This window comes from Streptomyces sp. NBC_01334 (assembly GCF_035983595.1).
GTDB classification, from domain to species: domain Bacteria; phylum Actinomycetota; class Actinomycetes; order Streptomycetales; family Streptomycetaceae; genus Streptomyces; species Streptomyces coriariae.
Window position 1 is genome coordinate 460,259 of the sequence record NZ_CP130719.1, and the last position, 100,610, is coordinate 560,868.

Below are 100,610 nucleotides of genomic sequence, written 5' to 3' on the forward strand. Positions count from 1 at the left end.
GCCGCGGCCAGGTACTGGGTGCGTTCTTCCTCGGTGACGTCGGCGTCGGGGAGCTGGGCGAGCTGGATGAACAGGGATATCGCCTCGCCCTGGGCCATGCCGGAGTACCAGGGAGCGGTGTAGACGAGCCCGCCGTGCTCGTTGTGGGTGTAGTTGAAGGGGTAGGGGAAGTACCACGCGCCGCGGGTCTCGACCCGCCGGTCGATCTGGCGCTGGGCGTGAGCCTTGGCACGGGTGAGGAACCACGTGTCACCGGTGGTGCGGTAGGAGGCGAGGCAGCCCAGGCCGTACTGGATCTGCGTGACGGGTTGGTCGTAGAGCTTGCCGTCGCCGTTGATGAAGACGTCGGGGTCGTTGTAGAACATGCGGACGCCCTGGGCGTCCACGTAGGCGCCGGTGTCGCCCTTGGCGACCGGCCGGTTGCGCCACGGGCGCAGCTCCTCGGGGACGTCGACGATGGTGTAGCCGGCGGTGGCGAACTCGAACGGCAGCGTAGTGGGCACGTCGTCCGCGGCCGTCTGCGGGTCGACGGTGCCACCGGTGTAGGGGATCCGTCTGTTCGGGGGCGTGATCGTGCCGCTGGTGATCTGCTCCGGCGCGGGACCCAGCGTGGTCGTCGGTGCAGGGGTGCGCGGCAGGCTGAGCACCTGGGACATGGGGATCCCAGGAGACGGACTCGGCGTGGGGGCGGCGAGGATGTCGGCAGACGCGGCCGTTGCGCTGCCTCCTACGGCGAGCGCGCCGAGCGCGCTGCCGCCGGTGAGGCGTATGAACTGGCGGCGGCCGACGTCGGTGCGTCGTTGATCTGACACGTACAACTCCCATGAGAGAAGGGGGGATTACCGAAGGCGCGGGGAGCTCCGGGGCCGCCGCGAGGGCGCTGGTGTGCAGCGCTGGGCGGCCCCGGAGACAAACGCGGACTCGCTTACCAGCCGCTGCCGATCTGCTGGCGGGTGCTGAAGGCGGTGGCGGTACGGGGGTAGAGCCACAGGATGCGGGTGGCGTCGTCGCGGACGATGACGTCGGGGTTGCCGTCACCGTTGAAGTCGCCGATACCGGCGAAGGTGTAGCCGTTCCAGCCCGTGCCCAGCTGGGAGCGGGTGCCGAGGCCGGTGCTGCCGTTGCCGGGGTAGAGCCACAGGATGCCGGTGGCGTCGTCTCGGACGATGACGTCGGGGTAGGTGTCGGCGTTGAGGTCGGCGACGCCGGCGAAGGCGTAGCCGGTCCAGTCGGCGGTGCCCAGCTGCACAACCGATCCCAGGGAGGCGCCGGTCCCGGTGCCGGGGAACAGCTTCAGGCTGCCGTCGGGGTGCCGGGCGACCAGGTCGGGCTTGCTGTCGCGGTTGAAGTCCGGGGTACCGGCGAAGGTGTAGCCGCTCCAGCCGCTGGCGAAGTTGCTGACGGGGGTGAGCAGGTCATGCCCGGCATCACCAGGGAACAGCCGCAGGACACCGGAGGGAGTGCGGCCGACGAGGTCGGGAATGTTGTCCTTGTTGAAGTCGCCCATCCCGGCGAAGGCGTAGCCGTTGACGCCGGAGCCGATGTACAGCGCAGAGGTGGACCAGCCGCCGCCCCCGTTGCCGGGGTAGAGCCACAGACTGCCACCCGCGTCCGCGGCGACCAGGTCGACCTTGCCATCGCTGGTGTAGTCGCCGACACCGGCGAACGTGTACGGCGCGCTGGCCGTGGTGATGTTGCCCATGGTGCCGACCTGGGTGGCGCTCAGCGCCGCCCCGTTCCACACCTGCACGTCGGAGAGGTTGCCCTTGAAGAACGAGGCACGCGCATCGACGCTCAGGCTGTTACCCAGGGTGAACTTGCCGGTGAAACCGGCGATCGCGGTATGGGAGCCACGGGCCACCGGACGATCGTCCATGTACAGCGTCATAGCCTTAGACGTCACATCGTAGGAGGCCGTGATGCGGGTCCATTGGCCGATGATGGCGCTGCCGCCCGCGATGCAGTCGTAGCCGCGGGTGGCGTCCCCGGTGGCCAGACAGAACGCCCACTGCTTGTTCGACTGCGGGTAGAGCAGGAACCCGGAGTTGTGCACGCCGTCCTGGGAGGCGATGACCCCGCCCACGGCCGCAGGTTTGACCCACGCCGACACGGTCAGGGAACTCGACAGAGACAGCGCCGCGTTCGACGTCATCGCGCCGGTGGCGGTGCCGTCCAGGGCCAGGTTGGGGGAGAAGACGTCGTCGTCGGTGTCCCAGGTGGCACCCGTGCCGCTGCCGGTGAGGTTCAGGCCGGCGGAGGTGTCCGCGGCACTGGCCGCGCTGCCCTCGGTGCCGTCGCCGAGCGGCCAGGCATGGCCGGGGGCGATCAGTGTCTGCGCCGTCTGCGCGGTGAGGGTTCCGGCGGCGGCGTTGAAGATCCGTGCGGTGCTCGCGCCGTTGGAGGAGACGGTCCGCAGGTCCGGGGTGCCGTCACCGTTCAGGTCGGCGGCTTGCAGGATCGGCAGGGTGGCTGAGCTGTAGCCGCTGCCCGCGACCTGCACAGGGGTGACCGGGTTACCGAACGCGAGGTCTTGCAGTTGCTGCGGGGTGTAGTAGTACAGCGCGCCGGAGCTGTTGTGACGGGCGAAGAGCGCGGGCAGCCCGTCGATGAGGCTGCTGGTGACGCTCCAGCCAGTCCAGTCACCAGTGCCTGTGGGGTTCGCGCCCCCCAGGGCCACTGCATTGTCAACGCCGACGAAGCCACCAGGGAAGGTGGTGGCCGGTTCGTCATAAAGTTGTCCACCCACGATCAGCAGCAGATCGGGACGGCCGGTGGAGTCCTCTTCATTGAGGGTGTGGTAGAGGTTGCCGCCGCTGGCGATGCTGGCGGCTTTGTTCCCGGTGCCATCCGTGAAAGCGGTGTAATTGACGTTGACCTGGTCGCCGCTGTAGGGGCGTAGCGCTGAGCCGTTGCCGCCGCCGAACAGTACTGAGCCGCTGCCGGTGGTGGGGTTGTAGTCCAAGACGTCGTTGAAGCCGGCGCCACTGTTGAAGTGTCCGGCGATGGCCTGGGTGCCGTTCCAGTCCGCCGACGAGCCTGCGGAGTTGGCGCCGGTGCCTTGCGTGCCCAGGTTGGTGGCGCTGGTGGTGAGCTGTCCATCGGTCGTGCCGTGGGCCAGCCACAGTCCGCTGGACAGACCTGCCTGAGCGCCCACCGCGGTGAGGTCGGGGGTGCCGTCGCCGGTCAGGTCGCCGTCGATGGCGGTGGCCGCGGGGGAGGCGATGAGGATGCAGTTTGCGGTGTCGCCGATGTTGCCGCCGGCTGAGACCGCCGTGACGGTCAGCACGTTGGTGCCCCGGGTGGGGGTGATGCTGACAGCTGTGCTGGATCCGGTGCTGGCCAGGGAGACTGGGGTGGTGCCGTTCAGTTGGTAGAGGTAGCTGGCGGTGGTCCCGCCGGTGGCGTTGGGCGCCACGGTGAAGCTGGCAGGGATGCCGACCTGGTAGGAGGCCGGGCTGGCGTCGTCACCACACTCGTATGCGGAGGCGTCGGTGATGGCCGGGGAGCCTGGTCGGCTGGCATCGAACTGAAACTTGCAGGTCGCTGATACGGGTGAGGTAGAGGTGCCGTCGGAGGAGGTGACGTTCCACGTGACGCCCAGTGGCGAGCCTCCGGCCGCGGCCTCTAGCACGGTCTTCTTCAGGATATAGACGGCGTTCTTCCCCGATACGGTGGACACGGTGGGCTTGGCGATCTGCCCGCCGCCGCTGGTCTTGGTGACGTTGAAGGTGGTGGACAGGGTTCCGCCGTCGGGGTCGGAGACCTTCGCATAGAGGGTCACGTCGCCGTCACCGATGGTCTTGACGGTGCTGGTGCAGGTGGTGGCTGGCGAAGTGACCAGCGTCGAGGGCTTGTTGGGTCGGTGGTTGTATGTGGTGGACATTGAGAGGGTGGCGTGGTCGAACTTCTTCCAGCTGTATTTGTTGTTCGACTCCTCGTCGTCGGGGGCCTGCAGACCCAGCGTCAGGCTGCTCAAACTCGCAGCGTCGGCCACGTCTTGCATGTGGGAGGTGACGTCGAAGCCGAGGGACTGCGCCGGGCAGGAAGGGTCGTAGCCGTAGGCCACGGTTTTCGTGCCCCACTGGGCGGTTCGGGCCGGCTTGTTGGCCCAAGTGGTGGTGGAGCTGATCGGGCCGGTCCGCCACAGCTGTACCTCGGTCGCCGTGCACGAGGGAGCGTAGGTTTCCGTGGCGTAAAAGTGGGAGTCGATGACCGTCGCTCCGAAGAGCCGGCTGTCCACGGTGAACTTCGCGTACGCCCGTGAATCGTGGTATGGGGTCTCCCAGCCCTGGTAGCCCACGTGCATGCCGGTAGCGCTGGTGTCCTTCCAGAAACTGGTATTCGGAGCAGCGGAGTTGACCCAGGTCCAGCTGCTCACCGTGCCGCCCGCGGCACTGTAGGTGGGGTCGATGTAGACGGGATACACCGTGGAGGAGGCAGACAGCAGGCTCGCGTCAGGAGTCAGTCGGATGTTCCCTGAGGCGTAGGAGGCGGCGACCGGCGCGATGTGCGCGCCCGCGGCCGGTTCGTCGGTGTCCGAGGTGGCCGACCTGTTGGCGGACAGCGAACTTGGGGCGGCAGCCATGGTGGTGGCGGAGTCCCACATCGTGGGGGCCGGCGCGGAAAATACTGCGCGATGTGTGGCGTCCCGGGCCGCGATATTGCCCGCTGCGTCGACGGTGAGCGCCACGTTCTTCGTGCTGGCGGGGAACTCAAGCGTAGCCAGAGCCGGGTTGGCGGCTGCTTCGGCGTTCTTGACGACGAGGACCTCGGCGAAGCCGCCTTGGGCGTCGGCGGTGACCTTCAGGTCTACCCCGTCCAGGACATCAGCGTAGGTGGCGCTGGAGCCGTCCAGGGTGGGGGCAGGCAGCGTGCCGAGCGAGGCCGGAGCAGTTAGGGAGAGAGACCGGCTGTGGTCCTTCATTACTGCCAGCGGCCCGTCCCCGCCCCCGGACAGCGCCAGGTCCGTGGTGGTGAGCGCCGGGGAGATGGTGCCGTCGGAGCGCAGGGAGAGCGTGGCATTCAACGGTTTCCAGGCGCCAGAAGCGTACTTGCGTACCGGCGCCACCGACTGGGTCAAGGTGAAGGTGCCGTCCGGATTGGCCACTTCCGACTCCGTCGGCGTGGTCGCCGCCGCCACGGCTACCTCCTTGCCGGAGGACTGCGCTTTGCTCGAGGCCCGTGCCTCGTCTAGTGGCAACTGCGGTGATGAAGCCTCAGTTGCCGTATCGGCATGTGCGGTTGCCACCATGCCGGACAGCGACAGAGCGCTGAGCGCGGCAGCCAGCGCCGCGCTCAGCATTGTTCTGCGCAGGGTTGGTCTCACCGTCAGGTACCCCCAGGTCTGTTCGGACGTGATCAGTTATGTCGATCAACGTTCAGTGGACAGGCTTTTCGCTTTCTGGGGCAGAGCTGATTGATGGCTGGATGACCTGACATGTCCGAGTCGAGCGGCAAGCTTTACAAATCCTTGGCTTCTGATTGTCCGGAGTTGTCGGAATTGATTACTGTCCGGCGGCTCGCCTGCTCTGCGATAGTCGCCCGCGCAGCCGCATCTTGATCAAGGTGTGGAGCACCGTCGTGCCTGCATACGGGGCAAGTGGGGGGATCGGCATGACCAGGACAGGTTGGCTGAGACGGAACATGCGTCGTGTCGGCGCTCGACACCGGATCGTCGGTGTCATGGTGGCGCTGGCACTTGCCGCGCCGACCGCGATACCCGCAGCCGCTGACACCCAGGACCGTGCTGGGGCCCCTGCGGTGCAACAGGCTCCGGTGGTGAAGGGCGTCACGACACTCACCCCGCGCACACTGAAGGTCAAGGACCAGACCAAGCGATCCTTCCGTCCGGCGAAGATCACTTGGCCGGCCGCCGCGACCGGCACAGCCTCCCTGGACGCCCCGCAAACCGGTGCGAAGCAAGGAGCCAAGGCAACGGCTGCCGGCACGCCGGTCTGGGCCCGGGCGGTGGTCCCGACCAAGGGCTCCTACCAGGGACCCGAAGGCGTTTCGGTACGTGTGCTGCCGCATCAGGACGCCACCGAGCTCGGCGTGAGCGGCGTCGTCCTCACCGCCCAGGCCACCACCGGCGGCAATGGGAACGTGCAACTGGGCCTGGACTACAGCGCCTTCGAGCAGGCTTACGGAGGCAATTACGCCGACCGCCTGCACCTGGTCAAACTGCCCGCCTGCGCCCTGACCACCCCGCAGCGAGCCACTTGCCGCACCCAGACCCCCCTCGCCACCGACCAGGACCTCACAGCCCACGAGCTGGCGACCACCGTGCCCCTTCAGGGCTCTCAGCCGCAGGCGCGCCCGTCCCGGACTGCACTGTCAGGCCACACCGCTGCCGATCCGGCCTCGTACACCACCGTGACGGCAGCGGATGTCACGGGTGGCACCGAGGCGGTGGTCCTGGCAGCAACCGCCACCACCTCGTCAGAAGGCGGTGCGGTCGGCAGCTACGAGGCGACGGCCCTAGCGCCGTCCGGCTCTTGGTCGGGCGGAAGCTCGACAGGCTCGTTCACCTACAACTACCCCATTGCGTCAGCCACCTCGTCGGGTTCACTGGAGCCCTCGATTGGTCTGGCCTATGACTCCGGCTCAGTGGACGGGCAGACCTCCTCCACCCAGGCCCAGGCTTCCTGGGTGGGAGACGGCTGGGAGACACCCGATTCCTATATCGAGCAGAGCTTCACGTCCTGCTCGGACATCCCGGAAGGCACCGCCTCGCCGGTATCCAGCGCGGACCACTGCTATGATGGGCCGATTCTGACTCTGTCGCTGAACGGCTCCTCCACCTCGCTGGTGAAGAACGACAGCGACGGTACCTGGAAGCCGGCCGACGACAACGGCGGGACCGTCAAGCACGTCACCAACGCGAACAACGGTTCGGGCACCTACAACACCGACTACTGGATCGTCACCGAACGTGACGGCACCCAGTACCAGTTCGGCCGCAACCAACTACCCGGCTGGACCACCGGCAAAGCCACGACCAAGTCGGTGGACAGCGTCCCGGTGTACTCCGCGCACTCAGGCGACCCCTGCTACAGCTCATCGGGGTTCAGCGCCTCGGTGTGCACCATGGCCTACAAGTGGCACCTCGACTATGTCGTGGACGCCCACGCCACCGCCATGGCCTACTACTACGCCCAGGACACCAACTACTACGGTGAGGAGAACGGCGCCCGCAACGTCTCCTACGTCCGCGATTCCCACCTGGCCCGCATCGACTATGGCTTCCGTGACGGCGGCGCCTACGGCACTGTCCCCGACCAGGTCGTCCTCACCACCGCCGCGCGCTGCACTCTGGCCACGTGCGACCCGCTCTCGGCGAGCACCGCCGCCAGCCAGTACCCGGACGTCCCCTACGACCTGGTCTGCGCCTCAGGGGCGACCTGTTCCGCGCACGCGCCGACGTTCTTCTCCACCGTCCGACTGGCCTCGGTCAAGGTCCAGCAGTACAGCGTGACGGCAGCCAACTACCAGGCGGTCGACACCTACACTCTGCACCAGAGCGAGCCCGCCACCGGCGATGGCACCTCGCCCACGCTGTGGCTGGCGTCGATCACCCACGAAGGCGACGACACCACTGCCGGCGGCTCCACCTCTCCGATCACCCTTCCGGACGTCAAGTTTGCCGGCGTTGACTTGAAGAACCGGGTCGACACCTCCAACTTTCCCGGCCTGTACCGCTACCGCATCTCCGGCATCACGAGCGAGATGGGCGGGCTGACCTCCGTCAGCTACGACCTGCCGGACGCCTGCACCGCCACCTACGTGGCCAGCGCGGACCCCAAGACCAACACCAAGTCCTGCTACCCCGTCTCCTGGACACCCAAGGACTACCTCAACCCGATCACCGACTGGTTCGAGAAGTACGCGGTCACCCAAGTGCTGGAGACCGACAGTACCGACAGTCCCGACGACACTGACGTCCCCGACGACGCGCTGGTCAAGCAGACGAACTATCTCTATGCCGGTGGGGCCGCCTGGCACCACGACGACAACGAGGTAGTCAACGCCAAGTACCGCACCTGGGGTCAGTTCCGCGGCTACGCGAGCGTGGAGACCCGCACAGGCGACGGCGTCAACGACGCGCAGACCAAGACGGTCACCTCCTACTACCGCGGCATGGACGACGACTGGCTGTCCTCCTCCAGCCGCCGCTCGGTGACGGTGACCGACTCACAAGGCGGCGTGCACACCGATAGCGACCAGCTGGCGGGCAACGTCCTGGAGACCACCGCCTACACCGGCGTCGGCGGCACCGTGGACAACTCCACCGTCACCTCCTACTGGATCTCCGCCGCCACAGCCACCCGAGCCCGCACCGGCCTGCCGGCCCTCACCGCCCACACCACCAACACCGCAGAGACCTGGAGCCGCCAGGCGCTCACCAGCGGGAGCACTACAACCTGGCGCGTCACCGAGACCGACAACACCTACAACGCCACCGTCACGGACGACAACTTCGGTCTGCTGACCTACAGCTACACCCACACGGTGCCCGCCGTCGCCGCGTACGACCAGTGCACCGCAATCACCTATGCAAAGGCCAACACGACCACCAACCTGGTCGGCCTGGCAGCCTCCAAGGAGACCGATTCGGTCGCCTGCGCAGGATTCAGCCAGAACACTCCGGCCACCGTGCCGAAAACCCTCAACACCCTCACCGCACCCACCAGCGTCTCCCGGCCTGACCAGGTGGTCTCCGCTACAAGGACGTACTACGACGACACCAGCTTCGCCACCACCTTTCCTCAGACGGCCGCGCCCACCAAGGGCGAGATCACCATGGCGCGGCACGTCTCCGCCTACAGCGGCGGCGCGTTCACCTGGCAGACCCAGACCCGCGCCACCTACGACACCTACGGCCGCCCCAAAGACGCCTACGACGCAGCCGGCAACAAGACCACCACGGCCTACACCGTTAACAGCGTCGGACTGACCACCGGTTCAACGGTCACCAACGCCAAGAACCAGACCACCAGCACCACCACCGACCCCAGCCGCGGTCTCACTCTGGCCACCACCGACGCCAACGGGATCACCGACACCGTCCACTACGACGCACTCGGACGCACCACCGACGTGTGGCAGCACGGCCACCCCACCACTGCCGGCGCTGACACCAAGTACACCTACACGGTCTCCCAGACCGGCCAGTCCGGCACCACCACCGACACCCGGAACGACTCCCTGGGCTACGTCACTTCCTACTCCCTCATCGACTCACTCGGCCGGGCACGGCAGAGCCAGACGCCGACCCCGCAGGGCGGTCGTACGATCACCGAGTCCTTCTACGACTCGCACGGCTGGGTGTGGAAGAAGAACAACGTCTACTGGGACCCCAATAGTCTTCCCAGCCTGTCGCCGGCCTCAGCGCAGGACTCCACGATCCCCAACCAGGACCGCTACACCCTCGACGGTTTGGGTCGCGTGGTCGTCGATGACTCCATGCAGTACTCGGTGCTCAAGCAAAAGACCACCACCGTTTTCAGCGGGGACGCCACCACCGTCATCCCGCCGGCCGGCGGCACGGTCCAGACCACACGCACCGACCCCCTCGGCCGCACATCTGAGATCGACTCCTACAGCACCCGCCCGACGCTGAGCACCCCGATCAACACCTTCACCGGCCTGTTCTCCATTGGCGGCGGCACCTACAACGCGATCAGCTACGGCTACGACGGTCACGGCAAGCAGAACACCGTCACCGCCAAGGGCAGCACCTGGACCACCGCGTACGACCTGCTCGGCCGCGCCACATCCAAGACCGACCCGGACGCCGGCACCACCAGCATGATCTACGACGCGGTCGGCAATCTCACCCAGACCACCGACGCCCGCGGCAAGAGCATTTCCAACACCTACGACGTGTTGAATCGCCAGACGGGCCAGTACGCCTCCACAGTCGCTGCTCAAGCCCCCGGCGCCAGTGGCAACCAGATGGCGGCCTGGACCTACGACAACGACAACGCCGTATCAGGCGTCACCAATCCGATCGGCCAGAAGACCACCACCACCTCCTACAACGCCGGAAACACTTACACCACCCAGCAGTTGGCCTTCAACGCCTTTGGTGAATCACTCGGCCAGTCCATTGCCATCCCGGCCGTCCACGGAGCACTCGGCGGCAAGACCTATACGTTCCGCCACACCTACAGCGCTAACACCGGCCTGCTACTCACCGACAACTACCCTCTCGGTGGCGGCCTCCCCAACGAGATCGTCAGCCACGGCTACGCCACCGCCCTGGACCTGCCCAATGCAATGGGCACCACCTCTTACGGCTACGCCCAGAGCACCGTCTACACCGCTTACGGCCAGGTGGCGCAGGAGATCCTGGGCGACAGCGAGCCGAATCAAGCCTTCCTCACCAACACCTACGACCCGCACACGGGAGCACTCACCGACCAGTTGGTGACGCGCTCCGCCACCGCGGTTCCGTCGAAGGTCGACGACCAGAACTACAAGTACGACGCGGCGGGCAACATCACCAGGCAGGTCACCACCCGCCTGGGAGCCACTACGGCTCCCGAGACCCAGTGCTACCAGTACGACGAACTCGACCGACTCACCCAAGCCTGGACCGCTACCGGCAGCTGCGACGCCGTCCCCACCACAAGCGCTCACGCCCAGGTTAGCGACCCGCTGGCCGGCGGCACCGCGTACTGGACCAGCTGGGACTTCGACGTCCTCGGACAGCGCCAGCACCAGATCGAACACTCCACCAGCGGCGGCAGCGATACCACCACCAGCTACGCCTACGACTACAACGGCAACAGCACCCCCCAGCCCCACGCACTGACCTCCACTCAGGCCAGTGGCGCAAGCACCGCCACCACCAGCTACACCTACGACAAGGCCGGCAACACCACCACGCGTAACACCATCGCCTCCGGCAACCAGACACTGACCTGGAACGACGCCGGACAGCTCACCCAGGTCAGCGGCGGCAAAACCGGAACCACCGGCTACATCTACGACGCCGACGGCAACGTCCTGCTCCAGACCGATCCCGCCAGCACCACCCTCTACCTGCCCGGCGAACAGCTCACCCTTACCGGAACCACCACCACCGGCGTCCGCTACCTCCCCCTGCCCGGCGGCGGCACCGCAGTTCGCACAGGAACCGGCACCAACTACAAGTTCGAAATCAGCGACCCCCACGGCACCAGCAGCCTGTACCTCGACAACACCGCCCAGACCCCCACCTGGCGCCAGTTCACCCCCTATGGCGGCACTCGAGGCACGACCGTCAACTGGCTCGACAACCGTGGCTTCCTCAACGCCCCCGACAACACCAACACCGGTCTCACCCAACTCGGCGCCCGCCAATACGACCCCACCCTCGGCCGCTTCGCCAGCCTCGACCCCCTCTTCGAGGCCACCGACGACCAACAGCTCGCCGGCTACTCCTACGCCGCCGGTAACCCCATCACCCACAGCGACCCCTCCGGACTGTGCGCGGGCCCCGACTGCCCAACCCGCAACTGCCCTTCCTGCCTCAACTCCACGCCCGGCAACAAGGTCAGCACCCAAGCGGCCATGCGGGATGAATTCGGTACAGGCAGCACTCCCACCAATACCGTTGCCAGCAAAAGCGGCACTGCCAACAGCGGAGGCGGAGGCCACGGCCACTGGAGCCACGTCAGTCATAAAAGCGGGATCGGCGGCTACGTCTCAGGATTTGTTGACCAGTTCAAAGCCATAGGCGTAGGCGTAGTCAACCAAGGTTTCGCCAGCCTCGAATCGGGCGGTGACTGCCTCCTCGGAGGCGACCTCGCCACCTGCATCGATATGACCGTACCTATCACGCCACTCATCTCTACCATCAGCGGTACGTACGAAACCGGCGCCAGTATCTACACCGAGTATAAAAATGGCGACGGCGAGCACGCCACCGGACGGATCGGCGCATTTGCGCTCGTGGCAATCCTCACTCAGGGGCGGGGAAGCGCGGCCGAGGCTGATGAAGCCGCTGCGGTTAGGCCCCCGTGCAAGAGCTTCACACCCGACACGCCCGTCCTGCTGGCCAACGGCAGGTCGAAACCAATTGCCAAGGTCAAGCTCGGCGACAAGGTCGCAACGTCTGATCCGAAGACGGGCAAACGCAAAGGCACACGAGCTGTTTCTGCGGTTTGGATCAATCACGACTACGACCTCGTCGACCTCCGCATCCGCCAAGCGGATGGCACGATAAGCGTCCTCCACACGACAGCCAAGCACCTCATCTGGGACGACACCCTCCACAGCTGGATACCAACCGGGGAACTCGCAGCCGGCCACGCACTCAACACCGCCACGAACCAGCACGCCCGTGCAGTCTCCGTCACTGTTCGCCCCGGCGACCAGGACATGTACAACCTGACAGTCGCCGACCTGCACACGTACTATGTGCTCGCAGGCGCCACGCCGATCCTTGTCCATAACTGCGAAGGGATGAAAGCCTCCGCCCAAGTCCGCGATTTGGTGGGCCAAGGTAAGACGAGGGCGGCCGCCGATGCGCACTATGAAGACATGGTGAGGGAACGTACGGGTGGTACATCGCAGATGATCAACGGGCGTGAGGTGGACGCCGTTACAAGCGATGCGCTAATTCAAGTGAAGCGGACATGGACGGCAGTCAATCGGCCAAAGAACTTCCTGAGCAAGTCGACGAGGAATCAGATCAAGGCTACTCTCTCAAGTGCAGAAGAAATGGGAATGAGGGCCGAATTCTGGTTCAAGTATGGCGTCCATCCCGTTGTCCGAAGCTACATCGAGGGTAAGGGCGGTATTGTCCGGACTGGACTGGGAGACTGATCGACAGTGTCGAAGTACTTCAATGTGCGAGGGTTCCTCGACTGTGATTATGGTGACCTGGACGTGATCCGGGACGTGGTCGTGCAGTACAGGAGCGCAGGGGCGCAGTTCCACCTGACTGAAGAGACTGTCGCCTTGTACATGGATGGGTGGCTTTACCAGAAGAGAGAGATTAATTGGATCGCCCACGCGTTCTTCGGGGCGTCCATGAAGAGCGGGGGCGTGGATCTTGTGCTCGATCAGCTGGAGAGAATCGCGGAGTTGATTCCTGAGCTGGAGGGAGCGTTCTTCGTGGATGATGACGAGGGTGGCCCTTCTCGTAGGTGGGAGGTAGCGAATGGGCGTGTATCCATCCAATAGGAATCTCGCGATCTGGCTTCGCACCGTGCTTCGCCTTTGGGCTTGCCGGGAAACAAGTCGTGGCTTCCAGCTGCGGGACTCGTTGCTCTGGTATGGGGAGACCGGAGGGGATCGAGGCCGTCCTGGCTGCGAAGTTCCAGGTGTTGTTGCCGCACCTGGACGAGCGTCAGCGTCGACTGGCCATAGGGGCGGAAGCGCTGTCGCTGGGGCATGGTGGGATCAGGCTCGTCGCTGCTGCGGCGGGGGTTCAAGAGGGCACGGTCTCGCGCGGAGCGTCTGAACTGGACTCTGGTCAGGCTCTGTTGGGGCGGGTCCGTCGTCCTGGTGGGGGCCGGAAGAAGGCTGTGGACCTTGATCCGGGGCTGCGGCCGGCGCTGCTGGCGTTGGTCGAGCCCGACGAGCGGGGCGATCCGATGTCGCCGCTGCGGTGGACGACGAAGTCGACTCGGAAGCTGGCAGCGGAGCTGACCAGGCAGGGCCACCGCGTCTCCGCAGACACTGTCGCCGGCCTGCTGCGGGAGGAAGGCTTCAGTCTGCAGGCCAACGCCAAGACCATCGAGGGTGCTCAGCACCCCGACAGGGACGCACAGTTCCGCTACCTCAATGAGCAGTCACGAGACCACGGGCACGCCGGCGACCCGGTGATTAGCGTGGACAGCAAGAAGAAGGAGCTGATCGGCGACTACAAGAACGCCGGGCACCAATGGCGGCCCGCAGGGCAGCCCGTGAGGGTCAAGACGCACGACTTCCCCGGCCAGGCCGAGAAGGCGATTCCGTACGGAATCTATGACACGGCTGCGAACATCGGCTGGGTCAGCATCGGCACCGATCACGACACCGCGGCGTTCGCCGTCGCCTCGATCCGGCGCTGGTGGCAGGCCCGCGGTCGCCACGACTACCCCCGCGCCCGCCGACTGCTGATCACCGCCGACGGCGGAGGCTCCAACGGCTACCGCACCCGCGGCTGGAAGACACAGCTCGCCGAGCTCGCTGCCGAGACCGGCCTTGAGATCACGGTGTGCCACCTGCCGCCCGGCACCTCAAAGTGGAACAAGATCGAGCACCGGCTGTTCTCCCACATCACCATGAACTGGCGCGGCAGTTGTAGGCTGTCAGGGGCCCGGGAGGCGCGCAGGCTTTGGCTAGTGCGGCATCAGGCAACGTTTGCCCTGTTGTGACGTGACGCGCCGTCCGGGTGCTGTGCCGGGCGGTGCGTGGCCGTCATCCTGGCTGGATGGCGGAGCGAGTACGTGTACGCGAGATCGACGACGACGAGGGCAGACGGCTGCTGCGGATCATCCGCAGGGGCACCGGATCGGTGGTGACCTGGCGGCGGGCCCAGATGGTGCTGCTGTCCGCGCAGGGCATGCCGGTGGCGAAGATCGCCGAGGTGTCGTTCACCAGCGATGACCGGGTCCGGGATGTGATCCACAACTTCAACGCCGACGGCTTCGAGTCGCTGTATCCGAAGTACAAGGGCGGCCGGCCCAAGACGTTCACGCTGCCAGAGCGGCGCGAGATCAAGAAGATCGCGAAGTCGAAGCCGACCGAGCACGACCTGCCGTTCTCCACCTGGAGCCTGACCAAGCTGGCGGACTTCCTGGTCGCCGAGGGGGTGGTCGACGACATCAGCCACGAGGGCCTGCGCATCCTGCTCCGCGAGGAAGGCGTCTCGTTTCAACGCCTGAAGACCTGGAAGTCCTCCCGCGATCCGGATTACGCGGCCAAGAAGGCCCGCGTCGAACACCTCTACGCGATCGCCGACCGCGAGGTCATACCCGAGGACGGCGAGCCTGAAGTCATCTTCTGTCTCGATGAGTTCGGACCGCTGAACCTGATGCCCCACCCGGGCCGGCAATGGGCCGAGCGCGGCGGCAAGCACAAAGACCCCGACCGTGAACCACGCCGCAGGCGGCGGGCGACCTACAACCGCTACGGCGGGGTGCGGCACCTGTTCGCTGCCCTGGACCTGGCCAGGGACAAGCTCTACGGCCACATCAAACCGGTCAAGAAGCGGACGCAGTTCCTGGAGTTCTGCCGCTACCTGCGCAGCCTCCACCCGGACAGCGTCCGCATCGCGATCGTCTGCGACAACTTTTCCCCGCATCTGACTACGAAGAGGTTCCAGCGGGTCGGCACCTGGGCGGCGGCGAACAACGTCGAGATCGCCTACACCCCGACCAACAGCTCCTGGCTCAACCGGATCGAGGCCCAGTTCACGGCCCTGCGCTACTTCACCCTCGACGGCACCGACCATGCCGACCACAGGGAACAGGGCAGCATGATCCGCCGCTACATCATCTGGCGAAACCGCCACGCCGACGACCAGCGCCTCCGCAAGGTCGTGACCAGAGCCAACGTCGCCTGAATCCGACCGCGTCGGCGTTCACGGCTGCCGGCCAGGCCTGAACCTTCCCGCATCACATTGCCCTGGCCTGACCGGCCAGCCACTGCTTCACTTCATGCCAGGCAGCCCGCTCCGCCGTCTCGGTGCCCCACCACCAGGTGAAAGGCGAGTCGTTGGACGTCAACTCCTCCCGCCACCAGCCGAGGCTGTCAGCCAGATGACGGCGGGCTACAGGGCCCGTCTCCGCCTCCCAGCGGGCAAGCCACGGGGTGACCGAGGAACTCGCGGTCACGCAGCTCTCGAACACTGCACACGCCGGAATGGGCGGCGACTTCGTCCGCAGGGTCTGCGTCCACCACGCGTCCAGGAATCCGGCCACTGCCCCAGCCTGCTCGCGGGGCCACCGTGACCAGCCTGCCGCGGCCAGTCCGCGGGCCATGAGATCGGACTCGGCCTCGCCCTCGGTGAGCACCACGACGAGCTGCGGCAGAACCCGACGGATGATCGCGGGCTGGTCGTCCCAATGGAAAGGATCTTTCTGTGCGACCCGGCGGACAAGGTCCGTCGGGAGCGGGACGCCGGGAGTCCGCAGCAGCTCGACCTCGCCCTCATTGAAGCACCGGCCGCAGCCGGTCTCGTCCGCTTGGGCCGTCATGCCGGCGAAGGTCTTCGCGACCCTCACCGTCGCAGCGGAAAGGGCATTGCCTCCTGCAGAAATCACCATGCATCCCGTCAAGGCTCCAGCAGGCTGACCCAGCCGAAGAGAGCGACGTTACCAGGCGACAACTCAGCCGTCAGAACAGGGCGAACGTTGCCTGACGCGGCACTAGGGAGTCGAGTGCCTGCCGGTTCCTGGAGGCGGTGCGCATCCTGCACCGGGGCGGTCCTAGCCCCGCAACCTGTCGTCCGGCTGCGGCGGGCGGTGCCGGGGGTGTCGCTTGGCACGGAAATCGAACAAGCGATCTAATACCGGTATGGACGGCACCGACTTCCCCGACGACCTGCTGCAGACACAGCACGCCTGGAACGCGACCTACCGCGCGCTCGCCGCGCCCCGGCCCCGCAACGTCACGGCGGCGCTGCGCCGCCGTCTGCTCCGGCTCTCCGTACGCCTGTGGTGGCACCCGTACTGGACCCAGGGATCGGCCGGCCGGGAAGAGCTGCGCCGCCGGGGCCGTGCAGTGGAGCGGCAGCAGTGAACCGGCGGCCGCAGCACCTGACGGCGCGCGAGGAGGAGATCCTGCGCGCGATCCGCCACTCCATCCGGGACCGGGGTGAGGCGCTGTCGGTGCGGGAGCTCGGGCTGCGCAGCCCCGCGTCGGTGGCCTATCACCTGGCCAACCTGGAGGACCGCGGGGCGCTGGTCCGCGACGGACGCAGCTGGCAGAGCTGCCGTCTGACCGGCTAGTGCTGTGACCGGGAACGTTCGCCGGGGTCAGCTCGATCAGTCCGATCGTGCTGCTTCCCACCTCCATGAGGTTTGGCCCGGGAGGCCGTCGAGTTCTCTGCGGCCGGTGCACCAGAGGAGTACCTGAGTGGGGTCTCCGTGTGGGGCGGCGGGGAAGAGCCGGTTGAGTACTGCTGCGCTCAGCGGTGCTGGTGGCAGCCAGTCCACGGTCAGTCCCTGCGTGATGTCGTAGGTGTGCAGCAGGGTTTCGGCGACGCCCATCGCCGCGAACCCTTCGGGGTCGCACGGGCCCCAGTGCCAGGCCCTCAGGGCCGGGTTGGCTGTGGCCAGGGCGCTGCTGAGCAGTCCGCCGCAGGCGGTGACGGCCTGGAGTACTTCGGCCGGCGAGGCAGTGGGGCGAACGTTCAGGTCGATGGGAAGGTAGGCGTCGGCGGGCTGTGCTGCCAGCTGCCCTGCGTAGGCCAGCAGGTCGTGGCCGATGTGGGCTGCTGTTTGCCAGCAGGTCCATTCGAGCGGCCCCGCCGGCACCGTCCAATCCGCGGCGGTATGGGGGCCAAGCACCCGCAGCATCTCTGCCATGGCGGCGTCGACGTCCTGATGGTCCATGCAGAGCTCCTCGCGGTCGGTGTTGTGGGAGTGGGCTGTGCCGGTGGTCGATCCTTCACGCCGCCGGGCATCTGGCACGTCCGCCCCAGCGGATGCCTTTCTCGCTGCGGATGCGGGCACGCTCTCGGCGTTGTGCGGCGAGTACGTCGGGGTGGCGGGCGTTGGTGTTGCGCCAGCGCAGGTAGCGGTGCAGGGCCCGGGTCTGCGTGGGATGGCTGCGATGGTGGGAGTTGGCGAGGGTGAACTGGCGCAGCGGGCCGAAGTGGGCCTCGATCGGGTTGGCCCAGGAGGCGTAGGTCGGGGTGAAGCACAGCTCGACCTTGTTCTTCTTCGCCCAGCGGCGGATGTCCGCACCGGTGTGGGCGGAGAGGTTGTCCAGGATGATGTAGATCGGGGCGCCGTCGGGTCGGGCGGCGCGGATCGACGTCAGCGCCGCCAGTGTGTTGGCGGTGCCTTTGCGGCGGCGGTTGACGCCCCACAGACGGTTGTCGCCAACGGAGTAGCAGCCGTGGAAGTAGGTGACGCCGTGGGTGCGGCGGTAGGTCGCCGGCAGCCGGTCGGGCTTTCCTTGCTTCGCCCAGCAAGAACCCGCGGTGGGCCGGATCCCCAGCGGCCCGAACTCGTCGAAGGCGAACACCCGGTCCGGGAAGCGCCCCAGCACCTGCTCGATCCGGTCGAGCTTGGCGTCGCGGTTGGGATCTGGGGACTCCTTCCAGGTCTTGGTGCGCTGGAAGGTGATGCCGCGGCGCGACAGCAGGCACCGTAAGGCTTCCCGGCCGATGCGGATGACACGCCCGTGCACACGGCGCAGGTAGGCGGCGAGTTTGCGGATCGACCAGCGGGTGAAGGGCTGACCGAGCTTGCTGGGGCGGGTGGTGGCCATCTGGACGACGAAGTCCTCGTCGTCAGGGGTGAGCAGGCGGGGACGGCCTCCCGCCCATCGAGGGTCCAGACAGGCCAGGCCGATCTCGTTGAACCGGTGGATCACATCCCGGACGGTGTCCTCGTCGGCCTGGACCAGCTGTGCGATCACCGGGACGCGGTTTCCGCCGGCGGACGCCAGCAACATCATCGCCCGCCGGTAGCGCACCGAGTTGGTACTTCCCCGGCGCACGATCTGCTGCAGCTTCTGCCCTTCCTGATCGGTCAGTCTGCGCACCCGCACAGGCTCAGCCACCACACCTCCAGCGGTCGGAACCGACGTCACCGCCCATCCAACCGCCCCAACCACCAACCCGGCGAACGTTCCCGGTCACAGCACTAGGTAGCGTCGGCGGAGGCGAGTGAAGGCCGTAGGGCTGGGGCGGTGCGGCAGGAACTTCTGGATCTGCTGAGCGCATTCGCGAGGGTTCGCCGTGCTGGTGTCGCACTCCAGGTCGTAGTCGCCATGACCATGAACCACGTCATATTGGTGTGCTGCCAGGCCAGTCGGACGGTCGCCGCGGGCCAGCTCACGGCGGGTCAGTTCCTCCAGCGGGCAGTGGACGCCGACAAACAGGACGTCCTCGGGTCGTAGCACCGTCAGGCAGTCGAGCAGCCGCCACGGCTCGCTCAGCACATGGTCGACCACGATGTCGTTGCCCACCTCAGCCATGGCCGCTATCGAACGGTGGAAGCCCATCCGGGTCCGCCGCAGCGAGGCGTCGAGTTCATCCGCCCCAAGCTCCCGCTTGCTGCGCATCGCGTTGAACCCGTCGACCGCCAAGTGGAAGAAGACGCCGTCGTCCAAGATGTCCAGAAGTTCCCGGGCGATGCTCGACTTCCCTGAGCTGGACGTACCGTTGAGGAAGATGATCCGACCAGATGCCATACCGACATGATCACACGTGCCGCCCGGTGGCCGTCTTCATCGTTCGGCCTGATCCCAGAACGTCACGGAGCCCGTCCACGACCGACGTCCCCGTGGGCAGATCTGGCCACGAGGGTGGAAGATTATGTGACGCTGAAGCAGACGAACGCGGGGAATTGCGTGACCGCCGACAGTGGGGTGAGGCTCGGCCGGTCAGGCCTTCTTCGACCATCTGGCGTGAGGGCCTTTGCGCGTGAGTCGGCGGGTCATCAGAGTGATGAGTGCCCAGGTCAGATGTGCTTCTGAGTGCTGCGGGAGGCGTTCGTAATCGCGGACGTTGCGTCGGGCTTTCATGATCCAGCCCAGAGTCCGTTCGACCTTCCAGCGCCTGGGCAGGACGACGAAGCCTTTGGCTCCGCGAGGGCGGGAGACCGTTTTGAGGGTCATGTTGAGGAAGCTGCCTGACCAGTTGATGAGCTGGCCGCCGTAGGCGGAGTCGGCCCAGACCTGCGTGATCTGCGGCTGCATGACCCGCAGCCGCCAGAGGAGTTCGCGGGCGGCGTCCCGGTCGGTGGTGTCGGCGGGCGTCACCGTGATCATCACCGGAAGCCCGAGGGTGTCGACGGCGATGTGTCTCTTGCGTCCGTTGACCTTCTTCCCGGCGTCGAACCCGCGGGTGGCCTTGGAAACTGTCTCGGCTCCCTTGACCGACTGTGAATCGACGATCAACGTCACGGGCCAGGGGCATCGTCCCTGGGCCGTGCGGATCTGCCGCCGGAGTTGATCACGGAGAAAGCCGATGACGCCGCGGCGGTGCCAGGCGGCGAAGTGGTAGTAGACGGTCTGCCAGGGCGGATAATCCGCGGGCAGGGCCCGCCACTTGACCCCGTTGTCGACGAGATAGCGGATGGCATCGACGATGTCGCGGCGATGCCACTTCTCCGGCCGGCCGCCGGTCTTGGTCTGGCAGGCCGGCAGGGGAAGCAGCGGTTCGATCAGCGCCCATTCCGCGACAGAGGTGTCGGAGGGATAGCGGCGCCGGCGGGTCGTTGAAGCTGGCATGGGAGGGGGTCCGGAGTCATTTGGAGAGCTGGGCGAGGGTGGCGCGGACGCCGGTGAGCTGGGCGGATGCGAGCTGGGCCCACTCGTCGTCGGGGTGTCGCATGAGGTGGGGGTCGAGCGTCCCCGTGATCAACCGGGTGAGGCGGCCCAGAACGAGACGGAACTGCTTCTTCTCGTATTCGATCCAGTCGGCCGGTTCCTCGGAGAAGAGGTAGCCGTCCTTGCGTCGCCAGATGATCGGGGTCAGGTGCTCCGAGGCACCGACGTCGCGCAAGTGACGGACTCCCCGGGCGACCTGGGACGGGGAGAGGCGGGTGGCGGCGACCAGCTGCTTGGTCTGGAGTCCTGATGGTCGGGCTTCCATGAGCGAGACGCGGACCAGGTCGCCGTAGTGCTCTGACAACGGCCGGGCCTGACCGGCGTCTCGGGGACGGCGGGACACCGCTGTCACTCGCCCTTTAGGAGCTGGGTGAGCTGCTCGTCCAGGGTGAACGTGCCTGTCTCCAGCGCGGCCTCCAGCCAGTCGGCAGCTCCCCGGACCTTGGCGATCGAACGACGGACCGTCTCGCGTTCGTCATCGCTGAACTCCTGGTCCCGCAGCCGCGGAACGAGCCGCCCCAGCGTGGCGACGTACTGGTGGGCGGAGCCGACCAGGTCGAGGTATTCCATGGTGTGCTCGATCTTGCGGACGGCGGGCATGCGCTCGCGGATCTGCTCGCGGGCCTGCTCGGAGTTGTCGAACTGGGCCCGGTTGACGGTGAAGCGGACGTCGTCGTTGCGCATCGCCTGCCGGGCGACGCGGGGACGTTGCAGCAGCTCGGCGGTGACCGAGGTGGCGACCTCGTCGTCGCGGGTGAGTTCCTTGACGACCCTGACCCGCTCGGCGGCCGGCATGCTCTTCGCGGTCTCGGGACGCGAGAGCAGAGAGGCCGTCACCTGGACGGCCACGTCGTCATCGCGGGTCAGATCCTTGACCGCCCGGACCTTCTCCTCGACCGAGATCGGATTGTCGACCTGGTGCCCGACCAGGCGTTTCGCCCCGTCCGTGGTCCACTGCTTGCGGTTGGAACGCGGGTTGAAAGGGGCGTCCTCGACCGACACCCACCGTTCCTCCTCGTCCGCAATGGAGGCGAGGACCTTGTGGACCGTGTGAGACACGCCGTCCTTGCGTTTGTCCTTCGGCCAGCGCGACGACACCCACCGCCAGTCCTCAACCGTCGCCCGTGAAACGCCGATGTCATCGGCGAACAGCTGCAACGACTCCTCGACCGTGAACAGGTCGTCCGTCCCCTTGGCCACCGACCCTCCCACCGGTCGCATCGGCTCGATGAGCACGTCCCCTTCGTGGTGGGAGGCCCAGTGAACAACGACGACAAGCGAAAGCTCCTGGATATCCTCCACCGCACCGCCGGCATGACCGCCAACCAGCGTCTGGTCATCATGCTTTACGCGATGCACCCCACCGACCGCGGCGGCGCCGTCGTTGAGACCGGCGCCAACCTCGCCCAGCTCGTCGGCCTGTCCCCGACCGTGTTCTCGCGCACCCGGCGCCAGGTCGTGGAGGCCGGATGGCTTGAGGAGTCCGAGCGGCTGGCGCACATCAGCTACTACCGGCTCAGCGAGAAGAGCACCGGTGAGGACGTGGTCGTCCCTCTGCGCCGTGCAACCTGAACAGTTCCAAGAACCAGAGCTCATGTACGTGAGGTCAATGAGTACCGCTCCTGGGAGCGGTACTCATTGACCTCACGTACATGAGCCGGTCTGACGGCACAGGCGAATCGCCAGGTCCGTGGTCAGCCCTTCTCCGACGGCGTCGAGCGCTGTGGCCGGCGAAGGTGGTCGCGCAGCAGTGCGCGCAGCTGGGGCAGTGGAACCTGAGTGCCCAGAGCATTGAGGAATTCCGGGACGTCCCATGTGATCAGAGCGCCCTGGCGGGAAAGGTAGAGGCCCACCCGGTCGATGCCGTACACGTTGTCGTAGTCGAGCAGCAGGTATCCGGCGAGCTGCTGTACGGCGGCGCGGTTGATCGTGTGAGGGCGGGTGGTGGCCTTGCAGTCGATCAGTAGCCCGCCGACGATGAAGTCCGCATCAGCCCCGCCCAGGTCGGCACTGCCGGCGAACACCGGCCCGCACACCCGCTGTTCGTCCGGCAAGTCCCTGAACGGTGCGAAAGGCTGCTCGGCCAGCTCCATCTGCTCGGAGATGTCCTCCAGCACGTACGCTGGCACCGCCGCGGTCAGGTGATCCACGGTGGTGTGCGCGTCGGCGAGGGCCAGCAGGTTCCGGCGCCGGGAGAAGACGCCATTGCGGTAGATGGCCTCATAGAAGCCTGCAACGTGACACAGCCGGGTCAATTCCTCCTCGCTCAGTCCAGGCCCTCCTTCGAGGTGGTTCTGGAGACGGGCAAGCAGGTGGGTGCCGGCCGTATGCAAGGTCGCACGCACCTCAGGGGCGGGAGCCCCCTCGATCGGGAGCCGGCTGCCGAGTAGCCGAATGCCCGACGCGACCGCGCCTCCAGGGCCGCGGCCGAGACTGAGCCGGAGGCGGTAGTCGATGGTGTGCCCAAGGGCCGCATAATCGGGGCGCCGCTCATCCATGGGCTGCACCGCGGGCGGAAGTCCCCGCGAGCGGTCCAGGTATGCGCCGACCACCCGCTCAGGTCGCGGTAGATGCCGGTTCAGAAAGACGGACATCGGCGAGCGAGGGTACTGGAGCTGTCCGGTCAGCGGCAGCGCGGCCAGGGGCACGCCGTCCGGGGTACTGGTCACAGTTGCGCGCCAAGCATGCCGGATCTGGGCTTCGGCCCACTGGATCCCCGTCGTATCCAGCAACTCGCGGGCCCGCGTCACCGCCACGTAAATCAGACGGGCCTCCGCCGGATGCACGCCTCGTGCCGCCGCTTCCTCCGCAGGTGGCGTGAATCCGGCCCCGATCCGCACCCGCCTCCACTCGCGTCCCTTGGCCTTGTGCACCGTCGAGACCACCACCCGCGCCTGGTCCTCGTCGACCATGCGCTTCACGGCCGCGATGATCTGCTGCGGCCCGTAGGTATCGACCAGCTCCACGATCGCCTTGAGCTCTGCTGCCGCGGAGTCCTGCTCCGCGTACTCCTGCACCTCACCCCAGGACGAGAACAGGAGCAGCTCATGATGCGAGGTTCGCCGGCCCGCCTGCAGGTCGATCGCCGCCTCAGCGATCGTCAACAGCGGCTTGCTGCCCCCGGCCAGCGCAACCGGCACCCCCTTCTCGAGGAAGGCCAGCACCTCAGCGAGTGCGTCGGCGTTCCCCCGGCACAACACCGCATCGGGGACCGCGACCTGCCGCAGTCCCGATACACCACCGGCGTGCCCGGTCAGCTGCATCGTCGACAAGGCAGCCCGCAACCACCGATTCGCCACCTCCGCGATAGCCGGTCCGAACCTGAACGACTGCGTCAGCTCCAGCTGCTGCCCGGGGAAACTGCTCATGATGTCCTTGGCATGCCGCCAGTCATAGATCTGCTGTGCCGGATCCCCGACACACACGCGCTGCGCATCCTGCGCCAGGAAGATCTCCTCCAAGACCGGGTTGGTGTCCTGCGCTTCGTCCAGCAGCACGAAGTCCGCAGGCAGTCTCGGCCGCGTCAGCGCCCACATCTTGAGGTAGTGATCGTGCTGAAACGGCAGCTTTCCCTGAAGCGAGCAGATGTCGTCCCACGCCCACCGCGCCCTGCTCAGCAGCACCTGCGCCAGATACTGCGCCCCCTGGTCATCCAGTCCGTTCACCGGGCCCAGATGCCGGGCTGCCACCTGCTGATCTGTGCTGTAGCAAAAACGCCGGACCATCTCCATCACCAGCCGCGCCTGCGTCGTCGCCCTCAGCCGCCTCTTGCCCACGGCCAGGTCGCGGTCCAGCCCCAGCAACTGCGCCGTACGCCTCAACGGCATGTGGCGCGAGCCATCGAGCCGGTCCTGGAACCGGCGACCCACCGCCCGGTGCGCCAACGAGCGCGACGTACGGCACTCCACATTCCTCCCGAAGCGGCTCTTGGCTTCGTCGGCGATCGGCTTGTTGAAGGCCACGTACAGGCCCCGGCCACGCGTTGCCGAGCCCATCATCACCAGCGTCGAAGTCTTCCCTGTACCGGCGCCGGCCACCAACGCCAAGTCTTGGCCTGCGGCAAACGCCTCCCGGGCCGCCTCCTGCTCAGCCGTCGCCCGCAAAGCCACACCACACATCCCTTCCACCCCGCAGCGCGGGTCGCCTCGGTCCGGCCCTGTTTCGGCCGCGCACGACGAGCATGGCGGGGCCCACTGACAGCCTGTCACCTGCTCCCATACGCCCATGCGGATCTTCGAATTGATGGCCGATCGGCCACCCCCGGTCATCCCCTTCTGGACAGCACCACGGCAAGGGCCCGGGCAGTTTCACGGCCATCGCCCAAGCTGGGCAGACCGTCGGAGGACCTGCGCCAAGGGGGTCCTCCGGTCTCGCCAGCGCAAGGGCTGCACCAGGCACAGATTGCGCCAGCTTCGCGGTTCCGACTGCTCCGCACACGGCCGTTCACGGAGCAGGAGTGCCGGCCGTTCCTGCCCGCCGCAGATCGGAAAGGTTGACGCGCTTCAGTACCGGCCGCAGCACGGCACGCTCCTGATGGTGGTGCTGCCAGCGCCCCTCGAGCGCCTTGTCCTCCAGTTCGATGTAACTGACCCCGGCACCTGTATCGGGCAGGATCCGGAAATCGTCCACCCCACCGTTGGCAGCGATGAACGCCTCGGCCAGGTCGAGGAACGTCGGGGGCGCATGGTCGATATGCAGCTCGGCAGCGGACTCGATAGGCGCCCCTGTGACGGAGCAGACGAGCGGCTGCCCGGAGTCGAGCGCCGCGGTCCGTGAAGCCGCCACCTGATCAGCTATCGCGTGCCGCAACGCGGCAAGTACCTGAGTGCGCTGGCTGAGGGGGGTCAGGCAGGCGTTCCACGAGAAGTCGGCCACCTCGCCGTCGAGCCGCACCAGAGCGAGCCCGACGCTTCTGCGTCCGTGATCGGTGTGGGCGATGATGCGGAAGTGGGCGATGCCGTCGCCCCGCTTGAGGTCGTACTCGGGGTGGCATTCGAGAAGATGACGGAGGAACGCATCGTCGTCGGGGCCGGTGACGTCACCGTCGATGCCGTATCGCTGGACGATGCTGCTGTCGGACCGCGCTGAAGATTTCAGTAAGCAGGCCCCTGACCTGGGCACTGAAATCTTCCGTGCGGTGACCTGAGCCACTGTCGCCGCGCGGAACATTTCAGGACCCGATGCTGAGCACTGTGCGCTACTTCATAGACCGCGGGGTGATCGTGCGGGCCACCGCAGCGGCCGCCAGTCGGGCGAGGTTGTCGACACTGTTGATGGCCCCGTTGTTGACGCTGTGCAGTGGTGCCGCCGGGTCGCCCGTGGGGCTGATTCTGGACCAAGCGTCAAGGACGGCCTGGACAAGGTCGTCGCGCACCCCGATCCCGTCTGCGCCATACCGGTAGCCGCGCCGGAGGGCATCGTCGTCCTCGGTGTCGTGGAGTGGCTCGCCGCCCTGGCGTTGGGACTGCCCGTTCTCGTTCATGTGGTCCTCGCTGGTTGGGACGCGGTGGCCTGTACCTGACTGAGCACTTCGGTGCCGCACTGAAGAACCTACTGAATTGTTTCGTGCGCTACTGAAAACTCCGGTGCGGTCCGACAGCTGCGGCAGATGTTCCGGACGGCTTCCTTGGTGGGGTAGTGGGTCGGGCCAATGGTTATGCCTCTGGGCACAGGTGGTCTCCGTTCGGCCGCGGTCTTCCTGCATCGTCACCTTCCACCACCGCGCGATGGAGGCGCAGCCGTACGCGGAAAGGCGGGAACGTCACCACATCCTTCGCCCGCAACCGCGACCGCCGCTCACCCCAGTTCCGCTGATCAGCGGTCAGATGACGGCTGGCACAGGCTGGCGTGCTCTGCCGGCGGGCTCATGTCGTGACGAGTTCATCCCAGTGGTCGGCGAGGGCGGGGATGGGCTGGGGGACGGGCCCCAGGAGCCCGCTGTGGGGAGCTTGGAGTTCGTCGATAGCGTCCTTGACCGCGTCTTCGCAGACGGTGGGGCCCGACAGGGGGAGGGCGTAGCGGACGCTGAGGGAGGGGTGGGGGCTGGTGTCGGCCTGGTGGGGGACGGGTGTGTAGCAGGACCAGTCCAGGCGGTTGAGGCGGTGGATCTGGCCGGCCCAGTGCTGGGCGTCGCGCATGTCGCCGTGGCGCAGGTGGAGCAGGTACAGGCTCAACGCGGCGGTGGTGCTGCCGGCGCCCGCAGCGTAGTGCCACCAGAACTGCGCTCCTTCTTCCTGGTCGGCGAGGTAGAGCAGGCAGGCGAAGGTCAGAGCGCCGTCGGGGTCACGGGAGGCATCGAAGGCGGAGATGTGGCGGGCGGCGCCGTGGTGGTGGACGGCGCCGCGGCACAGGGTACGCAGGTCGTGCGCGGCCTGGTCGTGCAGGGCGCCGGGAAGCTGGTGAGCTCGGGCGCCGGATGTGGAGGTGCTGAGGAACTGCACCCAGCGCAGCTCGTGCAGTTGGCGGGCGAGGTTGTGCCGGGAGGTCTCCAGATCGGCGGCGGTGTATTCGCCCTGGAAGACGCGGGCACGGCGTAGTGCCTCGTCGATGCTGCGCGGGGCGCGGGTCATGGGTGGGTCACTCCTTGTCAGTGTCGTCCGTGACGTCGGTGTCGTCGAACCGGAAACCCATGGCGGCGGCCAGGCGGTGCTTGGCGGTGCGGCGGGTGGAGCGGACGGTCGCTTCCTGAATCCCCATGATCAGGGCGGTCTCCTTGGTGTCGAAGCCGAGGGCGTCGCGCAGGATGAGGACGTCGAACTGCCGTTCGCTCAGCTTCGTCATCTGCCGGTACAGGCCCATACCTTCCTCGAGTTCGGCTATTTCCGGGCCGTATTCGGCGTGGAAGGAAGCACGGAAGGAACCGAGGAGGGGTTCGGAGGCAGCGCGCAGGGCGCGGGCGAAGGCCAGGGTTTCCGTGGTGGCCGGGCTACGCCCCTGTGCCTCGAGCTCGCCGTGGACACGTTGTTTGAACAGGGCCCAGGCGTGGGCGCCGGGGTTGGGCATCTTCTCCAGCCGGGACCAGATGGTGGCCAGGTAGAGGAAGGTGCTGTCGACCAGCCGGCGGGCCGCGGCCGCGCTGCCGAGGTGGATACGGCTGTATTCCAGGCAGGCGCGGTCGTAGCGGGCCTGGAATTCCCAGAACTCGGCCGGCATCAAGGCGGCGGGGTGGTGGGTTGTATGTCCTGTTGGGTCGGGTGGCAGGCTGGTCATCGGCGGCCTCCGTCGTCCAGGGACGCCGTGTTGGGCGGGGAGGCAGGGGAGTGGGGCTGTTGTTCGATCAGGGTGGAGGCCCCGATGCGGACTCCGGCGCCGAGCAGGCGCCGCACTAAGAACCACACGTCGGGCGCGAACGACCGCGCCGCGGCGGCGAAGGCCAGCACGAGGCTGGCAACGTCGTAGTTCACAGTGGCTGTTTTCCTTCGTTTCTGGCGGCGGCATGACCGCTCCGTCCCCCGTCGGGCGGGCAGGCACCTAGAGCACCGTTGCTCCGGGGAACAGATAAGCCACTGGTGGGGGTGAACGTGCAGCCCTCCGAACACATATTTCTAACGGAAGGTAACTTCCCGCTTACGTTGGTGATGGTGATGCATTTGCTGACGCGCACCGCCACACCTCGCCACCCCGCGCACGCTCCTCGCCATCCCCGCCCAGCAGGCTGTCCGCGCGAAACGAAGGAGTTCGAACCCTGTTTGCGCGAACCTGCAATTGCACGGTCAATTTCGTGGTGTGCTACAGATCACGTTTGACCACCTGTCGTGCGCGCTCCACTACGCCCCCAAAATGTGGAGGGCACCGCGGCGCGCCGTCTTGACCACGCGGGCGTCCTCGATCCGAGAGCGGATGCGAGCCGCTCTGCAAGGTGCACGGCAATGACGCGGGCAGCAGCCGGGAGGGGCCCGGTTTGTCGTGAAGCCCGCTGATGCCGGTAGCCACGGCGAGTAGGCGCACGTGGCGCGTGGCGGTACGACCGCCGCAAGAGCGCCTACGGTCGGCACCTCGCGCGCTCGACGTCACCAAGAACCTGGACGCCCGGGCCTTCCTGCTATCAACACGACGGTAAAGGGGGATTTGGGCAAGCTGCGTGAGCCGACGCCGTTCGGGCCCGCTGGCAGCCGGGAGTCCGCGCGCCGCGCCCGGAAGGCGGCGGCCACCTCACAGGGAATCGTCATCGACGACGGGCGCATGCGTCGCCTCAACCAGTCCCTGCCACCCGAGTTCGCGGCGCGGCTCTTCGCCGCCCAGAAACAGGGCGCGTCTGAGAGCGAGCTGTCGGCGATCGCGGCGGAGGGGCTGCAAGAGATCTACTTCAAGGACGGTGGCCGCCGTGCCGGCGGGCTCACGGTCGAGTTCACCGACATCGACTACATCGACTTTGGGCTGCTGTCGTGAGGTCAGGCCGGCCGATCCGGGCCAGGACCGAGCAGACGCCGCTGCGTGGCTGGCTCCGTGGGTTCGGCCACGGCGGGCAGTGGCTGGGCAGCAGCTCTCTCTGCGGCAGTTCCCGGCCGCACAGTGGCGGTGCCGGGCACGGCGGGGAGCTGCTGAGGACCGGTGCCCAGAGGGCGGCGGGTGGTGCTCACCGGCTCATCCTGGCAGGTCCCGCGCCAGAATCAGGCACCGTAGGCGCGGCGGATGTCTCGTCCTCATCCGGCTGAAGCTGACGCCGGCGGCGCGGCCTCTGCGGGTGTCCAGGGCGGGTCCGGGGTGATGTTGATGGGGCCGCAGTTCCAGCAGTCCCGTTCTTCCGGGAGCCGGTACAACTCCTGCCAGAAGCCGGTGGGTTTGCCGTAGACCACACAGTCGGCGTCGCATCGCCAGCACTCGAACTCGAAATTCACGTTGCCCTCGGGGACGGCTGTGAGTCGACTACGCACATTTCAGCCAGGTCAGCCTCAGCGGCGTATCAGGGCCGCAGCCGGCCGGGGCCGATCGGTGCGCGACTGCCGTTCGACGGACGAAGGGGGAGTTGGGAGTACTTGCAAGCTGTACGTCTATCTATCGAATTTCTCTTTCACCTTTACATTTCCGTCTGCAATGCTTCGTAGCAGTGCTATTGTCTCCTTTCGGTCTGGCCATACCAAAGCGAGCAGTCTAACGAAATCCTCGCGAAATTCCTGACCAGGTTCTTCTATGTATTTTGCTACACAATTCCATGTGTTTTCGCGCTCCGGCCAGCGCTGGGCCAGTACTAGGATGGCGGCATGGCGGAAGCCGGTGCCGTCGGCGGTGTTGAGCATGGTGGTGTAGGTGTCTTCGCGGTCGGCCCACCGCTCCCCCAGCACTCGCAAGGCTGTCGGGCGAGAGTCGTTGTCGGCGTTTTGGGCGGTGTTGAGGACGGCGAGGTAGGTGTCTTCGCGGTCGGGCCACCGCTCCCCCAGCACCGTCAAAGCGACACTGCAGATCACGCTGTTGCTGTCGTGGGCGGTGTTGAGCATGGTGGTGTAGGTGTCTTCGCGGTCAGGCCACAACTCCCCCAACAGTCGCAAGGCTGTCCGGCGAGAGTCGTTGTCGGCATTTTGGGCGGTGTTGAGGACGGCGAGGTAGGTCTCTTCGCGGTCGGGCCACTCCTCTCCCAGTACCTCCAAGGCAGCCGTGCAGGCAGGCGAGCTGCTGTTGCTGTCGTGGGCGGTGTTGAGGACGGCGAGGTAGGTCTCTTCGCGGTCGGGCCAACGCTCCCCCAGCACTCGCACGGCGATGTCGCGGGAGTCGGAGTTGGGGTCGTGGGCGACGCTCAGGATGGTGGTGTAGGCCTCTTCGCGGTCCGGCCACCGCTCTCCCAGCACCATCAAAGCGGTATCGCGGACAGTCATGACGGTGTCGGGGTTTTGGGCGGTGTTGAGGACGGCGAGGTAGGCGTCTTCGCGGTCGGGCCAGTGCTCCCCCAGCATCTGCACGGCGATGTCGCGGGAGTTGGAGTCGTGGGCGAGGTTCAGGATGGTGGTGTAGGTGTCTTCGCGGTCGGGCCAGTGCTCCCCCAGCATCTGCACGGCGAGGTTGCGGGAGTCGGAGTTGGTGTCGTGGGCGGTGTTGAGGACGGCGAGGTAGGCGTCTTCGCGGTCAGGCCACCGCTCCCCCAGCACTCGCAAAGCAGTACGGCGAGAACTGCGGCTGGTGTTGCGGTTTTGGGCGGTGTTGAGGACGGCGAGGTAGGCGTCTTCGCGGTCAGGCCACCGCTCCCCCAGCACTTGGAGGGCAGCACGGTGGAAGTCGGGGCCGGGGCCGGGGCTGAGGTCAGGATCGGGGTCGGGGTTGGGATCAGGGTCTTGGGCGGTGTTGAGGATGGTGGTGTAGGTGTCTTCGCGGTCGGGCCAGCGCTCCCCCAGCACCTGTACGGCAGCCGTGCGTGCGTAGCTTTTGGGGTTGGGGTCGTGGGCGGTGTTGAGGACGGCGAGGTAGGTGTCTGGGCGGTCGGGCCAACGCTCCCCCAGCACCTGCACGGCGATGTCGCGGGAGTCGGAGTTGGGGTCGTGGGCGACGCTCAGGATGGTGGTGTAGGTGTCTTTGCGGTCCGGCCACCGTTCTCCCAGCACCTGCAAGGCGGTATCGCAGACAGTCATGGCAGTGTCAGGGTTTTGGGCGATCTCGAGGACGGCGAGGTAGGCCTCTTCGCGGTCGGGCCAACGCTCTCCCAGAGCCAGCACAGCTGACGTCGATGGCCCCCCCCACGGAATTAGAGCGAGGTGGCTGGCCTCCTGAGGCGTGCGGCAAAGCGAAGCCGCGATGACATCCATTGCAGTCGCTGGGAGGAACGTGGACTGCGTGCGGTGCCAGCGTTGGTAGCGGTCTCGGCCGGTCCACGAATAGGGGAAGGACATCAAGGCGGGCACAGCACTGTCCAGCGTCACCCATGGGTGGTGTGACAGGTGAGTGGTGAGGGTGTCGATGACGGCATTGCTCTGGATGGCGAGTGAGCGTTCGGGGTGGTCACCGGGCTGGGAGGGCGCTCGGGGGATGCGATGGGCTTCGGCAAGCACACGGATGGCGAGTTCGAGGAATTTTGAGCTGTCGTCTGCTTGACGGTAAGCGGACGTCCCGCGGTGGCGGTGCATGTGAAGCAGGCGTGCGATGAAGGTGGCGTGTTCGGCTTCGGCCTGGCGGCTGATCTGGCCGATGAAGAGCAGGAGGACTTCGTGCCAGACGGGGTTGGTAGCGCGTTCGGCGAGCATGTCGATGAGCTGCTCGGGGGTCCATTCGTGGCCGGGGTAGCGCTGGCTGAGTTCGCGGGCCGCGAGGTATTCGAGGAAGGTGCGGTGCACGAAGCCGTACATGCCGGCGCCGTAGGGGTGCAGCAGGAACGCGCGGTGGTGTAGCCGTTCGACCATGGCGTTGGCGACGATGCGCCCCACGTGCGGGGGGTAGTTCATGTCGATGACGTATTCGGCGATCATCGTGGTGAGGTCGGTGCGGGCGATGAGGGGGCTGCCTCCGGCGCTGCCCGCGCTTTCCTGGAGACGGCGGGCGAGGCGCTCGAGGAGCTCCTGGAGCAGGCCGGAGTCGAGTTCGTCGATGGCGGCGGCGACGTCCGGGTGGTCCTGGCGGGGGAGAGGGAGGTGCTTGGCGTCGCGGTCCCAGCGTCCGGTGAGGACGTCGACGGCGTGCCGGTAGACCTCGCGGCGGTCGCGGGGGATGGTGGCGCCCAGGCCGATGGAGGCCAGGATGGTCAGCAGCAGAGGGTTGCCGGCGAGTTCCGCTACCGAGGAGTAGCCCCGCACGGCGCTGATGAGGCGCTCGCTCAGGCGCGCGGCCTCACTCGCGTCATCAGGGTGGGCGGCGGTGTACCAGCGCCGGATGAACGACTCGATCTGCCGCTTGGGCAGGTCTTCGAGCTTGGCCTGGGCGAAGTCCGCGGCGGTGAAAACTCCTGGAGCGAATCCGACAACGCGGGAGGTGAGGATGACCCGCACGTGTTCGTGGACCTCGGCGAACGCGGCGACCTGCCGGGCCACATCGGCGCGCCAGGCGGGATCGAAGATCTCATCCAGGCCGTCGAAGATCATCAGCACCGGCCGGTGGGTGCGCTCCAGCAGGTACTCGAAGACGTCCCGCAGCAGGCACATCCGCTCGGTGGCGTTGAACTCCTCCCAGAAATCCTCCACCGTCCGGCCTTGCCACCGTTCGCCGTCGGCGAGGTGCCGCAGCTCCACGACTACCGGCACCGTGCCCGTCTCCATCAAGTCCTTCAGTTCGGCGGGCACTTCCTCCAGACCGCCGGCAAGCGCCAGTGACAGATACCTGGAAAGCGTCGACTTGCCCGCCCCGGGATCCCCCAGCAGCACCAGCCGCTTGCCCTGAGCGGAGGCCACCGCCTCCAGCACCGGCACCGGCGGCCGCTCCACACGGGACTTGCGCCACCGCTCGACCTGCTCCGCGCGCAGTCCCGGCGGCAGTTCCTCAGCCGGCACCTCGCCGCGCTCCACCAGCTCCTGCCACAGCCGCGCCGGCAGCTCCGGTTGCGGCGGGTCCCACGACGCCGGCGGCGCCTCGAACACCTGCCGCAACCGGATTGCGGGCTGCTCACCCGCCCGATCACCCGGGCCCAGGACGTCGAGGTTCAACCGCCCGCAGGTCTGCACCAGGCGCTCGCAGTAGCGGGCGACAGCAGCGTCCACTTCCGCTTCCTTGCCGGAGGATGCTGGAGTGCGCCGTCGCGCGTCGACGGTCTCCTGCTGCGCCGCCTCGAGCAGCCGCCGCCATTCCCTGCATGATTCCGTGGCGAGCCAGGCTTGCCGGATCCGACCGTCGGCCTCGAGCGTTCGGGTACTGGTCCAGGATTCCCAGACCGCGACGACGGCCAGGACCTGCTCGACACTGTCCGACCGCGGAACACTGAATCCCTCCAGATGCTGCGGCGCCCACCGGCTGGCCACCTTCCCCTCGAACGAGACCGCGCCCGGAAGCCCCGTCTTGCGCACCTGCCGCTCCAGCGGCGCCTGCAGACCACCGGACCCGTGCAGCTCCCGGTAGGCGGCCTCCGCCTCGGTGCGCAACGTGCGCAGCCGCCGGTACAGCGTCTCGCGGTGAACTCCCACAGCCCTGATCCCCCTGATGCCGGCCCCGTCCGCGCCCCTCACGGTCGGCGGCTGCCTGAAACGGGTAGATCAGGCAGCCGTGCCGCACCAGCGCGGACCAGCAGATTAGTACTCAACCCACCTCACGCACCCCGTACTTGGGATCAGACCACTCTGACCAGGCCAATCTCGAATCAACGCCGGGCCCGGCGCACCACCATCGACACCGCCACCGAGGGGGAGACCCACCATGGCTCACCGCCGCCGCAAGCCCGCCGTCATCCACACCACGCCCCAGACACCCGCCGGGCTGCGCTGCCCGCGGGCACTGTGGCGAGAAGCCGGCCGCCGCGCCGTCCTCGGCCTGGCCGGCTCCACCGGAGGCGTCCTCGTCGCCATCCTGGAGTGGTGGCTGCGCACCCGCTGACACACGCGGCCTCCGTACCGGCGTAGCCAGTGCGGAGGCCGCATGCCGTGTCCGGCGGGAACGTGCTGCAGGAGGCTGCACCACAGGCATCCGAACAGGCACGTGACCGGCGGGAGAGCGTGGCCCTCATCAATCGACCCTCCCGATGGAGGCCTATGCCGGTGGGTGCTGTGGGGGCGTGGTGTGGGTCTGGGGCTGTGTGCGGCGGTAGTTCCAGTAGTGCTGCCACCAGGCGAGGCGGTCGGGGGAGTCCTGCGGGATTGTTCCCTGGACGAGGGACTGCACGAGCACGATGACGAGGCCGGTGAGCGCGACGGCCAAAACGATGCCCCATGGTGCGCCGGCCAGTGTCAGGGTCAGAGCGCCGACGTTCCCCAGGCCGGCGCCTGCGAGGGCCGGAACCCGGGACGGGCGGGCAGGCGGCGCGGTTTGCGGGTTGCCCTGCGGCGCATGCTGCGGATCGACCATGGTGGACTCCTGCCGAATGTCGGGTCCGGGCGGTTTGGTGTCCACCACCGTTGCGGCTGATCAATTGGCTCGGAAGCGGAGGCATGGCATGGCCCGATGTCTCTGCGGGGGAAGAATCGAGAGCAAGGGCAAGCATGGTGGGGGAGTCTGAGAAGCGACGTCGGCCCGGGCGGCCGTTGAACCCTGTTGACGAATCGCTGCCAGAGCCGGTGAAGCAGTGGGTGACCCTCTGGCGGGCGGTGGTGCTGCAACCACTGCTGGACGCAGACCCGCCCTGGACGCAGTCCAAGATGGCTCAGGAACTGACGCTGCGTGCCCAGAAGCCGGGCGGGGATTCCACGGCTGCCGCGGCATCCGGCAGGTCCAAGGCGACGCTGGGCAAGTTCATCGCGGGCGAGAAGATGCCGACGAGAGACCTAGTCCAACATCTGCTCGACCTTGCGACGGAGGTTGTCGAAGCTCCGCCCCTTCCGGCGGCCATGGAGAGCCTGTGGCAGGCGTACATGACGGCGCTGCGAGAGGCCGCCCCGCTGCGAGCAGCGCTCTACGACGCGGTCGATGCCCGTGATAGCGCCAAGTTCCGCATCGAGGTCCTCACCAACGAAATCGAGGACCAGAAGGCCGCCCAGGCCCTCCTGGAACAGGAGAAGGATGTCCTGTCGATCCTGTTAGGACACGCTCTGGAAGAGCAGCGCCGCAGTGAACGCATCGCGCAGATGCGGCACCACGATGCCCAGCGTGTCCGCGACGACATCACCAGCCTCAACCAGCGCGTGCTTGATGCCGAGAGCCAGCGAGACGAAGTTTTCCAGCTCCTTGCTCAGTACCTGACCGGCCGTCCTGAGGGGGAGATCACCCTCATGCTGGCTTCGGCTTCCCGGAACAATCCGGCGCTGCAAGCGCTCACTCGGGCGAGCAAGGTCCGCGACGCTGCCGTGTCAGCGGTCGGACCAGCATCGCTGCCCCCAGCCGCCGGGCAGAGCAGCACCGCCGGCCATGCGGACGAGCGAAGGGAACTCGAAGCCCGCCACAGGGTTGCGGTACGAGCGATCGCGCATCTCACCACACTGCTCCAGAAGACCTCCCAGGACCTCGCCGACGCCCGCACCCAACTCCTGTGCCGCGACCATGACCTCACCCGCCTCGTCGAACAGCACGCGGAACAGATCGAGTCTCTGCATGCCGAGCGTGTACTTGCCGAAGCCGACCAGGTTCTGGACCAGATCATCCTCGGGTGGGACCACCCGCCGGAGCTGACGTCCGCGGGGGCCTTTCCCTCCATCCCGGAGACAACTCGTTCGCCCAGCTCAACGCCTCCCACATCCCACGTGAAAACAAGCGCCTCCCCGGACGGACCTGCGCGGCACCCCTTCAGACGAGTCCCTCCCACAGACCGGCCGCGCCCCGAGGGTCCGGCCCTCCCAAGCGCAGACACCACTGGAGCCAGGCCCGGCCGGAATCGAACGCGACGCTCAGACCACTCAGATAAGCCGCGTCCTGATGTCCCGCCCATGGACACGTCACGACAGCGAATCCGGCGCACCTTCGGGATGGCGATGGCGTTTCTCGGCGTAGTCGTGGTCGTTCCGACCATCATTCTGCTCATCCACAACTGGGTCAGCGACAACACGGCAACGAAGCCGACATCGAGCCCGACAGCGCCCCCCACGACTGCCCGCGTCCCGTCCGCGCTCCCGGGCCAGCCTGCCGACGACCCTGTTGCCGACATCGGAGATCAGCCCGTCAACACCGCTGACATCATGAAGCTGCCCGTCTGCGTACGCGACTACATCGATGTCTCCCTGACCGCGACCTTCGACGGATACGTCGAAGGCGAATCAGTGCAGGCAGAGCTGGCGGTGTCGGCAGACGAGGAGATGCAGGGCAAGATGCCCTGCCGCCTGGATGCCGGCCGTGCCAAAACGACACTCACCGTCCGGCCAAAGGGCAAGGACACCGTCGTGTGGAACTCAGCGGACTGTGCGCAGGGCCACAGCGGACACCGCTGGATCCAGCTCACCCGCACCAGGCCGGCGAAGGTCACCTTTACCTGGAAGCACCACACCCTTCAGGACCACTGCCGCAGTGGCGAGTACGCCCCACCTGGCAACTACGTGGCCAGAGCAGCCGTATCTGGAGAAGACCGAGCAGGCACCTCCTTTTTCCTGGAAGACAACCGGAAACAAACACAACCGAGCACCAGCGCCACACCTGAGAAATCCGAGCCTTCCCCAACCACGGAGACGCCGTCCTACACCTCGATCGGCGGGCTTTTCGAGGGCACCTCGGGAGAGACAGAGACTCCTTCCGAGAGCTGGAATTCCAGCCCCTCTCCCACAGAAGGAGCACCTTCTGGTGGAAACGGCGAAAGCCAGGGCATCTTTGGCGGTCCTCAAGGCTGAGCGTTTACCTAAAAAGACCCGCTGACCTGCGCAGTACCCCGGATACCTGGCCGCCGCCGCCAGCGGCCACAGCCTCACGGTTCACCTGGCCATCGGCCGCCATTACACGCTGACCCTCAGCCCCGCCACCTGACTCAGCCGGCACACGCGAGCCGAGCTCCGGCCCAGTGTCCGCCGCTCACCCCCGTGACCCCGGCCAGCATCCCGCTGCCGACCGGGGCACCTCCGCCGGTCGGGCTTACCCTTTCGGCGGCTCTTCGGGAGGAGGTCGGCCCTGCGGTCCTGACTGGGCCGGTGGCTCGCCTGACGGAGGGCCTTCATCAGTTTGCTTGCCCGCGGTGCCATCGCCCCCTGGTTCAGGGTCCCCGCGCTCCTCGTTACCCCCACCTGGTTTGGGTAGGGGGCCTGGGGTGATCAACCCCTGGCCACTGAGCACCTTGAGGGCATCCGTGTGTCTGGTCTCCGCCAAGACTCTGGCGATTCGCTGATTCGTCTCGCGGGATTCCGACTCCGCCGCTTCGACCCGAGCATCTCCAGTTCGTTGGCCAAAGTAGAAGCCAACGATTGTGGTCACTAGGGGGGTCACGATGGCGAGGACACCGAGCAGACGGGCGTTCGGATCGTAGGCAGCGCGATATTGCTGCGGTAGTCGGCCGTCCTCATTCGGGGTTGGCGGTGCGCTAGGGGCGGGGTCCGATAGCCGTGGAGGAGTGTCGTACGTATCCAGCGCGACCCAGACGATGATGCCGAAGAGCACCAAGAGTCCGAGTGCCAGAAAGACACTGACGGCTGCTTTCGTGCACGACTCGCCGCCCGCGCTCGTGCATGACTGAGCTGGTACCACGATGCCGCCTCTCCACCTTGCATGAACCCACCCCGGATCAAGTCCACCCTGGGCGGGCCCAACATGCTCGACCGAGTAAGCCACTGGTGGGGCGTAGCGGCCCTTGATCAGCATTTAGAGGCGGCACACCAATAAACTCGGGTTCCTCGAACTGCTGCCGCTGTTCACCGAGAATCCGCCTGCCCTCGTACCCCAGGCGTTATGAGTGCGGGCGGCTCACTTCTTCCTGGAGATCGCCGACCAGTCGATGTCCATCCGCGTTCAATCGTGTGAACATCATTAACCCGCTTGGTCCTACTCCAGACTCGTCGTAGGCTGAATTGATTACCGATTGTCGGCGAGCGCCTCTTAAATGCCCCGTGTGTACAAGATCTCTCTCAAATGCAATTGCGGGCGCTACATGGCTCCGGACGGCCGGGCGGGTCAAGGAGCCTTCCGCTGCGGGTGCGGCCATGCCGGTGTTCGCGTCATCGAGACGCTCGACTCAGTCCGCCGCTGCACCTTCGGCGCCTGCCGAACTCTCGCTACTACACGGGAACCCCTGCGGTTTTGCGCTGAACATGAACTTGAGGCGGCAACTCGTCTGGGCCGCCTGGCAGGGACCCAGGTGCTCGAGCATTTCCTTGACCGGAGCCCCAGCACCCGGGCACGTCGATTCGGTCTCGCACTGGCACCGATCCCGAAGTTCAACAAGCACGCGCCCCTCGTCTACTTTGCCGTCCCGCCGCCGCACCTCTCTCCCGCGGGTGCTGGAGTGTTGCCGCCGATCAAGATCGGCTGGACCACCGAACTCAGAGACCGCATGAAAAGCATCCCCGCACGCCCAGTAGCGCTCGAACCAGGCGATATTGTCCGGGAGCGCCAACTGCACCGGCGGTTTGGGCGTCTACGTCTCGAGGGCGAGTGGTTTCGGCCCGGTCCTGAACTGATCGAGTACGTCAACGAGCTGCGGGTGGCAGACGGAGAACCTCCCCTCAGGCAATAGCGGACGCAGTACCTGGGTGCGCCGTAGGAGGTATCTGCACATGCCTCATCCACGGCCACCCGGCGCGCGTACGGTGAGGTGACGACCCGCCGCCGGGAGGACCAGCCAATGAGCGCGCAGCCCAACCACGTACCCGTCACGCCGTACGCCCCCGCGCCCGGGGCTCCGGCGGAACTGCTCGCCCGGCTGCGTGCCGACCGGCGGGCCGCGCAGTGGGTGCCGGCCTTCGAGCGGGAGTGGGCGGCGGCGCTGGAGGAGTCCCGCCGGACGTTCTCCTTGGCCGGGCTGTACGAGGTCGTCCAGGACTGGCAGGGCCGTCTCGCCCACGCCCCGGCGGTCGACGCGTTCGTCGCCTCCGACTACGACGACAGCGAGTTCATCGACATGGCGGAACTGCGCAGAGGCCGCCGGTGAGCGGACAGCTGTACGCGGTCCGCTTCTCGCCGCCGGCCGCGAAGGTCCTCAACACCCTGCCCGAACACGTCGAAGACACCGTGTGGGACGTCCTGGACGCTGCCGCGGCCGACCCGTGGGGCTTCCGACAGTGGAACGCCGAGGACCCCGAGGGCGAGGACGTGCGCTACGCGTGCGTCGGCCAGCTATCCCTCACCTACTGGGTGAACCGGCCCCTGAACCGCTTGACCGTCCTGAACATCGTCTGGATCGGGTAGCCCCCAGGGCAACGCTCCGCCCCCGGCATTGCAGCGACACCGTTGGCGAGTCCGGCCACTGTGTTCTCCTTGGCGGTCCGAAGAGCTGCTACGCGGGCTGGGGCGGGTTCACGGACTTGCTGTAGCAGGATGAGCCAGTCGGGAACCTTGAGGGCTGCTGCGGTGATGGCTTGCGAGGGCCCGCGCCCACACTGCGCGCAGGCCCTTTGCCGTGGTGCCGGACATCCGGCCGGACGGCGCGATCGTTGGGTGGGACATGGAGCTGAGCAAGGCCGGGCCGCAAGTAGAGCAGCATGCGGAGGCAGTGGCCGATGCGGTGTGCGAGCTGGTTGACGCGGTGACCCCGAGCACGTGGAGCGTGGGAGCGGTCGAGGACGCGGCGGACGCCATCGACATGCTCGCCGAGGCCCTCGCGGCGATTGACCCGGAAGCCGCGCGAGCACTCGCCGCGGTGCCGGCCGCAACCGCCGCACTGCGCCGCCGACTCACCCCGGCCGTCGGCGAGGATGTCGCCGAGGTGCCCGCGCCGCGCTCCGGACGGCCGCGCCGACGCGGACTCGGGCCCGGCTGGAAAGGCGTACGGGCCACTAGCTGATCACCGCGCCCTCGAGGGTGAGCCCTGGTCAGGAGAGCCACGTCCCAGGTGTTTCCCCGCGCCGAGTAAGGGTTCGAGGATTTGGATGATTTGGAGAAGCCGACGGCCGGGCTACTGCCCGACGTGTGCGGCGTCGATGCTGTCATCGATGCGGAAGGTGACGCCGGTCGTCCGGCCAGCCTCGGCATCCGGGTCGACGAGCTCCACGAATTCGGCGAGCTTCTTATAGAGGCGGCTGCAGCGGGCAGAAGCCGCGACATCGTCCTCCTTCGCCCCCTCGTACATCGCGCTCAGGAGCTGGGTGAGGTTGTGACCGGAGAGAAGCACCTGCTGGAGCCCGTTGCGGCCCGTGCCGGTGCTGATCTTCCTGATCCGTCCCTCCGGCAGGTTCGGGTCCACGGTGAACTTTCCCACCTCATCCCACGTCGGTGCGTACCAACCGTGATGACCGGCTTCTCGCTCTGAGTCCAGGCTGGTGTCCACTGGCCGAAGGCGCGGACGGCCATGAAGGTCCATGTGTCCTCGTGGCAGACCAGGGTCAGGTACGAGACGCCGGTGGCCGTCCTCATGTGCTCGTTGTGCACAGCCAGGGCAGGGGCGTTCTCCGCGATGACCTTCTGCCGCTCCGCCCTGTCCTCCTCGCGCCAGCGCTTCTCCTGCTCCCACTGCTCCAGCTCGATCTGCCGCTTCAAGGCCTGATTCGCCCGGTACTCCTCGCGCCACGTTTTGAACACGGACCCTCCCCCGATGTCACTGAAAGTCAGATGAGTATGCCGTTCCGTATTGGTCGCTCGGTAGTGGGCCTTTGTACATCCGAGCAGCAGGCATCGGGACCTGGCTGGAAGTCCCTACGGACGAACCACCGGCTGACCCTGCCCGGACAGACAGAAGGGGCCCTGGGATCTCTCCCACGGCCTTCCTGCTGCGCGCGGGCATCTACTTCCCTACCTTCCCGCGGTTCGCCTACTGCATCGCCAGCGAGACCAGCGCGCCGAGTACGGCCAGATCGAACACGTCGAGCCCCAGCACCTTGGCTGTCGGCCGACGACGTGTCAGGTGTTGTTCCTGTGCGGCGTGCCGGGAGGGGACGCTCACAGAGAGGTGTTGACGGGGCCCACTCAGACGCTCAGGGAGCCGGATTGGGCTGGGTCTGGCTAGGCACCGGCGGGCTGGAGCCCGCGAGCATGGTCTGCTCAGCGAGTTTGCGGTAGCCGGTGGCGGCGAGGGCGTGCCAGGCACGGTAGAAACCGAAGGCGGTCAGCAGACCGAGGACGGTGACGACGCAGACAACGAGCTCTCGGTGCTCGAAGGAGTAGCGGAGGAGGGCCAGGCCGGCGGCAAGGGTCAGCGCCACGGTGTTGACGAGCCAGCCGCGGCAGATCCGCATACGGGAGCGTGCGTAGTCGGCCTGAGCGGCAAAGGCCGGAATCTCCGTGAGACGGATACGTGCCTGGGCGTAGGAACTTCCTGGGGGAAAGGACACGGTTCGCAACCGGCGGCGGACGGGCGTGAGGGCGGCATCAGCTGCTCGGTCGGTGAGGATGCCCAGCGCCTACGCCGGCCGCCAGGGCCACCCCCGCAACCAGTGTGGAATCTGCCGCAGGGGCGACTTTGACTGTCGTGGCGGGGCTGGCGAGGGCGATGAGCAGCAGAGCGCCCGCGGCCAGGGTGCCGATGCCGACCACGAGGACCTCGATGAACATCGCGGTGGCAGCGGCCAGGGCAGGAGGCTCAGGGCTGGGTCGGGTTGGTCATAGTGCGGTTCCCCAGGCGCTGGCCATGTCGGTGAGCATGGTTTCGGACAGTTCGCCTTCCTCCCAGGTTGTTTGGAGGCGGAAGCGGGCGTTGGTCAACCGTTCGAAGATGATCAAGCTCTCTGGCTGGCTGGCCAGGAGGTAGCGGCCGTGTGCCAGGAAGTGAGCACTGGTGGGGCCGTAGTCGGCGTAGGCACGCTCAAGGCGCTCGCGGAAGTCTTCGGCGAACCTGGTGAGCTTCTCGCTGTAGTCGGTCTCGTCATCGATGGCCTGCGTCAGGACATCGACTACCTCGTGTGACAGGTCTCGGCTGTATGGGTGGTCGGTGAAGGTTCGGTACACCTGCTCGGTGACGTCGAGGAGCTGGTTGCTGCGGGCGAGCTCGGGGTGCGCGGACATGGCCTGTACCCCCCGTTCGACTTCGAGGTCGTAGAGCTCAATCAAAGCAACCAGACGGTACAGCGAACGGCTGACATCGGCAGGAGGGGCGACACCAGGTTTGTAGAGCAGCTTGTGCGACATCCGCGCCCACAAGTCGACTGCCTCTGTCCGCAGCTGGATCTCGCACTCGTACGGGGTGCCGTCCGGGTCGGTCTCCTGGCCGGCCATAACAGCCTGGATGTGCAGGCGGGGGTAGCTCAGGCGGTCCACATTGTCAGCGGCCTTGCGGTGGTCCTGTATCTCGACGATGTCGAGGCAGCCGGTGATCACCTCCAGGATGGGGTCGAGGAGTCCGGAGTGCTGCACGATGACGCGGACACCCGCCTTGTCGGTGATCTGTCTCCACGGATCGGTGTAGCCCTTGCGCTCGATCTTGTTCTTGAAGCTGCTGACCTCTTTCGCGCGCGAGGTCACCTCGCAGGTCAGCCCTTTTCGGGCGGCGCTGCGCGCGATGTGGTCTGCGGTTCCCCTGGCCGCCACCTCGATGCGCTCTCTCTCATTTTGGTAGCGCTGGAACGCTTCGTCAGCGGTCAGGGCCATCGGGTTTCACCGGGAAACACGTAGGGACAGGACATCAAGCCCGCGCCGGTGGCATGCCGTCGTCGGCCGCGGGGACGTTCGAAGCACTGTCGCAGCCGGGTTCCTGAGGCGGGATCTGAGCCTTCTGCAGCTCTTTCTTGCGCTGGGCGTGGCGTCCGGTCCCAGCAAAACTACTGGTTCTGGTAACGATGCCGGGGACAGTGACGATGGTCCGGCCGTCCCCCAGGTCCTCCACCTCGACTGTGCCATCCTGCACAGCTTCCACCGGTGCGACCAGGAAGGCACCGCTGGACAGCTCCACTCTCATCTTCTGCAGCCGGTTGCTGACGAGTTCGTTGTCCTTGTCGAAGACGCGGACAGGGACGTCGTTCTCCTCGAGGAAGTCGGCGAAATCGTCGCGGTGCTGTGGGCGCACGTGCTTCTGGATGAACGCAGTGGGGTCCAGTGCGGCCGCAGAGCTCTGCAGCTCGACCATGACTGCCATGACGTAGTCCATGCGTACTTCGGGGTCAGTGAAGCGGGTGTTGACCCAGTCGATGGCCGTGTCGTGGAAGCGGCGGGTGAGCTCTCGCGGGTCGTTCTTGTGCCGACAGCCCAGAAACTTCTCCAGGAAGAACCTGGCCACGGTCTTGCCCGACATCTGGGCGTCAGCGGCCCACCCTTCCAGTCTCTCCTCCGTGAGTCCTTCCTCGGAGAAGAGGGCCACCTTGTAGACCTTGGACCGCTCGGTGAACAGCAGATTGGCGAAATACTGCACGTCGAAGGTGCGCAGGCCGTCGGCGGTGATCTCTTTGGCCTGCATACCGGTCTCCTGCTCAAGTTTGACCATGAGCAGGGCTCGCTGGCCGTCCAGGCGAGCGGTGGCGACGAGAAGCAGGCCCGCCGGGTTGGATGCGGTCTGGTTGTCGCGCAGCAGGTAAGCGATTTCGCCCGAAACGCTGACGAGGTCTTGTTCGTCGGTCAGGAAAGCGCGGACGGCGTCGGGGAGTCCGGATTTGATGTCGGGGTCTTCCACGACCTCGCGGCTTAGGCGAGTGAGTACGTCGCGAAGGCGGGCCTGAAGTGCCGTCCGCACGGTGTCGTCGAGCTGGCATACAGCCTGGCTGAGCTCAAGCGGGGCAAGCTCTGTTCCGCGGATGCGCTTAGGCACTACGTGGACGATGGCCTGCTTGACCACAAGATCACCGAAGTCGGTCCGCACTTCTCACCTCTTGCATCCCCGCCCGAACCCCGGACGCTGCTGTTGCACCACAACACGCGATGACAGAGGGGAACGGAAAGCGGTTCAGCACGCCCTCTCCTTGCGCGTGACACAAACCGTAGCGTGCATCGTAACGGAGCGTGTAGTGGATGTAGACGCAGCACAAGAGCACGGGCAGAGCCGCTTGCCAGGAGAGACCAGCGCAAGCGGTCCTGTTCGGCGGCCGAGCACGCGGAAGGCATGGTTGCGATGGTCGTCGTTCTGGCATTCGGCCGCCAAGCCAGCGCGGGCGGCGGCTTGCGAGGGGCGCCGCGCGGGACGCTCCACGAGTCTCACGCGAGCCTTCCGGGCACTACCGCATGCTCCCCGGAGGCTGCAACTCCGTGTCTGGCTGGTCCGGTGGGACGGCATACTTCGGTAAGCCGACCTCACCCGGCTCTCTCGGCTGGCTCGCCGTCCCTGCCGAGAGTCCGGGCCGCCACCTACCCACATACGCCCTGAGACCCCGGGGGCAAACACGGTCGGACGCCCACCACTTCGTACAGAGAGAAGACGGGCACGCTCGGGGGTCCTTTGGCGTGCCCCGAGTTTTCATGTACGAGCTTCTTCGCGCCTCGCTGCCCGAATTCTTCGGCAGCCTCGGAGCCGCACTGGTTCTCACCGCTTCCGCCTGGGGTGCCGCGCGCCTTCGAGGCCACCGCGCCCGGCCGCGACCGTCCGAGACAGACGAACAGCCGTAGTGCGATTCGGCGGGCTCCGGGGGGCGACCTCCGGAGCCAGAGCGGGCCGGGGCCCGGAGCTGCCTCCAGGCCCCTGTTACGGGGTACGGCTGGCACCCGCAACTGCAGTGCGTCAGTCCTGGTGTCCTCCCGTGCGCGTCCGAGCATCATCAGGCACGCAGGAACCGATTGTCAGACCCCTCTGGCAGGCTTACTGACACGTCGTAACGGCGCTGTTGCGAGAGGGGTTTCGCGTTGTCCGAAGACTTCCGTGACTCACGTCGGTCATTCAACTCGAGTGAGCGAGTGGCACTCTTTCTCGCCTCTGGGGGCAAGTGCGGAGCCTGTGGTTCCTCCCTGCTGCCGGGATGGCACGCCGACCACAAACAGGCGTGGACGCATGGTGGCCCTACCGACGTAGTCAACGGCCAGGCGCTGTGCCCGGCATGCAACCTGAGCAAGGGAGACCGATCCATGGGTTGGACTGGGCCGAGCCTGCGCGGCTGGCAGCGCGCACATCTCATCAAGCTGCTCAGCGAAGAGGAACCAGCAGAATGACTCTGTCACTCTGCTACGCCCCGACCCCCGCATTGCAGATGCCGGGGTCGGGGCGTTCCGCGTCGTAGCCACGGCCGTATCCACCGGTAGTCATCCGGGAAGCAACGCGTATCCGCGCGTCGTAGTCACCATCTGCCCCGGGGGCGTTCGTGCGACTGCATGCACTCAGGTGTGGGCGCCAATCGGGCAGGGGAGAACCTAACGGCATCTGTCTCGCGGTGAGTTGGCTGTGAAGGCAGGCGGAGGCCAAGTGAAGGGTGACGACGTGCCGAGACGCGATTTGGCCCCAACGAAGTTGTTCATCTGCCCCGAATGCGGTGTACCGACGAAGGCGAGCCTGCGTAACGGTCACCTCTACGAGCACCTGGCACCGGATCGCCCCGGCATCTGCCCGAAATCCGGGCAAGTGGTGGTGACCGGCAAAGAGCTGACGAACAGCTACGAGTGCGCCTGCGGCACCTGGGCCCGGATCACCCACAAGGACGCTCTCGCCCAGCACCTCATGCCGGAGGGGGAGCGCTGCCCGCTCTCAGGAGAACCGATAAGGACTCCAGCTACTCCCCGCCCCGTCGTGAATGGGCTGCTGCGCATGGTGCCGCCCGCGCCGGCCCAAGGGTGGCGGGCGGAGTCGGCCCCCAACAGCGGCAGTTCCAGCGTGTACGCAATCCTGGCCGGCCTGCCCGGCCACGGCCGAAGGCGCCACTGACCACCTACTGTCCGCCACCTCAGCTGACGAACCCGCGCCCGTTTCGTGCCCCGGCCTGGTTGTCCTCTGACAGGCGATCTTGACCGTTTGCCAGGTGAGTTTGCCATCCAGCTCAGAGCTTGGTGGTGAACCGGGACGGGAAAACCCGCTTCCGGATACCCTGGCGGTCCGCTATCCCTGAACCATGACCAGCCTCACCGTTGACAAGAACGGCCTCGTCCCCCCGGGCCTGTGCCCGAACTGCCACCTCCACGCCGGCTTCTCGGTCCGGGGCTCCTCCGGCCTCAGCACCTATGTCTGGCCGCATGTTCAGACCGAGCACGCGTCTGTCGAGCATCAGCTCAAATACGGGATGCACACCTGGCTGCGGCAGATCGTCGCCAACTGCACACATTGCCACGAGACCGTGGTCATGCACCAGCTGATCCGCTTCCACGAAGATGGGAAGACCGGCGAGGTGCTCCGGGTGATGCAGGTCTGGCCGGAGCGGCAGCCTCGCGAGCTGCACACCTCCGTCCCGAACGCGGTGCGCGACCTGTTCGCGGAGGGCGCACGGGCGGAGGCCGCCGAGGCATACCGGGCGGCGGGGGCGATGTATCGGGCCGCCGTCGAGGAACTCTGCAAGGACCTCGGCGCCGAGGGTAAATACCTCGCCGACAAGATCAATGACCTGGTCAACCGGGGCGTTACCAGCGAGATCGTGGAGAACCTCCACGAGGCCCGCTTCCTCGGCAACTGGAGCCTGCACGACGGCCTGGCGTTCTCCGCCGAGGAGGTCGCTGACGTCGCCGATCTGATCGCCGAGGCCGTCCATATCCTCTACGTGCAGCCCGAGGAGCGACGGGCGATGCGCGACGCCCGCAAGGCGCGGCGCGACGCCTTCGCTGCTGGGAACCCGTAGCCGATCGGGCCTGGGGCGCGGGAGTGGCTCACAGGGCGTTTTTCAGGTAGACGCGATGAAATATGAGGCTGTGAGGTTTTGAGGCAGAGCTCGCGCCGGTGCTTCCCCGCGCCCTGGTCCCGCCCGCCGGCCCGCAGGACGAGGGAGTCGTGGGCGAGCATAACGAGGGCCAGGAGCACGTTGCCGAACCGGGCGCGGCCGCCGCTCACCGTGGCCCGCGCCCGGGAGATGACGGCCGGGCTGCGTGAGGCGATGGACGACGTCCGGCGCTCCGTGGCGGTGCTCGCCGCCCGGGTCCGCGACGCGCACGCCGCCCGCGTCTGGCTCCCCCTCGGGCACAGCAGCTGGGAGTCGTACTGCGCTGCGGAGTTCGGCATCAGCCGCGCCCAGCCGTACCGGCTCCTGGACGTCGCCCGCGCCCTCACCGCGATCCACGGCGCCGTCGCGGCCCAAGCCGATCCGTCTCGCACGCGAGACAACGACCCGGCCGCCGCGACCGCGCTCGACTACGGCCTGTCCCAGCGCGCCCTGATCGACGTCTCCAGCCGTAGCAGCGACGTCGCAGAGCTGATCACCCGCCGACTCGCCACGCTCGCCCACAGCGGCCTGCAGACCCTCGACGCGGCCACGGTGCGCGCCGTGGTCCGCCAGGCCGTCCGCGACATCCGCACGGCACCGCCTCCGCCGCCCGCCGATCCGCCGGCGGACCCGGCCATCGCCGCGCTGCGCCGTGTCGTCGACGACCTCGCCGCCAGCACCCACGCGATTGGGGAGCTGATGCTCAAAGTCGCGCCGGCCTACCTCTCCTACATCGAGACCGCCGACGTCCTGGCGCTGCTGTGCGAGCAAATTGGCGAGCCCCCGGAGCACGGCCTTGCAGCTCGCCGGTACGCGATGTCCGGCGACCGCCGCGCCCTGTACGGCACCGTCCTGTAGGCCCCAAGCTCCCGACTGCTCCTGCGTGGCACACACCCCGTTTCCCCAGGTGAGCGCGGTGCGTATGCGCGTGTGAGGTGTGAGACGAGGGCCTGCGGCCGTGAGGTCCCGCTGCTCCTGGTCGTCCTGCTCGCCGTGGTGTGCAGCAGGTTGCTGCCCGCTGGGCACAGCGGTCGTCACTGGGGTGCTGCTCGTGGTCCTGGTTGTGCTCCTCGGATTGCAGCATTCGGTGTCGTGGGTGCAGCGCAGCATTTGCATGGGCCAGGCGGCACACGGGTGCTGCGTGGGTAGCAGGCCGGCCCAGGCCGGCGGTGCAGCACGGTCAGCCGCGGCACCTTGCTCCAGGGACCTACAGCAGCGTCACGGGCCCACCCCGGCGGGCTGCGGACCTTCGCAGATGTGCAATGGTCCGCAGGGGGTCCATGCAGGACTGCTGCATGCAGCGTCGGCGGCCGGGGCGGCATGTCCGGCAGGGTGGTCATCATCCAGGCCGCTACGCGTGCTTCGAGTGGCACGCAACGAGTGACCGGATCAAGATTCAGAAAGAGACATTGCCACTGAGACCGCGTTTGAGATCTCGTCGTAGGACAATCGGGCGGTGACCCGTCCCCTGAACCGTGACCGCTCCCTTGAAGAGCTTGAACGCGACCGCTGGCCAGTCCCGTCGGCCGATGCCACCCGTCTTGTCGCTACAGCGCACGGCTTGCGGCGTCGACCGATCGGCGAGCTGACCGTCGAGGACATGCGTTTGTTGATCGGCCAGGACATTGGACTGCGCTATCTCCTGCCGCTGGCACTGGAGGTGCTGCGGGACAACCCGATGGCAGAGGGGGACATGTACGAAGGTGACCTGCTGTCCGCGGTCCTCACCAGAAACCCAGCGGTCTGGACTGAGACCGTGTCCTACGTGGTGAGGCGGACGAGTCGTTTGTAGCAGCACAGGGCGGCTGCGAGTCCGAGAAAGGCCAGGTAGTTGCGGGGATCGCGCTCGTAGCGAGGGCTCAGACGTCGGTAGCCGGACAGCCAGGACATCGTCCGCTCGATGACCCAGCGGCGGCGGCCCAATCGTTCGCTGGGCTCGATGCCTTTGCGCGCGATCCGTACTCCGATGCGTTTACCACGTAACCATTTCCGCAGGTCGGCGCGGTCGTAGGCTTTGTCGGCGTGCAGGCGTTGAGGCTTGAAGTGGCGGCCGCGGTGGGGGTCGTGTCTCGTTTGGTGACCCTCGATCATGGGCTTCAGCCCTTCGCTGTCGTGGGTGTTGCCGGCCGAGATGCCGACGAGGAGGGGCAGTCCGTTCGCGTCCGACAGGATGTGCATCTTGGAACCCGGCTTGCCCCGGTCCACGGGGCTCGGACCTGTGTGTTCGCCCCCTTTTAGCCCTGACGTGGGCGGTGTCGAGGACGACGCGGGTGACATCGACGAGACCGGCGTCGTCGAGCCGGTGCAGCACTGCTTCGTGCAGGCGGCCCCAGACACCGGCTCTCGACCAGATCAGGAACCGGCGGTGAGCGGTCGACTTCGATATCCCGAAGCAGGGCGGCAGTTGGCGCCAGGCGCAGCCGCTGACCAGGACGTAGACGATGGCCGCGAACAGCGTCTCATCAGGCGTGTCCTGTGTTCCGCCGCCCTGCGGCCGCACCCTCGAGGGCGGGATCAGCGGCTTCGCGATCTCCCACAGCCCGTCCGGAACAATCCAACTCCACGTACCCCGCCCCATACCGAGGTCAACGACGCCTCACCACGTAGGACACGGTCTGAGACGCCGTTTCCTTTGGTGCTGGGTGGCCGCCGGTGTCGCCTTGTCCTAGCGGTGTGAGAGCCTCCAGGCATGAGCTACGACTTGGCCGTATGGGAGGGAGAGCGGCCGGCGGATGTGAGGACGGCTCGCCGAGCCCTCACTGACCTCTACGACCGCTACTTGGACGCAGAGGTAGACCATCCTCCGACCGAGCGCATCGCGGATTATCTTGCCGCGCTAGTAGAGCGGTGGGGTGACGCGTCTGTGGACGGGGACGCCTCACCCTGGGCTGGATGGCCGTTGATCGCGGGAGCCAGCGGCCCGTTCGCCTACATTCCATTGGGTTGGAGCATGGCCGAAGAGGTCTCTGCCTATGCTGCGGCACTCGCGGACTCGATGGGGCTGGTCTGTTTCGATCCTCAGCAGAAGCGGCTCAGGCCCTGACGGGGTTGGTCAGGCGGCGGTATCCGATCAAAAGCGCTGCCAGGCCGACGAAGGCGAGGAAGTGTTCTGGTTTCCGCTCGTAGCGGCGGTGCAGGCGTCGGCAGCCTGCCAGCCAGGACACGGTTCTCTCGACCACCCAGCGGTGACGGCCGAGCCGCATGGACGACTCGACCCCTTTGCGCGCAATGCGGTGGCGGATACCTCGTTCACCAAGCCATTGCCTCAGGTGGTCGTAGTCGTAGCCTTTGGCGGCGTGGAGCTTGGCGGCGCGACGGCAGCGTGGCCCGCGGCGCGAGCTGATCGGGGGTATCCCCCGCACGAGCGGCTTCAGGCCGAGGCTGTCGTGCATGTTGGCGCCGGAGATGCCCAGTGACAGCGGCAGTCCGCTCCGGTCAGTGATGAGGTGAATCTTCGATCCCAACTTGCCGCGGTCGGTCGGATTCGGTCCGGTCAATAGCCCCCTTTTGCGGCCCGGACACTGACGGAGTCGATTGCGCAACGTGACCAGTCCAGCTCTCCCCGGCTGCCGAGTTCGTCCAGCACGACGCGGTGCAGCCTGGCCCAGACCCGGTCCCGGCTCCACTGGGCAAAGCGTCGATAGACCGTGGGCCAGGCCGGCCCGAACACCGGCGGTAACTGCCGCCAGGTGCAGCCCGAGGTGGCCACGAAGATGATCGCGGCGAGAGTCTCCCGATCGCCGGCCCGCCGTCGGCCCCCGCCCTGCGGACGGTTCACCTCGACGGGCTGCACCACCCGCCGGAACAGCACCCACAACTCGTCCGGCACCAACCGTCCAACCAGATCCGTCATGCACGGATCAACGAACGACCAAACCAAAAGAAACGATGTCTTAGACCGTGTCCTACGTGGTGAGGCGTCGTTGACCTCGGTATGGGGCGGGGTACGTGGAGTTGGATTGTTCCGGACGGGCTGTGGGAGATCGCGAAGCCGCTGATCCCGCCCTCGAGGGTGCGGCCGCAGGGCGGCGGAACACAGGACACGCCTGATGAGACGCTGTTCGCGGCCATCGTCTACGTCCTGGTCAGCGGCTGCGCCTGGCGCCAACTGCCGCCCTGCTTCGGGATATCGAAGTCGACCGCTCACCGCCGGTTCCTGATCTGGTCGAGAGCCGGTGTCTGGGGCCGCCTGCACGAAGCAGTGCTGCACCGGCTCGACGACGCCGGTCTCGTCGATGTCACCCGCGTCGTCCTCGACACCGCCCACGTCAGGGCTAAAAAGGGGGCGAACACACAGGTCCGAGCCCCGTGGACCGGGGCAAGCCGGGTTCCAAGATGCACATCCTGTCGGACGCGAACGGACTGCCCCTCCTCGTCGGCATCTCGGCCGGCAACACCCACGACAGCGAAGGGCTGAAGCCCATGATCGAGGGTCACCAAACGAGACACGACCCCCACCGCGGCCGCCACTTCAAGCCTCAACGCCTGCACGCCGACAAAGCCTACGACCGCGCCGACCTGCGGAAATGGTTACGTGGTAAACGCATCGGAGTACGGATCGCGCGCAAAGGCATCGAGCCCAGCGAACGATTGGGCCGCCGCCGCTGGGTCATCGAGCGGACGATGTCCTGGCTGTCCGGCTACCGACGTCTGAGCCCTCGCTACGAGCGCGATCCCCGCAACTACCTGGCCTTTCTCGGACTCGCAGCCGCCCTGTGCTGCTACAAACGACTCGTCCGCCTCACCACGTAGGACACGGTCTTAGACCGTGTCCTACATGGTCAGTTGGCTGTTGTGCTGGGTATGGGGAGTGGACGGTGGGGATGGATCGTTCCGGACGGCTTGTGGGAGCTGGCAAGGCCGTTGCTGCCGCCGGCGCGGGTGCGTCCGCAGGGTGGCGGGGTCGCGAACATCGATGATGAGGCCGTGTTTGCCGCGATCATCTACGTGCTGGTCAGCGGATGTGCCTGGCGGGCGTTGCCGCCGTGCTTCGGAGCGTCGAAGTCGACCGTGCACCGCCGCTTCGCCATCTGGTCCCGCGCCGGAGTCTGGGGACGGCTGCACCAGAAGGTTCTCCAGCTCCTGGACGAGGAGGGCCTGGTCGATCTGTCCCGTGCGGTCCTCGACTCCGCGCACGTGCGGGCTAAAAAGGGGGCGAACACACAGGTCCGAGCCCCGTGGACCGGGGCAAGCCAGGTTCCAAGATGCATGTCCTGTCCGACGCGAACGGACTGCCCCTACGCGTCGGACTCTCCGCGGCCAACACCCACGACAGCCTCGCCCTGAAGCCGATGCTGTCCCATTTCCACATAGGACACGAATCCCACGCGACCGATTCAAAGCCGCAACGCCTGCATGCAGACAAGGCGTACGACGTCCTTCACCTGCGGCGATGGTTATGGGGCAAGCGCATCGGTGTCCGTATCGCCCGCAAGGGCATCGACTCCAGCGAGCGGCTCGGCCGCCGCAGGTGGGTCATCGAGCGCACCATGTCCTGGCTGACGGGCTACCGACGGCTCAACCACCGCTATGAGCGGCAACCAGGCAACTACCTGGCCTTTCTTGGACTGGCATCCGCTCTCTGCTGCTACAAGCGGCTCCTCAAACTGACCATGTAGGACACCGTCTTAGGCGCCAGTTGCTCCATCCAGCCGGCCCGGCGCTCGGGATCGTGCACGGGGCGCCACACAGCTGTGGCGGGTCCGCGCTGGAGCAACCGGTCATCGGTGCCTCGAGCACGTTCACCTCCCGCAGGAAGAGGGCACCTTGACGTCCACGTCGGCCGCGTGCAGCGCACGGATACGGCTGTCGAAGCCGGCCGGGGCTCTTCTCGGTCCGCAGGGCGGATTCGTTCACACAGGTATGAGCCCGATCTGCTGGACTTCAGCCCAGTTCGGAGAGGTTGCGGATGGTTGCGGTACCGGACCGGACGATCCAGGTCCCGCTGCCGGATGGTGTCTCGTCCGAGCGGGCCTTGAGGTTGTCGACGTTCATGGTCGGCGGCCATTGGGTGTGCCGAGACCAGCGCACACCACTGAGGTCGATATCGGTCAGGTCGGCGGTACGCAGATCGTCTTTGGTGAAGTCGTCCAGAACCGTGCGCACCGAGGCGGTGTCGAGGACGGGTGGCTGTTGACGCAGCACCAGACCGATGGCCCGGCACACCTCCTTGGTGCGGATATCGATGATGGCGGCGGGCGCGAAGTCGAAGTCGAAGCTGAGGGCGAGAGCGAGGTCGCGGGCGCGGGCGCGGGCGCGGTCGAGGTCAAGGGCATGGTCGCGGTCGAGGACGTGGTCGAGGTTGAGGGCGCCGGCCATGATGCGATGCAGGTCGCGGACGCGGTGGCGGTCCAACCCGCTCAGGAGCACATGGTCGAGGTCGAGTGCGAGGTCGAGTGCGAGGTCGAGCGAGACAGCGATGGCTCGGTCGAGGGTACGGGTGAGATGCCGGGCACGGACGGGGTTGAAGACGGAGCGGCGGGCGGAGATGCGGCTGAGGTCCTGGGCGAGGCTGAGAGCTCGGGTGAGGGCTCGGCTGAGGGATCGGCGGAGGGTGCGGTGGTTGCGGGTGTGGCCAAGGGAGTGGCCGGGAGCGAGTTTGCGGCTGACTGTTTTGACGTGGGGGTCGTTGCGGAGGGTCATGCGGTCTGCCGGGCTGACAGCGCTCAGGAGTTCTTCTGCGTCGACAGGGTCGTGTGTTGTGGCGGGCGTGGCGGGCGTGGCGGGCTGGGGTGTGGTGGGGAGGATGGCGGCGAGCCCGGCTTCGGTGTCCAGGACGGTGTCGAGGTTGTCGACGGTGGTGTCGTGGCGGGAGTGGATAAGGACTTCCCGCAGACCGGCTTCGATGTCGAGGACGTCGTCCAGGGAGTTGGCCAGGGTGTGCTGGTGCCGGGCGAGCCGGTCGCTGACGGCCTGGTCGTAGTGGTCGTGTGCCCGGTGGTCGGTCACTGTCCCTCCTCCCGTTCCTTAAGGAACTCGGCTACGGTGCGTCGGGCTTTGTAGAGGCTGGCGCGGACGGCGTCGTCGGTCATGCCGAGGTGCTGGGCGATCTCGGCGGGGGTGAAGCCTGCCAGGGCCCAGGCCAGGACCTGGCGCTGCCGGGGCGGCAGGCTGCGTAGTACAGGCAGCAGGTCGTGCCGGGTCTCCCATTCCGCGATGGCGTCCGGATGGGCCAGCAGCGACGTCGGCTCCGGTACCTGTTCCACGGGCTGTTCCTCGGCCGAGGCGATCTTGCGGACGAGCGCGCGGGAGGCGACCGTATGCGCCCATGCTCGGGGATGTTCGATGTCCTCCCAGCGCTGGTAGGCGGCTGCCATGGTGTCCTGGGCGATGTCCGCGGCGATGTGCACGCTGGCGCCTTGGTTGACCAGGAATCCCACAAGCGGGCCGACGGCGGTGCGGTAGAAGGCGCTGAACGCTTCGTCCTTCGCCTGCCGCAAGCCATGCCGTAGGCGTGAATGCCCGGATGGCGCTGGTGCGGCGGGGCGGTCGGTGCCCTCCGCCGGGTCGTGGCTGCTCACGCTGCTTTGTCCTCCCCATGCTCCGGAGCGCGGGAAATCTTCACCCGCAGTCGGTGGCCGTCACGGTGCTGGTCGTCGAGTTCCACCCGGCCACAGCCGGCCACCGCCCTGGCGACTCCGAGAAGGTAGTCGTGCCGGCTCTGCTCGCGTCGAGCCCGCCAGCGCAAGCGCAGCCAGAGCCCCAGCAGTGCGCAGCCCTTGGCGATGACGACCGAGCCGATGGTGATGACGGCCGTGGTCGTGTCCATGACTGCCCCTTCCCTGACACCGGGCGTGGCCCCGGATTGAGTCTTGTGCAGTGAAGAGGCTGAGGGACCTTGATCGTGAACTTCTGGAAGCGGAAATTTTCCGCAGGTTGTCCGGGCCCGTGTATCCGAGTGGGGGCGGTAGAGGGGTACTTGCTCGCGCAATGGGCTGCGCAACGCTGTGACCTGCGCTGGACGGGCCTGTGGTCGGGTCCCGGCATTCATGGTCGGGCCTGTGGTCGGGGTATCGCGCAGACCACGAGCGGGTGCGCAGTCGCCCGCTGCGCACCGTCTACGGCACCTGTGGGTCCATCCAGCCAACCCGGTGACCGGAGCGGCGCACGGGGTGCCACACGGCCGCGGCGGGTCCGTGCTGGAGGAGGTCGGTCATGGGTGCGGCGAGCACGGTCACCTCGCGCAGGAGCAGGGCTACCGCGGGGTCGACGTCGGCCGCGTGCAGGGCTCGGATGCGGTTGTCGATGCTGGCGGGCCGGCGGCGTCCAGGACGAACAGCAGTCGCGGGAAGAGCGGGTAGTGCCGCCGCCACTCCTCCTCGCCTCCCCGGACCGCCTCCATCGTGCGGCGCCGGCCGACCGGCGTCGGCACGTACTGGTGCAGGCGGGCGTAGGCGCGGAGCTTGGATGCAAGGCGTTCGGGGCCCATGGTCGCCCGGTCGACCTCGAGGAACGCCCGCAGCATCGAAAGCCGGTCTGGTTGTCCATCAGGTGAGGGCGGGGCGAAGGCGGTGGGCTGGTGGGTGGTGTCAGCGCTGTTGAGCGATGGGGTCGGCTTGGTCTCGACTGTCGGGGTCGGTGAGGGTGGTGATGTGGTCGGGGGTGGCGTGAAGGTAGGTGATGGCTGCGCCGCTGGTGGGTGTGCTCCATCGGTGGGTGCCGTTCGTGCGGTTGATGGCGTGGAGCTGTCCGTCCTTCCCGGCGGCGTAGACGGTGTCTCCTACGACTTGGGGGTCCGCGGTGATGTAGTCGCCTGTGGGCGCGGCCCAGACGCGGGCGCCGGTTGTGGCGTCGAAGGCGTAAAGGTGCTTGTCGAGGCCCGTCGCGTAGACGTGATCGCGGTCGATGGCGGGTGTCTTCCGGGTGAGATCGGTGGGTGCCGACCAGCGGGGGGTGCCGGTGGCGGCGTCCAGCGCGTAGAGGCGTCCGTTGTAGTCGGTGAAGTAGATCAACCCGTTCGCTGCCTGCAGGCTCGTCAGCGGGTTGGGGTACGGGCCGGCGGTCTGCCACAACTGGCGGCCGGTGACGGCGTTGAAACTGCGGATGCGGCCTTCGGTGTCGCAGGCGGCCATGATTGCGGTGCCAGTTGATACTGCTGTCTCAGCTGTTTGGTCTGCCTTCCACTGTGAGATGCCGCTGAGGCAGTCGACACCTTGTGTTTCTATGTCGCTGCTCATCAGGCAGGTGGCACCGATTTCCGTAAGGAATTCACTTCCGGTGTGCCAGAGCACGGTGCCGGTACGCGTGCTGAGCGCGGCTGTCACCCGCTCCGTCGACCCCGCCCAGATGACGACGTACAGGACATCGGATGTCCTGCTCAGCGTGGCGCTGACTACATTGAAAAGATCGGGGTCGGCGCTTGTGGGCCGCAGGTTCGACAGATTCCGTTCCCACCTGAAGGATCCGGTGCTGCTGTCGCGGGCCTGGACGACGGCGTCTCGAGTGGGGTAGACGGCGTGATCGTCTGCGGCCATCGGCCCCCGCATTGCAATGTTGACGACGGGGGACGGTTCCCGCCATCGCGTGGTTCCCGTGGCGATGTCCACCGCCCGGATCGTGTCGTGGTCCTGGAGGAACCAGGAGTCACGGGTGACCGCGTCGAGGTGGGTGCTGTAGGGGAAGGTTGCTGTCCACCGGACGGGCGGGACCTGCTCGGCAGCTGTGACGGGATGTCTTGCCGCATGCCGGCTGTGTGAGGCAGGCGGTGTGCGGGGCGGGGGTGCTGCGGTCGTGGCGGTCAGGGCGAGCAGCAGGACAGTGGCCGCGGCGCGCAGCCGGTGGTCTCGCAGAGCGCGGACGCTCCGCTGCGTCCAGGGCATACGCCCGCGCTCCACGTCATCGGCGCCGTCTCCGCTGCCCGGTAATGACCCAGGAACGCCGGCCGGCCTGCCGGGGGTGCGCCGCGCTTGTCTGCCGGTCAGCCGCCTCGTTGGCGAAGCCGCCACCGGAGAGGGGGGCGCGGCGGTCGCCGTCGCGGATTCGGCTGCTGCCCGCCCATGCGCGTGAGCGTCGGCTTCTAGCGCCTTCAGCCTGGACTGATGGCTGGTCGGGGCATTGTCTGGGTTGTCCAGACCCGGGGCGTGGACAACCCAGAGCGCGCCTTCGATCACGGTGGCGGACTCGTCGTCTGGCGCCTTAGGGGCTTGAATCCCCAGACGTCGCCGTACGCCCGCCAGCTGCTTGTGGCGTGCCGTCCGCCGGCTGTCGACCGTTTCCAGGAGCGCTTCGTACTCCCAGTGCTGAGGCTGCTGATGGTCCGCGCTGGCGCGCTGAGCGTCTTCCGGTCCCTCACCCGTGGCGGTGTCGTGCCGGTCGGCGCCGGAGGGGGCGCTCTGGTTGAGGGCGTGAAGAGCGCGCCGGTAGCCCTGCGCCTGGCGGCGGACGTCGGCGAGGAGTACCTCGGTGGACGCACGGTCGTGGAACGCCAGTTCCAGCCGCTCCTCGGCTTGCGTGAGCGTCCTGGTGAACGCCTCCAGGTCTCGCTGCACCGTCGTGACCGACCGGGCCTGCCCCAGCGCCTGGTCCCGCTCCGCCTCCAGCTGCGCACAGCGCTTCTCGAGCGAGGTGATCGTCGCTTCGAGTACGCGGATGGTGTTCTGGTTGTCCAGCAGTGCTTGCTGGACCTCGATGTGGCCGCGCCGTGCGTCGTCCAGACGGATCTGCAGCTCCCGCAGCGACAGACCCGCCCCGCCGGAGGTGACGGCACGGTCCTTTGCCGCAGCCGCGGACGCAGCCGCGCGAAACAGCTCGCGACCGCGTTCCAGCTCCCTCGCCTGCCGGCTCGGATCGGTGATCAGGCAGGTGACCACCTTGCGCAGCAGAGGCAGGGGGATCGGCTTGCGGCCGTTGCGGAATTCGCCCCATGTGGCGCGCTGGTAGGTGTTGAACTCAGCGACCAGCTGGTCCAAGGTCCGGCCCGCAGTGATCTGCCGCAGCCATGCTGCCAGGGCATCTCCCTGCGGGCTGACTCCGGCGAGCGGACCCTCTCGCCGCCCGACCCGCCGCTGCGGCTGCTGACCGTCGGGCATCCCCCACGCCCTCCCGTTCCTCGTCCAGGCGCGTCCACCCACTGCACTCACGCCCACCTGCGCAGACGCCCCAACCCTGTCGTGGACAACCACACCTGCCGCCAGTCTGGTGCTCCACCCTCACACACCCCGCACCAAGGCAGTCCCTCATGCACACAACGCAACGCAACCGCCTGATCCCGACCACTCGCCGCCCGCTATCGACCACCCTGACCGGGATCACACAGTCCGGCGTTGGGGCACCACCGCACCCTCAGACACCCCACCGTCAGCTCGAGACCTTCGAACGGCAGATCGCGCAATCCGCCGCCCCAGGCCGTCCGGTCTGCCGTTCACCGGCCGGCGCCCGTCAGCTTGAGCCCCACTACCTGTGGCCTGCCCGGCCGCCTACGTGCTCTCACACCGACCAACACAGGGGATTCGCTTCCATGTCCACGCTGGCGCTGCTCGTCGTCCTGCTTCTCGTTCTTGTCGGCCTCCTCGTCGTCGGCGGCCTTGCCTATCTCGCCCGTCGACACCCGGCCTGGGTGCAGCCGCTGCTTGTCGGGCTCGCGGGAGTGACGGCCCTTGCCGCGCTGATCACACCGGTTGTCGCCCGCTGAAACCTTGTCTCCGGGCGTCTGCGCAATGCTGTGACCTGCGCTGGTCGGGCCTGTGGTCGGGGCATTGCGCAGACCGCGAACGGGTGCGCAGTCGCCTGCTGCGCACCCGTCTACGGCGCCGGCTGATCCGTCCAGCCGACCCGGTGTTCGGGATTGCGCACGGGGCGCCGCATGGTTGCGGCGGGTCCGTGCTGGAGGAGGTTGGTCGTCGGTGTGGCCAGCACCGTCGCCTCTCGCAGGAAGAGTGCCACCGCGAGGTCCCCGTCAGCTGCGTGCGGCGCGCGGACACTGTTGCCCCGGAAGGGCAGACCTTCCGGGGCAACAGTGCGCTGGGGGTCAGCCGAAGTTGTAGATGGTGACGGTCACGGATCCGCCTTCGGCGCTGATGGTGTACTCGCCGGGGCCTGTGTAGGGCACGCAGCCGTCGGCGAGGATGTCGTCGTCGTTGATGCCGGTGTCGTCCTCTCCCACGAAGGCGCACACCTCGGTGACGGGGTGGGGGACGTACCGGTGTTCGGCGCCGCCGAACAGCGGATAGCGCGGCAGGGTGGGGGTGTTGATGTCCCGGTCCGGGTGCTCCCACAGGGCGGTCTGCTGGCCCCACGGCGCCCTCACGGCGACTTCGCCGTAAGGTTCGGGCAGGTCGTTGTCGTCGCTCTCGCGGGGGTTGGAGAACTCGATCGAGTACGTGATGGGCCCGACAGCCGACTGGGCCTGGGCCGCGCCGACGCTCGCTCCGCCGACCAGCATCAGGGCTGCCGAGGCAAGAACCAGCAGTCGACCCGCACTTGTGGGACGCATCCCAATCCCCTTTCACTCTTGGTAGCCGACTGGCTACATCGAGTACGCTATGAGGTGGGTGAGACCGCTTCGCCAGGCCCACTGGGTAAACCCCCCGGAGGAATGGGACCGCAGCCCACCGCAGTGGTCGGGTGCGCGGGCGCGCACCCGAGTGCTTGCCCGCGGCCGCCCTGTACGACCTGCACCCTGGCGAACCCCGCACGCCCCGCCCGGGTGTGATGTGCCGCTTCTACTCACTCCGGCGACAGCCCCTGACCGCCGCAGCGGGGCGCCGGGCGAACTTGCCGGGGGCACGCTGGGAAGGGTGAAACAGCGCGTCGATCGTCGTAGCGCGTCGGCGGCCGCCTTCGCGCAGCTTGGGCTGCCGCCTGCCGCCTGCCGCCTGCCGCCTGTTGCATCCTGCCGTCCGTACGCCTGTGACACCCTTGTGGCGCTCACGACCACCAGACGCACAGGGCACTTTGCCTCAGACGCCGCCTGGTACGGCATGGCGGCACCGTTCACCACATCAGGTGTGGGAGAGGGCGAAGGAGACGAGGAAGCCGCTGACGGTGATCAGGCCGATGGCCAGGTGGGCGTCGTCGAACGCTTCGGGGATCATCGTGTCGGCGACCATGGCGAGGATGGCCCCGGCCGCCACCGCGGTCACTGCCAGACATCTGGGATGCCAGGTCGTGCATCTGGTCGACGTCGTGACCGGCTCGGCCGCTACCCTCACCCCGGCCGGGGGTCGGTGGGAGGTTCGCGAGGGCGGTCTGTTGCGGCTGTGGGAGCGGATTGAGACTGTGTTCAGCGCCTACGACGAGGCGGACCGGCCGAGGCCGGAGACGTTCACCCTGCACGTCTACGACGGCCAGCAGCACCAGCGGCACCCGCACCTTCCCAGCCTGCTGCTGCCGAGGCTCTGAGCGAGCCCTGGAAACTCCAGGTGCCCGGGCGGGGAGCGTGACGGCCCCCGTGTGGGCGCCTGGCCTTGTCCCGTTGAGGGCAGCCCCTGCACCCCGACCAGCAGTCTCTGCACGCCGCCGAGACGGCAGTGGCCGTTCACGCCAGACGCCGGGCGGTCACAGGCCGGCCGGCGGCTCTGCGGGCTCGGGGTGGACGGTCAGCCACTGCTGAAGCTCGCGGTGCCGGAACTGGTAAGCCGGGCCCGCGTAGCGCAGCAGTCCCGCCTCACACGCCCAGTCCAGGAAGACCACCAGCCGGAACGGCAACCGACCCCTGGAGTACAGCAGGAATATCAGATACCGGCGCGTTGGGGCGCGCACCAGCGTGAGCACCAGTGCGAATGTCGTGGGTGGTACCAGGACGATCGCCAGCCCGGCTGCGGTCTGCTCAAACGTCGGGCGAGGGCCCGTGAGTGTCAACCCGAGCAGCAGCAGAAGCGCTGCTGTCACGGCCACCAGCGGGACCATCAGTCCGATTGCCAGGCGTAGCAGGAGATCGTCTCGTAGGAGTTGCCAGGGGTGTGCTTCCTTCGCAGGCGGGCCCCCCAGCCCGGTCTCCAGCCCGACGGCCAGCCCCTTTCCCAGCCCGAAAGGCAGTCCCGTCACGAAACCGAGCAGGAGAGCAGCCAGCAGAGTGATGGGCAGCCCGGCCCCGGAAGGCAACACCACGATTGCGGTCGAGAAACCGGCCCACCATGCGACTTTCAGTCCGTTGGTCAGGCCTGCCAGCCTGGCCGCCTCCAGAGCCGGACGGAATCCGCCCGGCTCAGGAATCCGCATCCGACTCACCGTGAGCTCACGCCTCTTGCTGAGCGCTGCTGATACGGCTACCGCGACCGTCACCAGTGCCACCTCGCCCAGCCCGGACGGAAGAGCGACATAGGACACGATCGCGGCAAGAAGAACGGCGCAGGCGGTCAGCGCGATACCGGGCATTTGTGGACGTCCGTCCCAAGAGGAGCGATCCCGACGCCCAAGCGCAGGGCGAGGGATGGGTTCGCAGCGACGCTGAACGCAGCTTCCGTCTTGAGCACTGACTGCCATCAGAGTCATCGACGAGCCGGGTGGTCAGGCAACCCCCGTGGCAACCACGTTGTATGTGGAGGCCTTTACTGTGTCCGTGGCCCTAGCCGCGGTGGTCGGTCTCGCGCTGGCCGCACACAACTGGCTGGACGCGCCCCCCCGGCTGCCGCGACAGAGCCGGCTACACCCGCCCCTGTCGCGCCCCCCCGCCGTCCAGGACAAATTGCGGAAGTTACAGCGTCGAGGCCGGGCCGCAACGGCCGCCCGGAGATCCCACGCACCCTCCTCACTCACGATCTGCTCCTTCCCGTCCTCGACGGCCTCGACGAGATCCCGGCCGGCTGAAGACGTCATCGCCTACCTCGCAGAGGTGGATTGGCCGGCCCGTGTCGACTGGGCACGCTTATGGAATGCGCCTGCTGCTGGAGTGTCGAATCACCCGCGCGGGTAAATGAAACTGCCTCGTGGTGTCGGCTACGCTCCAGAGCGGCAGGTCAGCGTCTGCCGGTGCCCTGCCGAACTGCCCACGCCAGTCGGCGCTGCGGCCAAGGTTCTTCGAATCACGCAATCAAGAAACGGCACTCTCAGCCGGTCGCAGGCGTGGGCGACGTGACCGGGACAGGGAGTCGTTGTGACGACCAACCGAGCGCGCAAGCAGGCCACCCGGCACCGTGCCGCGCAGGAGAACATCCCCTACTCGGAAGCCCGGCGCCAGGAGGCGCAAGAGGCGGGGACAGATGCTGGCCGCGCCAAGCTGGCCGAGTGTGAGGCCGGGATCATCGCAGCGAAGGAGCGGCACGACCGCAGCATCATGGAAGCCGCCGTCCAGCTTGCCGAGGCCTGCGGCTTGACTGACGTGCAGATGACCTACTTCCGTCTGGCCATCAGGTTCCTCATCCGAGCAGACGAGCCCTACAACTGCGGCCTCATCGGCGCTCGGATGACACGCCAGCATGTCGAGGACTCGATGGCAAAGGTGCGGTGTGCCGACCCCGGCGTCATGGCCGCGATCCGCCCGGTGATCGAGCACATGGTGGAGGCGCACAACAGCCACGCGCGCGAGTAGAAGGCGAAAGGCGGTCTGCCGGCAACCGGCAGACCGCCCTTCGCGGCTCCAGTTGGTCACGCCAACGGCAAGCTGCGGTCGGTGTGTCACGCCTCACCCGTCCGGGCGTCCGGCGGAGCGCGGTAGCCGACACGGCGGTCGGCAGCGTGGTCGCTCCGACCACTAGATGATCTATTCCAAGGAGCCAGTGATCGTAGGCGATCAGTGAGTGTAGGACGGTTTGTCCGGTGGCGTCGTTGTGCCAGATCGCGGCGGTCAACCCTCGTTCTCGTCTCCGCAGGCACCCCTTGGACCACACCACCAGGAGGAACCAGTGTCATACCCGCAACTGCTCACCCCCAAGGAGAAGCTCGCCGACGCGAAGAAGCTGTTGAGCCTCCCGCGTATCGTCGTGATCTGCGGCTCCACCCGCTTCATGACCGAGATGAACGAGGCCGATCTGCGGGAGACCAAAGCCGGAAAGATTGTCGTCAAACCGGGCTGTGACATGAAGTCGCCGCACGAACTTTGGTCCGATCCTGTCGAGGCCGAGGCGCTGAAGGTTCGACTCGACGATCTGCACCGGGCGAAGATCCGGCTCGCTGATGAGGTGCTCGTAGTCGGCGACTACATCGGAGACAGCACTCGAGCCGAAATCGCCTACGCCCGGTCGCTGGGCAAGCCCGTGCGGTTCACGCACCCCGAAGTCGACCCTGACGCCTGACCGCCCGCTGCCGCCTCGACAACCAGGGCCGGCAGCCCGCCGCCTGACCGTCTCGCGGTGGCTTCGGCCGCCGCCCACTCCACACCCTCCGCAGGCATCCCTTGGAATTGATCATCTAGAACCCAGCCATAACCCCGACCACGCTTCCGGCCGTGCCGCGTCCAGCCCTGACCACGGCTGGTCAGCGCACGGTCGGCGCCCGCTGAAGTTGCGCCCTGGCTGGGCGCTTCTCGTGTTGCCCCTCTTGGTGCCTTGCGCCCACCCGTGAATCCGCAGGTCACCACGCTGACCCTGCCGTGGTCGGGAGGCCGACATCCCCTCTACGCCCCCGAGTCCACACCCCACAGCAGGAAGAAAAGAGAAGTGGGTGGGTGGGACAGGCCCCGGGCGGCGGGCGAGGGGATCGGGGCGCGCTCAGCCGATTGCGCGTCGGCGGGGCCGCCGCGCCCGGCCGCCTCAGCGCGGCGGTGACGTCAGACGGGGGACGTCGGCAGGGGAGAGGTCAGGGCGCGCACGGTGCCAGCGTGCGGGATGCCGCCACCGGCCGGAGGCGTCGCGGGCGACGTCGACGCCGACTTCCACCACCAGCTCGGGTTCCACCAGCATGACGTTCAGCTTCTCCCGGTTGCCCCATCCAGCGGAGAACGACCGACCTGTCCACGCATGACCGCGCCGCGCCGCAGTGAGCAGACCGGCGATCGCTGCACCTGCCGCCTGAGAGAGGGAGGTGGTGCGGCCGACGTACTGAAACCGTCCTTGGTCGTCGTACCTGCCGAGCAGCAACGTGCGGGGAACAGACAGAGGGCCGGTGACTGCGCCGACGATCGCCTCGCTCGTCTCGCGGACCTTGTATTTCTCCCAACCCCTCACCGACGGCTTGTAGGCGCCGTCCAGCCTCTTGAAGACCACGCCCTCCATCCCGACCGACGCCCACATCAGCCACTCACGCACGACGTCGGCCTCGGTGGTCGACGGACACAGAACCCACGGCGCAGACAGCCGGCGGGCGGCGAACACGGACTCCAGCGCGGCCCTGCGCCGCCAGTACGGCCACCCGGTCGTATTCGTCCCGGACAGCCGCAACAGATCGAACGCGACGAAGTGGGCCGGCCCCTCCTCCGCCGCCCGGGCCGCCCCGGCACCACGCCGGGCAAGCCGGTTCTGCAGCCGCTCGAACGCGAGGCGGCCCGCGGCATCCCATACGACCAGCTCGCCGTCCAGCGCGGTCGCGTCCGGCAGTTGCACGACCCCGGCCACGACCTCAGGAAACGACGGCCCCATTTCGGTGCCACGCCTGGAGCGCAGCGCTACCTGGCCCGCGTCGACGGAGACGAGAGCCCGAAAGCCGTCCCACTTCACTTATGCGCTGTTGAACTGTCCGCGGGATAGAGTCCGGCGCCATGTCGATCACGGGATGGCGGGTGCACTTCACTCGCCGGGAGCTGGCGCGGCCACGCGAAGTGACGCCGTTCATGCGGGAGTTCGGCTTGCTGTTCGCCGGACTCGATGGATGGTTGGACGAGCGGGGTGTGCCGGAGGGCCAGCCGTTCCTGCTCAGCCCGAAGGGCGAATACGACGTCGAACTGAACCGGTATTTCTCGGTGTGGCTGGCGTCGTCGCCGTGGAACACGCAGGCTGCCCACGCTCGTGATCTGCGTACGTTCTTCGACTTCTTGTGGTTTGCGCGAGACGAATGCGGGTGGCGGGATGCGACGGTGGACGACCGCGCGGTGTACGAGTGGTGGCGCCGGCGGGACGAGCATGGGCCGCGTGTTGAAGACGGCACCTGGGACCGGGAGGTGTCTACGGTCAACCAGTTCTATCTGTGGGCGATCGAGCAGGATCTTGTACGGGCGAATCCGATCCGACAACGCGCTGCGGCCGCGTGGTCGCCGTGGACCGGCGGCGCCGGGCGGGGAGCCGTGCGGCAGGTTCCGGCTGAGGCGTCGCACACGGGGCCGCGGCGCGAGGTGAAGTGGCTGCCGCCCGCCTCGTACCGGGTGTGGCGGAACGTGGGGCTGTGCGGCTTCGACGCGGGAGAGCTGCCTCGGCCGTCGTTTCGTGGCCGGTGGGCGGCGCGGAACGCGGCGTACGCGGACAGCATGGTCCGTACGGGCCTGCGGTTGTGCGAGCAGTCGGCACTGACGGTGTTCGAGCTGCCGGAGATGCCGTCTGCCGGGTCGGGCATCGTCAACGCCCGTACGGTGCTGCCGCAGGCGATCGCCAAGGGCTATTCGGGGCGGGCGGTGTACTGGCCGGTGTCCGCGTTGCGGGATGTGCGCGATTACATGGAGTGGGATCGGCGCGAGAGCCTCGACTACGGCCGCTCGCGCGGCTTCTACACCCCCACCCGCCGCTCGCTGCTGGTGGAGGACCCCTCCAGACCGGTGGTGCGGATGGCGGGCCGGTGGCTGCCGGTGGCCCGGCTGGATGCCGGTGAGCGGCGGCGCCTGCTGGTGGCCACGCCGGGGGGTGGGTGGGAGCCGGCGATGGTGTGGCTGAACCAGTGGGGCCTGCCAATGAGCATGTCCGGGTGGAAGCAGGTCTTCGCCGATGCCAACGCCCGCTGCCGCACACAGGGTGTCGGCGTGCGGGCGACGCCGCACATGCTGCGCCACTCGTACGCGGTGATCACTCTTGAGCTGTTGTGGCGCGGGCATCTGCAGGCGCTGGGCGAGATGAATGAGCAGCAGCGGCTGACCTATCAGCGGGTGTTCGGGGATCCGCTGAACTGGGTGCGGATCAGGCTCGGTCACCGGTCGGCGACCACCACGGCGATCTATCTGCACACGTTGCAGGAGCTGGAGATGCGTACGCGGCTGGAGTTGGTGCCGGAGGGGGCGTGGGAGCCGGCGGGCTTCAGCGCGGAGGGCTGGCTGGAGCGGTCGGAGGTGGCCGCGTGAGCGGGGATCCGGCGCGCGCGGGGCGCGGGCGTACGGCGGCGGTGCCGGACGGCTTCTATCAGCCGCCGCCCACAGTGGAACTGCCCGAGGACGGCGGCGCACCGGTGGTCCGTTTCACCGGGGAGGACGGCCGCGAGTGCGTCTTCCGGTTCGAGGAGCTGCCGCTGGAGGGGCTGCACCGGGACTTCGCCCACGCGCTCGGTGCGCGGATCGGGCCGGGCGGCGGGCGCCGTACGCAGCGGGCGGCGACGTCCCACTGGCAGTCGGTCAAGCGGTTCTTCCTGCTCCTGGACCAGTTGCCCGCGCCGCCGGGGTGCGTGGAGGAGCTTCGGGTGCGTCATCTGCAGCGGTATCTGATGACCCGGCGACAAACGTGCAGTGAGAAGTCGGCCCGCAAGAATCTGCAGGACCTGCTGTTGCTCATGCGGGCGCTGCCCGCCCAGGACCGGCTGGACAGCCAGGTGGCGGACTTTGTAGGGCAGCGGGGGCACGGCGTGGACGCCCAGCAGGTCGGCCAGCCCGGGTACTCCGACCGTGAGTTCCAAGCAATCATGGCCGCCGCCCGTTCCGACGTCGTGGCCATCCGCGACCGGATCGCGGCCGGCGAGGCGCTCCTGCAGCAGTTCCTGCACCGGCCCGGCTCGCTGTCCGTCGCAGACCGGGGACAGGGGGCACGGCTGGAGGCGATGGCCCGCACCGGGCGGGTCCAGGTGGACTTCCGCGGCCTGGCGGTGGGCGAGTTCCCGGCGGCCTGCTACGAGCAGGCGCGGCAGCTGTTCGTGGTCGCCGAGGACCTCACCCCGCTGCTGGTCTACGCGGCCGGGCTGACCGGACGGAACCCGGAGACGCTCAAGGAACTGCCCTCCAAGCATCGGCTGGTGGAAGACCGGGCGGTGGCGGTGACACTGACCAAACGCCGTCGGGGCAAGGCCAACTCGCGCACCAGCGTGCACTGGAGCGTTGACGCGGACCCGGCCCGGCAGCTGCGGACCGCGGGCAGCTTCTATCTGCTGCTGCACCGGATCATGGCCCGCAGCCGCGCCTTCTCCGGCACGGCGGCGGTGTGGTCGATCTGGGCCGGCAACGGGCACGGCGCCGTCCGAAACGCCTCAACCGGCGGGCACACCGGCCCGTTCGACGCCGAGCTGGCCCGCAAGCTCCACCTCGGCCACTGGGCCCAGCAACACGGTCTGGCCGGGGACGACGGGGCGCCGTTGCAGATGAAGCTGACCCGGATCAAGAAGACGGTCGAGGCCCGCACGGCCAAGCAGGTCGGCGGACATCTACCGTCCGCACGGCTGACGAACACGGCGGAGACGTCCTTCGCCCACTATCTGCGCGGGGACCCGTTCATTACCGAGTGGGCCGCCGAGGTCCTGACCGAGGCGATCACAGACGCCGAACAGCACGCCCGCGCGGTCGTGCTTCGCCTGGGCGGCGCGGATGCCGGCACTGTGACTGAGGATGTGCGGCAGCGGGCCGCGGCCGGTGAGCTGGACACGCTCGCCGCCGCGTGCGCGGATATCGAGCACGGTCCGGACGGCGGCCGGTGCCGGGAGTCGTTCCTGGCCTGCTTCGGTTGCCCGAATGAAGCTGACCCGGATCAAGAAGACGGTCGAGGCCCGCACGGCCAAGCAGGTCGGCGGACATCTACCGTCCGCACGGCTGACGAACACGGCGGAGACGTCCTTCGCCCACTATCTGCGCGGGGACCCGTTCATTACCGAGTGGGCCGCCGAGGTCCTGACCGAGGCGATCACAGACGCCGAACAGCACGCCCGCGCGGTCGTGCTTCGCCTGGGCGGCGCGGATGCCGGCACTGTGACTGAGGATGTGCGGCAGCGGGCCGCGGCCGGTGAGCTGGACACGCTCGCCGCCGCGTGCGCGGATATCGAGCACGGTCCGGACGGCGGCCGGTGCCGGGAGTCGTTCCTGGCCTGCTTCGGTTGCCCGAATGCCCTGGTACTGGCGCGGCACCTGCCCGCACTGCTCGCGCTGACCGACACCCTGCGCGAGGACCTGCAGCGGCGGGACGCCGAGCAGTGGGCAGCCCGGCACGGGGCGACCTGGCAGATCATCACCCGCGACCTCCTGCCCCGGTTCAGCCCGGCCCAGCGCGCCGCGGCCATAAAGGCCAAGCCCGTCCTGCCGCTCAGTCTGCTGGACGGCCCGAAGGAGCAGGCGTGAGCAGTGCCGTCGATCTCGCCGCACAGCCCGGGCTCGTTCCCGGCGACGCCCTGGTGCTGGCCGGGCGTCCGCTGCGCGCCGACTGCGCGTTGGAGGAGACCTCCCGTTACGCCGACGACGTTTGGGTGCTGACACCGGCGTGGCTGCGCGTCGACCACATGCCGTTCAAGCTGGACTTCACCTTGGTCCCACCGTCGCTGCGCGCTACCGCCAAGCGGCTGTTCTACGCCCTGCTCACCCAGGACACCCCGCCCGGCGAACTGCCGATCTCGATCAGCAGCATCCGCACCTACTACGGCTGCGTGCGCCGCTTCCTGACGTGGGCGGATCGCCACGGCCGCACGCTGGCGCAGATCACCGGCGACGACCTGGACGACTACCACCGGGACGTGGTCGCCCTGCGGCTGTCGGCCGGCGCCACCAAGGGCCACCGCCGCGGCGTGCGGATGCTGTGGGCCTACCGCACCCGGCTTCCCGACCACCTTGCGCAGGATCCGCTGCGGCGCCCTGCCTGGCAGGCCTGGGTGCGAGCCCACTCCCGGCGCAGCGGGGAGAACCTCACCGACCGCGTCCCCGAGCAGGTCCTCGGGCCCCTGCTGACCTGGGCGCTGCGCTGGGTCGACGACTTCGCCGACGATGTCCTCGCCGCTCGCGCCGAGCGCGACGCCATTGACGCCCGCCCACCGGCAGGCCCCGACACGGTGGCGGCGCTGCACACGCTCCTCGACGACTACCGGTGCCGCGGGCAGCGGCTGCCCGCGGCACCGCCGCGCCTGGCCCCCGCGCGACGCCGGCCAGAGGTGTTCCCCAGCGTCAGCCACCTGGCCCGGCTGCTGGGCTTTCCCAAGTACCGGCTGAACAAGGGCGCACCTCTGCGGATAATCGCTGAGGTGGCCCGTGACCTGGGAGTGGACACCGACTGCCCGCTCACCCACAGCGTCCGGGGGCAGTTGGAGGGGCTGCCGTGGCTGCCGTACATCTCGTACTACGAGGCGGGCCGTATGGAGCGGCTGTTGCAGGTGTCCTGCTGGATCGTGATCGCCTACCTCTCCGGGATGCGCGATGCGGAGATCAAGCACCTGAAGCGCGGCTGCGTGAGTGTGCAGCGTGCCCCGGACGGCCATGTCTACCGGTACCGGCTGCACAGTCTCGCCTTCAAGGGCGAGGAGGCCCACGGCGTGGCAGCGACCTGGATCGTCACTGCCCCGGTTGCCCGCGCTGTCGCCGTCCTGGAACGGCTTCAACCGAACGAGGAGCCCTACCTGTTCGCCAAACCGCCCAGCTCGCCCAGTCACCGGCAACGCCAGGACCAACACCACGTACCGGGCAGCAACACCACCATCAAGGACATGACGGCACTGATCAGCTGGATTAACGCCTACTGCTTGGCCCATGACCGGCCGGACCGGGTCCCCGCGGACCGGGGACGACAGCCGCGCCTGACCACCCGGCAGTTTCGCCGCACCCTGGCCTGGTTCATCGCCCGCCGACCCGGCGGCACCATCGCCGGCGCCCTGCAGTACCGCCACCAGCGCATCCAGATGTTCGAGGGCTACGCCGGCACCAGCGACTCCGGCTTCCGCGACGAGGTCGAGGCCGAACAAGCCCTCGCCCGCGGCCAGTACCTCGCCGAGATGAGCGCAGATGGCGACCGGCCTGCGCTGACCGGCCCAGCCGGCGCGGAGGCCGAAGCAAGGCTCGCCGAGTTCGCGCGCCATGCCGTCTTCGACGGCCAGGTCGTCACCGACGAGGTCCGGCTACGCCGCATCGTCGCCCGCCACGACCCACACCTGCATCCAGGCCTGTTCGTCACCTGCGTCTACCAGCGCGACCGCGCCCTGTGCCGTACACCCTCCGGCCCCGCCGAGACACCGGTCATGGCCGACTGCCAGCCTCTGGCCTGCCGCAACACCGCCCTCACCCCCGCCAACCGGCAGGCCCTGGCCAGCCACCTCACCGACCTGGACACTGCCCTCGCCGACAGCGACCGCCTCGCCCCCTACATCCGCAACCGCCTCGAAGAACAACGCCGCGAGACAGCCGCGTTCCTCACCCGCCACACCCCGGAGCCCACGCCGTGAAACGCGCCCTGCCCGACGCCGACACCGTCAAAGCCACCATGGACACCGTCCTTGAACAGGCCGCCGCCACCGGACACCGCCCCACCGTCGCCGCCGTCGAGCGGCACCTCGGCATCCCGCACGCCACCTTCCACCGCCACTACAACGACCTGATCGACGAGCACTTCCGGCCCCGCATCCCGGCGCCCGCCCAGCCCGCGCCAGGCGACGAGACCAGCGGGCGGACGGAGTCGAACCTGCGCCGGCTGCGGCAGGAGAACACCGACCTGCGCCGCACCCTGGAGCTGTACGAGGAGGCCCTCAGACAGCTCACGCTCGAAAACGCAGTCCTGCGCCAAGGCGCCGCCGTCATCCCGCTACCCGCCCGGGCTCGGCCGGCCTCAGACACCCAGCCCTGAGGTCCCTTCGGTGCTTCCGGGCATGCGGGGCCGGGATCCGCACGCCCGCGCAAGGCGGGGCCTGCCTCCCGGGTGGCAGCGGGTACTTCCGGAGAGTTGAGGTCAGATGCGTCTGAGGGGCACGGTGTCGCCAAAGGCCAGCACTATCTTTCCTCGGGTGTGGGGTTCACCGAGTCTGATGTAGGCGGCGCGTACCTCGTCCAGCGGGTACACCGAGTCGATGGGAAACGTGATGCCGTCGGCGACTGCCATGCCTGCCAGGGTTTCCCAGATCACTTGGTACGGACGGATGCCGCGCCATCCTCTTCGCGGGTCCCGGACAGGTCCTGCTCCAGTCCCGGCGGGGCATCGACCTCACTTCGGCGTACCTGGATATCGCCGAGGCAGCTTCCGGAGTGGGCGGATTGCTCGTCCTGGACGGCGAACTCGTTGTACCGCACGGCGGTCGGCTGGACTTCGTCGCACTCCAGAGCCGCGCGCCGCCGGGCCCCGGTGCTGCTCAGGCACCAGAACACCTGCCCGCCCATCTGATCGTCTTCGACGTTCTGGAGGTCGCCGGTAGCACGTAGTTGGCCCGCCCTTATCGCGAGCGACGTTCAGTCCTGTAGGACCTCTTCGCCTGCGACATGCTCGGCGCTCCGTTCACGACGTGCCCGAACACGACCGACCGCGCCACGGCACAGGACTGGCTGGAGCCCGCCTGGGGAGCCGTAGGGATCGAAAGTGTGGTGGTCAAAGGGCTTGCGCAGCCCAATCTGCCGGGCAAGCGGGCCTGGATCAAGGGGCGTTCCCGCACTACGTCGGAAGCGGTGATCGGCGTGATCACCGGTTCCCTGAAGGCTCCACTCTGCCTTTGCTGGAGCAGTACGACGCGGCCGGTGACCTGCATCTGGTCGCCCACACCACCCCGCTGAACCCCACAGTCCGGCGCGACATGGGCTGGCGGCTGGCAGGTGCCGGGTCCGAGCACGCGTGGCACGGACATCGCTTCAGTGCCGGTTGGGCCAGTCGTGGCGACCTGGAGAACCAGCCCGCCCTGCCTGATCTGGTCGCCGAGTTCGTGGTCGACACCGTCGTCGGCGCGGGCCTACCGCTACCCGGTCCGCTCGGTACGGCTGCGCGCGGACCTCAGCCCACGGCAGACCCCGCCTTTCACCGTCTGCCCCCGCCCCCACAGCACGGCGGGCGGAGGGGGGACTCACTGTGGCGGATGGCAGTCTGCGAAACGGTCATGCCCTTGGACAGGACACCGAATGACGAGCGTGGTGCGCATGTCAATATTGCTGCGGCAGGAGATACCCGGTTCCGCAGCATGCCAGAGCAGTACTGGCCGACCTGCACCTGCACGACGCCGTCCTTCCTGAGGTCCTGCCATTCTCTGATGGCTCACAGACACCCAGGGCCCCGACTCCTCCTCCCCCCACGATGCCAGCCAGGACTGCAGCGTGCCGTCCGGCCATACGTCTTGGCTGACGGTGGGGCGATGCCGCATCCGGCCGGATGCCCTCGAGTTGGGCCGTTTCAGGTCCCGTGCCCTGCAGAAAAAAGAACCCCGTTGTGCCAGACGAGAAAGTTAAGGATCGACATGGCGCTGTTCAGTAGCTCGTCCAAGAAGTTAGGGGCGGCGGCAATCTCTGCGCTGTTCCTGTTGTGTGGTTCGCCCGCCGCCGTGGCGGCACCGCAGGACGCGGGCGGCCATGCGGCCGTTCACGAGGTCGACGTCACCAACATGCCGGCCACCAAAGAGGGCCAGCCGACTGTCGCCGTCAACCCGCGGAACCCGAAAAATCTGGTCTTCGTCTCGACGATCTTCCCGCCCTCGCCGGGCCTGGAGCCGGTCGACGGCGGGTGTTTCCTGGCCTACTCGAACGACAGGGGCGACACGTGGACCCGGGTGGCGTGGCCGCTGGGTGACGCGGCACCCAAGTGCGGTGAGCCGAGCGTGCAGTTCGACGCGAAGGGCACCGTGTACGTGGACAACAACCAGGTCAGCTCGGGCCTGGACGCGAACCTGCTGAACCACAACCAGGTCGCGAAGTCGACCGACGGCGGCAAGACCTGGACCGACCCCGTGTCCACGCCGCTTCTCCTCGGCGGCGCCCCGAAGATGCGGGTGGACTCCGCGACCGGCAAGGTCTACGCGGTCGCGGGAGCGGCGTGGGAGTACCCGAGCGCGGTCTCCGTCAGTGCCGACGGCGGCAAGACGTTCAGCAAGGACTCGCGGGTGATCCCGGGCCCGATGCCCTGTATCGAGGTGGCGCCGGGCATTCCGCTTGTGTGCGGCTACCCGGGACGTGAGATCGCCGTGTATGGCGGGATCCTCGTGGCCGCCTCGCAGGAGGCGGGCAAGCCGGTGAACTTCCACGTCAGCCGTGACGACGGCAAAACGTGGACGAACACGACGGTGAACGACGGCCGGGGAACACCTGTTGCTGCGGGCACCGGGTCCCTGGTGCCGACTCCGGGGCTGGGCGCGGCCGCCGACCCCGTCCCATGGGCGGCAGCCGATCCGTCTCACCGCGGCCGGTTCGCCGTCATGGTGCCCCGGGACTCCAACACCCTGGAGGTCTACGTCACTCCGGACGCTGGCCGGACCTGGACCGGGCCGGCCGTGATCTCCACTCCGAACGCGCAGCGTCCGGCGGTCGACTTCGGCGCCAACGGCGATCTGGGTGTCATGTGGCGTACCACCACGGGTGACGCGTTCTCGGTCGTCTCGTTCGACCACGGCCGCTCGTTCAGCGACCCGGTGCAGGTCAACCATGTGACCGAGCCGGTCGGTGAGATGGGCCCTCCCGGTGACCGTTGGTCGGGGATCACCCTCGCCGGCGGCTATGCGTACGTCACGTGGGCCGACGGGCGCAACAACTCCTCACTCGACTCGATCATCAGCCGGGTGCCGCTGAAGCTGTACAAGAAGTGCACCGCCTCGAAGGCGACGAACTGACAGTAGTCCTACGCATGGCGGTGTTCCGCCGAGGCGCCTCGGCGGAACACCGCCATGCAACCGACGAGTTCCCAGAGTGCCGTGACAGGACATCACCGGCCCGGCCTGCGTCGCCCGCTTGTTTGTCTTGGTGACGTCGGGACGTGCCGCCCTTACCGGTCGTCGGTGGTGCCGTTGGTCCGGGGCCGGGGGTGTACGAGGCCGCTCTGGTAGGCGATGACGACGAGTTGGGCGCGGTCGCGGGCGCCGAGTTTGTTCATCGCGCGCTGGATGTGGGTGCGGACGGTCAGGGGACTGAGGACGAGGTCGTCGGCGATCTCGGCATTGGGCTTGCCTTCCGCTGCCAGGGCCATCACTTCGCGCTCCCGTGTGGTGAGCGCAGTCAGTTCCGGCGGTGGATCCGACTGGGGGTCTGCTGTGGTGAGGAAGCGGGTGATGAGGGTCCGGGTGGCGGTGGGGGACAGGAGGGCCTCGCCGGAGGCGACCGTTCGGATGCCCTCCAGCAGGGTGTACGCGGAGACGTCCTTGCCGAGGAAGCCGCTGGCCCCGGCTCGCAGCGCCCGGGCGACGTATTCGTCGGTCTCGAAGGTGGTGAGGATGAGGACGCGGGCGGTGGCGAGGTTCGGGTCCCGGCAGATGGCGGTGGTGGCGGCGAGACCGTCGGTGCCGGGCATGCGGATGTCCATCAGGACGATGTCGGGACGATGGGTGCGGGTGAGGGCGACGGCTTGCGCTCCGTCGGATGCTTCGCCGACCACTTCCATGTCGGGATTCTCTTCGATGAGGATCCGGAACGTGGTGCGCAGGAGTTCTTGGTCGTCAGCGAGCAGGATACGGATGGTCATGGACGGGCGTCTCTTCCAGGAGTCAGTGGAGGATCGGCAGTTCGGTGGTCACGGTGAAGCCGCCGTCGGGCCGTCTGCCGGCGTCAAAGCGGCCGCCGGCGGAGTGAGCGCGTTCGCGCATGCCGATCAGGCCGAACCCGTCGCCGGGACTGGCCGGGGCCGGCTCGCGGGCAGAGGGCTCGTTGGTGATGGTGACGGTCAGCCTGTCGCGGCCGTAGACCAGCCTGACCTGGGTGGTGCTTTTCGGTGCGTGCTTGGTGACATTGGTCAGGGCCTCCTGCACGATCCGGTACGCGGTCAGGTCCACGCCAGGCGACAACTGCTGTGGTTCACCGTCGACGACAACCTCGACACCAAGGCCGGCCGCGGTGAAGGAGTCGACGAGGGTGGGCAGCTCGTGCAGGCCGGGGGCCGGCTCCGTGGGCGAGTCGGGGTCGTCCGGCTGACGCAGAAGCCCGACGGTGGCCTTGAGCTCGCGCAGGGCTGAGGATGTGGTGGAGGCGAGCTGGGCGACCATGGGGGCGACCTTGTGCGGGCTGGTCTGCGCGAGGAAGGTGGCGGTGCCGGCTTGCGCGTTGGCGAGCGCCAGATGGTGGGCGACGACGTCGTGGAGCTCCCGTGCGATCCGCACGCGCTCTTCGGCGACGCGGTGACGGGCCTCCTCCTCACGACTGCGTTCGGCGTACTCGGCCCTCGCCTTGACCGCTTCGACATAGGCACGTCTGGTCTGCGCTGCCGTCCCCAGAGCCACTGGCAGCAGTAGACACAGGATCGGATTGATGATCGCCAGAGGCCAGGGGTGGCCGTTGCGGTTTCCGATGACCGCTGACAGCACGATCATCGCCGTTATGGCCAGGCACCACCCGTAGGCGGTCCTGCGCGGGATCTGCACGGCCAGCTCGTACAGGGCCGCGATGACCGGCGCCAGCAGCATGGGAGTGAGCAGGTAGCCGACTCCGCCGGCCGCGCTGGCGCACACGGCCGTCACAACGACCACGGTCCGGGGACGGGGACGGCGCCACAGCAGGGCCAAGGAGGCCACGACGGCCAGGGGCAACGCGGACCACCAGCCCAGGCCCTCGGCGTAGCTGTCGCTGCTGTAGAGGGCTACCGGCCCGGACAGTACGCACAGCACTGCGATGAGCGCCGCGTCCACGGCGTGCGGATGATTTTGTGCGTAGTGCTGCCAGCGGGCGGTCATCACGTGCTCCGGTCGAGGGTATTTCGTCCATGATCGGTCATAGCGCGCAGCGACACCCGCAGGGCTTCCCGTGAAGCCACGGGAAGCCCTGCGGGCCGCGCACGGACATGCCGGTTCAATTCAGCGCCGATGCCGGTGCCTTGTCGACGACAGGCTTCGTGACACCGGCCCTCCCGTCGGTGAGAGCCTCACCTTCGATGTCCACGTGAGGCAAGCGCCGGTCGAGCCAGTGCGGCAGCCACCAGGCCCTCTTCCCGAGCAGGGCCAATACTGCCGGGACGAAGACCATCCGCACCAGGAAGGCATCGAACAGCACGGCCACAGCCAGGCTGAAACCGATCATCTTGATCATGGCCAATCCGGCCCCGACGAACCCGGAGAAGACAGCGACCATGATCAGCGCGGCGGCCACCACGACACGGGCGCTGTGCCGGAACCCGCTGACCACGGAATCGGCGGGCCGCTCCCCGTGGACGTATGCCTCCCGCATCCGGGAAACCAGAAACACCTCATAGTCCATGGCCAGACCGAAGACAATGCCCACCATCATGATCGGCATAGTGCTCATGATCGGCCCGGTCTGCTGCAGACCGATCAGATCGGCCGCCCAACCCCACTGGAAGACGGCCACGACAGCACCGAGGGCGGCGAGCACGGACAGCAGGAACCCGACAGCGGCCTTGAGCGGCACGAGCACCGAACGGAAGATCACGAGCAGCAGCAGAAAGGCCAGCCCCACCACGACCACCAGATAGGGGACGAGCGCGCTCTGCATCTTCTGCGCGACGTCGATGTTCACCGCCGTGGTGCCAGAGACCAGAAACGTCGCACCAGTCTCGGACCGCAGACCCTCACGCTCGCCGCGGATCGCCCGGACCAGGTCCTTGGTCTCCTCACTCGTGGGCGCGGTGGAGGGAGTAGCGGTGAACAGGGCGGTATCGCCAACCGGGTTGAAGGTCACGGTCGACACGGACACGACTCCCGCCGTGTCGGCGATCTTCTCCCTGATCGTGGAGAGCGCCGACTTTGGGTCCTTCACGCCCTTCGCGTCCACAACAACGGTCAGCGGACCATTGAAGCCGGGACCGAACCCCTCCGCGAGCTCGTCGTAGGCCCGCCGTTCCGTGGTCGCGGTCGACTTCGACTCGTCCCCGGGCATCCCCAGCTGCATGTCCATCACCGGCAGCGCCAGCGTCCCCAGCACTGCGACCGAGGCAAGTAGCACCGGCACCGGGCGGCGCAGCACGAACTGAGCCCACCGCGTTCCGGCATTCCTCGTCGTGCCGCCGCTCTTCTGTTTGCCCTTCCTGACCCGGCGGGACAGAACGGCATTCGGGCACAGACCCAGCAGCGCGGGTACGAGAGACACCGCGACCAGGACGGCGATCACAACGGCCCCGGCCGCCGACAGACCCATCTTCGTCAGCGTCGGAACACCGACCACCGAAAGCCCCGCCAGTGCGATCACCACCGTCAGCCCGGCGAACACCACAGCCGAACCGGCCGTTCCGACGGCCAGGCCGGCGGCCTCCTGCGGGGCGCGGTTCTTGGCCCGTTCCTCGCGGTACCGGGACACGACGAACAGCGCGTAGTCGATGCCGACCGCCAGGCCCAGCATGGACGCCAGGCTGCTGCTCGTCGTGGACAGCCCGAACGTGCTGCCGAGCGCCATGATCGACACCATGCTGATGCCGACACCGAGGACGGCCGTCAGCAGGGGCAGTCCGGCAGCCGTCATGGAACCGAAGGTCACCAGCAGCACCAGCGCGGCGATGGCGATACCGATCGCCTCGCTCGAGCCGCCGGCCGCGGGCTGACTGGCCAGCACCGAGCCGCCGACATCCACCGTCAGACCCGCCTTGCGGGCCTCGTCCACGGCCGTTTGCAGGTGCTGCTTGGTGGAGTCGGTGATGTCCTTGGACTTCGCCTTGTAGGTGACGATCGCGTACGCGGTGGAACCGCTCTTGCTGACCGCACCCGCCTGGAAGGGGCTGACCGCGGCCTTGACCTGACTGCCCTCGCCGGCCTCGTCGACCAGCTTCTCGATCGTGGCGCGGTTGTCGGAGGCAGTGACCTTCTGCCCCTGGGGAGCGACGAAGACAATCTTGGCCGATGCCGTGTCGGCATTGTCGGAGGTTCCGGGAAAACGCTCCTGCAGCAGGTCATAGGCACTCTGTGCTTCGATGCCGTTCATCGAAGCCGTGTCATCGGGAGGCGCAGGCGCCTTGGTCGAGGCGAAACCGACAGCTCCCAGCACGACCACCCACAGGGCAGTCACAAGCCAGCGTCGTCGAAAGGCCGTACGGCCCAGTCGGTAGAGAAGAGCAGCCACGGGACGGAGGTCTCCACATCTGATTCGGGTACCTCCCCAGGCTCTCCGCCGCGACCGCTCCCGTCTGCCTGCTCCCGCCGACACTTCGGCTACTGAATCAGCAGTACTGCGCTCCTGAACTGGCAGTAGCACGCCGTGTGGGCGGAAGGCCGCCGCAGGCGTCTTCGCCCACGTCACAGACGCCAACGGCATCCGCCACACCGCCACCTCTGGAATCAGCGACGCCAGCGTCCACGTGAAAGACCGATCCCGCTCGTCGGTTTCATGGATTCGGCAGAGCGAGCCCGGACGCTCCCCGATGTGGACAACAGACGGAATGAAACCCCATCCATAACTTCGGCTCGCCCGCCCAACCCAGCCGCAGATCAGGGCTGGGTACGGAAGTGCTCAGCATCGGCTCCGGCAGCGTCCACGTCACGCAGGATCCCTTCCACCACGAGATGACGAACCACTCGCCAAGCTGTTGTAGGCCCTGCCCGGCGCGTCGCATGGTCTGCCACGAGTGGTCCGGTACGGTCGCCCTGACAGGCCAGGGATGGTCTGGAGGCGAGCGATCCGCCCGGGTGGAGTCGCAGATGCCCGAAGGGTGGGATGCCCGGTCCCGCTATATGTGTTTCTCGGTGTCCGTGCATGTATTCCTCCACGGCTGCCGCCCGGGGGCAGTCGGAGCAGGAATCCTCATGCCGCACACGACCGACGAGCGGATCAGCAAGGAGCTCGCGCGTCTTCTGTACCTAGGGCGACTTCAGACGAAGGGCGGCCGTCGCGCCCTGGACCCCACCGACCGCGGGCAACTCGCCTTCCAGGCCCTCCTCCTCGAGTGCCTGATGAGCAACCGTGAGTACCCGCACCCCCTGGAGCAGCCGCGAAAGAGCGCGATGGCCAGCATCAGCGGCTACCTGAATGCCATCTGCCACCAGCTCAGCCATCTGGAGATCCACACCAACACGGCGTACCGCGTTGCCAGCCGCCTCCTGCCCTTCCTTCACGACGACCATGGTGTGTGCGGGATCCCCGGTCTTCGGCTGATCGACTTCACCTGCCGACGGGTACGCCTGATCCACGTCCCCACAGGTGGGCGCCTCGACCTCGTGGACTCGCAGCGCTGGCACAGCAAGGACATCGCACGCATGGTCTTCCGGCAGGAGACCGACTGGCATCAGATGGAAGGGCGCTCGCCGCTGTGGCGTCGCAACGGCCTCACTGACGAGGAAACCGTGCACCATGCGTGCTGGGCCTACACCACCAGCACGCCGCTGCGGAGCGCACTGCTGATCCGCTCCATGCCGTTGTGGTACCGCTTCGACCTGCAGCCCGCCTGGGTTTCCGGCCACCCCACACGCCCGGACCGGCTCATCTGGGATGCTCACTCCGACACGGACCATGACCGCGTCGTCGAACTGCTGACTCGCTCCGAGGCCCGCATCCCAGGAGCTCGCTACCGCGAGAAGACGCGTTGCTCCGGGGTTCTAGAGCTCGGCTCCGGCAGCGCGCAGCTGATCAGCATCCTCTAGGCGGTCCCGGCCGGCGGTGGTCGGTGGCCGCGACGCTGCAGTCCACGACGTGATTCACCGCCCGCCGGCCCGGAACTTCGCGTCTGTGAGGACAGCGCCCGGCCGCCACGGTCGCGCTCGTACCCATGGGGCGGGAGGGGCGGCCTGAACGGAGCGCAGCACACGGCACCATGTTGTCCATGAAGGATAAGCGAGCTGAGCAATTCGCCCGATGTGCCGTGGTGTTGGCCGCAGCGTTGGACGGAGTAGGTGATGGCGGCTCGGTAGCCGCCGATCCTGAGGACCCCTTCGCCGTGCCTGCTTCGACAGACGAGGACCTCTTCGCCCCGTCTCTGGCCGGCAGGGAAGGCATCTTCGATCAGGCGCTGTCCAACGGGCTGGCCGCGATCGTCGCCTTCGAGTGGCCGGGTGAGGAGGCGAAGCGTAACGGCCGTGTCCTGCCGGCCAGCGAACTGCTCAAGGTGATTGCAGGGCATGTGCCTGCAACGGACGGCATCGTCCTCATCCCTGACAAGCATTCCCTTTCGGAGGCGCCCCAGGTTGACGAGGGCTCCCTTTTCCAGCCCTCCCGTCTGTCACCACACACCCGGATCGATGTGGCCACGCTGCAGAGCGGAATCGATGCCAGTCAGAAGGCCCGGCACGGCCGTGGTGCCGGAACTCTCCAGCGCCGTCATATCGAAGCCCTGCTGGACCTTGACGGACACGAGAGCCTCGGGGTGATGGGGGAGGAACAGCAGGACCGGATTCAGCAGGTTGCTCAGCGAGAAGACGCAGCCTCCCAGAGGCGCGCTTTCGAGTATCTCGAACGGATCGGCGAGGACGAAGCCGCACGGCGGGCTAACCAGGCGGTCAACCCCAACCCCTACCACCCGAAGCACAACCCGGACGGGCAGGATCTCGACACCTGCCCTGTCTGCGGACATGAAGCGTTCTGCGTGGAGGGCCTGGACCCGGTCTTCGGCCGGATCGGGTACGGCCAGTGCCTGGTGTGCACCTACACGCGCACCCCCGACGCCGCGGAGGCCGAGGGATTTGCCGAGCATCTCGCGTGGATTATGAACCGGTGACGTCGCCAGTCTCGCTGCACGTCACCCTCTCAGGCAAGGCGATGTGAAGCGTCCGTCAGATGCCAAAGACTCACGGGGCATCCCCTTGATCGATAGAGGAGAACAACGTTACGGTGCCACTCCTGACTTTGTGTTACGGAAGAAGCACGGGCTGAGAGCAGTGGGTGTCGTGCGCTGGGGGGTGCCGTGAAAGATCACGTGGCGATGGCGGCTGGTGTGCCGCCGATCAGTTTCGTGGCTCACCAGATGCGTACGGGTGGGGCGGGTGGCGCCCGGGATGACTTCGAAAAAATGATCACTGAACTGGCGAATGCCACGATGCCCGGGGTCCGCACGATCGCCGCCAACCCGGGTGACTGGGGCATCGATGCTTTCGCTGGCGACCTGGGCGGCTCCATCACGGTCTGGCAGTCCAAGTACTTCCACCCCGTTACAGCGGCCACGCACCAAAGAACAATCAGGGAGTCCTTCCAGTCGGTGATCAAGCAGGCATCCGAGCACGGGCACACGGTGAGGATGTGGATCCTGTGCATCCCCTCCAGCATGGATGGGCCGACCACGAAGTGGTGGGACAAGTGGAAGAGGACCCAAGAACGTGACCACAACTTGGTCATCGACTTGTGGGACGAGACCCAGCTGACGGTCAGACTGCGGACTCCAGAAGCTGATCATGTGCGCCGCGCATACTACGAACCGTTCACGGCAGTGGCTCCCGCCGACGAGGAAAGTCGCTCCGTCCTGGAGGTGGGCGTCGAGAAGGCGGCTGATTTCGACAACGCCCTCTTCATCCGACAGATGAGAGAGGCCGGCCACGTTGAACTCGATGGTGCCAAGCGCCAGTTCTTCAATGCGGACCTGGTCGCGCGCGAGATCGCCCATAAGGGGGTGCCGGCGGAGGTCATCGCTCTGGTGTCCACCGACGCGACCCTCCACGGCGTGTGGGAGACCCGCTTCAACGAGTGCTGCGCTGACGACAGCCTGCGCAAGCTGCACAGTCTGGTCTGGGCTGACGTCCGGACGGAGCACCCTCAGCTGCCCAAGCAGCTGAGGCTGGAGGTAGCTCACGCCTGGGGCCTGGTTCACCGGCTCGTGGACAATCGAAAGGCCGGCTGGGTCAAGCACTGGCGCACCGTTGCCGCCGCGCACTCCGAAACCGATTCACACATCCAGCAGCCCCGGCACGAGCCCCCGACCGACGATGAGGAGTCGCCATGGACGCCGACCGTCCGGTAGTCATGCCGGAGGACGAGGTCCAGTTCCGGCTGGCACAGCTCCTTCTACTCATGAATGCCATGGCCAACCAGAAGCCGCCCGGCGCCAATTTGGAACGCATCGCTTACTACGACTTCCTCTCCGCGAACCCCTTCCTGGTGGTGGAGCCGGACAGCCGGGAGGCGTCCCTGCTGCGTCTCGCGGGCTTCGATCCGCGGGTGCTGTCCTACGCATCCTCGGGACAGCGATTCACCAGCCGCCGTGAACGCATTCAGCATGACCTGAGCCTGCTGGTGGCCTACGGATGCTGCACCGCCGCGAATGAACAGGGCGGACTCGTCTACCGCATCACCTCTGCCGGACGTGATCTGAGCGCTCACCTCACCACGACCTACGCCAGATCCTTCACCACCGCAGCCGAAATGGTCGTCGGAAAGCTACGCCGGCTCAGTGACGCCCGCCTGCGCAAGGAGACCGCAGGCTGGCTGCGTGTCGACGGCAACAACCGGCCCGCCGCGGCTCTCGCCAGCGTTCTTGCAACCGTAGACAGCGGCAGGACGGTACTTCAGCCACTTGAGCAGCCCTTCGCGGAGGACGACCGATGACCGAAGCACATGGCATCCGCGTACGACGTCTGCGTCTGGTGGGTATCGGTCGGAACTACGACATCGACTTCACCGCAGAGGGCCGAGTCCAAGATCTCTCTGTCATCTCGGGAGCCTTCAGCTCCGGCAAGACAGCTGTCCTGGAGTTCGTCGCCTATGGTCTCGGCGCCAAGAACCACCCCAGACACCCCGAAGTCCTCCGCAAGGTCCGCTCGGCCTTGCTGGAAGTCGAGCTCTCCGGCGACAGCCACATCATCGAACGCGCCGTAGGCGAGCCCTCCACCGTGGCCTTCGTCCGCCGCGGACGACTGGACCAGCCTTCCTTCTCCACCATCGAAAAGAAGGTCATCGCCCCGGCCGGCGACCCCCAAAGCCTGTCCTCTCTACTGCTGAGCCACTGCAAGCTGGAAGGCGTAGAGCTGCGGGAAGCGCCAACCGACGCAGAATCACGCACCGACCCGCTCAGCATCCGCGACCTGATGTGGCTGACCTTCCTGCCCAACGAACGGGTCGCTGACAAGAACTTCCTCTTCGAGAACAGCCCCCCGCGCAAGCACAAGCTGCGCCAGGTCGTCGACGTCGTCTTCGGCGTCCACGACGACCGCGCCGTAGAACTCGGATCACGCATCAAACAGCTCGAGGGACGCCTCAACCGTTCGCGGGCTGAGCTAGCCGCAGCCACCGCCTTTGTCGCCGAACAAGACGGTGAAACGCCCACCGACCCGCTGACCCGCCTGGATGCCGAGCGCCAGTTGGCGTCGATCACCGCACAGCTTGAAGAGCTCGACCAGCGGGCCCACGCCGCCACCACCTTCGCCGAAGAGCTGCGCCAGACCCACCGACGCGCTGCAGAGGAGGCCCGCACAGCCTCCGCCGTTCTGCGTGACCGGGAGACACAGCTTGCACGCATGCTTCCCCTGCGCGCCCAATACGCCGACGACCTCCTCAAACTCGGCATGCTGGCTCAAGCTCGGCAGCTGTTTGACCCGCTCCGCGTCCGCACGTGTCCCGCCTGCTTGAACCCGTTGTCTGTCTCGCCCCATGTCATCGACGGGCACTGCAGCATGTGTGACCACGACCTGCCGGAGACGCCGGATCTGACCCTCGGTGCCGCTGCCGACAACAACATCAGCGCACAAGCTGAGCAGCTGGACGTCGCGGCTGAGATCCGTTCTACGAAGGCCCGGCTCAAAGAGATCACTACGTACATCGAGGAACTCGATGCCTCGCTCTCCTCGGCCAGGCAGCGGGCTCAGACCGCCAGCTTGGAAGAACAGCGTGCGGCGAAAGCCCTCGACGAAGCCACCTCACCGACCGTCTCCACCTTCCTCGTGGCCCGAGACGAGTTGCATCGCCGCAAAGAGGTAGCCACGCGCCAGATCGATCAGCTGAACACCGCGTCCAAACTCCAGGAAGGCTTGGCCAAGCGGGCTGGACTTGTGAACCGGCAAGAGGCGAACCTGGCCCAGCTGCGTGAGGAACTTGCACAACTGGGTGATGCCACCCAGGACCGAAATGAAGTACTTCGCGAGGTCAGCAAGCGGTATGGCCGCCTCCTTGCCGAGTGGCACTACCCCAAACTTAGTCAGGCCCACGTGGCGAACGACCTGACTCCCTTTGTGCGTGGCGAGCCCTACCAGGTGGCATCTTCAGGAGCTAGAACACTCATCACCCTCGCATGGCAACTGGCCGTCTTCGAAACAGCCTTCGAGAGCGGAGCATCGCACCCTGGCTTCCTCATGATCGACAGCCCCCAAAAGAACCTCGGACACGGCACCGGCCGCGACACCCTCATCGCGGACGCCGTAAGTACCGACGACTTCTATCGGCACCTCACACAATGGCTGGCACACCATGGGAACGGGGCGCAGGTCATCGTCGCCGACAACAGCCCCCCCGACCTGATCGAGGACCGGGTGATCGTCCGCTTCACCAGAGATGAGGCGCAGCCACCTTACGGGCTGATCGACGACGAGACGGGCTGACAGCCCAGACACCGGATCAGATCTGGCCGTGCCTGTCCGCGCCCGCCAGGGACAGGACCTGAGGTCGAATCGTCTTGGATCCTCTTGATCGATAGAGGTGAACGGCACTACGGTCCCATTTACTCTGTGTAACGAGAAGAGTACTTGCCGCACGGGCTGCGCATGGTTGGTGATGGGCTTTGGGGGTGCCGTGAAAGATCAAGTGGCGATGACGGCTGGTGTGCCGCCGATCAATTTCGTGGCTCATCAGATACGTACGGGCGGGATGGGCGGTGCCAGGGAGGACTTCGACAAGATGATCACTGACCTGGCGAACGCCACGATGCCTGGGGTCCGCACGATCGCTGCCAACCCGGCTGACTGGGGTATCGATGCCTTCGCTGGCGACTTGGGCGGTTCTATCACGGTCTGGCAGTCCAAGTACTTTCATCCCGTTACGGCGGGCACCTCACACCAGAAAATGATCAGAGAGTCCTTCCAGTCGCTGATGAAGCAGGCCGCCCAGCGTGGGTACACCGTGCAGACGTGGGTGCTGTGCATCCCCTCGAGCATGGACGGGCCGACGTCGAAGTGGTGGGCCACGTGGAAGAAGACTCAGGAGCGTGAGCATGGCCTGCTGATTGATCTGTGGGACGAGACCGAAATTACCCGCAGGCTTCGGACTCCAGAAGCGGATCGTGTGCGGCGCGCCTACTACGAGCCGTTCATGACGACGTCGATCGCCGATGCCGAGGACGAAGACGGTCTATTGGTAGGAGATGAGGACGGGGCGGTGGCCTTCGACTCATCCCTCCTGGCCAGACAGATCAGGGATGCGGGGCACGTTGAACTGGTCGGCGACCTGGCCCAGGTACTGCGCGGTGGCTGTGGCGACCGCAGGGACTACGCCCGGGATCGCCTCCCGATACCCGATGGCGGGCAGGCGGACGTGTTCCATGCACGGCATAAGAAGTCCGGTGTGAGCGTCGCCGTTAAGCAACTGCGTGGTCAGCATCCGCACCGCCGGCAGATAGCCCGGATGAAACGCGAGATCGAGATCGGCCTCATCCTCAACGGCCACCCTCACGCAGTCCCGATCTTGGACTACGACCGCAGTTACACCTGGTTTGTCATGCCCTTCACAGAGACCACAGCAACGCTCTGCCGAGAAGAATTCACTGAACTGCCTGCACTCACAGCCCTCCTCGAAGCCATCTGCTCCGTACTGGCCCCCGCCCACCAGCAGGGATGGGTGCACCGCGACATCAAGCCGGCCAACGTGCTTCGGCTCGACGGCCGTTGGGCGCTCGCGGACTGGGGCATCGTTCGACGGCCACGAGGACAAACCACCGACCCGCAGCGCACGAAGCTAGGCGCGTTCCTGGGCTCGGACGGCTTCGGCGCTCCTGAGCTTTCAGACGACGCTCACAGCGTCACACCAGCGACCGATATCTACAGCCTCGGTCAACTCATCGGTTGGGCAATCACGGGGGAGATGCCCCTGATGAACGTGCCCCTCGTACCCGCATCAGGTCCCTGGCGTGCGGTGGTCCGCGAAGCGACTCACAGAGACCCCGCCCGCAGGCCCACCACAATCGGAGCCTTTCTCCAACTGATTTCCCAAGAAACCCAGACGCCTGCCCAACCGCCCATCCTGCGTGCCGAAGCACTCAAGGAAGCGGCTGTGGAGGGATCGACGGCCGCCACCCACGAGCTGGTCGCGCTCGCCGCAGCTCACACCGGTGATGCTTCCCTGTACTGCGACCTTTTGGTCACTGTGCCTCCGACCGCTCTCATGTCAGCACTGCTGGCAAACCCACATAGAGCGGTGGACATCGTCCGCGCGATGGCTGAGCTGCTTGGCACGCACAGGTCACCGGAGCGTGGTGAGGTAGACGCCGCCATCATGTGGCTGATCGAAATCGCACAGCAGGCAGCAGCTGTGGGAGAGCTGGAACTGCTCGAGGAATGCTGCAACGGAGCGTTCGAGTGGGATGCACAGTGGGACCAATGGACGCCACAGGCCAAAATCGCGCCGTGGTTGTCTACCGTGACCGGAGACGTCGCCAGTGCAGTCGCAGCGACACTCCGCCAGCATCCCGTATCAGCAGGGCACTTCCGGCACTTGGCCGACAATATTCGCACCGACCACAGAATCCGTGCTGCTGTGTCGCGACCCTGATTTTGGCAGTCGACCGCGCTCCATATGACGGACAACAAGAGCCCGAAGGGCCAGCCACTCCTGGCCGGCCCTTCGGGCTACGCCCACTCCATGCCCAGTTCCCGGAGCGCATCCATGTCCAGGGGCGGTTTTTCTGATCAGTGGGTGGTGGGCTGGCCTGGGGTGATCAGTTTGGTGTTGGGGCCGATAGGGCTCCGAGGCCGAGCTGTAACGGCTTGGTGATGGGGGACCGGGGTTTCAGTTCTCTGCGTTGAGCTGCTGTTTTGTCAGGTGGAGCGGGCGTTAGTCAGGTGTGGGCATCTTCCGGGCGTGTTGATCAGATTCGTTGAGTGCTGCTATGCGGTCATCCAGTACAGGGCGGTGTCGATGTCGCGTGGGGTCCAGGTGCGGATTGGGGCTGGGGCGGCTGCGAGGAGTTGGTCGATCGTTGCTATGTAGCGGCTGTAGCGGCCGGGTGCGTGGCTGAGGGTGATGCCGAGGGTGCGCAGTCCGTTGTGGGCTCGCCGGTCGTAGATGGCCATGCGGTCTGGTGCGGCCGCGGTGAGGACGGCGGAGGCGAGGGCGTCACCAGTGCGGAAGCCTGGTAGGTGGGCGAGGGCGGCGCGGCCGGCTTGTGCTCCCGTGCAGCGGCTGAGAGTGGTGTCCTGAGCGGCGGTCGTGGCTTCGGCGGTAGCGCGGCGTACGTCGGTGTCTGCGAGCGCCATGAGTTCGGCCGCCCAGGGGGTGTCGGCTCTGAGCCGTTTCCACATCAGCAGTGCTCCGATGTCGGCTTTGCCGATGCTTCCGCTGGTGCATGCACGTCGTGTCACTTCTTGCAGGGTCTCGTCGTAGTAGGGGCTGACGGTGTCGGTGTAGGCCTGGCGGGCGGCGGCGAGGCGCTGCCATTGCTCGGGCGCGAGGGCGAGCGGATTGTCTGTCACGGCTTGCTAGTCCCTCTTGTCGGGAGGTGTGGGGCGGGTGATCGTCAGCCGCTGCTCGGGGCGTTGCCGCGGTGTTCGCGCAGTGCTTGGAGGATGCGCGCTCGGTGTTCGTCCTGGGAGCTGTCGGGGTCTGCTGCGGGGGTGTCGAGGAGCGGGCCGAGGCGGCTGTACAGCGCTTCGAGGCCGATGAGCGCGTCGAGGCTTTGCACGGTGGCGTCGTCGATGACAGGGAAGGGCGCCCGGTCGGGCGGGAGGAGCACAGCGAGGAGGTCGAGCGGGGTCCATGTCTCGTCGAACTGCTGGTTGATCCAGACCCGGGTGGCTTCGGATGCGGTGTGGCGCCATGCCCAGATGAGGGTGATCTCCAGCTCGGTGAGTTCGTCGACAGGACGGCTTGCGGCGGGGGCGATGTGCCGTTCGATCTCGCGGCTGATCAGTGAGCGGGCATCACCTATCCAGTCGGGCGTGGCTGCTGCCTGTGTGTGGTCCGGGGTATCGGAGTCGTTGCGGCTGGTGACGCGTTGGAGGGTGCGAGCAGCCAGGACGGCTCCGGCAGGGGTCTCGGCCATGGTCTTGAGGATTGCGGGCCGGTCGGGCTCGGCAAGGTCGGTCAGGAGGTCTTTTGCGAGGAAGTCCATGGCGCGGTCCGCAGTGAACAGGCCGAGGGCCCCTTGAGGGGCGGCGGTGAAGTGGCCGTAGTGCGGGGCTGCGGCTTTGAGGAGCGCGGCCGCCGGCAGGGGGGTGCCGGCGGCGCGTTTGTAACCGATGCGGCGGGTGATGCGCTGGGTGTCGTCGCGCAGGCGTAGGAGGAGTTCATCTGCTTCGGTGCCTGGGGTGTTGTCGGCCAGTTGCTGCAGGGCGGTGTCGAAGGTGTGCTCGGGAAGGTCGTCGTCGGGGACTCCGAAGACCATGTACCGGTCGAAGTAGTCGATGCTGCCGATGCCGCGCCGTCGCGCGATGGCCTGAAAGTCGATGCCATGGCCGAGAGCCTGCCGGACTGGTGCGAACAGCATCCCCATCAGGCCGATCACGCCGTCCAGGTGCTGCTCGGCGACGCCCGCCTCCTGCAGCCTGGCACGCCAGCGCTCGAGATGTTGTTCGGGCCGCTCGTCGCGGCGTGAGGGCAGGTTCATGCTGGTGCCGGTGAGTTCGGCTCGGTGCTGCCACAGCAACTGGTAGGCGCGGGGCTCGCTGGTGCGCAGGAAGGTGACGAGCAGAAAGTCGACGATGTCGACGTTGCCGGTGAGTTGGCCGAGGGTGGCGTCCGCCTGGCCGAAGAACCGTTTGATGGCGCGCGGGGTGCGCAGCCGGGCCTGCAGGTACCGGTAGTAGGCCTCGGAGAGCCTCTGCTGCTCTCCGGGCGTCAAGGCCAGGGTGTGCGAGGCGAGGACTGCGGCGAGGGAGCGGTCGACCAGGAGGTCGGCGTCGCGCTCGCGGAAGGCGGGAAGATCCAGCCGGACCTGGATGATCTTTTCCAGGAAGTCGCGTGCGCGTGGCTCGCTGTTGCCGACGAGCTCACTGCGTTGCAGGACGTCCAGAAGGGTCCGTTCGTCGAAGCTGATCAGGTAGTACACGCCTGGTAGATGGCCTACCAGGCGTACCAGTTTGAAGACGACGAGGAGCTCTTCTGGGGTGAGGCGGTCCAGGTCGTCCATGACGACGAGGACCGGGTGGCCCACTTTGCGCAGGGCTTCCTCGGCTTTGTGTTTGGCCGCGGACGCGCTCGTGTCGCCGCTGATGCGGTTGCTGACCTCCTGGATCAGTCCCTCCGAGTCCAGGCCGAAGAGCGCAGTGACCTTCCCCAGAGGACTGATGGCTTTTCCGAATCCGCCGATCTTCTCCCGCGCATCGGACCACCGTCCGTCATCCGGCAGGGCTTCGCGGATCTCGCTGAACAGCGCCAGCGTCAGCGACTCCAGATCGGAGTACAGCCACGGGTTGAGTTCCGCGACCAGCCAGCCTTCACCGTTCTCCGTTTCCCGTAGCCGGCGTGTCACCTTGCCCAGGACGCTGGACTTTCCCGAGCCCCAGGGACCGATCAACGCGAGGACTCCGGTTTCGGTCTGGCCTCGTACCCGGTCCAGCAGGCTGAGCACATGCTGGGCGTACTGTCCGTGTCCGAGCAGGTCAGGTCCTTCCTCGTAGTCGAGGAAGGGCTCGTCGTTGAAGAAGCGCGCGTCGGCCATCTGCTCATTGTCGGGACAGGCTGGGCCCGGGTACGGGCGTTGGCGAATCAGGTCGGTGGGGCGACGTCGATGCGGGTGAGGAGGTGTTGTTGGTCGGGGTGCAGGAGTAGCCAGCGGTGGCGTTGGTTTTGGAGCCAGTGGCGGGCTGTCGGGTGGCGGGGATCGGCCTGTGCGTGGTGGTAGGTGCGTTGCCACAGGATGGGCCAGGGTGGGTTCCACCAGGGGTCGATCGTGGCGAGTGCTTGCTGGGTGGGGGAGGGGCTGCTGCGTTTCTTGGCGAGTTCGCGCTGGCGGTTGAGCCATTCGCCGAGGGGGAAGCCGTCGTGGACGGTCTTGATCGGCGGGCAGAGGTGGCCGTGTTCGCTGGCCCAGGTACGGGCGTGTGTGAGGGCTTCGGCGTGGGGCCGGGGGCGCGGGCTGGGCGGCCACTGTTCGGCTGTCTGAGCGGTGATGCCGATCGTGTTCAGCAGGTGCTGCTGGTCTGGGTGGAGCTGGTCGTACTGGAGGCATGCCCGGGTGATCCAGCTGCCCAGGACGGTGCTCGGTGCCGGGATGCGGGCGACGGGGTCATACGGTTCACCGGCTTCGATGTGGTGGCGGGCGCGGTAGTAGTTGCGCTGCCAAACGGTGTCCCAGGGTGGGTTCCACCACGGATCGATCGCGGTGAGTTCGGTGAGGTGGGGTGAGGGCGGCAGGTGGTCGCGGGCGCGTTGTTTGGCGCGGTTGCGCTGGCTGAACAGCCATGCGCCCAGGGGGTATCCGTCGTGGAGGGTGTCGCGGGGGGCTGCGAGGTGGCCGTGCTGGGCTGCGTAGGTGCGGGCATGTGCCAGGGCTGCTTCGAAGCCCGGCCTCAGATCGGGGCGGTGCCCGAGGCGGCTGCGAGGGGCGCGGGGACGCTTCGGTTCGGCGGCACGCCGTGCGCGCCGCGTACTGGTGGGGGGTGCAGGATCTGCTGCCCTTCTGGCTTGGCCGGTTGTGCCTTCCGCGTCCGCGTCCGGGCCCGAGGTGGCAGCGGGTGTTCTCGGGGCTGTCCGTGCGTGTTCCCGGGCGGTGCGGGCTGCCTCGGTGGTGATGCCGATGTCGGTGAGGAGTTGCCGTTGCTCGGGGTGGAGTTCGTCGTACGTGGCGCACTGGCGCCACAGCCAGTCGGCAGTCCCAGAATCGTCGAGGTCACTGAAGCCGTTGTCGGGATGGAGGGGGCGGCTGGCTGCGGCGTCGCGGGCGCGGTAGTAGTGGCGTTGCCAGCGCAGGTTCCAGGGCGGGCACCACCAGGGGTCGATGGCATGGAGAGCCTGTTGCCGTTCGGGGGACAGGACTTTGCGTTGCTGCTGGCTTCGTTGGCCGGCGAGCCATCGTCCCAACGGGTATCCGTGGTGCACGGTGGTCGCGCTGACCTGGGCGAGGTGTCCGTGTTCGGCGGTGTAGGAGCGGGCGTGGGCGAGGGCTTCTTGAGCGCCAGCTCTCATGTTGCGTCGTCTGGGGCGGGCGGCGGCGGCCGCTGCGGCGGTGATGCCGATCTGGGTGAGGAGGTGTTGCTGCTCGGGGTGGAGGGCGGGGTAGCGGGTGCACTGCAGGTACAGCCATTCGCCCAGGCTGTAGCTGGTGGTGGGGAAGCCGCGGGCCGACTGGAGCGGGCCGTGGGTGTCGGTGTGGTCGCGGGCCTGGTGCCAGGTGCGCTGCCACAGGGTGCTCCAGGGCGCGTTCCACCACGGGTACAGCGCGTGGAGGGCGGCGGCCTGGTGGGCGGGCATGCGGGTGTGGCGGGTGCGCAGGCCGGACAACCACCCGCCCAGCGGGTAGCCGTCGGGAGCGTCTTCCTTGGGGACGGCCAGATGCCCGTGCCGCTGGTGGTAGACGTGGGCGTGCGCGAGGCTCCTTTCGAAGGCGTGCTCTGCCTGGAGGCTGTGGCCGCGTAGCCGTTTGGCCGGCTTCGGCTGGGGCGCTGGCGGGGTGCCGTCGGCAGCTGGTGGCTGGGGGAGGAGGTCGCTGAGAGGGCGGGGCCGGTGCGATGAATGCACCTTCCACAGCGTTCGCTGCGCCGCGGGTGTCGGGGCGGCGCGGGTGTGTACCAAGGAGTGGGCCCAGGTGAACAGCGGGCCGTGGGTGACGTCGGCGAGGTGGCGGGCGAGCCAGGGCCGGTGAAGCTGGTCGGCGAGTTCGGCGAGCAGCGTGGGTATCTCGCCGAGGCGGTAGGGCAGATGGCCGCGGGCCTGGGTGAGGGTGTGCTGCTGCCGGCGGGGGCTGGCCAGGACCTGTGCGAGGGCGACGGCCTCGGGATAGGTGATCAGGTCGCGGGCGACCACCTTCCACCAGTTGGGATCGGCCTCGATGGGACGCGTCGCCTCCAGGCGTGCCGGCCACTGCTGTTCCTCGTGGGGCCAGGGCTGTTCCCACCAGGTCCCGGTGACGGCACGGGCGACTTCGAAGGCCGGCGCTGCGGCGGGGGAGCGGTGCAGCAGCCGGACGTGCCGCCGCTGGGCCTCGATCACCTCCGGGCAGCGGCCCAGGGGCACAGGCAGCCCGCTGGTGTGGGGCAGGTAGAGGAGCCAGTACCGGTGGCGTGCGCAGACCTGCTGCTCGGGTGCCAGGTACCGGCGGGCGGGCACGTCGCGTCCGGTGCGGGCGGCGGTGTATGCGGGGCAGGCCGGCCCCCAGGCGGCGACGGCCTCCTCACCGCGCAGCAGTCGCCCGGCGGGGCCGGTCCCGTGCTTTCCGCTCGGTTCTTCCCTCGTCCATGCGGGCAGTGCCTGCTCGAGCACGTGCTGCGGAACGTGGCAGAGTGCGGAAACGCGGGCGCGGGCCTGGGCGTTGAGGTGGATCTCGCTGTCCGGGGACAGCATCCCGGTGAGGTTGCGCAGGCCGCCGACATCGGTGACGGCGGCCAGCACGTCACGGATGCCGAGGTGGTAGCGGACGGCGATCCTGGCCAGGAACGACAGCGTCAGCTCCCCGCTCAACGGAGCGATGCGTTCTGCCGCGCCGCCACCCATGGTGGGCACGATCCCGCCGGATGCTGCCCGTTCGCGTCCCGCCCGTCTGCCCCGGGGCAGACGGGCGGGTGCGGGCGTGCTGGAGCGGTGCGCCATTGCGGATGCCCTACCGCTTCCGTCGTGCGGGCCGGGCCGGCCGGGCCTGGGTTTCGGCGGCTGCGTCGAGTTCGACCTCGGCGAGCAGCTGCTTGGTGATCCGTTCGGTGCCTTCGGTGATGGCGACCAGGGCGGCTTCGCGGATGAGGTGGGAGAGGCTGCCGATCCGCCCTGCGGTGCGGGCGTGGAGGTAGGCGGCGTGCTGGACCAGGGTTCCGGTCCGGTGCGCGCGCAGCCGCAGCAGGTCTTCCATGGCCCCTACGAGGTCGTTCCAGACAGTCCGGTCCTGTTCGGTCGCGTAGGCCAGCGGGCGGTGGCGGAAGATCTTGAAGCGGCCGGCGATCTGTGCGCCGCGCACTCCGCTGAGCAGGGATGAGGTCTCGATGTCGATGGCGGAGTAGACGAAGGTGGCGGGGATGCGTTCGCCGAGGTACTTGAGCTGGTCGGAGGTTTCCGCGCCGGCGCGCCGCTGGGTGTCCAGGAGGTGGACGTCGTCGATGAGGACCAGCTGGGTGCCCAGTTCGCACAGCAGGTCGCACACGGCACCGGTGATCTGGGTCTGGTTCAGGCGGTCGGTGACGGGCATGCCAAGGAACCGGGCGAACTCGCTGACGAGCATCTTCGGGGTGGCGGCCGGAGGCACGCTGATGAACAGCACCGGCCTTCTGCCGTCCTGGCCGGGGTGCTGGCGGGCGTCGGCCAGTTGGAAGGACCGCCCCAGCGCCATCATCGTGGTGGTCTTACCCGTCGTGGCCGGACCCGAGATGATCAGGCCGCGCCGGGCGCCGGCCTGCTGGCGGCGGTTGACCAACAACAGCCGCCGCACGGCGGTGAAGACGCTGTCCATGGCCGGAGTGCGCATGACGGCGAGTTCGGAGTGGTAGTCCTCCCGCTCCGTCTGCGACCAGGCGGGGTCCGCGGCGTCGCATGCGGGCGCCGCAGCCCGGTGGACGAAAGCGTCCCAGCCCTGCCAGAGAGTCGGAGCGGCCAGGGGAGCGAACCCGGCGGCGTCGTTGGAGAAGGCGCTCACCATCGCAGTGATTCCTCGAAGGGGTCGTAGACCGTGATCGTGGAATCTCGCACGGGAGGTGCCTGGCCGTCTGCGGTCCCGGCCGCTGCCACGCCTGCGGTGGCGGCGGGCTCAAAGGGCTGGCATCCACCGCCCGTTGCGCCTGCTGTCTCTTCGTCTTCGAAGGTGCCCTCCCCGCCCTCGAGGACGTCGTCCCGGCCGGCGCCGCCGCCTGCGGCCGACGGTGGCTGGCCGTACAGGATCCCCCACACCGCACCGCCCTCGTTCACGGCATGGGCGCGGGCCCGGGCGGCGACGACCTTGTCCCGGCGGCTGCCGTGTCCGGCGGCGGCGCGTTCCAGGAGCTCGCGCAGGGCAAGGGCCAGGTCGTGTTCGTGGCTCACGCGGCTGCCGCGCTGGGCGACGGTGCGCCTGACGTGCTGCCAGGTGAAGTCGGTGAACGGGGCGCTGACCAGGGTGCGGTGGATCCACGGCACCGCCTCCCACCCGTACCCCTGCGGCCGGCCGGCTTTGGGCAGGCGCACCCAGACCTCGTCGGGAGCGTGCGGGTTGTAGTGGATCTCCCACAGCCCGTCTGCCGCCGTTGAGGCTTCGCCGCGGTAGGGGTTGAGGACCTGATGGTCGTAGGTGCGGTAGTCGATGCGGATGCCGTAGTCGTTGATCTTCTGCCGTTTAAGGGGCATCAGCTCGATGTAATCCTCACGGCCCAGCGGCACCGGCACATACCCGCAAACGCCGACCAGCGCCGCCCACATCTCGTTCGGCGACAGAGCACGGCGGGGCATCATCGGGTGCCGCAAGCCGTCGTGCTCGCGCTCCTGCCACCCGCAGACGATCCATTCCTGCAGCAGGTCGTCCAGCTGGGCGAGCGTCCATACTGCCTCGCCTTGCGCGTTCCGGCCGCGCTCACCGGTGTGGGAACCCGTGTAGCCGGCCACGTGCTGGGCAAACAGCGTATTGATCGAGGAGAACGCACGCTCCACATGCCCTTTGGCCGGCCCGTTGCCCGGCGGAGCCGGCTGCAAAGAAATGCCCAGCGATCCGCAGGCGGCGACGAACGAGGACGAGACGAACACCTTGCCCTGATCGACCACGACCATCCGCGGAGTGATGACCGGCCGTGCCGCAGCCCCTTCCAGGCGCGCGTCCACGCTCAGCAGCCGCTCGTAGGGGATCACCGAGCGTTGCATCGCCAGCGCCTCGGGCCACGCGGACTGCATCGGCGCGGGCACCATCATCTGCGCCAGCAACTGCGCCGCATCCACGCTGCGGGTCCCCTTCGGGCGCAGCACAGCCGCGCAGATACTGCGAGTCGCCACATCCAGCGCGATGGTCAGCTCAGGCCGCTCCACCACCCCGTCGTCCAGCACCACGAAGGCATCCAGCACGGTGCTGTCCATCATCACCAGCTCACCCGGCGCCATCACTGTCGTCGGCACGAACGGGGGAGCCGGCCGTGCAGAGCGCCAGCGGCGCTGGCGCGCACTGCCCAACAGCCCGCCCCCGTCAGCCAGGGCGTGCACCAGCCGGTTGAACGTCGCCGTCGACGGCAGCGGCACCGCACCGGGGCCGTGCCGCTCGGCCAGCAGCCGCTCGGTGTACACACGCAGCCGCCCCAGCGTCCCGCTGGAGCGATCCCGCCCCACCTCCAACACCTCCCGCAGAGCGGCCACCACCCGCTCATCCGCCCGCCCCAGCGCAGAACGGGGCCGCGCAACCCGCTGATCCACCAGTCCCCACACCCCGCCGTCGCGGTAGCGGGCCCGCATCCGACGCACCGTCACCGCGCTGGTCGCCATACCCGCCGCCGACAACTCCGCCGCCTTCGCCTCCTCCCGCTGCGCCAGCGTCCGCACAGCCGGGTCGTAGCCAGCCCGCACAAGGCCGGATACACCGGAGCCGTCCGGGTGCCCCGTCTCCACCTCCCGCACATGCCGCTCCCACGCCAGCGCCCGCTCCCGCACCGGTGCCGGCAGAGACTCCAGCAGGCCCAGGGGCGGCACCTGCAAGGCGGCGGGAGCGTCCACGACCTCAAACTCCGCATCGCCGAACAACAGCCCCAGCAGCAGTGCCGCCATCTCGCCGTTCTCGGCGATCAGCCGCACCTGCCCGCCGACGAGGGCGGCCACCATCCACGTCCGGCCCTCGAACCGCACCCGGGACCCCACCTCGACCACCGGCCCGCCGGGCCCCCGGCCGCTCGCCCCCATCACACCGCCCGCGCCCACACCGGCATCCGCTCATGCATCGGAGCATCCAGATCCGCGGACAGCTGCCCCGCCCACAGAGCATGGAACAGCGCGGGAAGGACCACCATCGGATCCCCGGCCCGACGCACGCCCTCCCATAACGGCGTACGGCTGGCGAACGACTTCCGCAACGCCGTGGCCAGCTGCTGTCCTCCGCGATATCGCGGATGCCGGTACCCGGACAGCCAGGTCACGTTGGCCCGGTAGACCGGATCGACCGGCCCCAGCACCCAGTACCGCCAGCCCGCCGCCGCACACACCTCGCCGACTACCGCCGCGAGGGACCTCTGCCGCTGAGAAAGCTTTCCTCTGGTGGTGCAGTCCGCCAGGACCCCCTGGCCATCGGCGAGCCGGAGCATCACCTGCGGGGCATGCGCACGCACTCCGCCAGGCGCCTGCCACCGCAGTTCCAGTGGTCGGCCGGCCAGACCCTGGACGCGTGGATCGCGGTCGAGCAGCATCAGATGGAGCCGCATCGCCCCTGACCCGTAGTGCACAAGCCGCCCGGTGGTCGCCGACCACCACCATCCCGGCGCCGTGCGCTTGCCCTTGCGGACTGGAAACGGCCTCAGCGGCGGACACTGCTCGAAGGCCACTTCGGCGGCCGCTGCCGACCACGGCGAACACTGAGTCATCCCGCCCGCAGCCAAGAACCGGACCTCCACAGCTCCGACATCGGCCGGCACGGCCGTTGCCGCATCCCGATTCCTTCGCACACAGAGCCCAACGGCTTATCGACTCACCCGGTAATGGGTATAACCAGCCAAAGGGAGCGCGTGCCGGAGGCTCCGAGGCCGTCGGTCCCGCTGGCTCACGGAGGTTCTGTCAGCCGTGCTCGGGCTGCTCTACGGTCCATTCCAGCCCGAGTGCGGCGAGTGCGGCCAGCTTGTCGGCTGTCAGCTTGGCCCGGCGGCTCTTGCTGTTGCTCAGAAACACCCCAAGCCGAACCTCTGACCCATCCTCAAGCCGTTCTACGTGAGATCGGCTCACAGGACCCGAAGTGCCCGTGCGGGCCTTGTACTGAGCCAGGGCCGCCACACCCCTCTCGAAGGTGCTCAGGGGCGTCGTGGGTGCCTTCACGGGCACCGCCTCGGGCTCCTGGGCCGGCGGCTTGATGCCGAGCTGCTCCAGGCGTTGGCGCTGCCCGCCTGTCAAGGCCTGCCAGACGGTCGGCTGACGCTGCCTGGCGAGCCACGCCCCCACGTCCATCCCGCTAACAGTGACGCCGGGCTGCACCTCGGTCTGGCCGCCCTCGTCGCGCAGAAGTTCACGGACCGCCGCGTAATGGCGCTGCCAGCTGACAGGCCAGGCCGGGTTCCAGTCGGGATCGATCGCAGCCAGCGCCGCAGCGCGTTCAGGATGCCTGTCCAACACACCTGGCCTGCGCAGATTGGAAACAAACTGCCCGACGGGCTTGCCCAGAGCAACGGCTGTACGCGGCGCACAGAGGGTGTAGTGCTGCTCGAAGTAGGCGCGGCAGGCAGCAAGGTTCTCCTCGAAAGCGGCATCCGCGGCATCCCAGACCATGCCGAGCTGCTCAAGCCGACGGGCGCGCTGGCCGGTCATCTGCCCAGCCCGGTAAGCCCGTCGCTGCTCCGCGACCCACTGCCCCAGCGGATGAGCATCTTCCTTGTGGTCGTAGGGCACGCGTGCGTCGCCTACGCGCTCGACGTACCGGCGCAGCGCGGCCCAGCCGCGGGCCCAGTCCTGCCGTTCAGTGTCGATCACGTTGAAAGAGACCCACCGGGCGACCATGACCGGGTCACGTGGAGCCGCGAAACGCAGCAGCAACCGTGATTCCTCCTCACCCTCCTCCGGCGCCACACCAATATCCACCGAAGGCTGCGCAACATCTTTCTGCGGCTCCTGAGGAATGGCCAACAACTCGATGGCCTCTTCATCATGCGCCCGAAGTCCAGCCAATACCTGCACAAGCGGCCTATACGACCCGGAGGTGAACATATCCTCCGGCTTTTCTCCCGGCTGAAGAAATACCGGCACGATCAACGACGCCAGTTTCCCCTGCCCGGGCTTTTGCCGCAGAGCACGGCCGATGGCCTGGACGATGTCATGAGGGGCGCCCTTGGGATCCAACAGGGCAACACTGTCCACACTTCTGATGTCGACGCCCTCGCCCAGGACACGACAGTTGGACAGCACGGCCTGCTGCGCGGTTGACCCGAAGGAACCAAGAACTTCCCGTCGACGCTCAGGAACATGCTCGCCACATAGCCAGTCCGCCCAGACCTTCGACGGGTACGTTCCCGGCTGGTCCGCGTGCAGCTTGGCGGCGACGCGCTCGAGGCCCTCCGCGTAAGCCTGCGCCTCTATCGTCCGATAGTGGAAAGTGATGCAGGTCTGGAGCTGATGCCGGCTCATGGCGTGCAACAGCGCCGCCTGCAGCGCCCCCAACCGCTGCCCCCGCACCTCCTCACCACGCCGCTCCTCACCCATCAGCCGCTCCGGAGTGACGAGGGGGTCCTGGAGCTCCAGGACGATGATCTGATACCGCGCCAGCAGCCCGCGTGAGACCGCGGACGCGAGTGAGAGCTTGTACAGGACGGGCCCGAACACGGCCTCGTCATCCATGGAGGCCGCCATCTCCCGCGGCAGCGGATCGCGCACCCCTTCGGCGACCTCCCGGTTGAGCCGCTCCTCCCAGATCCGCGGTGTGGCCGTCAGATACAGCCGCCGGTGCGCCGGGATGACGCTCTGGTCGTGGATGTCCGCCCACGCCTTACCCATCGACCCAGACGTCCGGTGCGCCTCATCGACCACCGCGAGGTCCACCGGCGCCAACTGCTGCCCGTACACACCCTCGAACGCCTCCGCCAGCACCCCCAGCGACGCGTACGTGGCGTAGATGGTCACCGGCCCCTGGCCGTGCCACAGCGCCAACTGCACGGGGTTCGTGGTGGAGCGCACCCGCAAGTTCCACAACTCCGGGTCGTCTTGGAGCGAGCACACCGCAACCGCCGGCCCCGTGTGCCCGGCCTCATGCCACGCCTTCACGGTCTGAGACAGAAGGTCCAGCGTCGGCACCAGAACGAGCTTGCGTCCCTTCGGAACAAGCCGCTTCGCCGACGCCGCAGCAATGAGGGTTTTCCCCGTGCCACACGCGGCGTGTACCTGCCCGCGCAGCCCATGAGCAGGAATACCGCCCACAGGAACGTCCAGGCCACGCACGATGGCATCGATGGCCTCGATCTGATGGTCACGCAGTCTCACTGTCATCCTCGCGCTACCGCCATTCCCTCAGTCGTCGCGCCAACTAAGGTACGTGTGCGGCTCACCATCCGAAAAGTTCTGGCTGAAAGGCTCGAGAGACCCACTCAGGAGAGACCACAAGAAGTCGGCCATGCCACCGTCAAAAATTGACCATCGCTTCATCCCGTAGAGCGCATGCCGCCTGAATATGACGACTTTCCACTTCTCCTGAACGTCTTCGGTCAGCCAAAACACGACATCGCCGGTTGCTGTCGTGCCGAACGGCAGCAGCCTCGGCTCCTCATCAGCCGGAAGACTGGGGGCCAGCTCGGCACGGCAGTCCGGGGGGAGAGCCGGATCCACGCCCTCCAAGAGACTCCCGAAGGGAGATCCCTCAACAGGCGGCGTACGCACGGACAGATACTCATCAATCTCTCCCCCTCCGTAAAGTTCGACGAGCTCCCTGTAGTCCGTCGGGAATTCCCAGCCGGTAGAGTGAGCGAGCATCTCCCAATCGATCATGTCGCCGCCCGACGGCGGGGGCGGAAGCACCTGCCGGATACGATCGACCACCGGGTGCAGCATTGGTAATTCCTCTCAGCGGGACTAAGGCGTTTCATCCAGCTACTGGCTTTACAGGTGCCAGGAAGCGCTGAAGCAGTCGCTCGGCCGGCTCATGGTTGTAGGACTTCGCGACCTGCAACGGAGTCTCACCGTCTTCGGCCGGCAACCGTGGATCAGCACCGTAAGCCAGCACGATCGCCGTAGCAGCCGTGCTCAGCGGGTGACCCGACTGAAGATGGCCGTCTCCTTCGACATCAATGGCATGGATAAGCAACGTGAGACCGAAACACATCTCGTCCGGGTCAGCCCCAGCATCCAGCAACCCGGCGAGCGTCTCATACTCACCCATCTCTACCGCCTGATGCACAGGCGTCCATCTCTCGATGCCCTCAACCGCAGCGATGATGAATTCTCTTTCCAAGGCTTCTCCCGCCGTATGCTCGAACATCAACTCATAAGAGGAGGTATTTCACTGCGCGTCGGAGAGCCATGGTGCAGCATCCCCAAACCTTACACAGTGCATCGTCGTGATGCATACTCTTTTGCGGTTCCCTTCAAGCGGACTGAGAGTGCACCACCAGTTCACACCTCACAGGACTCCGGCAGAGGCTGAGCGGGCGGACGTCCAGAACGAGGAACCCTCTGGGGCGAAGCGCAGCGGAGCCCATCACCGAGATGGAGACTGACACCGAGTCAGGCCAGCGGCCCGTCACATCCGCTACCGGGGTACTGATGGGGATCCCCAGACCCTACACAGCAGACGATGTGATGCACCCTCACCCCTTGCTGCCCGGCGAAGCCGGTAGGGCGGGAGCGCAGCGGACGCCCAGGATTCCCGCTTGCGGGAATCCCCTATCCGCGCTTGCGCGGATAGGTACGCTTTCGAATTCCGTTTACGGAATTCATTCCCGCGTTTACGCGGGAATCCGAATTGCGCTTGCGCAATTCCTGCTCTATGCCTCGGCTTGCCGAGGCAT

General features: G+C 67.3%; 85 protein-coding genes and 3 pseudogenes (1 of these 88 cut by a window edge). 41 read left to right on the forward strand and 47 right to left on the reverse strand.

From position 1 onward, the window contains the following. Both OG736_RS46700 and OG736_RS46705 read right to left on the reverse strand, forming a co-directional pair. On the reverse strand, positions 1–812 hold the beginning of the coding sequence (locus OG736_RS46700) for a D-glucuronyl C5-epimerase family protein (RefSeq protein WP_327188247.1). Its footprint begins 940 nt before the window's first position; 812 of the gene's 1,752 nt are visible here — the first part of the coding sequence; it begins with the start codon at positions 810–812; its stop codon lies off the left edge, out of view. 113 nt (positions 813–925) lie between these two features. Next, a complete protein-coding gene (locus OG736_RS46705) occupies positions 926–5,140 on the reverse strand; it encodes an FG-GAP-like repeat-containing protein (RefSeq protein ID WP_327188248.1) in 4,215 nt (1,404 codons plus the stop codon). A 542-nt stretch (positions 5,141–5,682) separates the two neighbouring features. Here OG736_RS46705 and OG736_RS46710 point away from each other — a divergent pair. From OG736_RS46710 to OG736_RS46725, 4 genes and pseudogenes are all read left to right on the forward strand, one after another. Further along, positions 5,683–12,813 carry a restriction endonuclease fold toxin gene (locus OG736_RS46710; protein WP_327188249.1) on the forward strand — a complete coding sequence of 2,377 codons (7,131 nt, stop codon included), beginning with the start codon at positions 5,683–5,685 and terminating at the stop codon, positions 12,811–12,813. Positions 12,814–12,819: 6 nt separating this feature from the next. Continuing rightward, positions 12,820–13,173 (forward strand): hypothetical protein, encoded by a 354-nt coding sequence (locus tag OG736_RS46715; protein WP_327188250.1) that lies wholly within the window; start codon positions 12,820–12,822, stop codon positions 13,171–13,173. A 92-nt stretch (positions 13,174–13,265) separates the two neighbouring features. Beyond that, a pseudogene (locus OG736_RS46720) lies at positions 13,266–14,273 on the forward strand (ISAzo13 family transposase); the annotation flags it as partial. 134 nt (positions 14,274–14,407) lie between these two features. After that, positions 14,408–15,541, forward strand: a complete 1,134-nt coding sequence (locus OG736_RS46725; RefSeq protein ID WP_327188251.1) for an IS630 family transposase — start codon at positions 14,408–14,410, stop codon at positions 15,539–15,541. Between the two features lie 52 nt (positions 15,542–15,593). On the opposite strand, the gene OG736_RS46730 is transcribed toward OG736_RS46725, so the two are convergent. Next, positions 15,594–16,244 carry a hypothetical protein gene (locus tag OG736_RS46730; RefSeq protein ID WP_327188252.1) on the reverse strand — a complete coding sequence of 217 codons (651 nt, stop codon included), beginning with the start codon at positions 16,242–16,244 and terminating at the stop codon, positions 15,594–15,596. A 250-nt stretch (positions 16,245–16,494) separates the two neighbouring features. Between OG736_RS46730 and OG736_RS46735 the strand changes: the two genes are divergently transcribed. After that, positions 16,495–16,719: a DUF8825 domain-containing protein gene (locus OG736_RS46735; RefSeq protein ID WP_327188253.1), complete on the forward strand. Its 225-nt coding sequence runs from the start codon at positions 16,495–16,497 to the stop codon at positions 16,717–16,719. Beyond that, positions 16,716–16,928 carry a LexA family protein gene (locus tag OG736_RS46740; protein ID WP_327188254.1) on the forward strand — a complete coding sequence of 71 codons (213 nt, stop codon included), beginning with the start codon at positions 16,716–16,718 and terminating at the stop codon, positions 16,926–16,928. The genes OG736_RS46735 and OG736_RS46740 overlap by 4 nt, the downstream gene beginning before the upstream one ends. Before the next feature lie 36 nt (positions 16,929–16,964). Here OG736_RS46740 and OG736_RS46745 read toward each other — a convergent pair whose 3' ends face one another. The 6 genes from OG736_RS46745 to OG736_RS46770 form a co-directional block, all read right to left on the reverse strand. Next, on the reverse strand, positions 16,965–17,534 hold the full coding sequence (locus tag OG736_RS46745; RefSeq protein WP_327188255.1) for a maleylpyruvate isomerase N-terminal domain-containing protein: 570 nt from the start codon (positions 17,532–17,534) through the stop codon (positions 16,965–16,967). A 55-nt stretch (positions 17,535–17,589) separates the two neighbouring features. Then, the gene (locus tag OG736_RS46750) at positions 17,590–18,711 is read right to left on the reverse strand and encodes an IS630 family transposase (protein WP_327188256.1); all 1,122 of its coding nucleotides are present in this window, start codon (positions 18,709–18,711) and stop codon (positions 17,590–17,592) included. A gap of 75 nt (positions 18,712–18,786) precedes the next feature. Then, positions 18,787–19,344, reverse strand: coding sequence for a chloramphenicol phosphotransferase CPT family protein (locus OG736_RS46755; protein ID WP_327188257.1), 558 nt, complete (start codon positions 19,342–19,344; stop codon positions 18,787–18,789). 192 nt (positions 19,345–19,536) lie between these two features. Further along, positions 19,537–20,385, reverse strand: coding sequence for an IS5 family transposase (locus OG736_RS46760; RefSeq protein ID WP_327188258.1), 849 nt, complete (start codon positions 20,383–20,385; stop codon positions 19,537–19,539). 16 nt (positions 20,386–20,401) lie between these two features. After that, a complete protein-coding gene (locus tag OG736_RS46765; protein ID WP_266709257.1) occupies positions 20,402–20,788 on the reverse strand; it encodes a hypothetical protein in 387 nt (128 codons plus the stop codon). A gap of 44 nt (positions 20,789–20,832) precedes the next feature. After that, on the reverse strand, positions 20,833–21,684 hold the full coding sequence (locus OG736_RS46770; protein ID WP_327188259.1) for a DUF6192 family protein: 852 nt from the start codon (positions 21,682–21,684) through the stop codon (positions 20,833–20,835). A gap of 60 nt (positions 21,685–21,744) precedes the next feature. Between OG736_RS46770 and OG736_RS46775 the strand changes: the two genes are divergently transcribed. After that, positions 21,745–22,056, forward strand: coding sequence for a replication initiation protein, RepL2 (locus OG736_RS46775; RefSeq protein ID WP_327188260.1), 312 nt, complete (start codon positions 21,745–21,747; stop codon positions 22,054–22,056). Between the two features lie 122 nt (positions 22,057–22,178). On the opposite strand, the gene OG736_RS46780 is transcribed toward OG736_RS46775, so the two are convergent. From OG736_RS46780 to OG736_RS46805, 6 genes are all read right to left on the reverse strand, one after another. Beyond that, a complete protein-coding gene (locus OG736_RS46780; RefSeq protein WP_327188261.1) occupies positions 22,179–24,593 on the reverse strand; it encodes a UvrD-helicase domain-containing protein in 2,415 nt (804 codons plus the stop codon). A 334-nt stretch (positions 24,594–24,927) separates the two neighbouring features. Further along, on the reverse strand, positions 24,928–25,653 hold the full coding sequence (locus OG736_RS46785) for a DCL family protein (RefSeq protein WP_327188262.1): 726 nt from the start codon (positions 25,651–25,653) through the stop codon (positions 24,928–24,930). A gap of 28 nt (positions 25,654–25,681) precedes the next feature. Next, positions 25,682–25,966, reverse strand: coding sequence for a hypothetical protein (locus OG736_RS46790; RefSeq protein ID WP_327188263.1), 285 nt, complete (start codon positions 25,964–25,966; stop codon positions 25,682–25,684). Positions 25,967–26,348: 382 nt separating this feature from the next. Further along, positions 26,349–27,053: a hypothetical protein gene (locus OG736_RS46795; protein ID WP_327188265.1), complete on the reverse strand. Its 705-nt coding sequence runs from the start codon at positions 27,051–27,053 to the stop codon at positions 26,349–26,351. Positions 27,054–27,060: 7 nt separating this feature from the next. Next, positions 27,061–27,693 carry a sigma-70 family RNA polymerase sigma factor gene (locus tag OG736_RS46800; RefSeq protein ID WP_327188266.1) on the reverse strand — a complete coding sequence of 211 codons (633 nt, stop codon included), beginning with the start codon at positions 27,691–27,693 and terminating at the stop codon, positions 27,061–27,063. Next, entirely contained in the window at positions 27,690–27,887 is a 198-nt protein-coding gene (locus tag OG736_RS46805; protein ID WP_327188267.1) for a hypothetical protein, read from the reverse strand. Before OG736_RS46805 ends, OG736_RS46800 begins: the two co-directional genes overlap by 4 nt. 690 nt (positions 27,888–28,577) lie before the next feature. Here OG736_RS46805 and tpg point away from each other — a divergent pair. After that, positions 28,578–28,872 (forward strand): annotated as a pseudogene (tpg, locus tag OG736_RS46810) (telomere-protecting terminal protein Tpg); the annotation flags it as partial. A gap of 602 nt (positions 28,873–29,474) precedes the next feature. Here the strand turns inward: tpg and OG736_RS46815 are convergent. Beyond that, positions 29,475–33,512 (reverse strand): HEAT repeat domain-containing protein, encoded by a 4,038-nt coding sequence (locus OG736_RS46815; protein ID WP_327188269.1) that lies wholly within the window; start codon positions 33,510–33,512, stop codon positions 29,475–29,477. Positions 33,513–33,741: 229 nt separating this feature from the next. Here OG736_RS46815 and OG736_RS46820 point away from each other — a divergent pair, with 229 nt between their 5' ends. Continuing rightward, on the forward strand, positions 33,742–33,918 hold the full coding sequence (locus OG736_RS46820; RefSeq protein WP_327188270.1) for a hypothetical protein: 177 nt from the start codon (positions 33,742–33,744) through the stop codon (positions 33,916–33,918). A 153-nt stretch (positions 33,919–34,071) separates the two neighbouring features. Here the strand turns inward: OG736_RS46820 and OG736_RS46825 are convergent, their stop codons facing one another. Beyond that, positions 34,072–34,386 (reverse strand): hypothetical protein, encoded by a 315-nt coding sequence (locus tag OG736_RS46825; RefSeq protein WP_327188271.1) that lies wholly within the window; start codon positions 34,384–34,386, stop codon positions 34,072–34,074. 221 nt (positions 34,387–34,607) lie between these two features. Here OG736_RS46825 and OG736_RS46830 point away from each other — a divergent pair, with 221 nt between their 5' ends. From OG736_RS46830 to OG736_RS46850, 5 genes are all read left to right on the forward strand, one after another. Continuing rightward, positions 34,608–36,788, forward strand: a complete 2,181-nt coding sequence (locus OG736_RS46830; RefSeq protein WP_327188272.1) for a hypothetical protein — start codon at positions 34,608–34,610, stop codon at positions 36,786–36,788. A gap of 1,205 nt (positions 36,789–37,993) precedes the next feature. Next, positions 37,994–38,617 (forward strand): GIY-YIG nuclease family protein, encoded by a 624-nt coding sequence (locus OG736_RS46835; RefSeq protein WP_327188273.1) that lies wholly within the window; start codon positions 37,994–37,996, stop codon positions 38,615–38,617. A 108-nt stretch (positions 38,618–38,725) separates the two neighbouring features. Then, positions 38,726–39,031 (forward strand): DUF6247 family protein, encoded by a 306-nt coding sequence (locus OG736_RS46840; RefSeq protein ID WP_327188274.1) that lies wholly within the window; start codon positions 38,726–38,728, stop codon positions 39,029–39,031. Next, a complete protein-coding gene (locus tag OG736_RS46845; RefSeq protein WP_327188275.1) occupies positions 39,028–39,288 on the forward strand; it encodes a hypothetical protein in 261 nt (86 codons plus the stop codon). Before OG736_RS46840 ends, OG736_RS46845 begins: the two co-directional genes overlap by 4 nt. A gap of 211 nt (positions 39,289–39,499) precedes the next feature. Then, positions 39,500–39,883 (forward strand): hypothetical protein, encoded by a 384-nt coding sequence (locus OG736_RS46850; RefSeq protein ID WP_327188276.1) that lies wholly within the window; start codon positions 39,500–39,502, stop codon positions 39,881–39,883. Positions 39,884–39,994: 111 nt separating this feature from the next. Here OG736_RS46850 and OG736_RS46855 read toward each other — a convergent pair whose 3' ends face one another. Then, positions 39,995–40,282, reverse strand: a complete 288-nt coding sequence (locus OG736_RS46855) for a hypothetical protein (RefSeq protein WP_327188277.1) — start codon at positions 40,280–40,282, stop codon at positions 39,995–39,997. Positions 40,283–40,387: 105 nt separating this feature from the next. Between OG736_RS46855 and OG736_RS46860 the strand changes: the two genes are divergently transcribed. Beyond that, on the forward strand, positions 40,388–40,582 hold the full coding sequence (locus tag OG736_RS46860; RefSeq protein ID WP_327188278.1) for a hypothetical protein: 195 nt from the start codon (positions 40,388–40,390) through the stop codon (positions 40,580–40,582). Between the two features lie 264 nt (positions 40,583–40,846). On the opposite strand, the gene OG736_RS46865 is transcribed toward OG736_RS46860, so the two are convergent. The 4 genes from OG736_RS46865 to OG736_RS46880 form a co-directional block, all read right to left on the reverse strand. Beyond that, positions 40,847–40,978, reverse strand: coding sequence for a hypothetical protein (locus OG736_RS46865; protein WP_327188279.1), 132 nt, complete (start codon positions 40,976–40,978; stop codon positions 40,847–40,849). A 31-nt stretch (positions 40,979–41,009) separates the two neighbouring features. After that, a complete protein-coding gene (locus tag OG736_RS46870) occupies positions 41,010–41,270 on the reverse strand; it encodes a hypothetical protein (RefSeq protein ID WP_327188280.1) in 261 nt (86 codons plus the stop codon). 364 nt (positions 41,271–41,634) lie between these two features. Further along, positions 41,635–42,618 (reverse strand): RelA/SpoT-related domain-containing protein, encoded by a 984-nt coding sequence (locus tag OG736_RS46875; RefSeq protein WP_327188281.1) that lies wholly within the window; start codon positions 42,616–42,618, stop codon positions 41,635–41,637. Positions 42,619–42,652: 34 nt separating this feature from the next. Then, on the reverse strand, positions 42,653–43,819 hold the full coding sequence (locus OG736_RS46880) for a nucleoid-associated protein (protein WP_327188282.1): 1,167 nt from the start codon (positions 43,817–43,819) through the stop codon (positions 42,653–42,655). 1,025 nt (positions 43,820–44,844) lie between these two features. Here OG736_RS46880 and OG736_RS47485 point away from each other — a divergent pair. The 5 genes from OG736_RS47485 to OG736_RS46900 all read left to right on the forward strand — a co-directional run bounded on the left by OG736_RS47485 (position 44,845) and on the right by OG736_RS46900 (position 48,573). Continuing rightward, positions 44,845–45,096 carry an HNH endonuclease signature motif containing protein gene (locus OG736_RS47485; protein WP_442817226.1) on the forward strand — a complete coding sequence of 84 codons (252 nt, stop codon included), beginning with the start codon at positions 44,845–44,847 and terminating at the stop codon, positions 45,094–45,096. A gap of 250 nt (positions 45,097–45,346) precedes the next feature. Beyond that, on the forward strand, positions 45,347–45,802 hold the full coding sequence (locus OG736_RS46885) for a hypothetical protein (RefSeq protein WP_327188283.1): 456 nt from the start codon (positions 45,347–45,349) through the stop codon (positions 45,800–45,802). Positions 45,803–45,986: 184 nt separating this feature from the next. Continuing rightward, positions 45,987–46,703: a DUF4145 domain-containing protein gene (locus tag OG736_RS46890; RefSeq protein WP_327188284.1), complete on the forward strand. Its 717-nt coding sequence runs from the start codon at positions 45,987–45,989 to the stop codon at positions 46,701–46,703. A gap of 180 nt (positions 46,704–46,883) precedes the next feature. After that, complete coding sequence (locus tag OG736_RS46895) at positions 46,884–47,639, forward strand: hypothetical protein (RefSeq protein WP_327188285.1); 756 nt, start codon at positions 46,884–46,886, stop codon at positions 47,637–47,639. Between the two features lie 598 nt (positions 47,640–48,237). After that, positions 48,238–48,573, forward strand: a complete 336-nt coding sequence (locus tag OG736_RS46900) for a contact-dependent growth inhibition system immunity protein (protein WP_327188286.1) — start codon at positions 48,238–48,240, stop codon at positions 48,571–48,573. On the opposite strand, the gene OG736_RS46905 is transcribed toward OG736_RS46900, so the two are convergent. Continuing rightward, positions 48,543–49,359 (reverse strand): IS5 family transposase gene (locus OG736_RS46905; protein WP_107104380.1). Its coding sequence is split into 2 segments (ribosomal slippage): positions 48,543–49,017 and positions 49,016–49,359, totalling 819 coding nucleotides; the frame shifts between segments, so codons are not numbered across the junction. The two genes, OG736_RS46900 and OG736_RS46905, sit on opposite strands and share 31 nt — an antisense overlap. Before the next feature lie 111 nt (positions 49,360–49,470). Between OG736_RS46905 and OG736_RS46910 the strand changes: the two genes are divergently transcribed. Then, positions 49,471–49,824 carry a hypothetical protein gene (locus tag OG736_RS46910; protein WP_327188287.1) on the forward strand — a complete coding sequence of 118 codons (354 nt, stop codon included), beginning with the start codon at positions 49,471–49,473 and terminating at the stop codon, positions 49,822–49,824. Here the strand turns inward: OG736_RS46910 and OG736_RS46915 are convergent. Beyond that, positions 49,814–50,634, reverse strand: a protein-coding gene (locus tag OG736_RS46915) for an IS5 family transposase (protein ID WP_327188288.1) whose coding sequence is annotated in 2 segments (ribosomal slippage) — positions 49,814–50,284 and positions 50,287–50,634 — 819 coding nt in all. Because the reading frame shifts where the segments join, the coding sequence is not laid out codon by codon here. The two genes, OG736_RS46910 and OG736_RS46915, sit on opposite strands and share 11 nt — an antisense overlap. Positions 50,635–50,715: 81 nt before the next feature. On the opposite strand from OG736_RS46915, the gene OG736_RS46920 reads away from it, so the two are divergent. Next, positions 50,716–51,533 (forward strand): IS5 family transposase gene (locus tag OG736_RS46920; RefSeq protein ID WP_107104380.1). Its coding sequence is split into 2 segments (ribosomal slippage): positions 50,716–51,058 and positions 51,058–51,533, totalling 819 coding nucleotides; the frame shifts between segments, so codons are not numbered across the junction. Between the two features lie 51 nt (positions 51,534–51,584). After that, a protein-coding gene (locus OG736_RS46925; protein WP_327181242.1) for an IS5 family transposase occupies positions 51,585–52,399 on the forward strand; the annotation gives its coding sequence in 2 pieces (ribosomal slippage) (positions 51,585–51,927 and positions 51,927–52,399; 816 coding nt in all). A gap of 265 nt (positions 52,400–52,664) precedes the next feature. Here OG736_RS46925 and OG736_RS46930 read toward each other — a convergent pair. The 5 genes from OG736_RS46930 to OG736_RS46950 all read right to left on the reverse strand — a co-directional run bounded on the left by OG736_RS46930 (position 52,665) and on the right by OG736_RS46950 (position 57,808). Next, complete coding sequence (locus OG736_RS46930) at positions 52,665–53,729, reverse strand: hypothetical protein (RefSeq protein ID WP_327188289.1); 1,065 nt, start codon at positions 53,727–53,729, stop codon at positions 52,665–52,667. Then, complete coding sequence (locus tag OG736_RS46935) at positions 53,726–54,220, reverse strand: RNA polymerase sigma factor (RefSeq protein ID WP_327188290.1); 495 nt, start codon at positions 54,218–54,220, stop codon at positions 53,726–53,728. Before OG736_RS46935 ends, OG736_RS46930 begins: the two co-directional genes overlap by 4 nt. A gap of 77 nt (positions 54,221–54,297) precedes the next feature. Next, positions 54,298–54,549 carry a hypothetical protein gene (locus OG736_RS46940; RefSeq protein ID WP_327188291.1) on the reverse strand — a complete coding sequence of 84 codons (252 nt, stop codon included), beginning with the start codon at positions 54,547–54,549 and terminating at the stop codon, positions 54,298–54,300. Positions 54,550–54,975: 426 nt separating this feature from the next. Then, positions 54,976–55,245 (reverse strand): hypothetical protein, encoded by a 270-nt coding sequence (locus tag OG736_RS46945; protein ID WP_327188292.1) that lies wholly within the window; start codon positions 55,243–55,245, stop codon positions 54,976–54,978. 64 nt (positions 55,246–55,309) lie between these two features. After that, positions 55,310–57,808 carry an outer membrane protein assembly factor BamB family protein gene (locus OG736_RS46950; protein ID WP_327188293.1) on the reverse strand — a complete coding sequence of 833 codons (2,499 nt, stop codon included), beginning with the start codon at positions 57,806–57,808 and terminating at the stop codon, positions 55,310–55,312. Positions 57,809–58,236: 428 nt separating this feature from the next. On the opposite strand from OG736_RS46950, the gene OG736_RS46955 reads away from it, so the two are divergent. Next, the gene (locus OG736_RS46955; RefSeq protein ID WP_327188294.1) at positions 58,237–58,410 is read left to right on the forward strand and encodes a hypothetical protein; all 174 of its coding nucleotides are present in this window, start codon (positions 58,237–58,239) and stop codon (positions 58,408–58,410) included. Positions 58,411–58,520: 110 nt separating this feature from the next. Here the strand turns inward: OG736_RS46955 and OG736_RS46960 are convergent, their stop codons facing one another. From OG736_RS46960 to OG736_RS46970, 3 genes and pseudogenes are all read right to left on the reverse strand, one after another. Beyond that, positions 58,521–58,661 carry a hypothetical protein gene (locus tag OG736_RS46960; RefSeq protein WP_327188295.1) on the reverse strand — a complete coding sequence of 47 codons (141 nt, stop codon included), beginning with the start codon at positions 58,659–58,661 and terminating at the stop codon, positions 58,521–58,523. Between the two features lie 85 nt (positions 58,662–58,746). Further along, entirely contained in the window at positions 58,747–59,211 is a 465-nt protein-coding gene (locus OG736_RS46965; RefSeq protein WP_327188296.1) for a hypothetical protein, read from the reverse strand. 508 nt (positions 59,212–59,719) lie between these two features. Further along, positions 59,720–59,863 (reverse strand): annotated as a pseudogene (locus OG736_RS46970) (ZIP family zinc transporter); the annotation flags it as partial. 22 nt (positions 59,864–59,885) lie between these two features. On the opposite strand from OG736_RS46970, the gene OG736_RS46975 reads away from it, so the two are divergent. After that, the gene (locus OG736_RS46975; protein ID WP_327188335.1) at positions 59,886–60,119 is read left to right on the forward strand and encodes a hypothetical protein; all 234 of its coding nucleotides are present in this window, start codon (positions 59,886–59,888) and stop codon (positions 60,117–60,119) included. A gap of 156 nt (positions 60,120–60,275) precedes the next feature. On the opposite strand, the gene OG736_RS46980 is transcribed toward OG736_RS46975, so the two are convergent. Further along, on the reverse strand, positions 60,276–61,094 hold the full coding sequence (locus OG736_RS46980; RefSeq protein ID WP_327188297.1) for a hypothetical protein: 819 nt from the start codon (positions 61,092–61,094) through the stop codon (positions 60,276–60,278). A 718-nt stretch (positions 61,095–61,812) separates the two neighbouring features. On the opposite strand from OG736_RS46980, the gene OG736_RS46985 reads away from it, so the two are divergent. Continuing rightward, positions 61,813–62,247: a hypothetical protein gene (locus OG736_RS46985; RefSeq protein WP_327188298.1), complete on the forward strand. Its 435-nt coding sequence runs from the start codon at positions 61,813–61,815 to the stop codon at positions 62,245–62,247. Between the two features lie 313 nt (positions 62,248–62,560). After that, positions 62,561–62,950, forward strand: coding sequence for a hypothetical protein (locus OG736_RS46990; protein ID WP_327188299.1), 390 nt, complete (start codon positions 62,561–62,563; stop codon positions 62,948–62,950). Between the two features lie 456 nt (positions 62,951–63,406). On the opposite strand, the gene OG736_RS46995 is transcribed toward OG736_RS46990, so the two are convergent. Beyond that, positions 63,407–64,309, reverse strand: coding sequence for an ATP-dependent DNA ligase (locus OG736_RS46995; RefSeq protein ID WP_327188300.1), 903 nt, complete (start codon positions 64,307–64,309; stop codon positions 63,407–63,409). Between the two features lie 41 nt (positions 64,310–64,350). On the opposite strand from OG736_RS46995, the gene OG736_RS47000 reads away from it, so the two are divergent. From OG736_RS47000 to OG736_RS47020, 5 genes are read left to right on the forward strand one after another with little or no spacing between them, the layout of a single operon-like run. Next, positions 64,351–65,853 carry a site-specific integrase gene (locus OG736_RS47000; RefSeq protein ID WP_327188301.1) on the forward strand — a complete coding sequence of 501 codons (1,503 nt, stop codon included), beginning with the start codon at positions 64,351–64,353 and terminating at the stop codon, positions 65,851–65,853. Beyond that, entirely contained in the window at positions 65,850–67,682 is a 1,833-nt protein-coding gene (locus tag OG736_RS47005) for a hypothetical protein (RefSeq protein WP_327188302.1), read from the forward strand. The genes OG736_RS47000 and OG736_RS47005 overlap by 4 nt, the downstream gene beginning before the upstream one ends. After that, positions 67,675–68,040: a hypothetical protein gene (locus OG736_RS47010; RefSeq protein WP_327188303.1), complete on the forward strand. Its 366-nt coding sequence runs from the start codon at positions 67,675–67,677 to the stop codon at positions 68,038–68,040. The genes OG736_RS47005 and OG736_RS47010 overlap by 8 nt, the downstream gene beginning before the upstream one ends. After that, positions 68,037–70,121, forward strand: a complete 2,085-nt coding sequence (locus OG736_RS47015; RefSeq protein WP_327188304.1) for a site-specific integrase — start codon at positions 68,037–68,039, stop codon at positions 70,119–70,121. The genes OG736_RS47010 and OG736_RS47015 overlap by 4 nt, the downstream gene beginning before the upstream one ends. After that, positions 70,118–70,519: a hypothetical protein gene (locus OG736_RS47020; protein WP_327188305.1), complete on the forward strand. Its 402-nt coding sequence runs from the start codon at positions 70,118–70,120 to the stop codon at positions 70,517–70,519. The genes OG736_RS47015 and OG736_RS47020 overlap by 4 nt, the downstream gene beginning before the upstream one ends. A 102-nt stretch (positions 70,520–70,621) precedes the next feature. On the opposite strand, the gene OG736_RS47025 is transcribed toward OG736_RS47020, so the two are convergent. Next, positions 70,622–70,771 (reverse strand): zinc-binding dehydrogenase, encoded by a 150-nt coding sequence (locus tag OG736_RS47025; RefSeq protein ID WP_442817227.1) that lies wholly within the window; start codon positions 70,769–70,771, stop codon positions 70,622–70,624. A gap of 74 nt (positions 70,772–70,845) precedes the next feature. On the opposite strand from OG736_RS47025, the gene OG736_RS47030 reads away from it, so the two are divergent. From OG736_RS47030 to OG736_RS47040, 3 genes are all read left to right on the forward strand, one after another. Continuing rightward, on the forward strand, positions 70,846–71,088 hold the full coding sequence (locus tag OG736_RS47030; protein ID WP_327188332.1) for an ATP-dependent DNA ligase: 243 nt from the start codon (positions 70,846–70,848) through the stop codon (positions 71,086–71,088). Between the two features lie 57 nt (positions 71,089–71,145). Further along, entirely contained in the window at positions 71,146–71,433 is a 288-nt protein-coding gene (locus OG736_RS47035) for a DNA ligase-like domain-containing protein (protein WP_327188307.1), read from the forward strand. Between the two features lie 671 nt (positions 71,434–72,104). Then, positions 72,105–73,466, forward strand: a complete 1,362-nt coding sequence (locus OG736_RS47040) for a sialidase family protein (protein ID WP_327188308.1) — start codon at positions 72,105–72,107, stop codon at positions 73,464–73,466. A gap of 152 nt (positions 73,467–73,618) precedes the next feature. Here the strand turns inward: OG736_RS47040 and OG736_RS47045 are convergent, their stop codons facing one another. The 3 genes from OG736_RS47045 to OG736_RS47055 all read right to left on the reverse strand — a co-directional run bounded on the left by OG736_RS47045 (position 73,619) and on the right by OG736_RS47055 (position 77,844). Then, a complete protein-coding gene (locus OG736_RS47045; protein ID WP_327188309.1) occupies positions 73,619–74,311 on the reverse strand; it encodes a response regulator transcription factor in 693 nt (230 codons plus the stop codon). Positions 74,312–74,333: 22 nt separating this feature from the next. After that, positions 74,334–75,512 (reverse strand): sensor histidine kinase, encoded by a 1,179-nt coding sequence (locus tag OG736_RS47050; protein ID WP_327188310.1) that lies wholly within the window; start codon positions 75,510–75,512, stop codon positions 74,334–74,336. 115 nt (positions 75,513–75,627) lie between these two features. Beyond that, positions 75,628–77,844: an MMPL family transporter gene (locus tag OG736_RS47055; protein WP_327188311.1), complete on the reverse strand. Its 2,217-nt coding sequence runs from the start codon at positions 77,842–77,844 to the stop codon at positions 75,628–75,630. Positions 77,845–78,524: 680 nt separating this feature from the next. Here OG736_RS47055 and OG736_RS47060 point away from each other — a divergent pair. The 6 genes from OG736_RS47060 (at position 78,525) to OG736_RS47085 (ending at position 86,391) form a co-directional block, all read left to right on the forward strand. Next, positions 78,525–79,358, forward strand: a complete 834-nt coding sequence (locus OG736_RS47060) for a hypothetical protein (RefSeq protein ID WP_327188312.1) — start codon at positions 78,525–78,527, stop codon at positions 79,356–79,358. A gap of 179 nt (positions 79,359–79,537) precedes the next feature. Beyond that, positions 79,538–80,428: a hypothetical protein gene (locus OG736_RS47065; RefSeq protein ID WP_327188313.1), complete on the forward strand. Its 891-nt coding sequence runs from the start codon at positions 79,538–79,540 to the stop codon at positions 80,426–80,428. Positions 80,429–80,614: 186 nt separating this feature from the next. Beyond that, positions 80,615–81,661 (forward strand): serine/threonine protein kinase, encoded by a 1,047-nt coding sequence (locus OG736_RS47070; RefSeq protein ID WP_327188314.1) that lies wholly within the window; start codon positions 80,615–80,617, stop codon positions 81,659–81,661. Beyond that, positions 81,640–82,245 (forward strand): ABC-three component system middle component 2, encoded by a 606-nt coding sequence (locus OG736_RS47075; RefSeq protein ID WP_327188315.1) that lies wholly within the window; start codon positions 81,640–81,642, stop codon positions 82,243–82,245. The genes OG736_RS47070 and OG736_RS47075 overlap by 22 nt, the downstream gene beginning before the upstream one ends. Beyond that, positions 82,242–84,230 (forward strand): coiled-coil domain-containing protein, encoded by a 1,989-nt coding sequence (locus OG736_RS47080; protein ID WP_327188316.1) that lies wholly within the window; start codon positions 82,242–82,244, stop codon positions 84,228–84,230. Before OG736_RS47075 ends, OG736_RS47080 begins: the two co-directional genes overlap by 4 nt. A gap of 190 nt (positions 84,231–84,420) precedes the next feature. Then, positions 84,421–86,391 carry a serine/threonine-protein kinase gene (locus tag OG736_RS47085; protein ID WP_327188317.1) on the forward strand — a complete coding sequence of 657 codons (1,971 nt, stop codon included), beginning with the start codon at positions 84,421–84,423 and terminating at the stop codon, positions 86,389–86,391. A gap of 335 nt (positions 86,392–86,726) precedes the next feature. Here the strand turns inward: OG736_RS47085 and OG736_RS47090 are convergent, their stop codons facing one another. From OG736_RS47090 to OG736_RS47130, 9 genes are all read right to left on the reverse strand, one after another. Continuing rightward, the gene (locus OG736_RS47090; protein ID WP_327180490.1) at positions 86,727–87,311 is read right to left on the reverse strand and encodes a hypothetical protein; all 585 of its coding nucleotides are present in this window, start codon (positions 87,309–87,311) and stop codon (positions 86,727–86,729) included. Positions 87,312–87,355: 44 nt separating this feature from the next. Next, on the reverse strand, positions 87,356–89,497 hold the full coding sequence (locus OG736_RS47095; protein WP_327180489.1) for a P-loop NTPase fold protein: 2,142 nt from the start codon (positions 89,495–89,497) through the stop codon (positions 87,356–87,358). A gap of 47 nt (positions 89,498–89,544) precedes the next feature. Beyond that, positions 89,545–92,487, reverse strand: coding sequence for a Helicase associated domain protein (locus OG736_RS47100; RefSeq protein WP_327180488.1), 2,943 nt, complete (start codon positions 92,485–92,487; stop codon positions 89,545–89,547). Positions 92,488–92,593: 106 nt separating this feature from the next. Further along, positions 92,594–93,616, reverse strand: coding sequence for a TniB family NTP-binding protein (locus tag OG736_RS47105; RefSeq protein WP_327180487.1), 1,023 nt, complete (start codon positions 93,614–93,616; stop codon positions 92,594–92,596). Beyond that, positions 93,610–95,769 carry a TnsB C-terminal domain-containing protein gene (locus tag OG736_RS47110; RefSeq protein WP_327180486.1) on the reverse strand — a complete coding sequence of 720 codons (2,160 nt, stop codon included), beginning with the start codon at positions 95,767–95,769 and terminating at the stop codon, positions 93,610–93,612. The genes OG736_RS47105 and OG736_RS47110 overlap by 7 nt, the downstream gene beginning before the upstream one ends. 53 nt (positions 95,770–95,822) lie before the next feature. Then, complete coding sequence (locus tag OG736_RS47115) at positions 95,823–96,497, reverse strand: TnsA-like heteromeric transposase endonuclease subunit (protein ID WP_327180485.1); 675 nt, start codon at positions 96,495–96,497, stop codon at positions 95,823–95,825. Positions 96,498–96,687: 190 nt separating this feature from the next. After that, positions 96,688–99,096, reverse strand: a complete 2,409-nt coding sequence (locus OG736_RS47120) for a DEAD/DEAH box helicase (protein WP_327180484.1) — start codon at positions 99,094–99,096, stop codon at positions 96,688–96,690. Positions 99,097–99,117: 21 nt separating this feature from the next. After that, on the reverse strand, positions 99,118–99,642 hold the full coding sequence (locus OG736_RS47125; RefSeq protein ID WP_327180483.1) for an SMI1/KNR4 family protein: 525 nt from the start codon (positions 99,640–99,642) through the stop codon (positions 99,118–99,120). A gap of 43 nt (positions 99,643–99,685) precedes the next feature. Continuing rightward, positions 99,686–100,081 carry an ankyrin repeat domain-containing protein gene (locus tag OG736_RS47130; RefSeq protein ID WP_327180482.1) on the reverse strand — a complete coding sequence of 132 codons (396 nt, stop codon included), beginning with the start codon at positions 100,079–100,081 and terminating at the stop codon, positions 99,686–99,688. Between the last annotated feature and the right edge of the window lie 529 nt (positions 100,082–100,610).

Coding starts and splice junctions, on each gene's coding strand:
- OG736_RS46785 (WP_327188262.1), bottom strand. CDS start 25,653: ATGTTCCGCGCGGCGACAGTGGCTCAGGTCACCGCACGGAAGATTTCA.
- OG736_RS47100 (WP_327180488.1), bottom strand. CDS start 92,487: ATGGGTGGCGGCGCGGCAGAACGCATCGCTCCGTTGAGCGGGGAGCTG.
- OG736_RS47045 (WP_327188309.1), bottom strand. CDS start 74,311: ATGACCATCCGTATCCTGCTCGCTGACGACCAAGAACTCCTGCGCACC.
- OG736_RS46870 (WP_327188280.1), bottom strand. CDS start 41,270: ATGCGGATCTGCCGCGGCTGGCTCGTCAACACCGTGGCGCTGACCCTT.
- OG736_RS46955 (WP_327188294.1), top strand. CDS start 58,237: ATGTCCACGCTGGCGCTGCTCGTCGTCCTGCTTCTCGTTCTTGTCGGC.
- OG736_RS47115 (WP_327180485.1), bottom strand. CDS start 96,497: ATGACTCAGTGTTCGCCGTGGTCGGCAGCGGCCGCCGAAGTGGCCTTC.
- OG736_RS47035 (WP_327188307.1), top strand. CDS start 71,146: ATGCTCGGCGCTCCGTTCACGACGTGCCCGAACACGACCGACCGCGCC.
- OG736_RS46755 (WP_327188257.1), bottom strand. CDS start 19,344: ATGGCATCTGGTCGGATCATCTTCCTCAACGGTACGTCCAGCTCAGGG.
- OG736_RS47075 (WP_327188315.1), top strand. CDS start 81,640: ATGGACGCCGACCGTCCGGTAGTCATGCCGGAGGACGAGGTCCAGTTC.
- OG736_RS47105 (WP_327180487.1), bottom strand. CDS start 93,616: ATGGTGAGCGCCTTCTCCAACGACGCCGCCGGGTTCGCTCCCCTGGCC.
- OG736_RS46745 (WP_327188255.1), bottom strand. CDS start 17,534: ATGGACCATCAGGACGTCGACGCCGCCATGGCAGAGATGCTGCGGGTG.
- OG736_RS46940 (WP_327188291.1), bottom strand. CDS start 54,549: ATGGACACGACCACGGCCGTCATCACCATCGGCTCGGTCGTCATCGCC.
- OG736_RS46790 (WP_327188263.1), bottom strand. CDS start 25,966: ATGAACGAGAACGGGCAGTCCCAACGCCAGGGCGGCGAGCCACTCCAC.
- OG736_RS46760 (WP_327188258.1), bottom strand. CDS start 20,385: ATGCCAGCTTCAACGACCCGCCGGCGCCGCTATCCCTCCGACACCTCT.
- OG736_RS47130 (WP_327180482.1), bottom strand. CDS start 100,081: ATGTTCGAGCATACGGCGGGAGAAGCCTTGGAAAGAGAATTCATCATC.
- OG736_RS46800 (WP_327188266.1), bottom strand. CDS start 27,693: ATGACCAGCCTGCCACCCGACCCAACAGGACATACAACCCACCACCCC.
- OG736_RS46840 (WP_327188274.1), top strand. CDS start 38,726: ATGAGCGCGCAGCCCAACCACGTACCCGTCACGCCGTACGCCCCCGCG.
- OG736_RS47065 (WP_327188313.1), top strand. CDS start 79,538: ATGAAGGATAAGCGAGCTGAGCAATTCGCCCGATGTGCCGTGGTGTTG.
- OG736_RS47050 (WP_327188310.1), bottom strand. CDS start 75,512: ATGACCGCCCGCTGGCAGCACTACGCACAAAATCATCCGCACGCCGTG.
- OG736_RS47000 (WP_327188301.1), top strand. CDS start 64,351: ATGTCGATCACGGGATGGCGGGTGCACTTCACTCGCCGGGAGCTGGCG.
- OG736_RS47040 (WP_327188308.1), top strand. CDS start 72,105: ATGGCGCTGTTCAGTAGCTCGTCCAAGAAGTTAGGGGCGGCGGCAATC.
- OG736_RS46730 (WP_327188252.1), bottom strand. CDS start 16,244: ATGGTGATTTCTGCAGGAGGCAATGCCCTTTCCGCTGCGACGGTGAGG.
- OG736_RS47120 (WP_327180484.1), bottom strand. CDS start 99,096: ATGACAGTGAGACTGCGTGACCATCAGATCGAGGCCATCGATGCCATC.
- OG736_RS46910 (WP_327188287.1), top strand. CDS start 49,471: ATGAGCTACGACTTGGCCGTATGGGAGGGAGAGCGGCCGGCGGATGTG.
- OG736_RS47095 (WP_327180489.1), bottom strand. CDS start 89,497: ATGGCCGACGCGCGCTTCTTCAACGACGAGCCCTTCCTCGACTACGAG.
- OG736_RS46965 (WP_327188296.1), bottom strand. CDS start 59,211: ATGCGTCCCACAAGTGCGGGTCGACTGCTGGTTCTTGCCTCGGCAGCC.
- OG736_RS46875 (WP_327188281.1), bottom strand. CDS start 42,618: ATGGCCCTGACCGCTGACGAAGCGTTCCAGCGCTACCAAAATGAGAGA.
- OG736_RS46725 (WP_327188251.1), top strand. CDS start 14,408: ATGGCGGAGCGAGTACGTGTACGCGAGATCGACGACGACGAGGGCAGA.
- OG736_RS46825 (WP_327188271.1), bottom strand. CDS start 34,386: ATGGTCGATCCGCAGCATGCGCCGCAGGGCAACCCGCAAACCGCGCCG.
- OG736_RS46980 (WP_327188297.1), bottom strand. CDS start 61,094: ATGCCCGGTATCGCGCTGACCGCCTGCGCCGTTCTTCTTGCCGCGATC.
- OG736_RS46710 (WP_327188249.1), top strand. CDS start 5,683: ATGGTGGCGCTGGCACTTGCCGCGCCGACCGCGATACCCGCAGCCGCT.
- OG736_RS47025 (WP_442817227.1), bottom strand. CDS start 70,771: ATGGCAGTCGCCGACGGCATCACGTTTCCCATCGACTCGGTGTACCCG.
- OG736_RS47060 (WP_327188312.1), top strand. CDS start 78,525: ATGCCGCACACGACCGACGAGCGGATCAGCAAGGAGCTCGCGCGTCTT.
- OG736_RS46795 (WP_327188265.1), bottom strand. CDS start 27,053: ATGACCCGCGCCCCGCGCAGCATCGACGAGGCACTACGCCGTGCCCGC.
- OG736_RS46950 (WP_327188293.1), bottom strand. CDS start 57,808: ATGCCCGACGGTCAGCAGCCGCAGCGGCGGGTCGGGCGGCGAGAGGGT.
- OG736_RS46735 (WP_327188253.1), top strand. CDS start 16,495: ATGGACGGCACCGACTTCCCCGACGACCTGCTGCAGACACAGCACGCC.
- OG736_RS47080 (WP_327188316.1), top strand. CDS start 82,242: ATGACCGAAGCACATGGCATCCGCGTACGACGTCTGCGTCTGGTGGGT.
- OG736_RS46820 (WP_327188270.1), top strand. CDS start 33,742: ATGGCTCACCGCCGCCGCAAGCCCGCCGTCATCCACACCACGCCCCAG.
- OG736_RS46860 (WP_327188278.1), top strand. CDS start 40,388: ATGAAGGTCCATGTGTCCTCGTGGCAGACCAGGGTCAGGTACGAGACG.
- OG736_RS46890 (WP_327188284.1), top strand. CDS start 45,987: ATGACCAGCCTCACCGTTGACAAGAACGGCCTCGTCCCCCCGGGCCTG.
- OG736_RS46945 (WP_327188292.1), bottom strand. CDS start 55,245: ATGCTGCGGGCGTTCCTCGAGGTCGACCGGGCGACCATGGGCCCCGAA.